An 89,211-nucleotide genomic window follows, 5' to 3' on the forward strand; every position below is an offset into this window, starting at 1 on the left:
CACATGATTGGTCATCAGGCAGTACGCATACACCTTCACCCCAAAGGCACCCTTCAACTCACGTAGGTCGGCCAGGTAACGTTCGAAATACGCATTCTCGGCAAAAACAACCTGTCGGTTATGGCCACGTTGAACGATGTGATGTGGATAATTTGGCAACAGAACCCGCCCCACCCTGGGCATGGCTTCTCCCTCCATGAAGACCTAGAACGTGTTCTCTATTTCCAAAGGATTAGAGTAGGAAAAATAGATCAGCCCCCTTTTCTGATGGATACAGGGCCGCATTATCAGCACCTGAGCTAGCCCCAGCCCTTTTGAGACAACTCAACAGCCAATTTTTCCTATACCGGCCCCCAATAACCCAGAAATGGAGCTTGAGGGGAAACTAATCTCCAGGTTTCAGATGCGCCTAGACACATAAACCACTTCTCCTCAAAGGCTGACCCTGCATAACTGTCCTGAACAGGGACCTGTACTACCATTCCAGCCTTAACTTGGCTGGCTACCCAGGCAGAGAATCTCTCGTACTCCTGAGGTGATGAAAACTTTTCTATGATTTCCCAATTACAATCATTCATTGCTTTATCCAAGAAGATTCGATTTTAAAGTCTTTCAGAAAAAAAGGGGGGACAGATTTATTTATCTACTCAAACCCGCCCCACCCTGGGCATGGTTTCTTCCACCTTGAAAAACTTAAACCACTCTCCCCTCATTAGAATTAGAGCAGGGAAATTAAATCTGTCCCCTTTCTTTCCTTTTCTCTTCCTTTTCCCCATTTTCTGTCAGCCTTTTTTCTGTTACGCCTCAATTGACCTCTTCGCCAAAACTATTGACTCTAAGAAACCAGCCAGCGGAACCTTTAGAACTGAGCTATTCAAGTCGGCAAACACCTCAAGCTCTAACCTATCCATTCCTTGGTCCTGATTAATTTGAGCCACCGACTCTCCCTTATATTGAATTTCAATAGTCAACTTCTCATAGCGACTATCGCTATATTCCAAAACCTCAAAGTCAGAATTACTGTCAAGTTTCATAGCTGCACCTTCGGATCTAAGAAGCCAGAGAATGAGCCATCACTATTGAACCGCAGCCCTCTACCGTCCGGCGCTCTCACCTCTAGCCCACCCCGACTCAAATTTTTATAGGTTGCGTCAGGATGCTTGAGAATTTCATTAACAACTCTTTCAGCGGTAGCGTTTTGCTTTTCAAGCCCACCTGAAAGTTTAGGGAATGTTCCGGTTGAGCGCTGCCCAGATGCATGCTTTGTCAGAGCTCTAGCGGCCTCTGTCAGACCCTCCTTATTAACAGGACTTGCAGCCGCTGAGACAAGGTCATCAACCGTGCGACCACCGAAGCTATGCAACACGCTGGAGGTTGCCTTCGCACCTCCCGCCCCAAGCGCAACACGCACCGCGTCCGCACTGACCTTGGTCCCGGCCTGCTTCTCCAGTTCCATCAGAATACGGATTTCGGACGCCTGCTCCAGTGTCAGCTTGGCGCCGGCCGCGATGCCCAGCCCAGCGGGCAGGGCTTCGCTGAGCACCAGATCGTTCACGAAAAGGCCAGCCTCAGATACGCAAAGCGCCGGATTGGTGCTGCAGGCCACCGCCGCAGAACGAGCTGCAGAAATTGCCGCTGCGGTCAGCGCGCCGCCGCCCACGGCCGCCGCCAAGGCGCCAGAAGCCAGCAAACTACCCTCTGCCGTCTGCTGTGCAATCTGCGACTTGCAGTCCGTATTGCACTCATCCGACTTGAGAAGCCAGAAGCCGAGATCGTTGCCGGGGGCCATGCCAAGGCCATTGTTCTCGGCGGCGTTCCTGCCACCTTGGGCCGCCGCGAGAGCGCTGGTCACGTCCCCTCCCAAAGCCCCTCCGGCCATACCAGCAGCCAGGGTCGCAAGGGCGGAGATGCTCTGCTTCTGGTCTTCGTTCAGCTTACCGGGGTCGCTCTCGGCGTAGAGCGCCTGGCTGATCAATTTGACCATCAGCTCGCCACTGGCCGCGCCCACGGCGCCAGCCGCTGCGGAGTTACCCTGGGCATTGGCCACTACCGCGCCCAGCACCGCATGGGCCATCAGTTGTGCGGTGTCGTTGCCCTGGGTGGAGCGCTTGATGACTTCCGCCAGATAGGGCGCCGAGGCGCCGGCTAGGGCCGCGCCAATGTCGCCGCCAGCCAGACCCTGCAGGGCGGCGGTGACGGCCTGGGTGGCACGCTGTAGGTCACTGCCGGTGCCGTAGCCTTCCATGACTCGCTTGTAGGCGTCGCTCTTGCGCAGCTGTTCCCGGGTAGGGTTGTTGATGCCCTGCCGAGCCAGTTCCTCCCGTGCGACCTTGTCGGCCTGCAACTGACCCTCGGTACGGATGATGTCCATCGACTGGGCGCCGATCTCGGCGATCAGTTGCACCTGTTGCAGGCGGCGTTGCTCCTTCTCCTTATCTAAGATCGGGTCGATGCTGCCGTTGGCGCTCCCCACTTCACGGCTCAGGCTGGCAAGGTCCTGCTGCTGATGGGCCTGGTCGCGAATCTCGATGCTGCCATCCGCGATGGCTGGGTTAGTGGTGCCGCTCTCACTGTCACCGTGGCTGTAGGCCACCAGGCTGCCGCCGGGCATGTTGCCAATGAAGGAACCGGCACCATCACTGCCGCTTGAAGCGCTGACACTCAGTTGCTGGCTCTTGTACTCGGCCTCGTTGCGAATCTCGCTCCAGCCCAAGGTGCCGCTGCTCAGCCGGTTGCGCTCGGCCTCGGCGGTGCTGCCGATGACGGCGCCATCCAACTGGGTATGGTTGCCCACCTCGATCTGGAAGCCGCCCGCGCCGGCGAACAGGCCGGTCTGCTCCTGTACGCTGCGGTAGTCGGATTCGATGCGGCCCTGGCTGGCGGCAAGGTTGGCGCTGCCGTTGGGTGTGGCGATATTGATCACCGGTACGCCATTGCCGGCCTGGCCCAATTGGGTATTACCGCCGGCGGAAGCATCCACCGCCAATTCGGCCGCCGCCGCGACGATCGGATTGAGGAAGAGGATGCCGGCCAGGGCCAGGGCGATGCATTGGTTGAGGGGGCTGCGAACATCCATGTATTTCCTCTCCAGCGGCCGGTATGTGACCGCGAAACGCTAAATCAACGCCCGCTTGGATAGCTCCGGAGCGGGGGCGAAGTCCTGGTAAGCCGACCTGCTAAAAGAACGCGTCGACGCGGAAGTAGATCGGGCTCTCACGGCGCTCGATCAGGTCAGGCCGCTCCAACGAACGGGCGAGGCGAGGCTGTCGAAGCTGAGGTTCTCGCCCCAGAGCTGGAAGGGCTGCAAATAGCTGAGGGTGAGGCTGTACTTGTTGTAGCGGGCCACTGGCTCGCTGCCGTGGGGTTGCCCGGCGCCCTGGGCGTCCAGCGCGCCGGTGCCCTGCTGCCAGCCGGCATCCAGGTTGACGAAGGCCGGACCGATGCGGCGGCCATGGTTGAATCCCAGTTGCGCTTCGGTGAGGCGAGTGCTGGAAACGTCCACCAGGGCGTTGTCGATGTAGTTGCGGGTGCGCAGATGGCTGAGGCCAAGGTTGAAAGCCGTCTTGCTCACGTTGTCGCGGTGCAGGACTCGCTCGGCGCGCAGTTGGTGAGTCTTGCTGTCACCGTCCAGGGCGAAGTCGAAGCCTGCGTTGTCATTGCGAGTGCGGTAGTAGCTCTGGCTGTAGCTGTAACTGAAGGTCCACCAGCCCCAGGGCAGGCTGTAGTAAAGGCTCTGGTTATCGGAATGACGCCACTGGTCAGTGACCGCATCGCTGTTGGCTCGCAGGCTCAGCTGGTCGGCCAGTCCGAACGGGCTATCCCAGTCCAGTCCCAGCCCCATCTGCTGCTCGCCGGTACTGATGTCGCCATCGTTGTTGCGCGTGGCCGAGGCGCGCCAGGCTTTGTCGCGACTTCCTTTGAGGTGCATCCGGCTGCCACCCACCTGATCGCTGGGTACCAGCTCCAATTGCGCCTGGCGCGACGGCAGGCGGTTCAGTTGGTCGACCAGTTGCTCCAGTTCGCGCAGGTTGAGCACCTCGCCGGTGCGGCCGGGGAATGCCATGGCCAGTTCGCGGTCGCTGGCGAGTTCGGAGCTGTTGAGGCCTTCCAGCTTGCCCTCGATGACGATGATCTGCAGCGTGCCGGTGGAGAGGTCCTGTTGCGGCAGGTAGGCGCGGGTGGTGACGTAGCCCCGATCCAGGTAGTGGCCGGTGATAAGTTTGAGCAGTTCGTTGAGCTGGGGGACACCGAGGCAGTGGCCAATGAAGGGGGCCAGCAGTTCATCTCGCTTGCCTTGCGTCAGAAGCGTTGCGCCCTGGATATCGATCTGGCGAATCTCGAAGCAGTGCCCCTCCCCCACTATCTGCTCCGGGGCGCTCTCGAAGGACCTGCCGGGTAGTTGCTGGAGTTCTTCCAGGCGCTTCTGCTGTTCCTGCAGCAGGCGCTCCTGTCGTTCACGGATCAGGTCGCGGTCGCCGGGCGAGACTTCCGCCACTGCAGCCAGTGGCGTGCAAGTCACCAGCATGAAAACGGAGGTAATAAATCGAGAAAAGAGCAACGGGCAGTCCTTCGCAATCGATCGGGTTCAAACCGGTGCGAATGGAAGCAGTAATCCGTATGGGGGTATGCAGGATGGCAACTGAGCGTGCGATGGAAATTTCGCTATTGCCTGTGTGAAGGAGAATTGGCCCCGGCCGGATGTACCGAATGGCTGCCTGGGTAGCCAAGAAAAAGCCCCCGCCGGATCGCTCCGACGGGGGCTTTTTCATTCACTGATCGAGGATCAGACCTTGGTGCGCTCGTAGCGCTTGCGGTCGTTCTCGTTCAGCATTTTCTTGCGCAGACGGATGGACTTCGGAGTCACTTCCACCAGCTCATCATCAGCGATGAATTCCAGAGCCTGCTCCAGGGTGAAGCGGATCGGCGGAACCAGGGCAATGACTTCGTCCTTGCCGGAGGCGCGCATGTTGTCGAGCTTCTTGCCCTTGGTGGGGTTGATCACCAGGTCGTTGTCACGGCTGTTGATGCCGGCCAGCTGGCCTTCGTAGATTTCGTCGCCTGGGCCGAGGAACAGCTTGCCGCGGCTTTGCAGGGTTTCCAGCGAGTAGGTCAGGGCGGTGCCGGTGGCCATGGAGACCAGTACGCCGTTCTGACGGTTGCTGACTTCGCCGGCCTTGATCGGGCCGTAGTGGCTGAAGGTCGAGGTCAGGATGCCGGTACCCGAGGTCAGGGTCAGGAAGTTGTTACGGAAGCCGATCAGGCCACGTGCCGGGATGGTGTATTCCAGGCGCACGCGGCCCTTGCCGTCGGGGATCATGTTGGTCAGATCGCCCTTACGCAGGCCCATCTGCTCCATCACGGAGCCCTGGTGCTGCTCTTCGATGTCGATGGTGACGTTCTCGTACGGCTCTTGCTTCTCGCCGTCCTTCTCGATGATCACCACTTCCGGACGGCCAACGGCCATCTCGAAACCTTCGCGGCGCATGGTTTCGATCAGTACGGACAGGTGCAGTTCACCACGGCCGGAAACCTTGAACTTCTCGGCAGAATCGCCCGCTTCAACGCGCAGGGCCACGTTGTGCAGCAGTTCCTTCTCCAGACGGTCCTTGATGTTGCGGCTGGTGACGAACTTGCCTTCCTTGCCGGCGAACGGCGAGTCGTTGACCTGGAAGGTCATGCTCACGGTCGGCTGGTCAACGGTCAGCGGCGGACGGGCTTCGACGTTCTGCGGGTCGCACAGGGTGTCGGAGATGAACAGCTCTTCCATGCCGCTCACGCAGACGATGTCGCCGGCTTCAGCATCGGCAACTTCAACGCGCTGCAGGCCGGAGTGGCCCATGATCTTGAGGATACGGCCGTTGCGGCGGGTGCCGTCGTCGCTGACAGCAACTACCTGGGTGTTGGCCTTGACGCGGCCACGGGCGATACGGCCGATGCCGATCACGCCGAGGAAGCTGTTGTAGTCCAGCTGGGAGATCTGCATCTGGAACGGACCGTCGACGTCTACGTCCGGTACCGGTACGTGGTCGATGATGGCCTGGAACAGAGCGTCCATGTTGTCGTCCATCTTCTCGTGGTCCAGACCGGCGATGCCGTTCAGGGCGCTGGCGTAGACGATCGGGAAGTCGAGCTGCTCATCGGTGGCACCGAGGTTGTCGAACAGGTCGAAGATCTGGTCGATGACCCAGTCAGGACGCGCGCCCGGACGGTCAATCTTGTTGACGACGACGATCGGACGCAGGCCGGCCTTGAAAGCCTTCTGGGTCACGAAGCGGGTCTGCGGCATGGGGCCGTCCTGGGCGTCGACCACCAGCAGAACGGAGTCCACCATGGACATCACACGCTCAACCTCACCGCCGAAGTCGGCGTGGCCGGGGGTGTCCACGATGTTGATGTTGAAGCCGTTCCATTTGATGGCGGTGTTCTTCGCCAGAATGGTAATGCCGCGCTCTTTTTCCTGGTCGTTGGAGTCCATCACGCGCTCGCTTTCCGCTTCTTTGCGGTCGAGGGTGCCGGACAGCTTCAGGAGCTTGTCCACCAGGGTGGTTTTGCCATGGTCGACGTGGGCGATGATGGCGATGTTACGGAGTTTTTCGATCACGTTTGTATCTCGATCAGAGGATTCGGTTTGCCGCGAAGTCTATGCGGCCCAGATGAATGAACTGCGACTCAGGGCCGGCAATCGGGAGGGCGGTGGCGGATGCTGCCGCCGAACAGCCCGGGCTGTTTAGGCCGGGCGATAAACGCGCACATTGGCGTGTCCCTCGCTGAGCAGATGGTGGGCATGCAGGCGACTCATCACGCCCTTGTCGCAATACAGGAGGTACTGGCGGTTGGCGTCCAGTTCCTTGAAACGGTTGTTGACCGCGTAGAACGGCAGCGCCTGCACTTCGACGCCAGGAAGTTCCAGGGGATCGTCTTCCTGCGCATCGGGGTGGCGGATGTCGATGACGATCTGCCCCGGCAGGGCTTCGCGCACTTCTTCCACGGCCACGTCCTGGCCCAGTTCGTCGATCACCCGGTCGATCGGCACCAGGCGCGCGCGCTCCAGGGCACGCTCGAGGATGGCCATGTCGAACTGCTCTTCCTCGTGCTCGATGCGACCGATCTTGGCCTTGGTGGTCGGGTTCACCGAGATCACGCCGCAGTACTCGGGCATGTGCTTGGCGAACTCGGCGGTGCCGATGCGGGTGGCGGTGTCGATGATGTCCTGCTTGTGGCTGGCGATCAGCGGACGCAGCACCAGCATATCGGTGGCCGAATCGATCACCGCGAGGTTGGGCAGGGTCTGGCTGGATACCTGGGAAATGGCTTCGCCGGTCACCAGCGCATCCAGGGTCAACTTGCGCGCCATGTGGGTGGAGGCGCGCAGCATCATGCGCTTGAGCACCACGCCCATCTGGCTGTTGTCGACCTTGCTGAGGATCTCGCCCACCACTTCCTCGAAGGGCACGCTGATGAACAGCACGCGCTGGGAACGACCGAACTTCTCCCACAGGTAATGGGCCACTTCCATCACGCCCAGTTCGTGGGCACGGCCGCCGAGGTTGAAGAAGCAGAAGTGGGTCATCAGGCCACGACGCATCATCTGGTAGGCAGCGACGGTGGAGTCGAAGCCGCCAGACATCAGCACGAGGGTCTGCTCCAGGGAACCCAGCGGGTAACCACCCATGCCGTCGTGCTGGTGGTGGATGACGAACAGGCGCTGGTCGCGCACTTCCATCCGTACTTCCACTTCCGGGTTCTTCAGGGAGATGCCGGCCGCGTTGCACTCCTGGCGCAGGCGGCTGCCGACGTGGCGCTCCAGCTCCATGGAGGTGAATGTGTGCTTGCCTGCACGCTTGCAGCGCACGGCGAAGATCTTGCCGGGAATCTGGTCGGCGTAATGCAGCTTGCACTTTTCCAGTACATCGTCGAAGTCGCCCAGCGGGTACTCGTGCACTTCCAGGAAGTGCGTGATGCCCGGGGTGCAGGTCAGCCGCTCGATCATCTCGCGCAGCAGCTTCGGCTCGGTCTGCCGTGTCTGCACTTCCAGGTTGTCCCAGACGCCGGTCACCTCGAGCTCCGGGTCCAGGTCTTTCAGGACCGCGCGGATGTTCTTCGAGAGCTGGCGGATGAAATGCTTGCGCACCGGCCGGCTCTTGATGGTGATTTCCGGGAAGACTTTGACGATCAGTTTCATGAAAACAGCGCCTGCAACGGCGGCCGAAAAAGAGGGGCGCGGATTATAGCGGAAATTGTTCAAGGTTTGACCAAAATCATTCAGGAAAGCTTTCGCCGCACCAAAACGGAGCACATGCACCATGCAGGGCACGAAAACAGTGCGTAAAACTGTGCACAAACGGAGCGGAGCCCCCGGCAGGCGCGAGTTTTGGGCCATCTGCCCATTCCGGGGCACTGGCACGCAATTTGCTCCCTTGTGAGGCAGGTCGCCCTGGCGGACTATCCCGCTCCGGCTTCAGCCCGAATTTATGGGAGGCAAGGTTTCTGCCCCCAACCACCTGGAGGACAACATGTCGAAGTCGCTTCAACTGATTAAAGAACACGACGTGAAGTGGATTGATCTGCGCTTCACCGATACCAAAGGCAAGCAGCAGCACGTGACCATGCCGGCCCGTGACGCCGATGACGATTTCTTCGAACACGGCAAGATGTTCGACGGCTCCTCCATCGAAGGTTGGAAAGGCATCGAAGCTTCCGACATGATCCTGCTGCCGGACGACAGCACTGCCGTTCTGGACCCGTTCACCGAAGAGCCGACCATTATCCTGGTTTGCGACATCATCGAGCCGAGCACCATGCAAGGCTACGATCGCGACCCGCGCGCCATCGCCCGCCGCGCCGAGGAATACCTGAAGACCACCGGTATCGGTGACACCGTATTCGTTGGTCCGGAGCCGGAGTTCTTCATCTTCGACGAAGTGAAGTTCAAGTCCGACATCTCCGGTTCCATGTTCAAGATCTTCTCCGAGCAGGCTTCCTGGAACACCGACGCCGACATCGAAGGCGGCAACAAGGGCCACCGTCCGGGCGTGAAAGGCGGCTACTTCCCGGTACCGCCGGTCGACCACGACCACGAAATCCGTACCGCCATGTGCAACGCCCTGGAAGAAATGGGCCTGGTGGTAGAAGTTCACCACCACGAAGTGGCGACTGCCGGCCAGAACGAGATCGGTGTGAAGTTCAACACCCTCGTTGCCAAGGCTGACGAAGTTCAGACCCTGAAGTACTGCGTGCACAACGTTGCCGACGCCTACGGCAAGACCGTGACCTTCATGCCGAAGCCGCTGTACGGCGACAACGGCTCGGGCATGCACGTTCACATGTCCATCTCCAAAGATGGCAAGAACACCTTCGCTGGCGAAGGCTATGCCGGCCTGTCCGACACCGCCCTGTACTTCATCGGCGGCATCATCAAGCACGGTAAGGCCCTGAACGGCTTCACCAACCCGGCCACCAACTCCTACAAGCGTCTGGTTCCCGGCTTCGAAGCTCCGGTAATGCTGGCCTACTCCGCCCGCAACCGTTCCGCCTCGATCCGTATCCCGTACGTGAACAGCCCGAAAGCCCGTCGTATCGAAGCGCGCTTCCCGGACCCGGCTGCCAACCCCTACCTGTGCTTCGCAGCTCTGCTGATGGCCGGTCTGGACGGTATCCAGAACAAGATTCACCCCGGCGATGCCGCTGACAAGAACCTGTATGACCTGCCGCCGGAAGAGGCCAAGGAAATCCCGCAGGTTTGCGGCAGCCTGAAAGAAGCCCTGGAAGAGCTGGACAAGGGCCGTGCGTTCCTGACCAAGGGCGGCGTGTTCTCCGACGACTTCATCGATGCCTACATCGAGCTGAAGAGCGAAGAAGAAATCAAGGTGCGCACCTTCGTGCACCCGCTGGAATACGACCTGTACTACAGCGTCTGATCCACGAATACCTATAAATAGCGTCAACATTAAGGCCTCCTTCGGGAGGCCTTTTTTATTGCCGGGCCGCGGTAGAGGCTGCTCTTCCTGTGGGGGCGATTTCAATCGCTAAACAGACCGCAGGTCTGCCCCTGAACACTGCAGGGGGCTGCTGCGCAGCCCATAGCGAATGAATTCGCCCCCACAACCAGCAGTCCACCGCCTCAGCTAGATCCCCTCATCCGCCAACACGTCCTGCCCTTCCGGCGGCTCCGCCCTTGGCTGGCGCACCCGGCTGAGCTGGACGTTCAGGCGCGGCATCGCCAACTCCAGGCCCGACTGGTCGAGACGCCTGCGCAGGCGCAGGTTGAATGCCCGCTGCACTTCCCATTGCTTGATCGGCGCGGTCTTGAAGCGGAAGCGCAGGATCGCCTGGCCGTTGTCGAAGCTCTCGACGCCCTGCAACTCCAGCGGCGACCACAGGCTGCGGTAGACCAACGGATCGCTGCGCAACTCTTTCGCCACGTCCTGGACCAGCGCGACAGCGTCGTCGATCGGCATGCTCGAGGGCACCGGCCAGCGGAACATCGCGTAGCCGAACTGCCGTGAGTAGTTCTTGATGCTCTTGATCTCGCTGAACGGGATGGTATGCACCACGCCGTCCAGGTCGCGCAGGCGCACAGTGCGGATGGTCAGCCCCTCCACCGTGCCAAGGTGGCCGCCGACATCGACGTAGTCGTCGATGGACAGGGAGTCCTCGATGATGATGAACAGGCCGGTAATCAGGTCCGCCACCAGGGACTGCGCACCAAAACCGATCGCCAGGCCGATCACGCCGGCACCGGCCAGCAGCGGCGTGACATTCATGCCCATATTGGCCAGGGCGACGATCAGGGCGATCACCGCGATGGTGACGAACAACACGTTACGGATCAGCGGCAGCATGGTCAGGGCGCGCGTGTTCGCGCGATTTCGACTGCCGACACCCAGGCTGTGCTGAACCGCCGTGTCAGCGAGAATCCACACCAGCCAGGCCACCAGCAGCGTGGTGCCGAAGCTGACCATCTTCATGCTGATTTCCGAGCCCTCGCCTTCGGCGTAGCGGATCAGCGACATGCCCCAGACCCGTAGCCCCACCTCAATGAAGAACAACGCCACGAAGAGGTGCACCAGGGTGAGGCCGAACTTCTGCAGCTGATCGACGTACGGAGCACTGCGCCGCCCCCCGTCACCCGTGCGACCGGAACGGCGACTGAGCAGGCCGATCACCGTCATGGCAACCACCGCCAGCACGGCGCAGACCAGGGCGCGGCGCAGGGCGACGCTGCTGTCGGCAGCCGATACGAAGGTGGCGAACAACGAGGTACCCACCAGCAAGAGCACTGGCACGAACCACAGCGAGCCGACCAGCTCCACCAGTTCGTGCAGGCCCCGGCGCTTGAGACGACGCTCCAGCGGCTGGTTGCGGATCAGGTGGGCGATGGGGCGGCGAAAACGCAGCACGAACAGCGCGGTGAGCACCGCCGCAATGGCATTGGCCAGGGTGCTCAGGCAGATCGCCGTGTGCTCACCGAGGCCCGCGATCAGTCGTGGATCGTGGGCCGCCTCACCAAGTGCGGCCAGGCTGCCGATCAGCCACAGTGGGCGGAAGGCCTGGCGACGCAGGATATCCAGCGCACGAATTCGGTGCGGACCGCTGAGCAGCGACAGGCAGATCACGCAGAGCGCGGAGAACAGCGTGCCGCAGACCAGTACGTAGGCCATCAGCATCGCCAGCATCTTGCTCAGCGAGCTGGGTAGCACGAACGATAGATAAAGAGTGATGAAGAAGGCGATCAGCCAGGGACCCAGCTTGCGCAGGGCGAACAGCACGAGGTCGCGGGTCTTCGGGTGCTGCGGCAGTTCCGCCGAGAGGCCGAAGCGCTCGCGCATGCGCCGCCCCAGCCACAGTAGGGCGCTGGCCAGGCACGCCCAGAGCAAGATGACCGCGGAGAAGTTGAAGACGATGCCCGGCCAGTCGCGCCATCCGGGGAGACGCTCCTGCACCTCGGCGCTCGCCAGCCGGAACTGGTTGCTCCAGATCACCAGCGGGCTGTTGTCGCCCTGGAACTGCTTTTCCAGGCTGCTCAGGGTGTCGCCGATCAACCCGAGCACCCCGCTTTCGCTTTCCTTCTCCTTGCCGGTGACGTCGCGCAACTGCTTCAGCTTTTTCAGCAAGTCTGCGCGCTGCTGGTCGTTCTCCAGGGTCTTGATCACCTGGTTGAGCGACTGTTCGAGCTGGGCATTGCTGACCGGCTCACCCCCTGCGGAACTTCCCGCCAGCGGATTGGGCAGCGCCGCCTGCCCCTGCGCAGGACAGAGCAGTCCGACGAGGAAGCAGAACAGCAATAGAAACAGGAAACGAGGGGCGATAAAGGATGGTATCGGCACGAGAAAGTCATCCCACAAACGATGAAAGCGATCCGCATCATACAAAAGCCGGCTCCGCGCCCATCCGCAAGCGGCGGACGGTGGAGCGACCCACGAAGGCAAGACTGACAGCAGCGCTCGCCTACAGTTCGCTCGGGCCGGGAGTGGCGCGGGTATTCCAGAAATGTCCCAACGTGTTGCAGCGCACATCGATTGCCCCGACGCTGTCGCACAATGCCCGACTTGCCAGCTCGCCATCCGGGTGCAAGGCTTGGCATGACCTTCCGGAGACCGCCACCATGCGCCTCATCATCAGTTGCCTGCTGCTCGCGGTCGCGCTCCCCGCCGCCGCACAGATCTACAAGTACACGGACGCCAACGGCAACACGGTATTCACCAACCAACCTCCGGATGGCACCCCCACCGAGAAGGTGGAGCTGCCGCCGACTAACGCGGTACAGATCCAACCGCCCAGCCAGCCCGCCAATGACGACGCCAGCGCCGAGCAACAGGCGGCCTACAACGTGGTGGAACTGACCAACCTCCCGGACGAAGAGGCCCTGCGCGCCAATAACGGCACCTTCAGTGTCGGCGTTCGCCTGGACCCGCGCCTGCAACCCGGCCACAGCCTGCGTCTGCGCCTGGATGGCGAGCCCTATGGGCAACCGACCAACGTGCCGCGCCTGCAGGTCCAGAACGTCGACCGTGGCGAGCACACCCTGATGGTGGATGTCCTCGCCGGCACCACCGTGGTGCAGAGCAGTGCCCCGATCACCTTCACCGTACAGCGCGTCAACACCAGCAGCCCGGCGCTACGCCCGCCGGCCCCCACCCCACGACCCAACAACTGACCGATGACACGATTCCTGCTCCTTGCCCTGCTGCTCCTGGGCCAGCCCGCGCTGGCCGAGGTCTACACCTACATCGACGCTGAAGGTAACCGCGTCTTCACCGACCAGCCCAAGCCGGGCAACGCCAAGCGCCTGGAAATCACCCCCGCGCCCAATGAAATGAACGCGCCCAGGGACATCCAGCCGCCGCCGCTCTACCCCAAGCCCATTCCTCGCGAACAGGGCTATCAGGTCCTGCGTATCCTGGTTCCCGAGCCCGATGCAACTATCCGCGACGGTGAAGGCAACCTGATCGTCAGCGCGGTGAGCGAACCCGGCCTGCGCGCCAACCACAGCTATCGCCTGCTGCTGGATGGCCAGCCGGTGGGCGAACCCGGTCGCAGCCCGGTGTTCCCGCTGAAGAACCTGGATCGTGGTACTCATCAGTTGGCGGTGGAGATCATCGACGACCAGGGTCGCATGGTTGAGCGCACTCCCGGTCAGCCGGTGCATATCGTGCGCATGTCGCTGTCGCAGAAGCGCCTTGCCCGCCCCTGCAAGAAAGACGACTACGGCGTTCGACCGGAATGCCCGATGAAGGACAAGCCCGAGGAAGAGGATGACGACATCGCCATCCTGCCGTTCATCTGACTTCGCCCTCTCAGCGATGGGCTGACCGCCTCGGCCCACTCGCCCGCAATACGCACCATTCCGGTGCAATGCTCTGCACCGCTTTCTATACTCTCCCCATTTTGGTTCACCTCGAACCGGACGATCTGCTCTGAAAAGCGGCCGGCGCCGGCATAAATCCTGTTTCAGCGCGACTTTTCAGGGCTTTGGTTTGCTTCTTGCATTTTCCTGTCATCGCCACGAGCGCGGAAGCCATGACCATCAACGACGCCCTGCACCGACTGCTGCTCGACAACCTGACCACTGCGGTGATCCTGCTCAACGCGGACCTGCGTCTCGAGTACATGAACCCGGCGGCTGAAATGCTCCTGGCCGTCAGCGGTCAGCGCAGCCATGGCCAGTTCATCAGCGAACTGTTCACCGAATCTCCCGAGGCCCTGGCCTCCTTGCGGCAGGCCGTCGAACAGGCGCACCCCTTCACCAAGCGCGAGGCCATGGTCACCTCGCTGTCCGGCCAGACCCTGACCGTGGATTACGCGGTAACGCCTGTGCTCAATCGCGGCGAAACCCTGCTGCTGCTGGAAGTCCACCCGCGTGACCGCCTGCTGCGTATCACCAAGGAAGAGGCACAGCTGTCCAAGCAGGAAACCACCAAGCTGCTGGTTCGCGGCCTCGCCCACGAGATCAAGAACCCCCTGGGGGGTATCCGCGGTGCTGCCCAGTTGCTTTCCCGCGAACTGCCGGAAGAGTCCCTGAAGGATTACACCAACGTCATCATCGAAGAGGCCGACCGCCTGCGGAACCTGGTGGACCGCATGCTCGGCTCGAACAAGCTGCCGTCGCTGGCCATGACCAACGTCCACGAAGTGCTGGAGCGGGTCTTCAGCCTGGTGGAGGCGGAAAGCCAGGGCGGCATCAATCTGGTGCGCGACTACGACCCAAGCATTCCTGACGTGTTCATCGACAAGGAACAGATGATCCAGGCCGTGCTCAATATCGTGCGCAATGCCATGCAGGCCCTCTCCGCACAGAGCGATTTGCGCCTTGGCCGCATCACCCTGCGCACCCGCACCCTGCGCCAATTCACCATCGGCCATACGCGCCATCGGCTGGTGACCAAGGTGGAGATCATCGACAACGGCCCGGGCATCCCGGCCGAGCTCCAGGAAACCATCTTCTATCCCATGGTCAGTGGTCGCCCGGACGGTACCGGGCTGGGCCTGGCCATCGCCCAGAACATCATCAGTCAGCACCAGGGCCTGATCGAGTGTGAAAGCCATCCCGGCCACACCGTCTTCTCGATCTTCCTGCCGCTGGAACAAGGAGCTTCCTCGTCATGAGCCGTAGTGAAACCGTCTGGATCGTCGACGACGACCGTTCCATCCGCTGGGTGCTGGAAAAGGCCCTGCAGCAGGAAGGCATGACCACCCAGAGTTTCGAGAGCGCCGACAGCCTGCTCGGACGCCTCGCCCGGCAACAACCGGATGTGATCATCTCCGACATCCGCATGCCGGGCGCCAGCGGTCTCGACCTGCTCGCGCAGATCCGCGAAGTGCATCCGCGCCTGCCGGTCATCATCATGACCGCCCACTCGGACCTGGACAGCGCGGTCGCGTCCTACCAGGGCGGTGCCTTCGAATACCTGCCCAAGCCGTTCGACGTCGACGAGGCGGTTTCCCTGGTCAAGCGCGCCTTCCAGCACGCCCAGGAACAGCAGGGCCTGGAAGCACCCGCAAGCCAGACGCGCACACCGGAGATCATCGGCGAAGCGCCGGCCATGCAGGAGGTCTTCCGCGCCATCGGTCGCCTCAGCCACTCCAACATCACCGTGCTGATCAACGGCGAGTCCGGTACCGGCAAGGAGCTGGTGGCCCACGCCCTGCACCGCCATAGCCCGCGCGCGGCGTCTCCCTTCATCGCCCTGAACATGGCGGCGATCCCGAAGGACCTGATGGAGTCCGAGCTGTTCGGCCATGAGAAAGGCGCCTTCACCGGTGCGGCCAACCAGCGTCGCGGCCGTTTCGAGCAGGCTGACGGCGGCACCCTGTTCCTCGACGAGATCGGCGACATGCCGGCGGATACCCAGACCCGTCTGCTGCGGGTACTGGCCGACGGCGAGTTCTATCGGGTCGGCGGCCACACTCCGGTGAAAGTGGACGTGCGCATCATCGCCGCGACCCACCAGAACCTGGAAAACCTGGTGCAGGCCGGCAAGTTCCGCGAAGACCTGTTCCATCGCCTCAACGTCATCCGCATCCACATTCCGCGCCTGTCCGACCGCCGAGAAGACGTCCCCACGCTGGCCCGGCATTTCCTCGCCCGCGCCGCCCAGGAGCTCGCGGTGGAGCCGAAACTGCTGAAGGGTGAAACCGAGGACTACCTCAAGCACCTGCCCTGGCCGGGCAACGTGCGCCAGTTGGAGAACACCTGCCGCTGGATCACCGTGATGGCTTCGGGTCGCGAGGTGCATGTCGACGACCTCCCGCCGGAACTGCTCACCCAACCCCAGGACGCCGCACCGGTGACGAACTGGGAACAGGCCCTGCGCCAGTGGGCCGACCAGTCCCTCGGCCGGGGCCAGTCCAGCCTGCTCGACACCGCCGTACCGGCGTTCGAGCGGATCATGATCGAGACCGCCCTCAAGCACACCGCCGGACGTCGCCGCGACGCGGCCGTGCTGCTGGGCTGGGGCCGCAACACCCTGACCCGGAAGATCAAGGAACTGGGTATGAAGGTGGACGGCGGCGACGAGGACGACGGCGACGACGTGTGATGGCTGACGCCTGGGGGGCGGGGTGCAATGCCCCGCCCTCCCCGTTTTCAGCCCCACGACTTGTGATTCGTCCTACACGCCGGCGGCTATCGCCAGTGCGTTCCCCCTACAACTTTGCCGTGTGAATCATCGGGTTCTTCCGAAGTCTCGGCGGGGTCTTGTTCCATTTGCCAGGCATTCGATCCCTCTGCAAAAAAGACCATCCCTGGTGCCCGAATCATGCTGGCGCCTCAAAAAAGTGCTCCTCTCCCAGGCACTCGCAACGCTGAAAACCTCCCGTTGGCGCCCTTTCCAACCACGCCCTCTCTCCTTCAAAGCCAGCGGCTACGCGGCCTCCAGCAGAGCAAAGGAATCTGATCCGACATCCACGGGAAGAATTGGCACGTCCCCTGCAACAGTCCAGACAACAGTAGTCCAGACAACAGCGGTTTTGGGGCCCCTGGTACAGGCAGGCCGGGGAATCCCCACTCTTATGACAGGCAGGCTGACCCCAGCCGCCACGGCCCCAGAAAGGCCGGAAGCAACACAGCGTCGCCCTGGGGCGACCAGGTTTCAGGGGGCCTTGGTACAGGCAGGCCGGGGATCCCCTCTTTTATCCACAGGCGCGCTGGATGCCAGCCGCCTCGGGCTCCGCAAGGGCCCGGTGCAGGACCGCGTCACTCGCCTCGGCGGGTGACCACCCTTCAGGGGGGCCTTGGTACAGGCAGGCCGGGGAATCCCCTCTTTTATCCACAGGCGCGCTGGACTCCAGGCGCCTCAGGCCCCACAAGGGCCTGGTGCAGGACCGCGTCACTCGCCACGGCGGATGACCACCCTTCAGGGGGCCTTGGTACAGGCAGGCCGGGGAATCCCCTTTCTTATTCGGCGCGCAGGCTGACTTCCAGCCGCCAGCGCCCATCTTCCGCGGCCCCGCGCCACTCTCCGCGCAAGGGCCGCGCCGCCACGAAGCGCACCATCACCCCCTGGGTCGAACGCAGCACCTTCCAGCTCACCGGCGCCGTGCCAAGGGTCAGTTGCCCCTTGGCGGATTGCCCTTCCGCGCCCAGCACCAGCGCGTAGGCACCTTCCAACGCTTCCACGCGGACCTCGGGCTCATGGTCGAACCAGAGCGCCAGGCCGTCCTGGCGTACCTCGATCTGCTCCAGGTGCACGGGTTCCGGCGCAGTGAGGCGGCCGAGCATCATTCCAACCAGCAGCCCCAGCAGGGCAAGGGAGAACAAAAAGCGCGGCCACAGGCTCGGTCGCGGATCATCATCGGGAGTAGAATGCCGCCCGTCTTCGGGCCCGGGGCTACTCATGTTTCACGTCATCCTGTTTCAACCGGAAATTCCGCCGAATACCGGCAACATTATCAGGCTGTGCGCCAATTCTGGCTGCCACCTTCACCTGATCGAACCTCTCGGATTCGAGCTGGACGACAAGCGTCTGCGCCGCGCCGGACTGGACTACCACGAGTACGCCACGCTCAAGCGCTACAGCGACCTGGAAAGCTGCCTCGAGGCCCTGGGCCAACCCCGGGTATTCGCCTTCACCACCAAGGGCACCAAGCTGTTCCATGAAGTGGCCTTCGAGAAGGGCGACGCCTTCCTCTTTGGCCCGGAAAGTCGTGGCCTGCCCGAGGAAGTGCGCGAGAGCCTGCCGCCCGAGCAGCGGCTGCGCCTGCCGATGCGTCCCAACTGCCGTAGCCTGAACCTCTCCAACACCGTGGCCGTGGCCGTGTACGAGGCCTGGCGGCAGCATGATTTCAGTCTGGATTGAGCCGGCGAACAGCGGTCCCTATTTTCTGTGTGGGGGCGAATTCATTCGCTATGCAGCCCGCAGGGCTGCCCTTAACGCCACAGGGGCCGCTTCGCGGCCCTTAGCGAATGAATTCGCCCCCACAGATACCCCCATCTTTTTCCACCCCAACAAAAAAGCGCCCCGAAGGGCGCTTTTTCGTGGAGCCTGATAATCAGGCCTGGGCTTCGCCAGCGGCCTGCAGACGCGCCAGTTCCTGGGCGTACAGGGCGTCGAAGTTCACCGGGGAGAGCATCAGCGCCGGGAAGGAACCGCGGATAACCAGGCTATCCAGGGTTTCACGGGCGTAGGGGAACAGGATGTTCGGGCAGAAGGCGCCCAGGGTGTGGCTCATGGAAGCCGCATCCAGGCCCTTGATCAGGAAGATACCGGCCTGCTGCACTTCAGCGATGAAGGCAGTCTCTTCGCCGTTCTTCACGGTCACGGACAGGGTCAGCACAACTTCATGGAAGTCGCCGTCCAGCTGCTTCTGACGGGTGTTCAGGTCCAGGGAAACGTTCGGAGCCCACTCCTGGCGGAAGATTTCCGGGCTCTTCGGCGCTTCGAAGGACAGGTCGCGCACGTAGATGCGCTGCAGGGAGAACTGAGGGTTATTGGCGCCGTTGCTTGCTTGTTCTGTCATGGTTCTGCCTTGTTCTAGTGCGTTTCCGTTTACGGATTGGCCTGGAGCAACGCGTCGAGCTTGCCGGCACGTTCCAGGGCGTACAGATCGTCACAGCCGCCCACGTGGGTTTGGCCGATCCAGATTTGCGGCACCGAGGTGCGCCCGGCCTTGCGGGTCATCTCGGCGCGAATTGCAGGGTTGCCGTCGACGCTGATCTCTTCATAGCGCACGCCCTTGCTGTCCAGCAGGTGCTTGGCACGGATGCAGAAGGGGCACCAGGCGCTCGAATAGATGACAGTCCCGGCCATCTCACTTCACCAGCGGCAGGTTGTCGCCACGCCAGGTGCCGATACCGCCGGACAGCTTGATGGCGTTGAAGCCGGCCTTCTGCAGGTCGCGGCAGACGGTGCCGGCGTGCTGGCCCATGGAGTCGACCACGATGATGGCCTTGTCCTTGTACTTCTCCAACTCGGCGATGCGGCTGGTAAGTTTTTCATAGGGGATGTTCAGGGCGTCGACGATATGGCCGCCGGAGAAATCCTTGGTGCCGCGCACGTCCAGCACCACGGCCTGGCCGCCGTTGACCAGGGAGGTCAGCTCGCGAGTGGAGATGGCGCGGCCACTGCGGCGCAGTTCGTGGGCCAGCAGCAGGGCCAGCAGCAGCACGAACGATCCACTCAGTACATAGTGGTTAGTGGCAAATTCAATCAGCTTAGCGAGCATCGTCGGCTTCCGGGACGGTAAAATGCCGGCCAGTATACACAGCCCCACAGGTCGGCCAAACCCCGTCCAGCGGTGACGCCGATGGAACCAGAACGTAGAATGCCGCGTCTTTTTTTCGGGGCCTTGCCCGCAACTTTCAACCCTTTGCCGCAGACGAGTCGGACACTATGACAGCCACGCCCAAACCCCTGGTCCTGATCATCCTGGACGGTTTCGGTCACAGTGACAGCCCCGAATACAACGCCATCCATGCCGCCAGCACCCCGGTCTATGACCGCCTGCGCGCCACTCAGCCCCACGGCCTGATTTCAGGCAGCGGCATGGACGTCGGCCTGCCCGACGGCCAGATGGGCAACTCCGAAGTCGGCCACATGAACCTCGGTGCAGGTCGCGTGGTGTACCAGGACTTCACCCGCGTGACCAAGTCGATCCGCGACGGCGACTTCTTCACTAACGCGGAAATCACCACCGCTGTGGACAAGGCCGTGGCTGCCGGCAAGGCCGTTCACTTCATGGGCCTGCTGTCCGATGGCGGCGTCCATAGCCACCAGGATCACCTGGTCGCCATGGCCGAGCTGGCCGCCCAGCGCGGTGCCGAGAAGATCTACCTGCACGCCTTCCTCGACGGTCGCGACACGCCGCCCAAGAGCGCCGAGCCGTCCATCAAGCTACTGGACGAAGCCTTCGCCCGCCTCGGCAAGGGCCGCATCGCCAGCCTGATCGGCCGCTACTTCGCCATGGACCGCGACAATCGTTGGGACCGCGTGGAAGCCGCCTACAACCTGATCGCCGAAGGCCAGGCCGAATTCACCGCCGCCACGGCCGTCGAAGGTCTGACCGCGGCCTACGAGCGCGGCGAGAGCGACGAGTTCGTCAAGGCCACCCGCATCGGCCACGCCGTGAAGGTGGAAGATGGCGACGCCGTGATCTTCATGAACTTCCGCGCCGACCGGGCTCGTGAACTGTCCCGCGCCTTCGTCGAGCCCGGTTTCAAGGAATTCCCCCGCCAGCGCGAGCTGAAACTGGCCGGATACGTGATGCTGACCCAGTACGCGGCGAGCATCCCCGCCCCCAGCGCCTACAAGCCGGAATCCCTGGAGAACGTGCTGGGCGAATACCTGGCGAAGAACGGCAAGACCCAGCTGCGCATCGCCGAGACCGAGAAGTACGCCCACGTGACCTTCTTCTTCTCCGGCGGCCGTGAAGAGCCCTTCGAAGGCGAAGAGCGCATCCTGATCCCGTCGCCCAAGGTCGCCACCTATGACCTGCAGCCGGAAATGAGCGCCCCCGAAGTCACCGACAAGATCGTCGACGCCATCGAAAACCAGCGCTACGACGTGATCGTGGTGAACTACGCCAACGGCGACATGGTCGGCCATACCGGCGTATTCGAAGCCGCGGTCAAGGCCGTGGAATGCCTGGACAGCTGCGTCGGGCGCATCGTCGAAGCCCTCGACAAGGTGGGCGGCGAAGCGCTGATCACCGCCGACCACGGCAACGTCGAGCAGATGGAAGACGAGATGACCGGCCAGGCGCATACCGCACACACCTGCGAGCCGGTGCCGTTCATCTATGTCGGCAAGCGTCCGGCGACCATCCGCGAAGGCGGTGTACTGGCCGACGTGGCCCCGACCCTGCTGACCCTGATGGGCCTGCCGGTACCGGCCGAGATGTCCGGCAAGACCATCGTCGAACTGCAATGATCGACGCGGGCCGACGCCACGGCGCGGCCCCGACGCAGGAAATCTGCGCGCCCTGTCAGGAAACGCCCCGAACCCCTGGTCCGGGGCGTTTTTTTTGCCCCGCACCACGGGCATACTAGGCCGGTCCTCCCCCCCTGGTGCCCCACACCCCATGCTTCGCGCCCTCGCCCTCGTTATCTTCGCCAGCCTGATCACTCCGGTCATGGCCGACCAGCGCGCCGAAACCCAGCAGCAGCTGGACCAGGCCGGCAAGGATGTCGCCGAGCTGAAAAAACTTCTGAAGCAGCTGCAGGACGAAAAGTCCGGCGTCCAGGCCGACCTGAAGAAGACCGAAACCGACATGGGCAACCTGGAGCAGCAGGTCAAGGACCTGCAGCAGGAGCTCAAGAACAGCGAAGGTGAGATCCAGCGGCTGGATGAGGAGAAAAAAAAACTCCAGGACGCGCGCGCTGAACAGCAGCGCCTGATCGGCATCCAGGCTCGCGCTGCCTACCAGAGCGGTCAGCAGGAATACGTCAAGCTGCTGCTCAACCAGCAACACCCCGAGAAGTTCGCCCGCACCCTCACCTACTACGATTACCTGAGCAAGGCGCGCCTGGAGCAGCTTGCCGCGTTCAACGAAACCCTGCGCCAGCTGAACAACGTCGAGCAGGAAATCACCGCCCAGCAGAATCAGCTCAACGAGCAGAAAGCGGCCCTCGATGGCCGTCGCGAGCAACTGGCGGCGGCACGCAAGGAGCGCCAGCAGGCGCTGGCCAAGCTCAACCAGGACGTCAGCGACCGCGACAAGAAGCTCAAGTCGCGCCAGCAGGACCAGGAGCAACTGGGCAAGGTCCTCAAGACCATCGAAGAGACCCTGGCCCGCCAGGAGCGCGAAGCCCGCGAGGCTGAAGAAGCCCGCAAGCGTGCACTGGCCGAGCAACAGCGCCAGCTACGCGAACACCCCGCCGGCAGCCCGGCCAGACCCGTCACCGGCCCGATGGTCTCCAGCACCGGCGGCAATTTCGGCGGCCCCTTCGCCCAGGCGCGCGGCAAGCTGCCCTGGCCGGTGGACGGCCGACTGGTGGCGCGTTTCGGTTCGGCCCGTGGCGGCGACTCCCGCGCCAAATGGGATGGCGTGCTGATCGGCGCCTCCGAAGGTAGCTCCGTTCGGGCCGTACACGGCGGTCGCGTGGTTTTCGCTGACTGGTTGCGCGGCGCCGGGCTTCTGGTCATTCTCGACCATGGCAACGGCTATCTGAGCCTCTACGGACACAATCAGCGTCTATTGAAAAGTGCCGGCGATATCGTGAAAGCAGGCGAATCCATCGCCACCGTCGGCAATAGCGGCGGGCAGGACACGCCCGCGCTGTACTTCGCCATTCGCCAGCAGGGCCGACCCACCGACCCGGCACAGTGGTGCCGCGCGCAAGGATAGGCGCCATCTCATCTAGCAGGAGTTTCGCATGCCGCATCTGTCCCGCCTCACTTCCCTGGCCATGGCTCTGGCGCTGCTCGGCGGCGCCCCACAGCTGCTGGCCGCCGAGGAGCCGGCAACCCTCCCCGCTACTGCGGTGAACGGCAAGGCACCGCTGCCCCTGGATGAGCTGCGGACCTTTGCCGAGGTGCTGGATCGCATCAAATCCGCCTACGTCGAGCCGGTCGACGACAAGACCCTGCTGGAAAACGCCATCAAGGGCATGCTCAGCAACCTCGATCCGCACTCCGCTTATCTGGAGCCGGAAGACTTCCAGGAGCTGCAGGAAAGCACCAGCGGCGAGTTCGGCGGCCTCGGCATCGAGGTCGGCACCGAGGACGGCTTCGTCAAAGTGGTTTCCCCCATCGATGACACCCCCGCATCCAAGGCCGGCATCCAGCCGGGCGACCTGATCGTGAAGATCGACGGCCAGCCGACCAAGGGCATCTCGCTGATGGAAGCGGTGGACAAGATGCGCGGCAAGGCGGGCAGCAAGATCACCCTGACCCTCGTTCGCGATGGCGGCCGGCCCTTCGATGTCGAACTGGTCCGCGCCGCGATCAAGGTCAAGAGCGTGAAGAGCCAACTGCTGGAGAAAGGCTACGGCTACCTGCGCATCACCCAGTTCCAGGTCAACACCGGCGAAGAAGTCGGCAAGGCCCTGGCCAAGCTGCGCAAGGACAACGGCAGCCGCCTTTCCGGCCTGGTCCTCGACCTGCGCAACAACCCCGGCGGCGTATTGCAGTCGGCGGTGGAAGTCTCCGACCACTTCCTGCGGAAGGGCCTGATCGTTTACACCAAAGGCCGCATCGCCAACTCCGAACTGCGCTTCTCCGCCGATCCGGCCGATGCCAGCGATGGCGTACCGCTGGTGGTGCTGATCAACGGCGGCAGTGCCTCGGCGGCGGAGATCGTTGCCGGCGCCCTGCAGGACCACAAGCGCGGCGTGCTGATGGGCACCGACAGCTTCGGCAAGGGTTCGGTGCAGACCGTGCTGCCGCTGAACAACGACCGCGCCCTGAAGCTGACCACCGCGCTCTACTACACCCCGAACGGCCGCTCGATCCAGGCCCAGGGCATCGTCCCGGATATCGAGGTGGCGCGCGCCAAGGTCACCCGCGAGCAGGACGGCGAAACCTTCAAGGAAGCCGATCTCGCCGGTCACCTCGGCAACGGCAATGGCGGCGCCGACCGTCCGAGTACGAGCAAGAAGTCCGCAGAACCGCGTCCGCAGGACGACGACTTCCAACTGAGCCAGGCCCTCAACCTGTTGAAAGGCCTGAACGTCACCCGCAAGAACTGACATGAAATGGGGTACCTGGCTGCTGGCGCTGTGGTTGAGCGCAACGGCAGCCGGTGCCTGTGCCGCCCCTGTCGCGCGGTTGGCCCTGGTGATCGATGACCTGGGCCAGACACCGGCCCGCGACCATCGCGTCCTTGCCCTCCCCGGCCCGGTGGCGCTGTCCATCCTGCCGGATGCCCGCCACTCCCGAGAACTGGCCGAAGCCGCCCACGCCGCCGGCAAGACCGTGATGCTGCATCTGCCCATGGACCCGGCTACCGGCCCGTATGCCTGGCACCCGGGTCTGTCCACCGCCGAGCTGGAAAAGCGACTGGACGCCGCCCTGCGCCAGGTGCCCTACGCCCGAGGCCTGAACAATCACATGGGCAGCCGCATGACCGCCCAGCGTCCGGCCATGAACTTGCTGATGCTTCGGCTGCAGCAGGAACGCCTTTTCTTCATCGACAGCCGCACCAGCGCCGCCACGGTGGCGGCCGCCGAAGCCCAGAAAGCCGGGCTGGCCAGCCTCTCGCGGGACATCTTCCTCGACGACGACCAGAGTCCGGCCGCAGTCGCCGCGCAGTTCGACGCCGCCCTCAAGCTCGCACGCAAGCAAGGCTCGGCGCTGATGATCGGCCATCCGCATCCGGCGACCCTTGCGCTGCTCGAACGCGAGCTGCCGCGCCTTAAGGAACGGGGCTTCGAACTGATCGGAGTGGAAATGCTGATCGCCCTGCGCGGCAATCGCGCCATGGCAGCCCATGGCAAGGCGGGGGTTTACCGGTAGTTCCCCGATGACCTCCTTGTGGGGGCGAATTCATTCGCTGTGGGCCGCGAAGCGGCCCCTTAACCTCGAAAGTCAGGCCTGCGGCCTGATTAGCGAATGAATTCGCCTCCACAAAGAAAGGCGAACCTGCAGCGTTGTCACAGGTAGTTCTGGGTGATCTCGTCGACGTACCCATCGCTGCGCATCTGGTCGAGGGCTTTTTGCAGGCGCTCGATGACCTCGTCCGGAGTGTCCTTGTTGAAGGCCAGGTAGAGCTCGGCACTGTTGAAGCGCAGCACGGTCTGCAGGCCCGTCACGCCCTCCTGCTTGGCCAGGTAGCGGCCCACCGGATCGGTGGTGGCCCAGAGGTCGATCTGGCCCTTGATCAGCTTTTTCACGTTCTCCTGGTCACGCAGGGCGTTCTGCGGTGCCATGCCCTGGGTTTCCAGGTGCTGGCTGACGGCGTCGTTCTTATAGGCGCCGATGCGGTACTGGGAGGCGCTCTTCAGGTCCTTGATGCTGAGGTTGTTGCCCGGCGCGGCGAGCAGCACCCACTCGGTCTTGGCAATCGGGCCGACCCACTTGAACAGCGGCTGGCGCTCGGCGGTGAAGGTGGTGGAGAACAGGCCGTAGTTGGGCTTGTCCAGGGTCAGGCGATAGAGGCGGTCCCAGGGGAAGCGCAGGGTCAGGCTGTAGTTGATGCCGGCACGCTTGAACATCTCGCGGACGATATCGGTGCTGATGCCGTCGATGCCGTCGTCACGGGCGAAGTTCTTGTCATCCACCGCCATGTTGAAGGGCGGGAAGTTCTCGGTGAGCAACACCACCTTGTAATCCGCAGGGACTTCGGCGCGCGCCGTGAAGGCGAGGAACATCAGGCCCAGGGTCAGGGCACGTTGGATCAACTTCTGCATTGTCATACCGCTCGCTTGATTTGTGGTTGTGGCTAAGCGGCTTCCTTGCGCGGGCTCCCCACCCACGGACGTACGGCTCGACCCGTCCTGCCTTCCTTGGCAAGCGACCGGCTTGTGGCCGGTCGCTGGAGTCTTTGACTACTTTCGATGCACTACCCGTTACAGGTAGCTGTTGAGGATCTCGTCGACGAAGCCCTCGGCGCGCATCTGGTCCAGCGCGCCCTGCAGTTTCTTCACGACTTCGTCGGGGACCTCTTTGTTCAGCGCCAGGAACAGCTCGGCCTGGTTGAAGCGCAGCACGGTCTTCAGGCCGCCCACGCCTTCCTGCTTGGCCAGGTAACGGCCAGCCGGGTCGCCGGTAGCCCAGAGGTCGATCTGGCCTTTCTCCAGCTTCTTCGCGTTTTCCTGGTCGCGCAGGGCGGTGACGGGCTCGAGTTTCTGCTGGGCAAGGTACTCGGCGATAGCGTCGCCCTTGTAGGCGCCGACCTTGTACTTGCGCGCATCTTCCAGGCTGCCGAGGGCGATCTGGCTGTCGGCACGGGCCAGCATGATCCAGTCGTCCGGACCGATCGGGCCAACCCATTTGAAGGACTGCTCACGCTCGGGCAGACGCGCGGTGACGAAGACGCCATAGTCCGGCTTTTCCAGCGCCAGCTTGTAGATACGGTCCCAGGGGAAGCGCAGGGTCAGGCTGTACTTGACCCCGGCGCGCTTGAACATCTCACGCACGATGTCGACGGCGATGCCGTCGATGTTGTCTTCCTGGGCGAAGTTCTTCCCATTGATCGACATGTTGTACGGGGGGAAGTTTTCAGTCAGGAGAACGACGCTGTAGTTCTCATCCACTTCGGCGCGGGCAGCACCGGCAAGCACCATAAGGGTACCGGCCAGCGCCAGCAGCAGGCGTTTCGACATAAGCGGCTACCTTCCAGGAGAGATGGGAAATGCGCTGAGCTTAACCTCGCGGGAGCGAGGCTCGGGCATCAGCAACCCAGGCTGCGAAGTCCATCACGCGGGCAGCCTGGGCCAATGCTAGGCAAGAATCGTGCTCAGCGCACGAGGATTCCACGGCTGGCCAGATAGGCCTTCGCCTCCGGCACGGTGTACTCACCGAAGTGGAAGATGCTGGCCGCCAGCACGGCGTCGGCCTTGCCTTCGAGAATGCCGGCGGCCAGGTGCTCAAGATTGCCTACACCGCCGGAGGCGATCACCGGAATCCCGACGGTTTCACTGATGGCACGGGTGACGCCGAGGTCATAACCGCTCTTCACGCCGTCCTGGTCCATGCTGGTGAGAAGAATCTCGCCGGCACCCAGGTCTTCCATCTTTTTCGCCCAGGCCACGGCGTCGAGGCCGGTGGGTTTGCGTCCGCCATGGGTGAAAATTTCCCAGCGCGGTGTTTCCCCGGGGGCGGATACCTTCTTCGCGTCGATGGCGACCACGATGCACTGGGAGCCGAAACGGGCGGCGGCCTCGCCAACGAACTCGGGCGTGAACACTGCGGCCGTATTGATCGACACCTTGTCGGCGCCGGCATTGAGCAGGTTGCGGATGTCCTGCACGGTGCGCACGCCACCGCCCACGGTCAGCGGGATGAACACCTGGCTGGCCATGCGCTCGACGGTGTGCAGGGTGGTGTCGCGGCCGTCGACGCTGGCGGTGATGTCGAGGAAGGTGATTTCGTCGGCACCCTGCTCATCGTAGCGACGGGCGATTTCCACCGGATCGCCGGCGTCGCGGATGTTCTCGAACTTGACGCCCTTGACCACGCGGCCATTGTCCACGTCGAGGCAGGGGATTATGCGTTTTGCGAGAGCCATAACAGTGTCCCGTAAGGTGCGCAGCGCGCACCGTTAGCCGTCGATCAACCCTTGTAGCTGTCGCAGAAGGCCTGGGCCTCGGCGACGTCCAGGGTGCCTTCGTAGATGGCGCGGCCGGTGATGGCGCCGATGATGCCGGGGGCCTTGGCGGCCAGCAGCTTCTCGATGTCACCGAGGTTGTGGATACCGCCGGAAGCGATCACCGGGATGCGGCTGGCAGCGGCCAGGGCAGCGGTGGCTTCGACGTTGCAGCCCTGCATCATCCCGTCCTTGGCGATGTCGGTGTAGACGATCGCGGACACGCCGTCGGCCTCGAAGCGGCGAGCCAGGTCGACCGCCTGCACGCTGCTGACTTCGGCCCAGCCGTCGGTAGCGACGAACCCGTCCTTGGCATCCAGGCCGACGATGACCTTGCCCGGGAAGGCCTTGCAGGCCTCGGTGACGAATTCGGGCTCTTTCACTGCCTTGGTGCCGATGATCACGTAGCTGACGCCGGCCTTGACGTAGTGCTCGATGGTTTCCAGGGAGCGGATGCCGCCACCGATCTGGATCGGCAGGTTCGGGTAGCGCTTGGCGATGGCGGTGACCACTTCACCGTTCACCGGCTTGCCCTCGAAGGCACCGTTGAGGTCCACCAGGTGCAGGCGGCGGCAACCACCTTCCACCCATTTGGCGGCCATGCTCACCGGGTCGTCGGAGAACACGGTGGAGTCTTCCATACGGCCTTGGCGCAGACGCACGCAGGCGCCGTCCTTCAGATCGATAGCGGGGATAATCAGCATCGGTTCAACCTGTAAGAAGTCAGTGGAATCGGCTTGGCGCTCAGTCTTTCTCGAGCGCCCACAAGTCGCTTTCGATGCTCTCGAACCTGTCTTTCAGGTGCGCCTGCACATCGAAGATCGCCTTGTTGTAGAAATGCGGCGCGAATTCCCGGGCGAAGAAGTCGAGTACTTCCTCGGCCTCGAAGGAACCCAGCTCCAGCTCGAAGCGATCCGCCATGAAACGCTTGATCGCCAGCACCGCGTCGTTGGTCTGGGCAGCGTCGAGTTGCAGGCTCGGGGCCTTCTTCGCGCGGCTCATGCTTACCAGCGGCCATCCCAGGCGGCGAAGTTCTGCAGCAACTGCAGGCCGTGGGTGTGGCTTTTTTCCGGGTGGAACTGCACGGCGAAGCGCGAACCCTCGGCCAGCGCAGCGGCGAAGTCCTTGCCGTAGTGACCGCGACCGGCGACCTGCTTGGGATTGCCCGCCTCGATGTAGTAGCTGTGTACGAAGTAGAAGCGCGCGCGGTCGGGGATGTTGTGCCAGAGCGGGTGGGCGACGCTCTGCTCCACCTCGTTCCAGCCCATGTGCGGCACCTTCAGGTGCTCGCCGTCTTCCACCAGGTTCTTGCCGAAGAAGCGCACCTGACCGGGGAACAGGCCGATGCAATCGACGCCGTCGTTCTCTTCGCTGCGCTCCAGCAGTGCCTGCATGCCGACACAGATGCCCAGGAACGGGCGGTCCTGGCTGACTTCGCGGACCAGCTCGTCGAAGCCCAGGCGACGGATCTCGGCCATGCAATCGCGGATCGCGCCGACACCGGGGAAGACCACCCGGTCGGCTTCGCGGATCACATTGGCGTCACTGCTGACCAGGACGCGGCCGGCGCCAACGTGTTCCAGGGCCTTGGCAACCGAGTGCAGGTTGCCCATGCCGTAGTCGATGACTGCAACCGTCTGCATCAGAGCACGCCCTTGGTGGAGGGCATCTGGCCGGCCATGCGCGGATCACGCTCGACGGCCATGCGCAGGGCGCGGCCGAAGGCCTTGAACACGGTTTCGATCTGGTGGTGGGTGTTGTGGCCACGCAGGTTGTCGATGTGCAGGCTCACCAGGGCGTGGTTGACGAAGCCCTGGAAGAACTCCTGGAACAGGTCGACGTCGAAGCCACCGACCACGGCGCGGGTGAAGGGCACGTGCATCTGCAGTCCGGGACGACCGGAGAAATCGATGACCACTCGGGACAGGGCTTCATCCAGGGGCACATAGGAGTGGCCGTAGCGGACGATGCCCTTCTTGTCACCGATGGCCTGGGTGAAGGCCTGGCCGAGAGTGATGCCGACGTCTTCCACGGTGTGGTGATCGTCGATATGCAGATCGCCCTTGCACTCGATATCCAGGTCGATCAGGCCATGACGGGCGATCTGGTCGAGCATGTGCTCAAGGAATGGGACGCCGATATCAAAGCGCGCCTTGCCAGTGCCATCCAGGTTGATCGAAACCTTGATCTGGGTTTCCAGGGTATTGCGTTCGACGGATGCCGTACGTTCGGCCATCACCAGCTCCACAAAAAGGCTCACGAAAAAGAGCGCCATTATAGGCCGCAGGCTCTTGGTGCCGCTACCGACGGCGGTCGGCGGCGTTTACACTGCCGGCCCGCCCCCGCAATGCCCTTCAGGAGCCCCCATGCCCGTGATCGTCGAGACCCTGAACAGCCCGTCCGAGCAGGACCTTGGCGACCTGGTGAAGATCTACGCCGATGCCCCGGACTGGCTGCTGGCACCCTATGCCAGCGCGGCGGAACTGGTGACGTGCGGCTTGGCCGACGGCCAGTTGGTCGCAGGGCGCTTCAATGACCGCCTGCTGGGCGCGGCCCTGCTGCTGCGCGGCGAGCCTCACTGGCGACTGTCCCATCTGTGCGTGCGCAAGGTGACCCGCCACCGCGGCGTCGCTCGTCGACTGGTTGAAGAGACCGCGCGCCTGGCACGGGAATCGGGTAGATCGCTGCATCTGGCCGCCCCGCAGGGCCACCTGGAATCCCAGGCCCTGGCCGCGCATCTGCATCTGCCGCTGGAAAGCCTCTGAGGCGACGTCCAGCCCCTGAGCTGAACCGACGGCCAAAATCACTATCCAAAGTCCCTGACCAGGGCGCCGAGCCACGTGCCGCCGCGCACCAAGGCTGATGGCCCGGCGCTATACTCGGCACCTTCAATTCACGCGATCCATCACAAGGACTGGCCAATGAAAGCCTTCGGCAAAATCCTGGGCCTCATCTTCCTCGGGCTGTTGCTGATCATAGTGGCGGGGGGCTTCGCCCTGACCCACCTGTTCGACCCGAACGATTACAAGGATGAAATCCAGCAACTGGCCCGCGACAAGGCCAACCTCGAACTGACCCTGAACGGCGACATTGGCTGGAGCCTGTTCCCCTGGCTCGGCCTCGAATTGCACGAGGCGACCCTGGCCAGCGCCGTTACCCCGGAAAAGCCTTTCGCCAACCTCGACATGATTGGCCTGTCGGTGCGCGTGCTGCCGCTGTTGCGCCGCGAAGTGCAGATGAGCGACATCCGCGTAGAGGGCCTCAACCTCGATCTGCAACGTGACGAGAAAGGCCGCGGCAACTGGGAAGATATCGGCCGTCCCGCCAAGGCCCCGGAAACCGCCCAGACCGGCACGCCGACCACTCCAGCACCAGCTGAAGAGGCCAAACAAGCGCCCGCCGCCGACGAACCTGCGCGCCCGATCAAGCTGGATATCGACAGCCTGACCGTGCACAACGCCCGCATCGATTACACCGATGCCAAGAGCGGCAAGCAATTCAGTGCAGAAGGCATTGAGCTGACCACCGGCGCCATCCGCGAAGGCGCCAGCATCCCGTTCAAGCTCAGCGCCTTCTTCGGCACCAATCAGCCGGTATTGCGTGCCAAGACCGATCTCACCGCCAACCTGCGCTTCGAACGCGCCCTCAAGCGCTATCAGCTGGAAGATCTCAAGCTGAACGGCGAGGCCTCGGGCGAGCCGCTCAAGGGCAAGACGCTTGCCTTCAACGCCCAGGGCCAGTTGCTGGCCGATCTGGCCGCCAACGTCGCCGAATGGAACGGCCTGAAGCTGTCGGGTAACCAGTTGCGCGCCCTCGGCGAGCTGAAAGTGCATGACCTGGACAAGGACCCGCGCCTGGAAGGCGGCCTGTCCATCGCCCCGCTCAACCTGCGCGAGTTCCTCACCGGCATTGGGGTCGAGCTGCCGCCGATGAGCGATGCCGCGACTCTGCAGAAATTCGAACTGGTCACCAAGCTCAACGGCAGCGCCAACAGCCTGGCTCTCGAGGGCCTGAACCTGAAGCTGGACGACAGCACCTTCAACGGCCGACTGGCCGTGGCCGACCTCGCCAAAAAAGCGGTACGCGTTCAGCTCAAGGGCGACAAGCTGGACCTCGACCGCTATCTGCCGCCCAAGTCGAAGGCCAAAGAGGCCGTCCAGACCGCGCGCCAGGCCGAGGTCAAGCCCGCCGTAGCCGCCGCCACCCAGGGCGCCACGCCGCTGCCCAACGCCCCCACCCAGGCGGCCTGGAGCGAAACCCCGATCCTGCCTGTGGACCAACTGCGCAAGGTCGATCTGGAGGCCACCCTCAATTTCGGCCAGTTCACCGTCGACAAACTGCCCCTGGATGACGTCAGCCTCAAGGCCAATGGCAAGGCCGGCCTGATAACACTGGAAGACCTGCGCGGCGGCTTGTTCGGCGGCAGCTTCGTGGCCAATGCGCAGATCGACGCGCGTCCGGCCGTACCGCTGCTCAAGGCGCAGAAACGCATCAACAACGTGCCGGTGGAGAAGCTCCTGAAGGCGCAGGAGCAGAAACCGCCGGTGCGCGGGCTGCTCGACCTGAACGCCAACATCACCAGTAGCGGCAACAGCCAGAAGGCCTGGGTGGATGGCCTCAACGGCACCGCCAGCTTTGCGCTCAATGACGGCGCCCTGCTCGACGCCAACCTTGAGCAACAGATCTGCCAGGGCATCGCGACACTCAACCGCAAAGGCCTGGAAAGCACCCGTGGCGGCAACGAAACGCCCTTCCGCGAACTCAAGGGTTCCCTCGCCTTCAACAACGGCGTCGCCACCAACCCCGACATGGTCGCCAGCATCCCCGGCCTCAGCGTCAAGGGCGACGGCGCCATCGACCTGCGCGTGCTCGGCCTGGACTACCGTGTCGGCGTGATCATCGAAGGCGACAAGAGCGAGATGCCGGACCCGGCCTGCCAGGTCAACGAGCGCTATGTCGGTATCGAGTGGCCGCTGCGCTGCCGTGGCCCGCTGGAACTGGGCGCCAAGGCGTGCCGCCTGGACAAGGACGGCATGGGCAAGGTCGCCGCCAAGCTGGCCGGCGACAAGCTCAACGAAAAACTGGAAGAGAAGCTCGGCGACAAGGTCAGCCCTGAACTCAAGGACGCACTGAAGGGGCTGTTCAAGCAATGAGCCCCGAGCAGTTTTCCGGCGCCGTACTCGATTGGTACGACAGCCACGGTCGCAAGGATCTGCCCTGGCAGCAGGGCATCACCCCCTATCGCGTCTGGGTATCCGAAATCATGTTGCAGCAAACCCAGGTCAGCACGGTCCTGGGATATTTCGACCGCTTCATGGAGGCTCTGCCCAGCGTGCAGGACCTGGCCGCCGCACCTGAAGACGAAGTGCTGCACCTCTGGACCGGCCTCGGCTACTACACCCGCGCCCGCAACCTGCAGAAGACCGCGAAGCAGGTGGTGGCCGAACACGGCGGTGAATTCCCGCGAGATGTAGACCAGCTTGCGGAGTTACCGGGCATCGGTCGCTCCACTGCCGGCGCCATCGCCAGCCTGTCCATGGGATTACGCGCGCCGATTCTCGACGGTAACGTCAAGCGCGTCCTGGCCCGTTACGTCGCCCAGGACGGCTACCCGGGCGAGCCGAAAGTGGCGAAACAGCTCTGGGAAGTGGCCGAGCGCTTCACCCCGCACGAGCGGGTCAACAACTACACCCAGGCGATGATGGATCTGGGCGCCACCCTCTGCACCCGCAGCAAGCCCAGTTGCCTGCTGTGCCCGCTGCAGAGCGGTTGCCGTGCTCACCATCTGGGCCGAGAGACCGACTACCCCGTGTCGAAACCGCGCAAGGCCCTGCCGCAGAAGCGCACGCTGATGCCCCTGCTGGCCAGCCGCGATGGCTCCATCCTGCTTTACCGCCGACCCTCGAGCGGGCTCTGGGGCGGGCTCTGGAGCCTGCCGGAAATGGACGATCTCGACGCTCTCGCTCCACTGGCCAGCCAGCACGCCCTGCGCCTTGGCGAGCGCCGCGAACTGCCCGGCCTGACGCACACATTCAGCCACTTCCAACTGGCCATCGAACCCTGGCTGGTGGCCGTGGAAGGCAGCGCCCCCGCCGTGGCCGAGGGCGACTGGCTCTGGTATAACCTCGCCACCCCGCCGCGCCTGGGCTTGGCCGCCCCGGTGAAGAAGCTGCTCAAGCGCGCGGCCGATGTATTGAACGCAGGAGAACCGCGATGACCCGCACCATCATGTGCCGCAAGTACAAAGAGGAACTGCCGGGCCTGGAGCGTCCGCCGTATCCGGGCGCCAAGGGCGAGGACATCTTCAACAACGTCTCGAAGAAGGCCTGGGATGAGTGGCAAGCCCACCAGACCATGCTGATCAACGAGCGTCGCCTGAACATGATGAACGCCGAGGATCGCAAATTCCTCCAGGCGGAAATGGACAAGTTCCTTTCCGGTGAGGATTACGCCCAGGCAGAGGGCTACGTCCCCCCGAGCGCGTAAGCGCCCGGAATAACTAAAAAAATTTTCAAAAGGGTGTTGACGAGGGGCCGGCAAATCCGTTTAATAGCGCCCCGTTGCCCAGGTAGCTCAGTTGGTAGAGCAGGGGATTGAAAATCCCCGTGTCGGCGGTTCGATTCCGTCCCTGGGCACCACTAATACCAAACAAAAAACCCCAGCCATGTGCTGGGGTTTTTTGTTTTCAGCATCCCTCACAGCCGCCGGGCACGATGCGAACGGCGCTGCTAACCTCATCTCGAAGCGCCTCGAGGCAACCCCGAAGGGACTCGACCCGAGGGCGCCAGGGGGCTGCATGAAGGGAATCGTCTTCAACCTGCTCGAAGAAGTGGTCACTCGGCACCAGGGCGAAGATGCCTGGGACGCCCTTTTGGATGGCACCGGCCTGGACGGTGTCTACACAGCCCTCGGCAGCTACCCCGACGATCACATCTACCGCCTGGTGGCAGCCGCCGCCGAAGCGCTCGACATGTCCTCATTCGAAGTCCTGCGCTGGTTCGGCCGCGAAGCGATGCCGTCGCTGGCCAGCCGCTACCCCGCCTACTTCGATCCCCACGACTCGACGCACCCCTTCATCCTCAGCGTCAACCAGATCATCCATCCCGAAGTCCGCATGATCTATCCAGGCGCGGACGTTCCCACCTTCGGCTTCCGTGATGAAACCGACGGCACGCTGATGATGACTTATCGCTCCCCCCGCCGACTCTGTGCCCTGGCTCATGGCTTCATCGAGGGCGCAGCGGTGCATTTCGGCGAGTCACTGGCCGTCGACCACCTCGCCTGCATGCATCGCGGTGATAGCGAATGCCGCTGCCGAATCACCTTCCACGGCAAGACCCGGGGCTGAGCGGACATGGACGGCGTATCGCGCGATCCGGAAGCCGACAAACTCCGCCGGCGCCTGCAGCGTGAACACCAGGCGCGTCTGGAAGCGGAACAGATCGCCGAGCACGGACTACGCGAACTCTATGAAAAACAGCTGCAATTGCAGCTGCTCGAATCCATCGCCGACGCTGCCAATGGTGCGGCTACGGTCGCTGACGGACTGAGCTTCACGGTATCCAGCGTCTGTCAGTACACCGGCTGGCAGATTGGCCACGCCTACCTGACCGGCCACGTCGAGGGCGAAGCGCGCCTGCGTTCGGCCGCCATCTGGCACTACGCCGACGAGCAGCGCTTCCACCACTTCCGCCAGGTAACCGAAGCCATGGAGTTTCCGCCGGGTTTCGGCCTGCCCGGTCGCGTGCTCTCCAGCGGTACCCCGGCATGGATCGCCGATATCAGCCAGACCCCGGAATTCTGCCGCGTGGACGCCGCGGGCGAGGCTGGCCTGAAGGCCGCGGCGGCCTTCCCGGTGCTGGCTGGTAGCGAAGTGGTCGGCGTTCTCGAGTTCTTCGCTAACTGCGTGCTGGAGCCCGATGAAACCTTGCTGCACCTGATGGCGCAGATCGGTGTGCAGATGGGACGGGTGGTGGAACGCAAACGCGCCGAAGAACAACTGATCGATGCATTCCACGACCCCCTGACCGGGCTGCCCAACCGTGCCCTTTTCTCCGATCGACTGTCCCGCGCGGTCGCCCGATGCAACCGGCACCGGGAAGCGGCGTTCGCGGTCCTGTTCATTGACCTCGACCGCTTCAAACTGGTCAACGACAGCCTCGGACATTTGGCCGGTGACCTGCTGATCATCCAGGTCGCCACGCGCCTGGGTGGCTGCCTGCGACAGACCGACACCCTCGCACGCATGGGTGGCGATGAGTTCACCATCCTGCTGGATTGCATCGGTAACCCCGAAGCTCCGGTCCGGGTGGCCGAGCGCCTGCTTGAAGCCCTGGAGCCGCCCTTCCTGATCAATGGCGAGCAGCTCTACATCAGCGCCAGCATCGGTATCGCCCCCAGTGACCTGGGCTACGAATCGGCCGAAGAAATCCTGCGCCACGCAGACCTCGCCATGTACCGCGCCAAGACACTGGGCAAGCACCGCTTCGAGTTGTTCGATCACAGCCTGCATGATCTGGCTGTGGGACGGCTGACCCTGGAAACCCGTCTGCGCAACGCGCTGCAGAACGGTGAATTCGTGCTCCATTATCAGCCCATCGTGCACATCACCAGCGGCGAACTGGTCGGTGTCGAGGCCCTGGTGCGCTGGCAGGTTCCGGGAGGCGAACTGGTCTATCCGGGCGACTTCATCCAGGTCGCCGAAGACACCGGGCTGATTCTGCCTCTCGGCCTCTGGGTGCTGCGCGAAGCCTGTCGAAGCGTCGCTCGCTGGCATCGCGAGCTACCCGGTCAATTGCCGCTGACGGTCAGCATCAACCTCTCCGCCCGGCAGTTCGCCCAGCACGACCTGGTACTGCAGGTGGGCGCCATCATCGACGAAGCCGGCATTCCCGCGGGATGCGTGCATCTGGAAATCACCGAGAGCGTTTCGATGGCCGACTCCGAGCGGACCATCATCGTGCTCCAGCAGCTTCACGATCTCGGTGTGCGCATCAGCATCGACGACTTCGGCACCGGCTATTCCTCCCTCAGCTACCTGCACCGCTTCCGTCTGGATGTCCTGAAGATCGATCGCTCTTTCATGATCCAGCTCGACCAGTGCCCGGAAGGCCTGCAGATCGTGCAAACCATCCTCAGCCTGGCCCGCAACCTGGGACTGGAAGTGGTCGCCGAAGGCGTCGAGACCCAACGACACCTGATGATTCTCAAATCCCTGGGCTGCGATTTTGGCCAGGGTTACCACTTCGCCCGACCGCTGCCCGAGTCGGCGCTGACCGCACTGCTGCGGGAACGACCGCAGTCCCTTGGCCAGACAGGGACCGATCCTGAAGCTTTCGCCACACGGCTCACATAAGCGATTGATCCAAAAGGGAAAAGGCAGAGAGCTCGGGTAAAGGTGCGAATTCCGGGCGCTTCAGCCGGCGACAGGGGCTTTTTTGCTACCGCGACAACCAACTGCAGCGATGCGACAAACTCGCCCGCAGAGCCATCCAGGGGGCCTTGGGCGGCTTTCGCGTGGCAAAGCGCTATGCTAGCTTGCCCTCGCCAGGAAGGCCGCCCCACCGCCAGAGTGCCCACGAAAACAAGAGGACCCCCCATGGCCCAAGCCACGCCAGCGCTTGAAATCCGCAACCTGCATAAACGCTACGGCGATCTCGAAGTGCTCAAGGGTATATCCCTCACCGCCAACGACGGTGACGTGATCTCCATCCTCGGCTCCTCCGGCTCCGGCAAATCCACCTTCCTGCGCTGCATCAACCTCCTGGAAAACCCGCACGAGGGCCAGATCCTGGTCGCCGGCGAAGAGCTCAAGCTCAAGCAGAGCCGCACCGGCGAACTGGTCGCCGCCGACAACAAGCAGATCAATCGCATGCGCAGCGAGATCGGCTTCGTCTTCCAGAACTTCAATCTCTGGCCGCACATGACGGTGCTCGACAACATCATCGAGGCGCCGCGCCGCGTGCTTGGCCAGAGCAGGGCCGAAGCCACCGAGATCGCCGAAGCCCTGTTGGCCAAGGTCGGTATCGCCGACAAGCGCCACGTCTATCCGACCCAGCTTTCCGGCGGCCAGCAGCAGCGCGCGGCCATCGCCCGCACCCTGGCCATGCAGCCGAAGGTCATCCTGTTCGATGAACCCACCTCGGCGCTGGACCCGGAAATGGTACAAGAAGTGCTTAACGTGATCCGCGCGCTGGCCGAGGAAGGCCGGACCATGCTGCTGGTCACCCATGAAATGAACTTCGCCCGGAACGTCTCCAGCGAAGTGGTTTTCCTTCACCAGGGACTGGTAGAAGAACAGGGCCCGCCAGAGAAGGTATTTGACAACCCGCAATCGGCGCGCTGTAAACAATTCATGTCCAGCAATCGCTAAAACACGGAGCAAAGAGCGCAATGAAGAACTACAAGAAGATTCTGCTGGCTGCGGCCGCCACCCTCGCTTTCGGCACCACCGCCGTCGCCGCCGACAAGCTGAAGATCGGCACCGAGGGCGCCTACCCTCCCTTCAACCTGATCGATGCCAGCGGCCAGGCCGGCGGCTTTGACGTCGAGATCGCCCAGGCCCTCTGCGCCAAGATGAAGGCCGAGTGCGAAGTGGTCACCTCCGACTGGGACGGCATCATCCCCGCCCTGAACGCCAAGAAGTTCGACTTCCTCGCCGCCTCCATGTCCATCACTGAAGAGCGCAAGCAGGCCGTCGACTTCACCGACCCCTACTACACCAACAAGCTGCAGTTCATTGCCCCGAAAGGCACTGACTTCAAGACAGACAAGGCAAGCCTGAAAGGCAAGGTGATCGGCGCCCAGCGCGCGACCATCGCCGGTACCTGGCTGGAAGACAACATGAAGGACGTTGTCGACATCAAGCTGTACGACACTCAGGAAAACGCCTACCTCGACCTGTCCTCCGGCCGCGTCGATGGCGTGCTGGCCGACAAATTCGTGAACTGGGAATGGCTCAAGAGCGACGCAGGCAAGGACTTCGAGTTCAAGGGTGACCCGGTATTCGACAACGACAAGATCGCCATTGCCGTGCGCAAGGGCGACCCGCTGCGCGAGAAGCTGAACGCCGCGCTGAAGGAAATCGTTGCCGACGGCACCTACAAGAAGATCAACGACAAGTACTTCCCCTTCAGCATCTACTGACCTGCCCGTCCGGTGCCGCCCCTGCGCGGCACCGGCGCCTGAGCCCACATGACCCTCGATCTCTACGGATTCGGCCCTGCCCTGGTCGCGGGCACCCTCATGACCATCAAACTGGCGCTTTCCGCGCTGGCGGTTGGTCTGGTGCTCGGCCTGCTCGGTGCATTGGCCAGGACTTCTTCCATCAAGCCGCTGCAATGGCTCGGTGGCACTTATTCCACCCTCGTGCGCGGGGTCCCGGAGTTGCTCTGGGTCCTGCTGATCTACTTCGGCACGGTCAACCTGATGCGCGCCCTCGGTGAATGGCTGGGCTATCCCGAGCTGGAGCTGAACGCCTTCGCCGCCGGCACCATCGCCCTCGGGCTGTGCTTCGGTTCCTACGCCACCGAAGTGTTCCGCGGCGCTATCCTGGCCATTCCCAAGGGGCACAGAGAGGCCGGCATGGCCCTCGGATTGTCCAGCGGACGTATTCTCTGGCGCGTGATCCTGCCGCAGATGTGGCGCATCGCCCTGCCGGGCCTGGGCAACCTGTTCATGATCCTGATGAAGGACACCGCCCTGGTCTCCGTGATCGGCCTCGAGGAAATCATGCGCCGTTCACAGATCGCCGTGACCGCCAGCAAACAGCCCTTCACCTTCTACATGGTCGCCGCCTTCATCTACCTGGGCCTGACCATCCTCGCGATGATCGGCATGCACTGGCTTGAGAAGCGCGCAAGCCGTGGCTTCAAGCGGAGCGCAGCATGAACTGGGAAGTCATCCTCAAATACCTGCCGCAACTGTCCCAGGGTGCAATCCTGACCCTGGAGCTGGTTGCCATTGCGGTGATCGCCGGCCTGATCCTCGCGGTGCCAATGGGCATCGCCCGTGCATCGCGCCACTGGTACGTGCGCGCCCTGCCCTACGGCTACATCTTCTTCTTCCGCGGCACGCCGTTGCTGGTGCAATTGTTCCTGGTCTACTACGGCCTGGCGCAGTTCGAAGCGGTACGCAAAGGCCCGCTATGGCCCTACCTGCGCGACCCGTTCTGGTGCGCCGTGATCACCATGACCCTGCACACCGCCGCCTACATCGCGGAAATCCTGCGTGGCGCCATCCAGGCCGTTCCGCCGGGTGAGATCGAGGCAGCCCGGGCCCTCGGCATGTCGCGCTTCCAGGCACTGGTCTACATCATCCTGCCGCGCGCCGCTCGCATCGGCCTGCCCGCGTACAGCAATGAAGTGATCCTGATGATCAAGGCCAGCGCCCTGGCCAGTACCGTGACCCTGCTGGAACTCACCGGCATGGCACGGACCATCATCGCCCGCACCTACCTGCCGGTAGAGATCTTCTTCGCGGCTGGCCTCTTCTACCTGCTGATGGCGTACGTGCTGGTTCGGGCCTTCCGCCTGCTTGAGCGCAAGCTACGCGTGGATGCCCTGCAGGGCCGCTAAACCGCGACCGCTCCTCGTCCCCGGATGAGGAGCGGACTTGGCGACGCTATAATCGCCGTCCCTGATTGCCAATCGCTTCGCCAGCATGACCAGCCCCGCTCCACTCCAAGGCCCGCACCTGCGGGAACGCTTCACCGCCCTGGATGAATTCCTGCGCGCGCACGAGTCGATCTGGCGACCAGTCCCCTTTACCGAACTCAGGCTGCCCTGGGAGAGCGAGCATCCCGAACTGGCTGCTTGGCTCCGTGCACGCACCCTGGCCGATGCCGACGCCATCCACAATCGCCCCGAAGCATTGCAGGCTCCAGCACCTTATCCACAGCTTGCCGCGCGCTCAGCCGAACTCAGCTGCGTGGGTGAATTGCCAGCCGCCAGGGCTGAGATGCTACCCAACGCCTTCACGGTGGACGTCCCCGGACGCAAATGGCTGCAGATCGACGCCTTCGCCAGCCGCCTCGCTTTTCGCCAACACCCAGAGCACTGGCTCGACTGGTGCGCCGGCAAGGGGCATCTGGGTCGCCGTCTGGCCCACAACGGCACACAACTGACCTGCATTGAGCTCGATCCGCAACTGGTCGCCGGCGGCCAACAACTGAGCCAACGACTGGGCCTCAGTGCACAACATCGCGAACAGGATGCCCTTGCTGACGACGCCGGGAGCCAACTGACCGCCGATCACACTGCAGTCGCCTTGCATGCCTGTGGCGATCTCCACGTGCGCCTGCTGCAACTGGCCAGCGAAGCCGGCTGCCGCCAGCTAGCTGTCGCGCCGTGCTGCTACAACCGCATCCAGACACCGAGCTATGAGCCACTTTCCACAGCAGCCAAGGCGTCCACACTGCGCTTCAGCCGGGCCGACCTGCGCCTGCCGATGAGCGAAACCGTCACCGCCGGCGCCCGCGACCGCCGCCTTCGCGACCAGTCCATGGCGCGCAGACTGGCCTTCGACCTGCTGCAACGAAAGCTGACTGGCGAAGACCACTACCTAACCGTTCCCTCCTTGGCCACGAGTTGGCTGGGCAAGCCTTTTCCGGATTACTGCCGGGACCTCTGCGAGCTCAAGGACATTCCTCAGCCAGCAGAGCGGGACTGGCAGGCACTGGAAACCGATGGCTGGCAACGCCTTGCCGAAGTACGCAACCTGGAACTCCCCCGCAGCCTGTTCCGCCGCCCCCTGGAACTCTGGCTGGTACTGGACCGAGCCCTGTTCCTTGAGGAGCAGGGCTACCAGGTGAAACTCGGTAGCTTCTGCCCCACCCAACTCACGCCACGGAACATCCTGCTCCTGGCCGAGCGCTAAGCTTACCCACAGAACCTGTGGATAACTTTGTTGATGAAATCTGGGCAACCCACCGAAACGCCTCCCGTTGCACGCCCGAGGAAGGCTGATCATTTTTTGAGCGCACGATAAAAGTCGAATAAAAACATCGGCTTGAAAAATTCCGAGACATACCGCACAAATTTCAAGCACTGCCGTACCAGAACACATCACCTTTGTGCATAAGCCGACGAGGGCTGATGCTCGAATCGTCTCCAACCTGCTTCATAGAGGTTTACTCGCAACGCCCAATCGCTATAATGGCGGCCCCTTCTGGCCGGTATAGCTCAGCTGGTAGAGCAACTGACTTGTAATCAGTAGGTCCCGGGTTCGATTCCTGGTGCCGGCACCAACAAACAGATTCATGCAGTGCCAAGCAGTGTCATGAATCCCCCACAAAGCCCGCCTCGTGCGGGCTTTGTGTTTCATGCAGTGCCATCCAGCTTCCTCCAAGCGCTTGCTTTCTGAGTACCCGTGTAAGTACCTTTAGGCTGTTCAATTATCTTTAGGTACTCAGCATGCCTCTGACAGCCTTGCAGGTGAAGAGCGCCGCACCACGCGAAAGTGACTACGGCCTGGCTGATGGAGGCGGTTTATTCCTTTGGATTCGCGCGGCAGGCGGCAAGTCTTGGCGCTTCCGGTTCCGCTTGGATGGCAAGCAGTCTCATATTTCCCTTGGCACCATCGACAAGGTAACGCTCGCACAGGCTCGGCAGCTGGCCTCGGATGCTCGCCAGCTTGTGGCGCAGGGGCGGCACCCTGGTCTTGAGCGAAAGGTCATGCGAGCCCAGGCGGCAATGTCTCGCGCCAATACGTTCAAGAACCTTGCGCTGGAGTGGCATCAGCATAAGGCACCGCGCTGGTCGACCGGGTATGCCGGCGACGTCGTAGAAGCCTTCGAGCTGGATATCTTCCCTCAAGTGGGAAGCTTGCCGTTAACTGACATCAAGCCGATGCAGTGGCTGCAGGTATTTCGCCGCATTGAGTCGCGAGGCGCTCTGGAGAAGCTGCGCAAGGTTCGACAACGCTGCCAGGAGGTGTACCGTTTCGCGATTGCCACCGGCCGCGCCGAGTACAACCCTATTGCCGATATTGGCGGAGCGCTGCAGACGCCTACTTCAAGGCACTACCCCTTCTTGCCCATTGCAGAAATCCCGGCACTGATACGCAGTATTCAGGAGTGTCCAGGACATGACGCAGTGAAGATCGCTACTCGCCTGCTGATCCTGACCGGAGTGCGTACAGCTGAATTGCGTGGCGCCCCCTGGTCGGAGTTTGACCTCGACAAAGCGCTCTGGCTGATTCCTGCGGCGCGCATGAAGATGCGCCGCGCCCATCTAGTCCCACTCTCCAAGCAGTCAGTGGCCGCACTGCGCGAGTTGGAACGTATTACTGGCGGCTACACGCTCGCATTCCCTGGCCGTAACGACCCAGCAAAGCCCATGAGCGAAGCCGCCATCAACCAGCTGCTGAAGCGCTCGGGTTACGACGGACGCGCCACTGGACATGGATTCCGCCATACGATGTCCACCACCCTGCACGAGCAGGGATACCCCAGCGAGTGGGTCGAAACACAGTTGGCGCATGTGGACAAGAACAGCATTCGCGGCACCTACAACCATGCTCAATATCTGGAGGGGCGGCGAGAGATGCTTCAGTGGTATGCCAACCATGTGGATGAGCTACATGACTAGCCCTCAAACCGCCCCCGCTCAACGCCGCCCGCTTGTCACACGTTTTGATCCGCTTCGGCTGTGCGATTTCATTGGTTGCTACAGGCAGGAGTTGGGCTGCAGCCATGAGGAAGCTGCCTTTGCGTCAGCAGACATCTTCCGGAAGATTGAGACTAGATATCCGCAACTGAGCGCCAATACATGCTGGGCTGCAGAGGTGCTCGACCAAACAGCTCGGCGCAGCACCCGCGGCTTTCAAACCGCCAGGCTCATCAGATACTTTGAGCTTCAGGCTCTCAGCAAAAGCAAGCGCGAGCCGTTCATCTTGGTCGAAGACGACCTTGGTGTGGAGTTCCTTGCCTCTGATGCAGCAGCCTACTTTTCACCACCGGCGCTGACCGGGCTAATCGAGGAGTATTGGAGCTGGGATCAGATACCCCGCTTCATTCACGCGGATGTGTCAGGCAATAAGCAAGGTGATAACGCTCAGCCAGCAGCCAGAGAACACCTGCGAACTCGAGAGCTACTCACGGTACAACGACTCACCGGAGCTCTCGTTGCGATGCTTACTGCATGCGCTAGCCAAGAGAATGCACGTCGCACGATTTTGAACTCGACGCTTTGCACAAAAGAGGGACAGAAGCAGGGGCCGTTCTCGACCGCAGAAGGCCTTACATATATTGCTGATCGACTGGGCATCAGCGACTTTCCCGACACCGATACGGTGGCGAAGTACCTTCCCCCGAAGCAGAGCGGGACGTAAGCAGGCGTATCTGTTTTCCCGAATTCGGTTTTTATTGCCAGCGCGTGCCATTCAATCCAGAGCCATCGCAACAGGACTCATGGAGACCTCGAATGGCACTGGTATCCCCCGTAACTCCTGCACTTCTACGATTGCCCGGTGTGTGTACCCAGGTGGGCTTGAGCAAGTCGCAGATCTATCGACTCATCCGTCGCGGCGAATTCCCGGCTCCAGTGCAGCTTGGCCCAAATTCGGTCGCCTGGCCTGCTGAGCATGTCCATGCCTGGATCGCAGACAAGATTCTCGCGTCAGCTGGGCAAAGGCTTTGATGAATCGCAATGAGGCACGCATTGAGGAGATTCGTCGCAGGCCTGGGAACGCCGCCAAATCAGCGTTGGTAGCGCCCCGCCACCACCAAGAGAGCTCTCGTGACGGGAAGGGAGAAGCCGCTTCCCGCCACATGTTTTTGCCTGGCTTTGCCATTGGGGCCTTTCCAAACCACCTCAATCGGTCGAGCCTGATTGCTCCGATCGCCCGTAGTGAGCGCAAACAGCACTCGAGGACCAAGATGGTGACGCGCCGAGATTGTGTCTTGGAGTACAGCGGTGAGCAATTGGACGAAGCCGATGGAGACCTGATCATGGCGCTCATCGCGTTCGCGCAACCGTTTCCGCTAGGAGACCCCGTTCTGCTGAATCGCAAACAACTGCTCAGAAAAATCAAGCGCGGAGCCATCGGCAGTTCGCAATACGAGTGGCTTTATCGAAGCATGAAACGCTTGCGCGAGGCGACGCTGTTCCTCGAGGCGCTTAAGCCAAATGGATCTACCCGATACACAGTGGGGAAGATGGAGTCATTCAACATCCTGAAGGGCCTCAGCTATGACAACGAGACCTACCGCTACACGCTCGATCCGCACTGGATCTTGATGTTCGGAAATCGGGAGTACAGCCTGATCGACTGGGAGAAGCGCTTGCAGATCCGACGCGGGCTGGACATGGCTAAAACTCTGCAGCGGCTGATCGCCACGTCCTCTGACCGAGTGCAGCGTTATGCACTTGAGGGACTCAGGGCCCAAATGGCGTATGGAGGGCGTATGCGAGATTTCCGTGACAGCCTTGGTCGAGCCGTAATCGAGCTGGAGCGCCTGGAGATCATCACCAGAGGCAGCATTCAGGACAGCAGTAGAGGCAAGCCGCAGTTGGCTCTTTGGCTGACTCCCTAGTGTTGTGCCGCAGTGGCATAGCGTCGCGCTGTTGATGGCATAGCGTCGCTCTTTGGTGGCATAGCGCCGCGCCGCAGTGGCATAGCACCGCAGCGCGCCTTTCTAACAAATTGATTTTATTAGAAAAAATAGATGCCGATTGGCTACTACCTTTTATCTACCGTATTTCTACGCGCAGAGCCTGTGGATAACCCATTGATCCTTCGGTTTCATGCCTGCCCAAGACGCAACGACAGGTTTCCAAGCATGCGGCTATTCGCGCCGGACCTTATCCAGCAGTGCCACGAGCTGCTCTTCCGTCATTTCAGCTAGGGCCGCTACACCGGCACGAACAACGTCTGAGCGAGAGGCCCGGAATCCACGCGGGATCAGACTGAGACGATCGATTTCCTCACTGATTTGATCTGTCAGCGAGAAGGTGACGCGCTTAAAGACCGCTGCACTCTGCGCTGGGGTATTCGGTTTGAGCATCGTTTGCCCCGGATTGTTATTTAAGAGCAGCAACTTACGTAAGCGAGATGCACTTTTCAACCAGTGAAGGCTTTTGCGTGATTTATTGCACTGCGGCTGACTGGCTTCAGGCCAGGCGGATATCAGGTTGAAAACCCACAATTACGTAAGTTGCTTAAGTTAAGCAATATGTCTATGATCTCCTGCAGCAGGCCGCCCCTCGTCTGCTTGTCGGAATCTGCCAGCCAGGAGGCGTGCCATGGTTGTTGCTGAATTCAAGCTGGATGCAGGGCTTGTCGTGTCTAGCGAACTGCCGGTTCTGGATGAAGGCGAGTCGGTCACTATCAGGCGCTGCCACTACCAGAACAAAGTCTCCCTGCTCATCGAGATCATGAGTAATGGCCGAGTGGCAGATGCAATTGTCTTTCCGGGGTTGGTCACCGGCCGGTTGCCGATAGAGCTGGTCCAGCCGTAGACACGTTGGCTAAGTGGAGCAGACGGTGGCCCTGAATTCGCAGTTTCATGACCTCTACCTGTCCATGCCAATGGAGGCGAGCTTGCTGCCTGAGCTTCAGGGCTTGCCGTATTGGGGGAGGACAGTTCACGAGATTCTTCGAGAGGTAAATCCGCTCCTTATGCGCCGGCTGGCGGAAGGCCAGAGGTTGCAGGCCTATATCGAGCGGAAGCAGGGCTATCTCCAGAGAGAGGCCGCCCGGCTTGAACAGGAGTGGCGACGATCACACCCGCTGAGTATTGATGCCGGCTACCTGGCACGAGCCAGTTGGCATCGGCACTGCAAGCTAGCGGTGCGGGAAGCTCTGATTGATGAGCTCGCCAAGTGCCTGATCGGCAGTACAGCAGATCTGTAGGAATCGATCGTTCAAATCCATTGATGGCAAAGGAGTTGCGGCTATGTCGGCAGTCAGATCTTTCCTGGGAGCGGTTTGGTCGTATGGCGTTTCACTGCCGCTGTACGTGATGTGGAGCGTTGTCCTAAGTTCCGTAAGGGCCGCCTTCGACTGCTTCTATCCGCGTGGATACAAGCCGTGCAATGAGCTGGCAGATGCGTTCGTTGAGGAATGTGCCGATCGCCCTGCCGGGCAGTCCGTCCGCCTGCCTTGGATGGATAACTCGGCAACGCATTCGTTGGTGATGAACAACACCGGCCGCCTGCTTTCCTATGTGGCCATCGCCAGCGGCTGGTTTGGGGTGGCGGTGAAGGACTCCGGCACCAAGTACCGGCCTAAGCGTACCTATCGCTATTACTACCGTCGCAGCCTGACCGGCAACTGGTTTGCCGAGATCTGGTCAGTACCGAAGTCCGGCTTCATTGCTGCAGCACTGGCCATCCCGTTCGTGGATATGGCGCGGGACATGATGAGGGGGCGTACCTTCGTCAAGAAGGACTCCTTCTCCATCGGGGAGTGGGTGTCGCTCCCAGGGTATGAGGGACTGATGCTGCTGATGGCTGGATTGCTGCTGGTGATCTGCTTTCTTCCTCGTGCCATCCTGGGGCGCGGCACTCACTTCGCGGCGATAGCCCCGATCAATGGTGGTGCTTTCGGTGGCTATGGCTGTGCCCAGATCATCAACTGGGGTGCGGCGCTGGCTGGTTTGTCCTACCTGTGGCTGGCGATGGGCGCTGAGTGGAATGTGGGTGCGGTGGTGAGTTTCATCACCAACGGCTTCTCGGCCTTCGTGAGCGAGTTCATCGCGAGCATGGTAGATCCGGGGCCGCAGGTTCTGTTGATGATCCCCGTCGTGATTTCGGTGGGAACCCTGTTCGGCATGGCCTGGACGGTGATCCCGGCAGCGGCTTTCTGGTACGTCTCCCTGCGTTACATCGCTGCGCGCAACGCCAAGGCTCAGCTTGAAGCTCTGCCGTTCAACTCGACTCAGGCTGCCATGTACCTGGGCAGTGACTTTGAAAAGCTGGCTGAGCTGCGCTCGCCGCAGGTAACCCTTGGCTACTTGGTATACATAGGCCTGATGGTTGGCATCATCCTCTACCCCATCCAGACCTGGGTGCGGTCACTTTTCTGATCTCTTCCAGACGCGCTATGCGATGAAGACCTCCGTGCACCGGGGCTTTGCCCCTGCTAACTGGCTCGGAAAATCAGCGTCTTAGCCGGTTCCAGCTACTGGCTCGAAGCTACCCAACCGGTTAAGGTGCGGCATCGATCACACATAGCTCGCAGGGAAGTGTCGCGGCGCCGCCTTCCTCGCACCCGTGGAAGGAATACAGCGTGAACCAGCAAAACCTCGCCGACTTTATCTGGAACGTGGCCGACGTGCTGCGCGGCGATTTCAGACAGTCCATCTACGGCCGCATCATCCTGCCCTTCACTTTGCTGCGCCGGCTGGAGTGCGTGCTGGAGCCCACCCGCGACAAGGTGCGCAGCCAGTACCAGGCGATGAAGGCCAGCGGCGTGGATAGATTTGCTGGGCGCGGCGAGATCTTGATTGGGTGGCACTCAACTTCTCGATGAGTCGGAGCGCGGCGCAACAATTCGCTCAAGCACATTCGGCTGTCGTGGCATTACCTGGCATTCCGTGCCATTAAATGGCTTTTCATGGCACGGAATTGCGAGATCACGATAACCGCGCCGATTATTACGTGGCATTCCGTGGCTTAACGTGGCATTCCGTGCCATGGAATGCCACGTTAAGCCACAGGTTGGAGCTGTGAGGACATAACACAACGTCAAAGCGCGGTGTCCCCAGCCGGCTCGGCGTCGGTCGCGGCTAAATTTCAAGTGAAACTGAACGAGCGAGCCTCGATGGCGGCATATTTGCCGCATTAATCTGGCTGAAATACCGCCGTATCACAGGCTGCACGCTTTACGTGTATCACATGCTGCACGCCCCCCTGTATCACACGCTGCACGCTTGAAAATCAGTGCGAGACTATTACGGGTAGACGAATAGGGTGATACACCACGACCTGAAATAGCTTCTCAGCATGACGACGAGGAGGGGTTTAGGTGCCGAATCCGCATCCGACGTTTGCGGTACCGACAGTGAAGCGATATCCGCCTCCTGATCTGCCCGCTGCCGACCATTGTTCGACAGCCTGCCTCGCCGTAATGACTACAGCACGAAGCCCTCGGCCAGCTCTGTCAGCAACTCCTCAACAAGTCCAGCCCCTGCTGAAGACGTCAGCATCTGTAGCGGTGAGTTGCCAGAGAACCGGGCCTTTGGCTTCGAGAGCCAGCGCCTCGCTTTACCACGAGAACCGAAGAGCAGCTCGGCCACCACCAGGGCATGTATGACGCGAAAGAGCCGGTCGCTCTCATCCGCAGACAGGCGACCAACTGATACGGCATCAGGAGCAATCACTTCGCAGGCCAGGCGTGCCTTTAGAATGACCCCTGATGAGATCTGCTCACATGCATGGGCATCGATGTCACCCTCCCGAAGCAGCTTCGCCAGATGAGCGATCGGGATACCTTGAATGATGTGCGTATGCACCGCCGTATCGGCGGCATCCTCTGGTAGGCCTAGCAGCCTTGCCCTGCGACGGCGGTAATCATCCGCCAGGATCTTTGCAAGCATGGCGCACCTCAGATGGCAGAAATCACGCGCCCTACGTAAGCCAGCCCATCGAGCTGGACATCGAGAGGTTCATGCAAATCGGGCAGGAGGGGATGCAGTAGTCGCTGAGATTCACCGACCCGCTCGACCCTTCCGATATAGGCAGTACTGGCCCTGTGGCTTAGGTAGCAATGAATCTGGTCCCGGCGCTCGTAGAAGTCGTCAGTGTTCATCGCGTATACATCCGTGCTTATCAAGAACAGCACCGCCGTGTGGTGCACTCGATAGCCTGGTTTCAGCCAGAATCCGCGCTTGCGTATTACCTTGCCTGGCGGAACCTCCAGGTACTCTACGTTGCCCGGGACAGCCCCCTCATCCAGATAGGGAGCAATCTGTGTCGTCATGGTCAGCACAGGGCATCCGCTGTAGGTACGCTCTCGATTCCGCATGAGTCCCTCGCTATCTGAGCTTTCGGTGAAAGGCTAAAGCGTTGCTATACGGTCACAACCGGGGGTCGCGGTCGCGCTATGGACCCCCATGAGCAGTCTTGTTATCGCGGGGCTCGAGAGACTTTGCTTTCACCCAGGCGATCACGCCACCGATGACGATGCTGACGATTGCCGCTAAAGGAAACGGAACAATCCTGGCGAGCAGAACAAGGGCGAGCGCGCCGGCAGTACCGCCACCGGCGACTGCCCCAAGCACAGGGGTTCTGCGACACGCAGCGATGAAACAACAGATGCAATCAACCAAGAGCAGCAGCGCTCCGAGGTAGAGCACTTCGAGTTCGGTTTCGATCACGACTGGCTGCCCTGCTGGCGATACTTGTAGAGGGTGCTTCGGCTGATCTTCAGCGCTTTGCATATCTCGTCAGGTGAACGACTCTGATCACTTGCGAGGGCTTGAATTGCAGCAATCGTCTCTGGAGGCACCCCAGGTCGCCCCCCTTGTCGCCCTCTAGCGCGAGCGGCATCGAGGCCGGCATATGTGCGCTCCCGAATCAGGTTTCTCTCGAACTCCGCCATCGCGGCAAACACATGGAACACCAGCCGGCCGGCAGCACTGGTGGTATCGATCTGTTCCTTCAGGCTTTCCAGGCCCACGCCTCTGGCTTCGAGGTCGGCAGTGAGGCGCAGCAACTCGGACATTGATCGGCCCAGGCGATCAAGCCGCCAAACAACCAGGACATCGCCCGGCCTGACAAAAGCCAGCGCCTCATCAAGTCCGGGACGCGATGCCTTCGCGCCACTCATCTTGTCACTGAAGGTCCGCTCACAGCCGGCAGCGATCAGCGCGTCATGCTGAAGGTCGAGTTGCTGATCATCCCGTGATACCCGCGCATACCCAATCTTCATCAGTCCGCATTCTCGGCATCATGTGGCGTTTACGTATTTTGATTTAAAGACGAGTTAAAATCAATCTGGCGTAGAGATTTTCGGGGGCAAGAGCGATGGCGCGCCCGTGTCCGCAAAACAACCGTTTTAGAGACTGGACGTCTAGATAGGCCATTTCATTCGCACTGCCACGTAGACGACATCGGTACGAACGGCTGAGATCGGCCGATTCTGTTGAAAAAGTCGGTGTCGTCGCGATTCACTCATTCGAGGCGGGAAATACATCCGATTGAGGCGCTGCTATGCGAAATATGGAGCAATTCAGTGTTTGACGCTGGCTCAGATTTCAACGTCAACCGCTCACTTTCGCGGCCAGACATTGCGGAGGGAGTTTTTCAACAGAATCGGCCAAAAGCAGACTTTAGATGCATCTACGGAAGTCGGGGCAATCACCGATGCTCAGTCACCAGATTTCTTCGAGGCTTCATCTGCACGCAGGTAACGAGTCTGGTTGTACTCAACCACCTTGGCTTGCTGCCCTCCAACGCAATCATCCGGATCCAGACGCGCCAGGCATAGGTCATCTGCCGCGATAGTCCCTCTTGAAGTTGTCTCACTCATAGGTTGTGCTAGCCCGGCATCTTCCTGCACCGGGAACGAATAAAGTTCCGCCTGAGAGAAGAGCGGCAAGCGTGGAGTACGCTCATGCAACTGTCCAAGATCAGCGGGCCTTTGGAGCCAGGTAGTTTTTTCGGTGCAGCTTGAGATGCTCATGGTGCTCTCGATAAGGCCCGGAATACGGCGGGCCGGCTACCTAAGCGTTGCAGAATGCAAGACCTGCGTCGGTGCGCCACCGCACCCATGCCCGACACCGTGCAAGGCTCATGCTTTGGGCCCTTGCGGCAGTTCGTCGCTCTTTGGTACGCGTGCCGCGTCGTTCGTCTCCTCGACATGGTGGAGTAACAACTCGCCGGACGTCTTCAAGGACGGCGGCCGTCGAGAACGACGCTTGCCGGTTATTCGACGCAGGTTGGGATCGATGTAAGTGTGCATGACGACCTCTGAAGAGAGGGCTCTGCGGGATGCGGAGCCTTTCACCGATCATTGCAGGTCCTCAGCGCCATCTCAGTGCGCTGCCCCACAGATGGCTAAGTGCTCCAACGCACCGACCGCGCGCGACGAGCCTGTCACCCTACTCACAGCACGCAAATTCGCATACCTGCAAGGAACCGACATGACCGACGAAGCCGATAGTCACAGTCCCGACACTTTTGATACCGCCGCAGAGGAACCAGCTAGCCTCACGGGCAAACAAAGAACACGCGCCCTCTATCACTTCCTCGACAGGATCGACGTGATCATCAAGAAACGATGCGAGCTACTGCGGGTACAGCAATCCAGATCGAAATCCCCAGGCGAACAACCTCTGCGACAGGAAATGCAAGCGCCCATGCGTTTTGATCGCTCCATCACCCCACGCGGCGATGACGAACTCACCGACCTAAGCCCCGTCGAGGCTTCCAAGCGCTGATCCCCCTATCAGGCACTGGTCTTCCCAGCAACGGCCAGGCTCCGCGCGAAATAGCCGGCACTATGCGCGATGGCGCACCGACCGATCATATCGCCGCTGCCATGCTGGTTCTGATGAGCACTCGCCCGTTCGCGAGTACGCCATCCAATGACTGAGGTCAGACCATGAGCAGGATTCTTGCAGACATCATCAAGGGCAAATGGCGAGAGCTGGTGGGGACTGCCAGGGTCCTATGGGATGAACTGACCGTAGCCGAACTGATCAGCTCCGAAGGTGACGCCCAGAAACTGGCCAACCTGATCCAGGAGCGCTACGAGATGACCCATGAAGAAGCCGAGAAGCAAGTGATCAGCTTTTTCGAGAGAAGCCGCACCGTCTAGCTGCCAGCACCACCTGAAGGACCAGCCTGGCAAAGGAGATGACCATGATCTCCGCATACTTTGTAGTTTCGAGAAGCTCCGGCAACATCATCCGGATCACCCGGCGCGAGAGCCCGCCAGACGATACCCCCACCGTTATCAATGTACCGGTGTCGAGTTCCAGCCTGATGCACTATGACGACTTCTACGCTTCCGGCGAGGATCTCATCAGCCTGCAAAGCGTTATCCGAGTGGCCAAGGCCGATAACGCCAAGCCGCAGAATTCGTGCCGGATCGTCTGATCCACAAGTCGCCCCCAGCTATATCCGCCGGCCCGAAACAGCGGCGCATGGCTCACCTATGTGCGCTAGCAGACAGACGCCCCCCGGACACCCCGCCCAGACTCGACAAGGCAACTCTGCACAGCACTTGGCCGGGGTGAATCCACGATGGATATGTATTGGCTGAAGCGCAGCCGAACAGCGCATCAGGCTGATCTGCTGATGAATGGCAGCACAGCGATCGTGCTGGCGGCTTTCCTGCTGTTCGCGGGCCCGCAAGAGCCCTGGGTGGAAGGCATTGCCCTGGCCATGATCGGCCTGGCTGCATGGGTTCCCATCAAGACAATGCTGCGTCACTACACGCCATGGCCCCGGCAGCCGGGCGTGCGCGCGAGCATCCCGACGCTGCTGACGAACTCCGCGCTGCTCGGTGCGCTGCTGTTGATGCCCCTGGCGCTGGCACTGGCTCCCTGGGACGCTGCCGCCTTCGGCATCGGGCTGCTATGCGGCTACCTGCTCGACCGCGTCGACATGCAGCGCACCGGCCGCTGACGCGGCGACCACAACCTCAGGCCTCCGGGATGGACATTCTTCGTGCCCTGGCATCGCTCCGGCCACCCAGCCTCAACGCCCTCTTCTCGCGCTGGCGAACGGCCTACCGACATTTCGAGTACGAGCCCGACTTGCGCTCGGACCTGTTCAGCGCGGATCAGATGGAGCAACACGGCCCGCTCCTGGCCGGGCTGCACCGACTGAGCCCCCACAGGACGCCGGACGGGCTGTTGCAGCGATTGAACGACAACGAAGCGACCCTCGCCAGCAGTTGCCGAATTCTCACGGCCGCCTCGCTGTCGAGCCGGCGCATCACGCCCGCAGGGGAATGGCTGCTGGACAACCACTATCTGATCGAAGAGCAGATCCGCACCGCACGCAAACACCTGCCCAAGGGATACTGCCGCGAGCTGCCGCACCTGGCCTCCGGCGGTTCCGAGGGCTTGCCGCGGGTCTATGACATTGCCCTGGAGACCATCTCCCACGGTGATGGACGGGTGGACTGCGACAGCCTCAGCCACTTCGTCCGCGCCTACCAGGCCGTATCGCCGCTCAAGCTCGGCGAACTCTGGGCCATTCCCATCATGCTGCGCCTAGCGTTGATCGAGAACTTGCGCCGCTTGGCCTCGCGCGTCATGGCCAACTGGGATGACCGCAACCTGGCCGATGACTGGGCCGACCGGCTGGCCGAGATTGCCGAGCAGGACCCGAAGAGCGTCGTACTGACAGTGGCTGACATGGCACGTACTGCGCCACCGATGACCAGTTCCTTCGTCGCCGAGCTGGCCCGACGACTGCAAGGCCAGAGCGCGGCGCTGGCCTTGCCGCTGAGCTGGATCGAACAGCACCTGGCCGAGTCGGGGCTGAGCATCGAGCGCCTGGTATCGGCCGATGCCCAGCAGCAAGCCGCGGATCAGGTGGCAGTCAGCAACAGCATTGCCAGCCTGCGCCTGCTGTCGGCCACCAACTGGCGCGATTTCGTCGAGGCCATGAGCCACGTCGAACAGGCATTGCACGAAGACCCGGCCGGCGTATACGGCGCCATGGAGTTCGCCACCCGCGACCTCTATCGGCACGTGGTGGAGCACCTTGCCAAGCATTGCGAAAGCACGGAAATAACCGTAGTCCGCACCGCTCTCGATCTGGCAGGACGCGCCCCGTCCGAGGAGATCGCCGGCCACGTCGGCTACTACCTGATCGACAAGGGACGGCCTGAACTCGAACAACGCCTGGCTGTACGCCTGACGGTCCGGGAACGCTGGGAGCGCCTGTTGCAGAGTGCCCCCCTGCTCTTCTACCTGGGCCCGGTTGTGCTGCTGTCCCTGGGTTTGACCTGGCCCTTCATCCACTGGGCGCTGGCCAGCGCCCTGCCGTCTTTTGCAGTGGCCCTGCTGGCGCTGTCAGCCGCCCTCATGGCAAGCCGGTTGGCGGTCAGCCTGGTGAACTGGCTGGTCACCCTGACCGTGGCTCCGCACCAACTCCCACGCCTGGACTACAGCAAAGGCATCCCCGCCGAGGCACGCACCTTGGTGGTGGTACCCACCTTGATCGGCAGCGCCAAAGACATCGACGAGCTCTGCGAAGGCCTCGAGGTCCGCTTCCTGGCCAACCGCGACAACAACCTGCATTTCGCCCTGCTGAGCGACTTCCTGGATGCCAGCACCGAGGTCCAGGAACAGGATGCCGAGTTGCAGGCCCTGGCGCGGGAACGCATCGAAGCGCTGAACCGCAAGTACCCCGACGCGGCCGTGGACAGGTTCTTCCTGTTCCATCGCGCGCGCCGCTGGAACCCTGCGGAGGGAACCTGGATGGGCTTTGAGCGTAAACGCGGCAAGATCTCCGAACTCAACGCGCTGTTGCGTGGCACTGGCCTGGAACGCTTCGCCTTGATTGTCGGCAGGATCGACATCCTCTGGCAGGTTAACTACGTCATTACCCTCGACACCGATACCCAACTGCCGCGCGATGCGGCGCGGCAGTTCATCGGTACCCTGGCCCACCCGCTCAACCGCGTCCGTATCGATCCTCAGGGGCAACGCATCATCGGTGGCTACGCCATCCTGCAACCACGGGTTGGCATCAGCCTGCCGAGCACCGCTCGCTCCACCTATGCCCAACTGCTCGGCAGCGACGCCGGGGTCGACCCCTATACCCGCGCCGTGTCGGACGTGTACCAGGACCTGTTCCAGCAGGGCTCGTTCATCGGCAAGGGCATCTATGCGGTGGATGCCTTCGAGCAGTCCCTCAACGGCCACTTCCCGGACAACAGCATCCTCAGCCATGACCTGATCGAGGGCTGTTTCGCACGCTCAGGGTTGCTCAGCGACGTGCAGCTCTACGAGGAATTCCCGTCGCGCTACAGCAACGATGTGAAACGCCGCCACCGCTGGATTCGCGGCGACTGGCAACTGCTGCCCTGGACCCTGCCCTGGGCACCCAGCGCCCACGGCCGCCACCAGCGCAATCGCCTTTGCGCCCTGTCGCGCTGGAAGATTGCCGACAACTTGCGGCGCAGCCTCGAACCCGCCGCATTCCTGTCCATGTTCCTGGCGGGCTGGCTGTTGATGGACCAGCCCCTGGCCTGGACCCTGGCGGTACTGGCCATCGGCATGCTCACGCCACTGCTAGCCTCACTGCTCGACCTCCTGCGCAAGCCCCACGACATGTCGTTGGGGCAGCACCTCACGGCTACCCTACGCGCCTCCTCCCAGCACTTTTCCCGCGCCTTGCTGAGCCTGGCCTGGTTGCCCCATGAAACCCACTACAGCCTCGACGCGATCCTGCGCACCCTGTGGCGCATGTACGTCAGCAAATCCCGGCTGTTGCAGTGGAGCCCGTCACGGGAGGTTGAGCGCACCAGCACCAACCACTTGAGCAGCCTGTACCGGATGATGTGGTTCGGCCCGGCACTGGCCTTGCTTCTCGTGGCACCGCTGGTGATGAACCCCCTGGCCCTGGCGGCCGCTTCTCTCCTGCTGTTGCTGTGGCTGGCGAGCCCGGTTATCGCCTGGTGGCTGAGCATGCCTTCGACGCCCAGGCGCTTTGCCCCATCACCGGGAGACCTGCGCTTTCTGCGCAGCCTGGCGCGCCAGACCTGGGCATTCTTCGACCAGCATGTCGGCCCCGAGGACAACTGGCTGCCACCCGACAACCTCCAGGAACATCCCACCACCATCCTCGCCCACCGCACGTCGCCGACCAACATAGGGGTGGCCATCCTGGCCAACTTGGCGGCCTATGACTTCGGCTACCTGAGCGCGGCGCGCCTGCTGCAGCGATGCGAACGGACCCTGGCCACCATGGCGGGCCTCGACCGTCACCGCCGGCACTTCTACAACTGGTACGACACCCAGACGCTGCAGCCCCTGGCCCCGCAATATGTATCGACCGTGGACAGCGGCAACCTGGCGGGCATGCTGCTGACCCTGAGTCCGGGGCTTCTGGCGCTGGCCGACGACAGTCCCTTCCAGCCAAACCAGCTGCGAGGCCTCGAAGACACCCTCGCCGTGCTGGAGGTCGCCTGCGTCGACGAAGAACACTCAAGGCCATCCCTGCGCAGGCTTCGCGACATGCTGGATGCAGTACTGGCCGAACCGCCGACATCTCTGGCGGCAGCCTGCGGCTGCCTGCAAGCACTGCGCGACCGCGCGGAGGAACTGGCGACGGCCAGCGAAGCCGCACCCGACAGCGATGCCGCGTTCTGGCTGCAAGCCCTGCGCGCGCAATGCGCGGACCTGCACGATCAACTGCGTCTCTGCCTGTTGCCCAACTCCGACGACGGAGCCGCTGCCGCCAACCTCACGTCCCTGCCCTCCTGGCGCCAGCTCGCCCAGCTCGACGCCGGGCAGTGGCCGGAACCGATGCGCGACAGCGTCAGTGCGGTTCGCCGTCATGCAGCCGCACGGATCAGCGATGCCGAGCGCCTGGCGGAAACAGCGGCAGGCCTGGCGAAGATGGATTTCGGTTTCCTCTACGACGGCGAGCGCAACCTGTTCTGCATCGGCTACAACGTCGACGAGCGCCGCCAGGATGCCGGCTACTACGACCTCCTCGCGTCCGAGGCGCGGCTGAGCACCTTCGTGGCAATCGCCCAGGGCCAGTTGCCCCAGGCGAGCTGGTTCAGCCTCGGCCGGTTGCTCACCAGCACCCGTGGCGTACCGGTACTGCTGTCCTGGTCCGGCTCGATGTTCGAGTACCTGATGCCGCTGCTGGTGATGCCGAGATACGAAGGCACCCTGCTCGACCAGACCTGCTGCGCCGCCGTCGCCAGGCAGATCGAGTACGGCCAGCAACTGGGGCTTCCCTGGGGCGTCTCGGAGTCCGGCTACAACACCCTGGATGCGCACTTCAACTACCAGTACCGGGCCTTCGGGGTGCCCGGCCTGGGCCTCAAACGAGGCCTGGGCGACGACATGGTGGTGGCGCCCTACGCCTCGGCGCTCGCCCTGCTGGTGGCCCCCGAGCTGGCCTGCCGGAATCTGCAAGCCTTGGCGACACAAGGCCTGGCTGGTCGTTACGGCCTGTACGAAGCCATCGACTTCACCCAGGCGCGCCTGCCACGCGGGCAAAGCTCCGCGGTGGTTCGCTCGTTCATGGCCCACCACCAGGGCATGAGTTTGCTGGCACTGGCCAGCCTGCTGCTGGACCGCCCCATGCAGAAGCGCTTCGAGTCGGATCCGCAGTTCCAGGCGAGCGCATTGCTTCTGCAGGAACGCGTGCCCAAGAGCGCACAGGAGTACCAGTACACCTACGACCTTCAGGCCAGCAGCACCGCCACCCGGCCCATCGAAAGCAGGCTGCGGGTATACGCTGATCCGGGGCGCCGTCTGCCTGCCGTGCAACTGCTTTCCAATGGCCGCTACCACGTGATGGTCAGCAGCGCCGGCGGCGGTTACAGCCGCTGTCGCGAGCTGGCCGTGACCCGCTGGCATGAGGACGCCACCTGCGATGATTGGGGCATGTTCTGCTACCTGCGCGATATCGCCAGTGGCGAGTTCTGGTCCGCCGCGCACCAGCCGACGCTGAAGCGTCCGGACCAGTACGAAGCCATCTTCTCCGACGCCCGCGCGGAGTTCCGCGTTCGCCACCGGGACTTCGACGCCCACAGCGAAATCGTCGTATCCCCGGAAGATGACATCGAACTGCGGCGGATCACCTTGACCAACCGTGCCCGCACCCGGCGCAGAATCGAACTCACCAGCTACGCCGAAGTGGTATTGGCGCCGGCCGTCAGCGATGCGCTGCACCGGGCATTCAGCAACCTCTTCGTGCAGACGGAATTACTCAAGCCGCTGCAGGCGATCCTCTGCACGCGTCGGCCGCGTTCGAGCGAGGAACACGCGCCCTGGTTCTGCCACCTGCTGGCGGTCCACGGGGCAGACCTCGATAGCATTTCTTACGAGACCGACCGCGCGCGCTTCATCGGCCGAGGTCGTAGCCTGGTTCACCCGGCGGCCATGGATGCCAGCGCAGAGTTACTGGGTGGAGCTTCCGGCTCGGTCCTGGACCCTATTGTCGCGATCCGCTGCCGCGTCACTCTCGATGCGGGCCAGGCCGCCACCATCGACATGATCAGCGGCGTCAGCGAAAGCCGCGAGGGCTGCCTGCAACTGATCGACAAATACCGCGACCGCCACCTCGCCGACCGGGTCTTCGACCTCGCCTGGACCCACAGCCAGGTGCTGCTGCGCCAACTCAACGCATCCCTGGCCGACGCCTGGCTTTACGAGCAGATGGCCGCCTCCATCCTCTACGCCAATGCCGCGCTGAGGGCGAAGAACGGCGCCCTGACCGGCAATCAGCGCAACCAAACCGGCCTGTGGGGCCAGGCGATTTCCGGTGACCTGCCGATCGTGCTGGTGCAGATCGCCGATGCGGCCAACATCGAGCTGGTGCGCCAGCTGGTACAGGCTCATGCCTATTGGCGGCAAAAGGGTCTGGCGGTCGACCTGGTGATCTGGAACGAAGACAGCGCCGGATACCGGCAGCAACTGCAGGACCTGATCATGGGTCTGATCACCTCCGGCGCCGAAGCCAGCCTGGTCGACCGATCGGGTGGGATTTTCGTGCGACCGGCACAACAGCTCTCGCAGGAGGATCGCACCCTGATCAAGGCGGTTGCGCGGATCATCCTCAACGACACGGCTGGCACCTTGCACGACCAGGTCCTTCGGCGGCAGCCCAAGGCGCCGTGGCCGCGCTTTGACCCCGAGCTGGTTCTCCCGCCGGCACAACCTCCGATACCCGCGACTGGCGCCGCCGACCCCAGCCTGTGCCTGGCCAACGCCTATGGCGGTTTCAGCCGCGACGGCAGCGAGTACGTGCTCAAGCTGGAGCCCGGTGTCGCCACTCCTGCCCCCTGGGTCAATGTGCTGGCGAATCCGGTGTTCGGTAGCGTCATCTCGGAAAGTGGCAGCGCCTACACCTGGAACCTGAACGCCCATGAGTTCCGCCTGACGCCCTGGCAGAACGATGCGGTCCGTGACGCCAGTGGGGAGGCTCTTTATCTGCGCGACGATGAGACCGGGCACTACTGGTCACCGACCCCCTTGCCCCGGCGCGGAAATGGTCCGTACGTGATACGCCACGGCTTTGGCTACAGCTGCTTCGAGCATCGCGAAGAGGGTATCGAAAGCGAACTCTGGGTCTACGTGGCACTCGACACGCCGATCAAGTACACCCTGCTGAAAGTCCGCAACCTGTCCTGGCGCCCTCGCAAACTGTCCATCACCGGCTATGTCGAATGGGTGCTGGGCGATCTGAGGGACAAGACCGCCATGCACCTGGTCACCGAGGTGGACCGCGGCACCGGCGCGCTGCTCGCGCGCAATGCCTACTCGATGGAGTTCCCGGGTCGGGTAGCCTTCTTCGCGATGGACCCGCCGAGCCGTAGCCACACCGCAGACCGCAGCGAGTTCATCGGCCGCAACGGCAACCTCCAGGCGCCTGCCGCCATGACGCAGGGGCCGCTTCTCGGGCACTGTGGTGGCGGCCTCGACCCCTGCGCAGCCCTCCAGGCCGGTATCGATCTCGCCCCCGGAGCCTCACGCGAGCTGGTGTTCTGCCTGGGCGCCGAGCAAGACGCCGGAGCCGCCGTGGGCCTGCTGCGCAACGCCCTCAGCCGTGGCGCTGCCCATGCAGCCTTGCAGGCCGTACGCGAGCACTGGCGCGAAACCCTGGGACAGGTGCGCGTGGAAACGGCAGACCCCGCAGTGGATCTGATGCTCAACGGCTGGCTGCTGTACCAGGTCATCGCCTCGCGCTTCCTGGCGCGCAGCGGTTATTACCAGTCTGGCGGCGCCTACGGCTTCCGTGACCAACTGCAGGACAGCATGGCCATGCTGCATACAGCCCCGCAAAGCGCACGCCAGCACCTGTTGCTTTGCGCCGCCCATCAATTCCTGGAAGGCGATGTGCAGCACTGGTGGCACCCGCCTCTCGACCGAGGCGTACGCACGCGCTGCTCGGACGACTACCTGTGGCTGCCCCTGGCTGTCAGCCGTTATGTGCAGCTGACCGGCGACCGGACCGTGCTCGACGAGCCGGTAAGCTACCTCGAAGGACGGGAACTGAATGCCGGCGAGGAGTCCTACTACGACCTGCCGGAGCGTTCGACGCTGCAGGAAAGCCTTTACCAGCATTGCCTGCGTGCCCTGGAGCGCGGAATGGCCCGAGGCATTCACGGCCTGCCGCTGATAGGCAGCGGCGACTGGAACGACGGCATGAACCGGATCGGCGTCCTGGGTCAGGGCGAAAGCGTCTGGCTGGGCTTCTTCCAGCACGCGGTGCTGGAGCAGTTCGCGGCCATCGCACTGGATCATGGCGATGCCGCCTTTTCCGTACGCTGTAACGAGCAGGCAGCGGAACTGCGCGCAAACCTCGAGCAGCACGGCTGGGATGGCGCCTGGTATCGACGGGCCTACTTCGACGACGGCTCCCCCCTGGGTTCGGCCTCCAACGACGAATGCCGAATCGACTCCATTGCCCAGAGCTGGTCAGTGCTTTCGGGCGTAGCCCCATACGAACGCCAGCGCCAGGCAATGGATTCGCTGTTCGAGCACCTGGTGCAGCGCGATTCCCGCCTGATCCTGCTGCTTACGCCGCCGTTCGACCGTTCGCTGCCCGACCCTGGCTACATCAAGGGCTATGTCCCCGGTGTGCGCGAGAACGGCGGGCAATACACCCATGCAGCAGTCTGGGCATGCATGGCCTTCGCCGAGATGGGCGACGGCGCGCGGGCCTGGGAACTGCTGGACATGATCAACCCGGTCAGCCATGGCCTCGCCGACGCCATAGAGACCTACAAGGTCGAACCCTACGTGCTGGCGGCCGATGTCTATGCCATGGCCCCGCATGAAGGTCGTGGCGGCTGGAGCTGGTATACCGGCGCGGCCGGCTGGATGTACCGACTCATCCTCGAGTCACTGCTGGGCGTGCAACGCAAAGGCGCAAGCCTGCGCTTCGAGCCCGTGATGCCACAGGGTTGGCGGGGCTACAAATTGCGCTACCGCTTCGGCTCGACGCTGTACCACATCAACCTGGCGCAGACCGATAGCCTGCCGGGCGGCCAGCAGGTCAGCCTCGATGGCGAAAGGCTCGAAGATCGCCAGGTGCCCCTGGTGGACGATGGTCAGGATCACCATGTCGAAATCCACTGCCAACCCTGTGGACCGAAGCAACCGCGAGCCTGGCCCGGGGACAGGATTGCGCAGATGCCGGGGCGCGGGGATGGCGCAGCATAATCCCCCGCCGGGCAGCTTCCGCTGCCCTTGGTGAAGGGGTTCGAGCCGAAGGAGAGCAAAAAAGTGGGCAACCACATAGTTCGGATGGAATCCGGGCTACCAGGAGGGTTGGCCTCTCGGAGAGGCGATGGTGGCCGGCCTGCACAGACTCAGTTGCAAGAAGCTCGCTGAGCTTCTTGCTTCACGGTCACAAACGCCGCCCCTGAATGAACTGGAGCAGGAACAGCACAATCGCCACGACCAGCAGGATATGGATGAGTCCACCCATGGAGTAGGACGTGACCAGTCCCAGCAACCACAGAACCAACAACACGACCACAAGGGTTTGGAGCATTTCAGTTCTCCTTTTGCAACACGGCAATGTCTGCCTACTCACATGTTGCATCCGGAGTCAGGATTCAGTCTGTATGGCAACGCACGCAAGGCGCACTGTTGCGACTGGCCATACGTGCATCAGCGAACAGACCTGTGACAAGCTGAAGCCGCCTACGAGCTCTTGACGGGCAATGCATAGGGCAGAAGGCGGTCGGTCTCTTTCTTCACCACGGCATAGCACTCGCAACTCAATTCCTCGAGTTTGGGGCGGTCGAGCACCGTGATATGCCCACGGTTGTACTCGATCACACCGAGCTTCTGCAGCTTGCCGGCGGCGTCCGTGACGCCTTCGCGGCGCACGCCGAGCATGTTGGCGATCAGTTCCTGGGTCATCGTCAGGTGGTTGCTCGGCAGGCGATCCAACGACAGCAGCAACCAGCGACACAGTTGCTGGTCGATCGAGTGGTGCCGGTTGCAGACCGCCGTCTGCGCCATCTGGGTGATCAGCGCCTGGGTGTAGCGCAGCATCAGAAGCAGCAGTTCGCCGTGGCGATTGAATTCGGTTTTCAACCGCTGCCCTTGCAGCCGGTAGGCGTGGCCGGCGCTCTGCACTATGGCCCGGCTCGGGGTGCTTTCCCCGCCCATGAACACCGCCAGGCCAATCAACCCCTCGTTGCCGACTACCGAGATTTCCGCCGAGGAGCCGTTTTCCATCACATAGAGCAGGGAAACGATCGAGTCGGTGGGGAAGAACACATGGCGCAAGGTGTCCCCCGACTCATACAAGACCTTGCCGAGGGGCAGCGGCACCAGTTCGAGCTGCGGGATCAGGCGTTGCTGAACCTCTTCTGGCAAGGCGGCGAGCAGGTGATTTTGCAAGGGCGAAGACGTTTCCGACATAGGGGTCACCATTGAACCAAGTACCTGGAAAAGGCCCTGTCTTTGTAACGATAGGACAACGGGGCAGCCACTGGATGCACTAGCGGATGCAAGGGTATTCGCTGACCGGCTTTCTTGCTTCGAGCAGGCAGCCGCCGCTGTTTCCGGGGGTGACCGGCTAGCGGCAACCCCTGGTCCGATTTACCGATAAAGGCAAGTAATTGCTGGCCAGAGGGTAGATAGTGGGCTTCTACCCACCTCACCATCAGGCCGAGGCCACCATGAAACGAGACTTCCCCGAGCACGTTGCATGGAGCGAAGCACGCATGAACGGTGACCACGCCCTGGCATTTGTTGCAGTAAGGTCGCGCAGCCCGGAGACACAACCGAGCTTTCACCTGGTCTATGACCGAATCAGCTTTGCTCGCCTCTCTGATGCGATCACCGCCGCCGAAGGCGCACTGAACAAGATCCTGCGCTTCGACGCACGCGATACGCCCGTGTTCAGCTCACCGGAATGCTGACCAATGCGACCCTCGGCGCTGATCTGCCGACGCTTGGCAACCTTAAAGGCCAACGCCGATTTCATCAGCGTGGCCATGGTGGAGCTTATGGCTGACCCATAGCTGCCGAGGCCACGTTTCCACAGCCCGCTCGTGCGGGCTTTTTTCTGTGGCGGCATGTGCCTGACCTGCGTGGGTCGTGTGATTTTTCGAAATCACTGCATGGCAGCCCTGCGGTGTCGGGTCAGCCGGGTCAATAGCGAAGGTCCGTCGAGCGAACGCTCTTCACACCTCGGACGTTCTGCGCGAGTTCGATCGCCAGGTCACGCTCGGTACCATTGTCGACGAGGCCACTCAGCGTAACGATGCCGCTGTTCGTGCTCACGGAGATATCGGAACCATTGACGTTGCTGGAATACATCAAGGTGGACTTCACCTTGGTCGTGATCCAGCTATCGGCAACATCCACACCCGCCTCCTTCGCGGTGCTCTTGGCACTGTCGACCGGTTTCGGTTTCGAGGCGTCGACCACAAGCTGGTTGTCCACCGACACCACGCCATTGGTATTCATGGCCAGGCGGCCGGCAAGATCCTTGTCCGCTTGGCTGTCGGAGTTGCCAGTCAGTGTCACCTTGCCCGATCGGGTCGCGACGTGGGTGGTCCTGCCATCGGCCTGCTTGCTCCACAGCAGCTTCGACTTGACCGCGGCGGTGGTCGTGGCGTCATCGACCATGACCCCATAGCTCCGGTCCGGGCCTGCCTGCGGCGGAACGTAGTCGGGCTTGACCACGATCCGGTTGTCCACGGATTCGATTCCGCTGACGCCCAGTGCGATCTCCTTGGCCAGCTCCTTGTTGACCTCTTCCGCGACATTGCCGGTCAGGGTGGCCTTGCCGTTCTTTACCGACGCTTTCAGGTCATTGGCCCGCAGATGAGGATTCAACGCATAGGTCGTCCATATCTGGGTTTCCTGGCGGGTATCGGTGAAGCTCCGTGATTCTGCGGCGGCCATACCGGCCGTGGTCCCCAGCGCCAGCGCAATGCTGGCGGCGAGGAGTAGCTTGCGGGATTGTGTGTGCATCTGGTTTCACCATTCGGGAAAGGGATTGATCCGGACCGGAAACCCGTGCACGACTGGGCTGCTGGTTTGGGCCGCCCGATGCGCCGCGTGGTGGCGCATCGGGGGATCTTGTCTGGCTCAGAACCTGCGTTTCTCAAGGAAACTCTTGACCTGCTTTTCCGCCTCGTCGCGGGTGATGGCATAGCGTTCCTGCACCAGGCCGAAGAGCCGCTGCTCATGCCCTTCGGATTTCAGCAACTCATCCTCGGTCAGCTTGCCCCAAGCAATCTTGGCGGCACCAACATGCTGGTTCCATTCGCCCCGGAGTTCGTCCGCGCTTGGCAGGCTCATGTTTTTTTAGGCTCCTGGCTCATGAGGTCGTCATCACCCTTGGCCGCGCGTGGCGGTTCTTTCACGGTGCCCTTGGCAGGTACCTTTTCTGTATCCTGCGGCAGAGCCCTTCTGGCCTCTTCGCGCGGCATGGCCTTGGGATCAACCGGGCGCTCGGGCTTGATGGAAGTGGGTGATCTGTTGGTCTGGCCAGGGTTCCTGGCTGGGTTGATGGCCGTCGCCGCTCCACTGTTCGGGAAATGCTTACTGTGCTTGCTCATGTTGACCTCTGAGGTCGGTGTTGGGGCAGGTACTCTGGCAGTGAACCGAACGCCCCGTCGGTGCGCTACCGCGCTTACTTGCCCAGAAGCGCTTTGCCATGCAGTTGCGCGAGGTGCGGATAGCCCCGCCGCACAAGCCGCTTGTAGAGATTTTGGTCGCCAGGAAATGAGCTGAGCTGACCAAAGAAAGCTACTCGGCGATCAGTAGCGCCTGCTATTGCGCCGTCCCGTCCAGGTCCAGATGACGAGTTTCCGCAGAGGTTCATCGTGATAGGTGGGCAGTTCAAAACTGATCCAGTGATCGTCCGGCGAGTGCCATTTCAGGTCGCCTTCCTCCAGCTTCAGGTCGCGCTCGACCTGTCTGATCACCTTGGCCGCCTTCGCCAGGCTGGACAGTGCCCCGGCATCGATGACTTTGCTCGCGCTGCACTCACCCAGTCGCGCGAGGACCATCAGTACCCTGCCGTCCGGACGCAACGCCAGCGACACCTCATAACCAGGAAAGGCATTCGATAAAAGGAGTGATGTGAGTTGCATGTGTTCCTCCCCTGCGCCCAACCATGGCAGCAGTGGCGAGATCGTCGGAAATCCAGTCCCTGGATGAGATGGCCTGCTTGCACCTCCCCCATGAGTTCCTGGTCCATTTGCTCGGTGTGAGTACAGCAATCTGCCGAGAGCCAGATTGAGCCCATCCATGCGCCGCATCTGTACGGTAACTAACAGAGCCGACTCAGAAGGAAATACGCGGGACACTGCCTGCGTCGGTGAGCTAGCGCTCATAGCTCCGTCACCTCGCCATGGGTGCGATGGCGTACATACCGACGCACGCATACAGCACAGAATGAAACAAAGGCAGAGCAGCACCGGCTGCAGCAGGCACAGACAATGAACGGGATGTACGACTCGACCTTGTTCCAGCGCATCGATGCGCAGTGCCAACCGCTGCTGCGCTACCTGCACAAACTCACGGGCGTCCGCTATGCGGCGGTCTCCGAGGCGGGCGGTATCTATGAACTCAGCCCGATCCATGGCCAGCGCAAGCATGCCAGCCAGGAACAGTTGGCCAATGCTGAAGTTTGGCAAAAGCTGGTTTGAGCAACGGGAATCTGACTGATAGAGCCGGATCGGTGCGCCAACGCACAGACATGCCCACTGATTGCCGACAAGGTCATTCCTCCGGTCGCCGCAATTGTGCGCGAGCTGGGCACATACAAGGCATCACCGCTCTCGATGCCCATGGAGCACGCTCATGAACAAAGATCAATTCAGAGGCAAGGTCGATCAGTTGAAGGGCCAGATCAAGGAAACCACTGGCAAGCTTTTCGGTAACCAACGGCTGGAAAACGAAGGCAAAGCGCAAAATGCCGCTGGTGATATCCAGGAGAAGGTGGGTGGCATCAAGGAGGACATCAAAAAGGGACATTGACTCGCTTTCATGATTGGCTCCCCTTCTCTGGCGCTGCCTTCGTCCCCCGTACGCAGGCACGCCAGGGAAAGGGACCCGCCAACCTTTCTGCAAGTGGAGGTGCCCATGAGCCATCAGGAAAAAAATGCCAGCAACGACGACCATGAACCCGGACCCGCCACTCGAACAGGGCCTGGACCTGAACTGATGGGCGCGGACACGCTCATCGGGAACGATGTCTACAACCTAGAGGGAGAAGACCTCGGGGTCATCAAGGAAATCATGCTGGATATGCGCAGTGGCCGAGTCATCTATGCGCTGCTGTCCTTCAAGTCTTTCCTGGGCCTGGGTGAAAAACTCTTCGCCGTGCCCTGGAGGGCGTTGACACTGGATACCGAGCACAAGCGTTTCATGCTCGATGTAGACCGGTATCGGCTCAAGGACGCCTCCGGATTCGACAAAAGCCAGTGGCCCGACATGGCCGACCAGCGCTGGCAGATGCAGATCAGCCGTTTCTACGGAAACACGGGGTGGGAGTGAACGGCATGATCCCTCGTGGAGGGACTTCTTTGCCTGCGGTTCACTCGCGCCCTCCCAACTTGGATCGGAAGATCACCAGCGCGATCGATAGGAGCAGAAGTATATGGATGAGTCCCCCCATGTAGAACGATGTGAGTAGTCCCACCGCCCACAGAACCAACAAGCCGATTACGACTATTTCGAACATTTCCGTCTCCTGCTGCGGCCTGGCAATGACCGGCCTCCTTGCAGGTTGCATCCAGGATGAAGGGACGGTCTGTACGGTAGCGCACTCAAAACAGGCAGTTCATCACCCCCGATAGGCCGGGCTGACCACTTCCCTGTAGCGCTCGACTCGACAGTGCCCTCGACTGCAATCAGTCCGGATTGCGTGCACTAACGAACAGACCGCCATCACCACTGAGCGCCAGAGTGCAGCATGAGGAAACTCCGCAGCCTTCTTACACCGCCCAGAGCCTGCGCCTGCCGCAGGGCAAAAGGGAGGCGACCACTGTGACCAACCATCTTCTCACTGGCATCCCGAGCAGAGAGCGCAACAAGGTTCTCAATTATTGCGAATCGGTAGAGTTGGTCTTCGGCAGTATTCTTTGCGATACGGACCAGCCATACAGCCATGCCTACTTCCCGCTTACCGGTTTCATCTCACTGGTGACCCTTCTGGATGCCCATCGGCCGCTGGAAATGGGCCTGATCGGCAGCGAAGGCATGCTGGGTGTCACGCTAATACTGGGGGTTCGCAAGGCGCCAATCCGGGCGGTAGTGCAAGGCGCCGGAAACGCCCTTCGTATCACTTCCGCGCACCTGCTGCGCGAATTGCACGAGTGCCCCGAGCTGCAACGCAGCTTGAATCGCTACCTCTACGTATTGATGGCGCAACTGTCGCAAACGGCCGCCTGCATCCACTTTCATGAGATCCAGCCACGACTGGCGCGCTGGCTTCTGATGACCCACGATCGAGCGCAGGCCGACCATTTCCATCTCACCCATGAGTTTCTCGCCGACATGCTCGGCGTGCGTCGGAGTGGCATTACCGTGGCCGCAGGGGAACTGCAGCAAAAACACCTCATCCGATACACCCGCGGCGAGATCACCATTCTCGATCGTGCCGGGCTCGAAGCAGCTGCCTGCGAATGCTACGGCGCAGTGACGGACTGCTACAGCAAACTGCTTGGCTGAAAGCCCTTCGTCTTCTCGCCGCGTGGTCACGGATATGTGGCCTAGCGAGATGACAGGGCCAAAAGATGAGACCGATGTGGGCATGCGCCTCCATGCTCGCTGAGCGCGTGATTGCGCCAACGGTATGGGGCGGCAGCTACTTTTTTTCAACAGAATCGGCCTGAAGCGGACAGGGCTATCCCAAGCTGGAGGGATTCACTTTGAGGCTTGGATGGCTCTACAAAAAATGGGACCTATTCAGCCTGCGTGTTTCGCCATTTTGCACTGCGAAATAGGATGGCTACATTCCAGCGCAGCAAGGCTTAGGAAATCTTTGCTACATGCACGGGTCTTTCAAGGCATGCAGCCCTACTTCGGAAGCGGCGCGAAAGGTTGGCGAGTCCTCCTGTCGTGGCTTGTGCCGGTCGTAGGTGTCGGTGGTACTGATGCTGGCTTGCCCCAACCACTGCTGAACCCTGGCGAAAACTGTTTCTAGCTCAAGAGCGCGGGGGGCGGGGGGCGGGGCGAAGAAAAATAGGCGAGTACCTATTTGAGTACCTTTTAATATTAACAAAAAAGGTAATACCATTTTTATAAAGGCGTACATGACTCAGGTTTTACTCCTGGTGCCGGCACCATACATCTGTTCTCTTGGATGTTTGTCCACGCAGAACAGCAAAAAGCCCTGCTTTGGCAGGGCTTTTTCGTTCTCATCCGATAGATAACTCGTCATCGCGAGCTCATCGGTCTGACAGCATTACCTGTGCACGCTCATAGTCTTCCGGCACACCGATGTCGATAAATAATCCCGAGGTCAGGAAGACTCCGAATGGCTCGGTGTGCACAGCTTCGGACAAGTAGTCCTGTTCCAGCGAAAATGCGATTCGCGCGGCGAATCTGTCCAGTTGATCGCGTTTCAAGACGTAGCAGCCGGCATTGATGACCCCAGGTCCACTAGTCCCCTTCTCGCTAAATCCGACAATCCGACCAGATTCGATCTGCAAACGGCCATAGCGGCTCGTATCCGGGACCTCACGACCCACAATAATCGGCAATGCGTCCCTGACCCATTGTCGTTCCACAGCCTGAACCTCAAGGTCGAGATAGGTGTCGCCGTTGAACACGAAGACATGGTCAGTCCCACACTGCTCCATGGCCAGGCGGATCGCACCACCCGTTCCCAGTGGTTGGCTCTCGATCACGTGAACCAACTCAATTCCCTTGTGCTCGGTTCCAAAGTAAGCAACGACCTTCTCGGCCATATACCCCAGCGACAGGATGACTCGCGTGAATCCTTTTCTCACAAGATCATCGAGTAACAGCTCAAGAAAGGGGCGGCCTCCTACAGGAGCCATTGGCTTGGGGTTGTCGGCGACAACCGCGCGCAGGCGAGTACCAAATCCCCCCGCCAACACAATGGCTTCCGGCATCAAGCACGCTCTCCGAACATCGTACTTTCCACCAGGCCACACAGAATGTGTCCCAACACCAGATGCCCTTCCTGAATCTTGGGAGTTTCTGCGGATGGCACTTCCAACAAATGATCGCAGAGCTCGCGCATGGGTCCGCCGCGGTTCCCCGTCAAGCCGATACACACCATTCCCCTCTCCCGGGCCGCACTGAAAGCGGCTAACACATTGGGCGATTTCCCGGAGGTGGAATAGCCAATGAAGACATCCCCGGCATTTCCGTTGGCCTGCAATTGTCGGGAGAACAGCTTCTCGTAGCCGTAGTCATTACCGATGGCAGTCAGAATCGAGGTGTCTGTGGTCAGAGCAAACGCGGGCAAGCCTGGGCGATCAAAGGCGAAGCGGCTCACGAACTCCGCCGCGATGTGCTGTGCATCCGCCGCACTACCACCGTTGCCCGCCAATAGAATCTTGCCGCCCGCGCGAAGGCACGCCAGGCATGCTATCGCAGCGTGCTCAACTCGTTCGAGCAAGGCCATGTCCATGGCCATCGCTGACATGACCCGGTTCGCTTGCTCGATCTGCTGCACGATAAATTCACGCATCAAATCCTCCAGGCTTGGGTGCCGTACTTGGTGAAGTGGCAGTTACTGACCTGGCCGTCGAAACGACCCAGCGTCCGAATGACATCCATGCGCTTCTCGGTCGGTACGAAAAACATCATGAACCCACCTCCGCCGGCCCCGGAGACCTTTCCGGCCAGAGCCCCGGAATCGATCGCAGCATTGTAAATATCGTCGATCACTGAATTGGAAACTGTCTTGGCTGACTGCTTCTTGCTTTCCCAACCAAGTTTCAGCGACTCGACGATGCCAGGAATGTCACCACGCAGCAGACACTCCTTCATTACCAATGCCTGGTGCTTCAGGCCGTGCATCGCATCAATGGTCTGCTGTGAACCTGACTCAACGTTGCGACTCTGGTCGGCGATGATGCGAGCCGATTCACGCGACACACCGGTATAAAACAGCACGAGGGATGCTTCCAACTCGCAGACTATCCAGTTCTTGATCCGCAGCGGATTGATCACCGCATGCTCATCCGAATAGAACTCCATGAAGTTGAAGCCGCCGAAAGTCGCCGAATACTGGTCCTGCCGCCCACCTTGAAGATGACAGTCCACCCTCTCGATCTTGTAAGCCAGTTTCGCAATCTCATAGTCATCAAGCGGTAAGTTCAAAAGCTCGACGAATGCGCGGATCATCACGACCACGAGGGTAGAAGAGGATCCGAGTCCGGAACCGGCCGGCGCATCGCAAAAAGTATCCAACTCCAGCGGGATCGCGCGCCCCGAGTTGAAGTGAACGATCATGTGGTTGTAGACCGCCTTGTGCAGGTCAAGCTTGCCATCAAGCGCCATGATCTGGTGGCGCTTGGGCACTTCCAGTTCTTCGGACAATTGCTGATCCGTTGAAACAAGACGCACCAAAGGTTGGTCCAGCAGACGGATTACTGCATATGCGTAACGATCGATCGTAGCGTTCAGTACATAGCCGCCGTGGACATCCGCGTAGGGGGAAACGTCGGTTCCCCCGCCAGCGAGACCTAAGCGCAATGGAGCTCGAGCCCGGACTATCATGGCGCACCCTCGTTGTTCAGATTGGAGAATCGTTTTCGAACGGAGGCTTTCCTTGATTCGACTGTTTCATGCCACGCATGTCGTCGCGGTACTGGTTCAAATGCAGTAGCACTTCACGATCAGGCTGCTGCTGCGACCTTGTCCAGCGCCCGCCGGACTTGACCTCATCCGCGGGACGTTTGCGAATGATTAGCTCGATGCCACATTCTCCGATTGGAGTTAATGTCTGATCGAAACGCGGCAGTTCAAATCTGTAGCTTGACGATAACTGCTCGATCTTTAGAACTTCGGCACTGGGCTCAAGTGCTTGAACCAACTCCAGGATGTTGACTGAGCGAGTGCTCCACGAGCTTTTCTTGTATATCGTGAAAGTCCACTTATGGTCGTGATTGAATGTGCTCGGAAACTCACCCTGCTCGTACAGGTCCTCGTCGGGAATGGTAATTATCAAGTAGCCATTGGGCGACACGACGCGAAACCAGTTTCTGATCCCCTCGACTGGATCGACCAAATGCTCTAGGCAGTGACTGCTATGAACAAAGGAGTAAGTATCATCCCCTACTCCAGCAAGGAACTGGGCGTCTCCGTCTTCCCAGTCCCAGGTTTTTACGCTATCAACCAGGGGAAACAGTTCCTTGTAAAGAACCAAGGGGTCAGGCTTTCCACCGATATCCAAACCGCTCCCAACAAAGTATTTTCTCAGGAAATTGGAATCTGACAGCCTTCTCGGAATTGATTTACTGCACTCTTTCATATCAAGCAGCTCCGCCGAAAATCCGAAACACGAAGTGGGGCCAGATCTGCTCGGAGTTAAGTCCATCCCGGCGGATCAGCAAGTTTTCGACGACTTCGGTGGCGCCGATGCAACTCGAAACGGTTGCATCATCGAAAACGACATATCCGCCATCGACCATGTAAGGCTTGACCCCTTCGTAGGAAACCTGAAGAGCAGATGCGATATCGCAGTCAATATGGGCCAATGCAATTCTTCCGGCGTCCGCCATTACGCCTTGGTTCGTGTCCTCGAACAGGCCTTTGACCGTGACCAGGTTATCCAGTCCCAATTCGGAAACCCGGCGCTGCAGCGCCTCGAGGTCCACGTCAGCAAAGTCGCCAGCATTGTGGGCATCGACAGCCTTGTCTGTAGACGGCATACCCTCGTAGCTATCAAGTGCGTAAACCTTGACTCCGGGATAAAGACGCTTCGCCACGTAAGCCATGAATATGGCACTACCGCCACGATAAGAGCCGTATTCAACAATGTGACCAAAGGGTATTTCGGGCAGATAAAACTTGAGCAGAAGATAGATATTCATCCTGTTCTCTTCGCTCATGATGGTTCTGTCTCTGGCTAGGGAAAAAGCCTCCTTGTAAAGCGGATCTTGAAGGATCCGTTCCCTTAGCCCGCCGAACTGTATACCCCAACCTCGCTGATATCCCTCGTAGACATTCCGTCCATTTCTTATTCCTTGAGCCATCCCCTTCAAATCAGGCAACTGCAGTTCCATCAGCGTATCCTCAGAATTCAGATTACGTAACGTCAACTCTTGGCTGCATAGATGTAGTGCTGGCCCGCTCCCAGATGGCCATAAAGCTCAGACCAGTAAAATCGGAGTTCTACCGTTGTGAACCCGGCGTTCCTTATGTCTTGCAGGAACGACCATCCGAAGTCAGTGAAAACGAGGCTGCCATCATTGGAAACGGGATTGCCGTGGAAAACCGGTGGGAGAATATGCTCAACCTCTCCGTTGATAACCCGTGCCCGCTGCACGCACTGTTTATGGTCCAGATGGAAAGGAACAGTCAGCAATAACTCCCCGCGAGGCCGCAGTACCCTGTACGCCTCCATCAAGGCGGCCTTGGGCTCGACCACATGCTCAAGCACATCATTGCTGATAATGAGATCGAAGCTGTCGTTGGTGAAACTCAGCCGCTCGACGTCCTCATGCCTGATTCCGTTGATGTGAGCGCCCGGTGCCACATCGGGCCCCAAGTATTCGCTGCCCACGCACTGGACCTTGGGGAGTGCCGCACATACCCACTGATAGATAGAAGTCACCTGCTCCATCAGATAGACGTCTGGACGTTTATCGCGATGATGCTTCACTGCTGTCCTTGCAGCGCAAGCGGTCGCGCGCTGCCGATTGTTCAATCCACAGCCAGGGCAAACCAAGCGCTCACGCCAGTTGGGTATCCAGTTGGCCTTGTCCCTGATTGCGCCGCACTGAGTGTCGACCAGAAACTCGGTTTGTTTCTCGCAGACGCGGCAGTAGCCCGCCAGATGGTAGGCGTCGCTGGCGCTATTTGCGGAAATGATGTCCCACTCCGTTTGCCGAGCACGTTTTGTATCGGCGGTCTCAATCCAGTGTTGGAACTCCTGCCAGTTGCTTATCGACCGGGTTCTTTCATAGGGATCGCTGGCCTGATCGGGAATGAACTTCCCTATCCCGCCCACGTCCGTACCGACGGGCAGGGTGAAACCTCGTTCCATGGTTTCATGAGTAGGCACGCCTACTTTTTTCAGCATACGTCGGACAATGTCCATTCCTGCCTGGAGGGAGAAAGTGCGCTGGACATAGTCAAGGCCGCCCCTGGAGAAGGATTCCCACAACTGATGATCGCCATGAAGGCGAACTACCGCCTCGGCGAACTCAAGCGGGTCGTCCACCACGCAAACTCCGTCGCCGTCTTGCAGGCCCATTCCCTCGGCGCCGATAGTCGTGGAGACACAAGGCAAGCCATAGCTGAGGCTGGTGCCGATCTTGCCCTTGATGCCGGCGCCATACCGTAGCGGGACGACACTCAGCAAGCTTCGGTCCAGCACCTCGCGCAGGTCGGCGACGTACCCCACCACTTCGATTCCATTGCCTGCCAGGGCGAGTATCGCCGGGGGCATACGGCTGCCAACGATTCGGAAACGAATGTCGGGCAGACGGGCCCTGATCAGCGGGAATATTTCCTTGGCGAAATAGAGCACGGCATCGACGTTGGGTTGATGCTGGTAACCACCTATGAATACCAAGCCGTTTCGCTGGGAGAACTGCACCTTGGTCCCCGGAATATCGATGGCCCAAGGGAAAAGAAAAATTCTCTCGCTACTGGCGCTCGACACCAACTCAGCAGCCAGCTGCTCTGCCTCATAAGTGCTGTGCACTATTGTTCCATCGACAGATTCTATTACCTGGAGCTCTCGAGTCTTTGTCCGCTCTGCCTCGTTCAGCTGCGCCTGCGAGCCGGAGAGCGTGGCTTCACGCATTTCTCTCAAATGATGAAGATCAGAAGTGTGGAAGATGATCTTCGCGCCCCGGCAATACTTGCGAAGCAGGCGCATGTTCCGCTCGGCGGCCAACATACGGAACACTACCACCACATCATACTGATCCCCGAAGTCACTCAAATGTTGCTCGATCGAACTCACGTAGGGGGCATACAGGCACTCGATCCCTATTCTCTGCAAATCCTTGGTATAGGGGTCCATATAGAGGAAATTATCCTCGGGGACGAATGTGACCTTGAATCCGAGAGCCTGGAAAATGCGCATCATGTTAATGATGGTGATGGATCCGGCGTCCTGGTCTGGAGTCGGCGTGCAATGGTCAAGGAACAGTACGCGCGCCCCCACGCAACGATCCTTTTCTGTGTGAGGAGAAACGCCAGGCGTCCCGTGCGAGGCCATTACCGATTGCCAACGCTCGAACAGTTTCTTCGCATTCGCTACCTGGTAGGCCTTGACGCCGCCTGTTACTTCCTTGCCGGAAGTGACGCCCTCAAAATGCACAACTTCTGACAAGGGTTGATAGACGACGCGATGACCGGCCTGACGGACGCGGAAAGCCAAGTCCGAATCCTCGCCATAGGCTGGTAGAAAATGTTCGTCGAACCCGCCAAGGCGCTTGTAAAGAACCCGGCTTATCGCGATGGATGCACCAGAACAATAGTCAACGTCTCGGGCGTAGGAAAACTCCGGTCCGAGCGGGTCCTGCATCCGACCAAAGTTCCAGGCGGAACCATCCTGCCAGATAATTCCTCCCGCCTCCTGCAGGCGCCCATCCGGATAAACGAGTTTGGAGCCAACAAGGCCAACATCTGGAATACAGTTGAATGTCTCGACCAACTCATCCAGCCAGCCGGGGCGAACAACCGTGTCGTTGTTCAGCATTACCAACAATGATCCACGCGAAACTTCAGCACCGTTATTACAGGAACGGATGAAGCCAAGATTCTTCTTGTTCCTAACTACACGGACACCCTTGATCGTCTTCAACATATCCAGGGTGTCATCAGTAGAGCAGTCGTCAACCACAATGACTTCGAAACTGTAGTTGGAACGGTGCGACTGCAGCGAAAGCAGGCAGCGATAGGTGTAGCCAGCCTGCCCGTAAACCGGAATGACTATGGAAACAACTGGCTTGTCCGGCAGGTAAATCTCGAATCCGCCAGCGATGCCCGTCGGCTCGCTCTCTACATCGTGCCTTCGAAGCCCTTCCCCGAGCCCGGATTGCCACAGCTTATAAGACAGCGTATGTGAAAAAAGCCTCGGAAAGATCCGGTAGCAAGCACCCTTCAATCGATTGCGCGTGACAACCGAAACGGGAAGGCGGTGGTAGATCTTGCGCAACACTGCGATCAGGAAGCTGCCGGGATGTTCGAGGGCGAATCGCACCACGGCATTTATGCGTCGAAGTGGCGCCGTCAGCCTCCAGGAGCGTGAGTTTTGAATCAGATTCAGCGTTGCCGTGAGCTCTTCTAGCTGCCCAACAAGCGTGCGACGCTCCTCTTCCGTGGCACGCGCAAGTTCCGCAATACGAGTCTCACTCTCTATCGAGTGCTGAGTCAGAACTCTGATCTCGTTTCCGCGTTGGACCGCTAACAAATCCTGGGCGCGAATCCGAACATCACGCTCCTGCAGCGAAAGCTCCAGTTCGCCAATCAGGTCACCATGCTGGACCACCAGCTCGTTCAGTTCGGCGGCCTGCTCATCTTTCCGTTGTAGCAACGTATCAAGCTCGGACACTTGCTGATCCCTTTCCAGCAAGAGCCGATTCAATACCTCTAGACGCTCATCATGCTCGATAACCAATTGATTGAGACGAAGGACCTGTTCGCCTCTCTCGGTAACGTCTTGGAGTCGAACGGCCAACTGGTTGTCGCGCTCCATCAAATTCCGATTAAGCGCATCAATCTGCCCGTCGCGCTCAGTTATAGACTGGACAAGCTCGATGGCACGCCCATCCCGCTCAAGTATTGTCTTGGTCAGGCTGACAACGTGTGAGTCCCTTTCGGATAACGCCAGGCTCAGATTGCGAATCTGGTCGCGACACTGTCCGACCATCTCATCGAGATTCTGCGCCCACCGGGCGAAGCCGACGTACTGCTTGACCAGATCCAGGTTCCCGGGGCTCAGTACAGACGCTCCCACTGTCGGCACCAGGTCCGCACTCGCCGCACAGATCGCTATGAAGTAAACCGGTTCGACCAGACGTCCGGCCGTGGGCCGGAGTTGTACGCCATCGTCCTGCCATGCACGAAACGACCGCGGCTCGCCGATCAGAGGCTGGATAACGGAGCCCATCAGCATTCGCTGCCCCAGGTAGCGGACAGCGGGGAACTGGGCACGCAGCAACTCATCGAGTTCCTCAAGGTCGAGTTCCTTCACGTGAAACTCGTTGTGGCCGCCACTCTCGAGCGCATAGACAGGGCGGTTAGGTGAAGAGATGACGAGAACACCGTCCTTGCGCAGCACCCTTCGCACCTCGGCAAGCATCTCCGACTGCTCAGCCAGGTGTTCGATAGTTTCGAAGGAAACAACCACATCGAAAGTTTCGTCGGCATAGTCGATAGCAGAGGCGCTTCCTTGTTTGAAGGTAAGGTTGTCCTTCGCATAGGTACGCGATGCATGCACGATGGCGTCTTCAGAAACATCCACCCCCACCACTAACTCTGCGGAAGATGCAATTACAAAGGAGCCATAACCTTCGCCACAGGCGATATCGAGAACGCTTTTTCCTTCAACAAGATCAAGCACCAACGCATAGCGGTGGTAATGTTCAATTCGAATCTTGCCCTGTTCGGACGGAACAAAGCGCTCTCCTGTAAACTCCATTACTAGCCCCTTTGATTTTTATTTCTTAGCAATCAAAACCAGCGCCGATGGATACTCCAAAGCAAAAAACTCACAACTTGAAAACCCCGCCCTGAGTACGATCTTCCAGACATCCAAGCCGAATTCGGTCACAACCAATTGATCGTCTGAGGACTCACTCTCTGCGCCGTGATAACTTGGCGAGAGACCAAATCTTGAGCGACTCAATCTATCCACAATTATTGGAACGGTAAAAATACAACGACCTTTGTCTCTCAATACTCTTCGGCATTCAGAGAGCGCCCTTTCCGGATTAGAAACATGCTCCAGGGTATCCGAATGAATCACCACATCAAAACTAGATGCTTCCAGAGAAAAATCCAGCATGTCCTGCTCGGGAAATTCGACCAGCCGATGGGATGGCATCTTGCAAAGGACGGGAGTGAGATTCCCAGCTCGATTCACCTCAAGCAGTCGAAGGTCGCACCTCTCACAAAACTCGCGCAAAGTACCATTGAAGTCATACTCCCTCGTAATAGCCCTAGCCAGAGCAAGACTTCGCAAATTGTTAGAGCATTGGGTGCAATAGAATCCCTGCTGACGGTTTATATAGTCGACTTCTGAAGTGACAAGCTGCCAGGCATTAATCAAACCGGGCCAGAGCACCTCGCGCTCGGCGAATTCATTGGCACCGCAAACAGGACAAGTTTCTGCAAATGATCGCATGTCCACACCGCAGCTCAAGAGGTTCACGTCAAAGCACAGGTCTCTGAACAATACGCTCTCAGACGCCCTGCCACTTTACATATTCTTGCTTATATGCGTCTTGACCAACCGAAACGAGACTTCGCGCGCATCGAAACTATCGTCCATATGGGCAATGGGTACAAACGCCATGGAAGCAATCAGATCGATGATGGTAAACCCGCCTTTACGCCCCATCGGCTTTAAGTCATCCGCCTCAATCTTAAACTCCAATGAAAAGACGTGCCGCCCAGCGCCAACCCTAGCTACTTCCCTGGATAGCCCATCCAATTCCAGACGCAGCTCAACGTCTTTCGGAATTTGTTGAGGAAAGATACTCATAAATTGCAAGTTAACCGTATGGGTGCAGCGCTCCGCTGCATATACAACCATACGCGCCTTCCTTTTCATCCACGGATTCGCTTCTTCCAGATGAAATCCTGACATTGGAACGACCTTTGTGGAAATGCCTATTTCCTCAAACTCATAACCCACGTCGTATCCATAATCAGCTAGGACATCATCGGTATAACCAAAGGCCGCCCTCACATTCCTGGTCAGAGCGAGCACCTTCCAAGCATCCTGAGAGGACATGGACCCTATGCCACATTTCACATCGAACCGTTTATAACTTACTGATGCGAATTCAGAACCTTCCCTGCCAATCTTTCCATTTACAAAATCAATCACGCGATCCTCGGGAGCCACTCCAAATTTCGAGTACATATCTTTCACTATGGCCGCAGGGTCTTTAGCCATGTCTTCATAGCGAATTGAAAAGCCGCCACCAGAAGACTTCATCACCTTTTGCGCTGCCTCTCCATATTCAAGGTACATACCGATGCCTGCTTCGATATCTCCCTTGAACAAATCTGAATAGGCGTCTCCCCCCTCGACTCTTGCCTTCATCGAGCGAAGCACACCAAAAGGCTCGCGTACGACAACCAGTTTTTTCAACGAAGAGTCCGCATCGAAATCTGACATCGCAAAAATATTGCTTGGCGTCTTTTCGCCAAGGAAAGGCCGCGGCATCACCCTGCCGAGACGTTCTCGCAAGATAGAAAGACTACTTCTGTAAAGATCTTCACCAAACATTTGGCATTCGAGACGCTCTCTGATTGCCGCAGTGATGAAATCAACATCGTGCTCGTGAAATATGATATTTGCCGGATGCGTCCCCTGGCCGACATTGAAGCGCGGCATCTCGATCATGGAAATAGTGAGTTGCCTATGCAGGTAATCAATGACTGGCCCAAGCCTGTCCTTTCGGCACGGCAAACTTCCGAACATGCTGTGGATCAAGGGTAATAAATGCGTCTCGCCCGCATAGCAAAAAATATCTTTCTGCAGAGACATCAGGATTGCGGCCACCGTTGTACCACCGCGCGGCATTCCCCCGACCAAAAAATCCAACTGCATCAAATACCTCCGCATCCAGTCGCCACTCAAGCAGTGAGCCAATGAGTGAAATTATTATGCTTCCTCATTAGCAACTACCGCATACGTCAAAGTCGCTCTGAAATGGTTGGAAATTTCCGTTTATCCATCGCGCTGCGCCTTGGTCAAATTGCGGCAGCGATGGGCCTCGCCGCCGGTGGTGCCTGGCGCTGCGAGCTATATAAATCGAAAACTTCTTCAACCGACCCCACATGCTTTACAACGTTGTCTTCAATCCAAACAACCCTGTCGCATAACTCTTTGACAACAGGTAATACATGTGACACAAGCACCACAGTTTTTTCGGACTTAATTAATCGCTTCATTTCAGCAGAAGACTTTATTCTAAAATCCTCGTCTCCGACGCCAAGAATTTCGTCCACTAAAAGAACATCGGGGTCAACCTGAATTGCAACCGAGAACCCCAATCGCGCGCGCATCCCCGATGAATAGGTATGCAATGGCTGATCGATAAAATCTCCAAGGTCTGAAAACTCTATGATCGCATCGAGCCGGCTCGCTATTTCATGCTTGCGCAGCCCCAACAACATCCCACTCAATAAAGCGTTTTCCCTGCCAGTCAAATGCGGCATGAACCCAACGCCAAGGGCCAACAAGGACACCCGCGCACCATGATTCATGACCTCACCACTATCTGGCGCGATAATTCCAGCCATCAACTTCAAGAGCGTACTTTTTCCCGCACCATTTCGGCCGATAACTCCAACCGTCTCGCCACGCCTGAGCTCAAGCGAAATGTTATGGAGCGGCGTATATCTAGACCACTTTAGAAATCCCTTCCGCAACGGATATGAGACCGTTACATCCCTGAGGCTAATCAGAACGTCGCCATTGGACATTAGAAACCCACCTTCCCATATCGACGATCAAGTTTTCTGAGGAGATAAACCCCAATGAAACCCACAATCAGGGAGAATGACAGGATAAGAGCAATATGAGAGGGATTTGGCCATTGGCCATAGATCATTACGCTACGATATTCGCTTATCAGAGCCGCCATCGGATTCAATAGCAAATAGCTTCTAATTGGCTCATGAACATCATTTAAATTGAAGAAAACTCCAGACATGAAGAAAACTAGCATCATTCCATTATCGATGACGACTTTCAGGTCGGGTAAAAAGGGGGTGACGGCTCCGGTCAACATCGCCACTGCTGTCACCATAGCGAACTGCGCAAGCAGGATTATTGGCAAAGACAGCCAGGACGGTCGGGCATCTACTCCGTAGACGAGTAGAAACACAATGAAAACCAAGAAGACCGGGATGAATCTTGCCGTACTTCCAAACACGGCAATCAGAGGAAATACAAATTTAGGAACATACACCTGCTGCAGTAAACCGCTATGCACATGTACAGACTGCCCTCCCCCTTTGACACCACTGTCGAACCACTTCCAGACTACAGCCCCGCAAAGAAAAACAGGAACGAAATCCGGGCCACCGCGATGAAGAATAACAACAAGCAGTATATAGAACGCCGCCAAATACAGAATCGGCTCTATTAGCCACCACATTACACCAAGATAGGAGCGCGCCGCTTCAGCCTTCAAGTCCGTGTACGACTTGTAAATAATCAACTCAATACAGTTCCGACACCCCATCACTGCACCTCTTGGTCGCTAAACATTAAACAACCAGCTTTCAGGCAGTCCATTTTCTAATCTCTTCATAATCAGGAGATATGCCCCAGTTACATTTCGCCTATCGACAGGCGAATAACTCCTGACCCCATGGGAGGAAAGTCATAGCCCATCCCTGACGGTTTTTCAAATCACCCCCCCAAGAAGATTCACTACGAAATCAGATGACACCGCCCGCTGAATAGGACTGGCGTACTCCATTAGTTGGCTTTTCACGGCGCTAGATGAGTCCGGCGGGATCCAGCCCAGGCCGCTCACAGCGGACGTCACGTCCAGTGCGAACAGAGCTTGCTGTAGAAAAAATCAGGATTTCCTAGCCACTCTTGATTTCTGGTCTAACCTTGCATTGAAAGCTCTAACGCAAGCAGGCAAAACATATTAATAGCCGACTAACTTACTGGCGCGACCGAGAGACTTTCCAGAAATAATTTACCAGTTCAGTATTTGATTTTTTCTCATTACTCAGAACTCACGATAACTTTCATTTTTATTGCTCCACTATGACTCTGCCGAAACACAGCGAAATGCATATAAAATTTTCCAGTAAGGCAGCGCATGAAACCCGACATCTCTGGCCATTTGGACAACCATAACCAGGACCACAGCGGCACCCCTGTGAAGATTGGTGTGCTGGTCGTTTGCTGGCACAACTTCGACTTGCTCGACAAGTGCCTTCTAGCTCTTTCCGGGCAAAGCATCGATATTCACAGAACGGTGGTGATAGACAACTCTAGCGATCATTCCCCACTGGAATTAAATGCGCCCAGACCGGCGAATACTCTTTACATCAAGCTTGATGAGAATGTGGGCTTCGCCAAAGCCAACAACATCGGAATCGAGCATCTAAGAGACTGCACTTGGGTCGCGCTCATAAACCCTGACGCGTTTCTCGCTTCCAACTGCCTGGCAGAGCTGCTTCAAGCAACGGTCGATCATCCCGAGGCAAGCAGCTTCGCCGCCGTCACATTGAATGAGTCCAATCCTGAACTGTTGGATGGTGCCGGCGACGCGTACCACATAAGCGGCCTCTGCTGGCGCCATGGATATGGCCGCGCGGCAAATAGCTGCTCATTGTTGGACACCGAGATTTTCTCTCCTTGCGCAGCAGTAGCCCTCTATAGACGAGAGGTGTACGAAGCTCTGGGGGGCATGGACGAGGACTATTTCTGCTATTGCGAAGACGTGGATCTTGGGTTCCGAATGAGGCTAGCCGGACACAAGAGCCGGTTGATCCCATCCGCCCAAGCATTGCATGTGGGCGCAGCATCGACGGGCGGACAGCACAGCGACTTCGCGCTTTATCACGGTCATCGCAATCTGGTCTGGACCTTTGTGAAAAACATGCCGGCATCGCTGTTCTGGCTTTTTCTTCCAGTCCACCTGTTCATGAATCTGGCGACTCTCCTGATTTACACCGCGCGAGGCAAAGGATTGGTCCTGTTTCGCGCCAAGCGAGATGCTCTGATGGGGCTTCCCGCGGCTTGGCGCAAACGCCAGAAGATCCAGGCGAATCGTTCGGTGAGTTCGCGAGAAATTCTAAGAGTGCTGGACATCAGTCCATTTATCGATCGCAAACCGGAACCGCTTAAACAGCCCAGCGAGCAGAAAGCGCCGCGACCATGGGCTAGCAACTCAATGGATCGCTGCTCGAAATCATCTCGAGAGAAGAATCCGGGATAGGGGGAGAAATGAACGCTACCAATATCGTTTGGCACGACGGCCAAGTATCTCGGGAATCTAGAGTAGGTTTTTTCGGCCATATTCCAGCCACGCTATGGATGACCGGACTTAGCGGCGCCGGAAAATCTACACTTGCATTCGCCATGGAAGCCCGGCTCCTGGAACTCGGACATGCGTCTTTCGTGCTGGATGGGGACAACGTACGCCACGGGTTGAACCGAGACCTCGGATTTTCCCAATCGGACCGCAGCGAGAACATTCGGCGCATTGCGGAAGTCGCCAAGCTTATGAACGACGCAGGTCTGATCGTAATCACTTCGTTCATTTCGCCGTTTCGCGATGATCGGCAAATCGCCAAGCAAATCATCGGCGAGGAGGCCTTCTTCGAAGTACACGTGGCAACCTCGTTGGATGTGTGCGAACGGAGGGATACAAAAGGACTCTATCGTCGTGCTCGAGCGGGCATGGTGCCTGAGTTCACCGGCATCAACTCCCCATACGAGCCACCCGTGGCACCAGCGGCGGTCGTGGACACAGAAGTCCATAGCATCGACGTGGCAATCGATCTGCTTATCTCAAAATTCATTCGGAAAAAGCCCTGATCAGCTTCGCCGTGTGAATTTTGATCCAACCACAGATTTGGAGATAGGCAGTGGACGGTAAACGAAGGAATCCGCCATCGATCACCGAGCTTCCTGGCTGGCAGGAGAATGTCTACTCGCTGCCGCTCACAGAATCCTCCTCGAATTACGCAGCTGATCGGCAGCTTTCCCGTAACGAGCCGTTAGCGAAGTATCCGCATCCCTTCCCCCTTACGCCGCCTATGGGGAAGAAATCAGAAACGGAGGCCAATCCTTTTGAGGACGACCATTTCTGCGGTGACCCTACTTCGCTTAATCACTCTGAGCGCCTGGCATCGGAAATGGCGTACACCGATGAAGCTCCCCTGGAGTTCCCCATCGCCTCCGCCGAAGTTTCCATCGTCATCGTCAACTACAACTCGGGGACGTACTTGAGCCGCTGTTTGACGAGCTGCGCTGCGCAATCCGCCGAAGTGATAATTGTCGATAACGCATCCACGGACAGCAGCCTGGCGCTGGCGCAAAGCACCGCTCCTGACGGCATCGAACTCAAGATCATCCGCAACGATACCAATGTTGGATTTTCCCGCGCTTGCAACCAGGGAGTGGCCTTGGCGAGGGGGAATTATCTTCTTTTCCTGAATCCGGACTGCGTCATCGAGAAACATGCGGTCGGCTGGCTTCTGCAGGCGGTGGATGCCCCGGACATCGGCATGGTAGGTGGCCTCCTGCTCAATCCAGACGGAACAGAACAAGCAGGAGGAAGGCGGGCGGTGCCGACACCATGGCGGACGTTTGTGCGGGCCTTTGGCCTGCAAGGGCTAGCACAACGTTATCCCCGGCTTTTCGACGATTTTCTGCTCCACCAGACGCCGCTTCCCTCGGAAGTGATCGATGTGGAAGCCATATCGGGCGCCTGCATGCTCGTACCGCGTCATGCATTCGACAAGATTGGGCCGTTGGACGAAGGTTATTTCATGCACTGCGAGGACCTGGACTGGTGCATGCGCTTCAGGATCGGCGGATTGCGAGTCAGCTTCCAGCCACGCGCGCGAGTGCTGCACTACAAGGGTCGCTGTAGTGTTAACCACCCCTTCGCGGTCGAGTGGCACAAGCATCGGGGCATGGTGCGGTTCTACAAGAAATTTTTCCGCCATCAGTATCCCGGCGTCCTGATGATGACGGTTTCTCTGGGGATATGGCTGCGCTGTTCCGCTGTGTTTTGTTATTTGCTGATTCGGCGACCGTGGACGCAACACGATGAAAACCAATGATCCCTGCATAGGGGTACTTGGTGCTCGTTGCTCCGTCGGTTCAAGCCTGATCCCTATCCTCGCTACGCGCGGCAAGGTCGTCGCTTTTAGCCGGCACCCACGGCCCGGGCATTCTCACGACTTGGTGGAATGGGCTTCGACGCCTGGACCTCTAGGCGACAACTCTCAGGACCTGCACCAGATTGATCTGTGGATCAGCCTCCTGCCGATCTGGATACTTCGCGACATCCTGCCGTATTTGGCGGCCATGGGGGCGAAGCGCATCGTAGCGATGTCGTCCACCAGTGTTTTGGCCAAGCAGGATTCGCCTGATCCACGTGAGCGTGAACTTGCGGTGCGATTGGCAGAAGGCGAAGCGGCTTTGCTCGATTGGGCAGCAGGGAATGATATAGAGGTCGCAATCCTTCGACCCACGATGATTTATGGCAACGGTCGGGACGCAAACCTTTGCGCAATCGCGAAGATGATCCGGACTTTTGGGTTCTTTCCGGTAATAGGAAATGCATCCGGCTTGCGCCAGCCGATCCATGCCGACGACTTAGCGTCAGCTTGCGCCGTCGCTATCACGATTCCCCAGGTAGGGAAAATCTATACCTTGTCTGGTGGAGAAGTCCTGACCTATCGGGAAATGCTTGTTCGTCTTTTCACGAACCTGGGCAAACCAGTCCGCATCCTGTCCCTACCTTCGCTCCTTTTCGAACTCATATTGCCACTCATCAACTTGATCCCGCGTTACCGCAACTGGACTGTGGGGATGGCCCAGCGCATGAACTCTGATCAAGCGTTTCCGCATACGGATGCGTACAATGACCTGGATTTCCGGCCGCGCAACTTTGAGCTGAGGCCCGAAGATCTGCCCTGAGGCACATTACCCCGAAGGTATGTCCCACGCCCGAAACTACTCGCAGCCCAGGAGCTGAAAGCGGTTCGCCTGCTAGACCGATATCGGCCGCTGGCCAGGAAACGCACCAGGAGTAGCGGCTATCACGCCTGGACTATCAACCCAGGGGGCAGAATTCGTCCATTTCAGAGGAAGGTGCACCTTTGCAAGCCCTTGCTGTTCAGGAGCGGTAAACAACATGCGAATTCTTGTCACTGGCGGAGCCGGCTTCATCGGTTCGGCCCTGGTTCGCCACTTGCTGACAAACACCCAGCATGAGGTGCTCAACCTCGACAAACTGACCTACGCCGGCAACCTCGAGTCGCTGGCCGCGGTCGCGGACAATCCGCGCTACCAGTTCCTCCAGGCGGATATCGCCGACAGCCAGGTTGTCGGCGCAGCGCTGGCGCGCTTCCAGCCCGACGCGGTGATGCACCTGGCCGCCGAGTCCCATGTCGATCGGTCCATCGACGGTCCCGCGGCCTTCATTCAGACCAACATCGTCGGTACCTACAGCCTGCTGGAAAGCGTGCGCGCCTATTGGCTGGGGCTGGACGCCGAACGCAAGACGGCCTTCCGCTTCCATCACATTTCCACCGACGAGGTGTATGGCGACCTGCACGGGGCGGACGACCTGTTCACCGAAACCACGCCGTATGCCCCCAGTTCGCCGTATTCGGCGAGCAAGGCGGCGTCCGACCATCTGGTCCGCGCCTGGCACCGCACCTACGGTCTGCCCGTGCTGCTGACCAATTGCTCGAACAACTACGGCCCTTATCACTTCCCCGAGAAACTCATCCCGCTGATGATCCTCAACGCCCTGGAAGGCAAGCCCCTGCCGGTGTATGGCGACGGCCAGCAGGTGCGCGACTGGCTGTTCGTCGAGGACCACGCCCGGGCGCTGCTGGAAGTGGTCAGCCGCGGCACGGTGGGCGAGACCTACAACATCGGCGGGCATAACGAGCAGAAGAACCTCGATGTGGTTCGGGCCATCTGCGCCCTGCTGGAAGAGCTGGCGCCGCACAAGCCCGCCGGCGTGGCCCGCTTCGAAGACCTGATCACCTACGTCAAGGACCGCCCGGGCCACGACCTGCGCTATGCCATCGACGCCAGCAAGATCGAGCGTGAACTGGGCTGGGTGCCGCAGGAAACCTTCGAGACCGGGCTGCGCAAGACGGTCCAGTGGTACCTGGATAACCTCCCGTGGTGCCAGCGCGTGCAGGACGGCAGCTATCAACGTGAACGCCTGGGAGCAGCAGTATGAAAGGGATAGTCCTCGCGGGCGGTTCCGGCACCCGCCTCCACCCCATCACCCTGGGGGTGTCCAAGCAACTCCTGCCGATCTATGACAAGCCGATGATCTATTACCCGATCTCGGTGCTGATGCTCGCCGGCATCCGCGAAATCCTGATCATCTCCACCCCCCAGGACCTGCCGCAGTACCGCAACCTGCTGGGCGATGGCAGTCAGTTCGGCGTGCACTTCAGCTATGCCGAACAACCGTCGCCGGATGGCCTGGCCCAGGCGTTCCTGATCGGCGAGGCGTTCATCGGCAACGACCCGGTATGCCTGATCCTGGGGGACAACATCTTCCACGGCCAGCACTTCACCGAGAAGCTCAAGCGCGCCGCGCAATCGCCCAGTGGCGCCACCGTCTTCGGCTATTGGGTGAGAGATCCCGAGCGCTTTGGCGTGGTGGAATTCGATGAGGCGGGTCGCGCCGTTTCCATCGAGGAGAAGCCGGCTCAGCCGAAGTCGAGCTATGCCGTCACCGGCCTGTACTTCTACGACAACGATGTGATCCGCATCGCCAAGGCGGTGACGCCTTCTCCGCGTGGCGAGCTGGAAATCACCGACGTCAACAACGCCTATCTGCGCCGCGGTGATCTGCGCGTCGAGCGCTTCGGTCGCGGCTTCGCCTGGCTGGACACCGGCACCCACGACAGCCTTCTGGATGCCTCCCAGTATGTGCAGACCATCGAGCACCGTCAGGGCTTGAAAGTGGCCTGCCTGGAGGAGATCGCCTACCAGAACGGCTGGATCGACAAGACGCAATTGCTGACCCGGGCCAAGGCATTCGGCAAGACCGGTTATGGCCAATACCTGTTCGACATCGCCGGAGAAGGTGCGTGAACGCGATTCCAACCGCTATCCCTGACGTCCTCATTCTCGAACCTCGCGTATTCGGCGACGAGCGCGGCTTCTTCTACGAAAGCTTCAACGCCCGCACCTTCGCCGAGGCGACCGGCGTCGAACGCCACTTCGTCCAGGACAACCACTCGCGCTCCCAGCGCGGCGTCCTGCGCGGGCTTCACTACCAGCTGCAGCAAGCCCAGGGGAAACTGGTGCGGGTCGTCGCGGGCGAAGTGTTCGACGTCGCGGTGGACCTCCGCCGCAACTCGCCCACCTTCGGGCGCTGGGTCGGCGTACACCTCTCCGCCGAAAACAAACGCCAGCTCTGGGTCCCCGAGGGTTTCGCGCACGGCTTCGTGGTCCTCAGCGATTACGCCGAGTTCCTCTACAAGACCACCGACTACTACGCCCCCGAGCATGAGCGCTGCATTCGCTGGGACGATCCCGATCTCGCCATCGACTGGCCGCTGGCCGAGGCGCCGCAGCTGTCCGCCAAGGACCAGGCCGGGGTCAACTTCAAGGACGCGGACCTGTTCGCATGAAGATTCTCATCACCGGCAATAGCGGCCAGGTGGCGCGGGAACTCCAGCTCGCCCTCGCCGGCAAGGCCGCGGTCGTGTCCCTGGGGCGCGACCGGCTCGATCTCGCCCATCCCGAGCAGATCCGCCAGCAGGTCCGTGCCCTGGCCCCCGACCTGCTGATCAACGCCGCCGCCTACACCGCGGTGGACCAGGCCGAGACCGATGCGGACGCCGCCGTCGCGATCAATGCCACGGCCCCCGGCGTACTCGCTGAAGAGGCCGCCGCCCTCGGTATTCCGCTGTTCCACTACTCCACCGACTACGTCTTTGACGGTGCCAAGCACGGCCGCTACGTCGAGGACGACCCGACCCAGCCGCTGGGCGTCTACGGCACCAGCAAACTGGCCGGCGAACAGGCGATCCAGGCCGTTGGTGGGCAGTACCTGATCCTCCGTACCAGCTGGGTTTATTCGCTGCACGGGCGCAACTTCCTGCTCACCATGCAGCGTCTGCTGCAGGAGCGCGAAGAGCTGCGCGTGGTGGATGACCAGGTAGGCGCGCCGACCTGGGCGGGCAGCATCGCCCAGGCCACGGCGCAGTTGATCGATCAGTGGCAGGCGGGCAACCGCCATTGGGGCGTCTATCACCTGACCAACCGGGGCGAAACCTCCTGGTTCGGCTTTGCCAGTGCCATCGCTGACCAG

Annotated in this window: 87 protein-coding genes, 2 tRNA genes and 3 pseudogenes; 49 read left to right on the forward strand and 43 right to left on the reverse strand. The window is 60.5% G+C overall.

Features of this window, described 5'->3' with window-relative positions; translation table 11 throughout:
• From DM872_RS07670 to thiI, 7 genes and pseudogenes are all read right to left on the reverse strand, one after another.
• Positions 1-183, reverse strand: a 183-nt coding sequence (locus DM872_RS07670; protein WP_179058918.1) for a transposase, incomplete at its 3' end; no start/stop codon positions are given.
• 614 nt (positions 184-797) lie between these two features.
• A complete protein-coding gene (locus DM872_RS07675) occupies positions 798-1,034 on the reverse strand; it encodes a hypothetical protein (protein ID WP_179058919.1) in 237 nt (78 codons plus the stop codon).
• A complete protein-coding gene (locus DM872_RS30450) occupies positions 1,031-2,611 on the reverse strand; it encodes a VENN motif pre-toxin domain-containing protein (RefSeq protein ID WP_373273691.1) in 1,581 nt (526 codons plus the stop codon). The genes DM872_RS07675 and DM872_RS30450 overlap by 4 nt, the downstream gene beginning before the upstream one ends.
• 284 nt (positions 2,612-2,895) lie before the next feature.
• Positions 2,896-3,076 (reverse strand): annotated as a pseudogene (locus DM872_RS30875) (hypothetical protein); the annotation flags it as partial.
• A 168-nt stretch (positions 3,077-3,244) separates the two neighbouring features.
• Positions 3,245-4,525: pseudogene (locus DM872_RS07685) on the reverse strand (ShlB/FhaC/HecB family hemolysin secretion/activation protein); the annotation flags it as partial.
• Between the two features lie 258 nt (positions 4,526-4,783).
• A complete protein-coding gene (typA, locus tag DM872_RS07690; protein WP_077524679.1) occupies positions 4,784-6,601 on the reverse strand; it encodes a translational GTPase TypA in 1,818 nt (605 codons plus the stop codon).
• 126 nt (positions 6,602-6,727) lie between these two features.
• Positions 6,728-8,182, reverse strand: coding sequence for a tRNA uracil 4-sulfurtransferase ThiI (thiI, locus tag DM872_RS07695; RefSeq protein WP_179058920.1), 1,455 nt, complete (start codon positions 8,180-8,182; stop codon positions 6,728-6,730).
• A 331-nt stretch (positions 8,183-8,513) separates the two neighbouring features.
• Between thiI and glnA the strand changes: the two genes are divergently transcribed.
• On the forward strand, positions 8,514-9,917 hold the full coding sequence (gene glnA, locus DM872_RS07700) for a glutamate--ammonia ligase (RefSeq protein WP_069086056.1): 1,404 nt from the start codon (positions 8,514-8,516) through the stop codon (positions 9,915-9,917).
• Between the two features lie 207 nt (positions 9,918-10,124).
• On the opposite strand, the gene DM872_RS07705 is transcribed toward glnA, so the two are convergent.
• The gene (locus tag DM872_RS07705; protein WP_179058921.1) at positions 10,125-12,326 is read right to left on the reverse strand and encodes a mechanosensitive ion channel family protein; all 2,202 of its coding nucleotides are present in this window, start codon (positions 12,324-12,326) and stop codon (positions 10,125-10,127) included.
• A gap of 278 nt (positions 12,327-12,604) precedes the next feature.
• Between DM872_RS07705 and DM872_RS07710 the strand changes: the two genes are divergently transcribed.
• The 4 genes from DM872_RS07710 to ntrC all read left to right on the forward strand — a co-directional run bounded on the left by DM872_RS07710 (position 12,605) and on the right by ntrC (position 16,538).
• Positions 12,605-13,156: a DUF4124 domain-containing protein gene (locus tag DM872_RS07710; RefSeq protein WP_179058922.1), complete on the forward strand. Its 552-nt coding sequence runs from the start codon at positions 12,605-12,607 to the stop codon at positions 13,154-13,156.
• A 3-nt stretch (positions 13,157-13,159) separates the two neighbouring features.
• Positions 13,160-13,786, forward strand: a complete 627-nt coding sequence (locus tag DM872_RS07715) for a DUF4124 domain-containing protein (protein ID WP_179058923.1) — start codon at positions 13,160-13,162, stop codon at positions 13,784-13,786.
• Between the two features lie 233 nt (positions 13,787-14,019).
• Positions 14,020-15,105, forward strand: a complete 1,086-nt coding sequence (gene glnL / locus DM872_RS07720; protein ID WP_179058924.1) for a nitrogen regulation protein NR(II) — start codon at positions 14,020-14,022, stop codon at positions 15,103-15,105.
• A complete protein-coding gene (gene ntrC, locus DM872_RS07725) occupies positions 15,102-16,538 on the forward strand; it encodes a nitrogen regulation protein NR(I) (protein ID WP_179058925.1) in 1,437 nt (478 codons plus the stop codon). Before glnL ends, ntrC begins: the two co-directional genes overlap by 4 nt.
• A gap of 857 nt (positions 16,539-17,395) precedes the next feature.
• Here the strand turns inward: ntrC and DM872_RS07730 are convergent.
• Positions 17,396-17,836, reverse strand: a complete 441-nt coding sequence (locus DM872_RS07730) for a hypothetical protein (RefSeq protein ID WP_179058926.1) — start codon at positions 17,834-17,836, stop codon at positions 17,396-17,398.
• Here DM872_RS07730 and trmL point away from each other — a divergent pair.
• A complete protein-coding gene (trmL, locus tag DM872_RS07735; protein ID WP_077525699.1) occupies positions 17,835-18,296 on the forward strand; it encodes a tRNA (uridine(34)/cytosine(34)/5-carboxymethylaminomethyluridine(34)-2'-O)-methyltransferase TrmL in 462 nt (153 codons plus the stop codon). The genes DM872_RS07730 and trmL overlap by 2 nt on opposite strands.
• A 193-nt stretch (positions 18,297-18,489) precedes the next feature.
• On the opposite strand, the gene secB is transcribed toward trmL, so the two are convergent.
• Genes secB through DM872_RS07750 form a run of 3 tightly spaced genes read right to left on the reverse strand, consistent with a single transcriptional unit; the run spans position 18,490 to position 19,662 of the window.
• Positions 18,490-18,957 carry a protein-export chaperone SecB gene (gene secB / locus DM872_RS07740; RefSeq protein ID WP_077525698.1) on the reverse strand — a complete coding sequence of 156 codons (468 nt, stop codon included), beginning with the start codon at positions 18,955-18,957 and terminating at the stop codon, positions 18,490-18,492.
• A gap of 29 nt (positions 18,958-18,986) precedes the next feature.
• The gene (gene grxC / locus DM872_RS07745; protein ID WP_077525697.1) at positions 18,987-19,247 is read right to left on the reverse strand and encodes a glutaredoxin 3; all 261 of its coding nucleotides are present in this window, start codon (positions 19,245-19,247) and stop codon (positions 18,987-18,989) included.
• 1 nt (position 19,248) lies between these two features.
• Positions 19,249-19,662, reverse strand: a complete 414-nt coding sequence (locus DM872_RS07750; protein WP_077525696.1) for a rhodanese-like domain-containing protein — start codon at positions 19,660-19,662, stop codon at positions 19,249-19,251.
• Positions 19,663-19,829: 167 nt separating this feature from the next.
• Between DM872_RS07750 and gpmI the strand changes: the two genes are divergently transcribed.
• The 4 genes from gpmI to DM872_RS07770 all read left to right on the forward strand — a co-directional run bounded on the left by gpmI (position 19,830) and on the right by DM872_RS07770 (position 24,890).
• Complete coding sequence (gene gpmI, locus DM872_RS07755) at positions 19,830-21,365, forward strand: 2,3-bisphosphoglycerate-independent phosphoglycerate mutase (RefSeq protein ID WP_179058927.1); 1,536 nt, start codon at positions 19,830-19,832, stop codon at positions 21,363-21,365.
• A 151-nt stretch (positions 21,366-21,516) separates the two neighbouring features.
• Positions 21,517-22,782 (forward strand): murein hydrolase activator EnvC family protein, encoded by a 1,266-nt coding sequence (locus tag DM872_RS07760; RefSeq protein ID WP_179058928.1) that lies wholly within the window; start codon positions 21,517-21,519, stop codon positions 22,780-22,782.
• A 28-nt stretch (positions 22,783-22,810) separates the two neighbouring features.
• Positions 22,811-24,124 carry a S41 family peptidase gene (locus DM872_RS07765; protein ID WP_179058929.1) on the forward strand — a complete coding sequence of 438 codons (1,314 nt, stop codon included), beginning with the start codon at positions 22,811-22,813 and terminating at the stop codon, positions 24,122-24,124.
• 1 nt (position 24,125) lies between these two features.
• A complete protein-coding gene (locus DM872_RS07770) occupies positions 24,126-24,890 on the forward strand; it encodes a divergent polysaccharide deacetylase family protein (RefSeq protein ID WP_179058930.1) in 765 nt (254 codons plus the stop codon).
• A gap of 137 nt (positions 24,891-25,027) precedes the next feature.
• Here DM872_RS07770 and DM872_RS07775 read toward each other — a convergent pair whose 3' ends face one another.
• The 7 genes from DM872_RS07775 to hisB all read right to left on the reverse strand — a co-directional run bounded on the left by DM872_RS07775 (position 25,028) and on the right by hisB (position 29,917).
• Positions 25,028-25,783, reverse strand: a complete 756-nt coding sequence (locus tag DM872_RS07775) for a substrate-binding periplasmic protein (RefSeq protein ID WP_077525691.1) — start codon at positions 25,781-25,783, stop codon at positions 25,028-25,030.
• A gap of 159 nt (positions 25,784-25,942) precedes the next feature.
• The gene (locus tag DM872_RS07780) at positions 25,943-26,698 is read right to left on the reverse strand and encodes a substrate-binding periplasmic protein (RefSeq protein WP_077525690.1); all 756 of its coding nucleotides are present in this window, start codon (positions 26,696-26,698) and stop codon (positions 25,943-25,945) included.
• A gap of 134 nt (positions 26,699-26,832) precedes the next feature.
• Positions 26,833-27,603, reverse strand: a complete 771-nt coding sequence (gene hisF, locus DM872_RS07785; protein ID WP_077525689.1) for an imidazole glycerol phosphate synthase subunit HisF — start codon at positions 27,601-27,603, stop codon at positions 26,833-26,835.
• A gap of 44 nt (positions 27,604-27,647) precedes the next feature.
• Positions 27,648-28,385: a 1-(5-phosphoribosyl)-5-[(5-phosphoribosylamino)methylideneamino]imidazole-4-carboxamide isomerase gene (hisA, locus tag DM872_RS07790; RefSeq protein ID WP_016495212.1), complete on the reverse strand. Its 738-nt coding sequence runs from the start codon at positions 28,383-28,385 to the stop codon at positions 27,648-27,650.
• 40 nt (positions 28,386-28,425) lie between these two features.
• Positions 28,426-28,683, reverse strand: coding sequence for a DUF2164 domain-containing protein (locus tag DM872_RS07795; RefSeq protein WP_077525688.1), 258 nt, complete (start codon positions 28,681-28,683; stop codon positions 28,426-28,428).
• 2 nt (positions 28,684-28,685) lie between these two features.
• Positions 28,686-29,324 (reverse strand): imidazole glycerol phosphate synthase subunit HisH, encoded by a 639-nt coding sequence (gene hisH / locus DM872_RS07800; protein WP_179058931.1) that lies wholly within the window; start codon positions 29,322-29,324, stop codon positions 28,686-28,688.
• Complete coding sequence (gene hisB, locus DM872_RS07805) at positions 29,324-29,917, reverse strand: imidazoleglycerol-phosphate dehydratase HisB (protein WP_028629882.1); 594 nt, start codon at positions 29,915-29,917, stop codon at positions 29,324-29,326. The genes hisH and hisB overlap by 1 nt, the downstream gene beginning before the upstream one ends.
• Positions 29,918-30,047: 130 nt before the next feature.
• Between hisB and DM872_RS07810 the strand changes: the two genes are divergently transcribed.
• From DM872_RS07810 to DM872_RS07890, 17 genes are all read left to right on the forward strand, one after another.
• Positions 30,048-30,446, forward strand: a complete 399-nt coding sequence (locus DM872_RS07810) for an acetyl-CoA sensor PanZ family protein (RefSeq protein ID WP_179058932.1) — start codon at positions 30,048-30,050, stop codon at positions 30,444-30,446.
• 156 nt (positions 30,447-30,602) lie between these two features.
• Entirely contained in the window at positions 30,603-32,834 is a 2,232-nt protein-coding gene (locus DM872_RS07815; protein ID WP_179058933.1) for an AsmA family protein, read from the forward strand.
• Positions 32,831-33,898 carry an A/G-specific adenine glycosylase gene (gene mutY, locus DM872_RS07820; protein WP_179058934.1) on the forward strand — a complete coding sequence of 356 codons (1,068 nt, stop codon included), beginning with the start codon at positions 32,831-32,833 and terminating at the stop codon, positions 33,896-33,898. Before DM872_RS07815 ends, mutY begins: the two co-directional genes overlap by 4 nt.
• Entirely contained in the window at positions 33,895-34,167 is a 273-nt protein-coding gene (locus DM872_RS07825) for an oxidative damage protection protein (protein ID WP_077525683.1), read from the forward strand. Before mutY ends, DM872_RS07825 begins: the two co-directional genes overlap by 4 nt.
• Before the next feature lie 76 nt (positions 34,168-34,243).
• Positions 34,244-34,319, forward strand: a tRNA-Phe gene (locus DM872_RS07830).
• 158 nt (positions 34,320-34,477) lie between these two features.
• Positions 34,478-35,029: a heme NO-binding domain-containing protein gene (locus DM872_RS07835; RefSeq protein WP_179058935.1), complete on the forward strand. Its 552-nt coding sequence runs from the start codon at positions 34,478-34,480 to the stop codon at positions 35,027-35,029.
• Positions 35,030-35,035: 6 nt separating this feature from the next.
• Positions 35,036-37,036: a putative bifunctional diguanylate cyclase/phosphodiesterase gene (locus tag DM872_RS07840; protein WP_179058936.1), complete on the forward strand. Its 2,001-nt coding sequence runs from the start codon at positions 35,036-35,038 to the stop codon at positions 37,034-37,036.
• Between the two features lie 243 nt (positions 37,037-37,279).
• Positions 37,280-38,053 (forward strand): ABC transporter ATP-binding protein, encoded by a 774-nt coding sequence (locus DM872_RS07845; RefSeq protein ID WP_179058937.1) that lies wholly within the window; start codon positions 37,280-37,282, stop codon positions 38,051-38,053.
• Between the two features lie 20 nt (positions 38,054-38,073).
• Positions 38,074-38,826, forward strand: a complete 753-nt coding sequence (locus DM872_RS07850) for an ABC transporter substrate-binding protein (protein WP_179058938.1) — start codon at positions 38,074-38,076, stop codon at positions 38,824-38,826.
• Between the two features lie 48 nt (positions 38,827-38,874).
• Positions 38,875-39,570: an ABC transporter permease gene (locus DM872_RS07855; RefSeq protein WP_179058939.1), complete on the forward strand. Its 696-nt coding sequence runs from the start codon at positions 38,875-38,877 to the stop codon at positions 39,568-39,570.
• Positions 39,567-40,256 carry an ABC transporter permease gene (locus tag DM872_RS07860; protein WP_179058940.1) on the forward strand — a complete coding sequence of 230 codons (690 nt, stop codon included), beginning with the start codon at positions 39,567-39,569 and terminating at the stop codon, positions 40,254-40,256. The genes DM872_RS07855 and DM872_RS07860 overlap by 4 nt, the downstream gene beginning before the upstream one ends.
• Before the next feature lie 85 nt (positions 40,257-40,341).
• Complete coding sequence (locus DM872_RS07865; RefSeq protein WP_179058941.1) at positions 40,342-41,556, forward strand: methyltransferase; 1,215 nt, start codon at positions 40,342-40,344, stop codon at positions 41,554-41,556.
• Positions 41,557-41,850: 294 nt separating this feature from the next.
• A tRNA-Thr gene (locus tag DM872_RS07870) sits at positions 41,851-41,926 on the forward strand.
• 166 nt (positions 41,927-42,092) lie between these two features.
• Positions 42,093-43,268: a tyrosine-type recombinase/integrase gene (locus DM872_RS07875; RefSeq protein ID WP_179058942.1), complete on the forward strand. Its 1,176-nt coding sequence runs from the start codon at positions 42,093-42,095 to the stop codon at positions 43,266-43,268.
• Positions 43,261-44,010: a hypothetical protein gene (locus DM872_RS07880; protein ID WP_179058943.1), complete on the forward strand. Its 750-nt coding sequence runs from the start codon at positions 43,261-43,263 to the stop codon at positions 44,008-44,010. The genes DM872_RS07875 and DM872_RS07880 overlap by 8 nt, the downstream gene beginning before the upstream one ends.
• Before the next feature lie 92 nt (positions 44,011-44,102).
• Positions 44,103-44,318: a helix-turn-helix transcriptional regulator gene (locus DM872_RS07885; protein WP_179058944.1), complete on the forward strand. Its 216-nt coding sequence runs from the start codon at positions 44,103-44,105 to the stop codon at positions 44,316-44,318.
• Positions 44,318-45,214 carry a hypothetical protein gene (locus tag DM872_RS07890; RefSeq protein WP_256873322.1) on the forward strand — a complete coding sequence of 299 codons (897 nt, stop codon included), beginning with the start codon at positions 44,318-44,320 and terminating at the stop codon, positions 45,212-45,214. The genes DM872_RS07885 and DM872_RS07890 overlap by 1 nt, the downstream gene beginning before the upstream one ends.
• A gap of 252 nt (positions 45,215-45,466) precedes the next feature.
• Here DM872_RS07890 and DM872_RS07895 read toward each other — a convergent pair whose 3' ends face one another.
• The gene (locus DM872_RS07895) at positions 45,467-45,826 is read right to left on the reverse strand and encodes a hypothetical protein (RefSeq protein WP_179058945.1); all 360 of its coding nucleotides are present in this window, start codon (positions 45,824-45,826) and stop codon (positions 45,467-45,469) included.
• Between the two features lie 97 nt (positions 45,827-45,923).
• Between DM872_RS07895 and DM872_RS07900 the strand changes: the two genes are divergently transcribed.
• The 4 genes and pseudogenes from DM872_RS07900 to DM872_RS07915 form a co-directional block, all read left to right on the forward strand.
• Entirely contained in the window at positions 45,924-46,139 is a 216-nt protein-coding gene (locus DM872_RS07900; RefSeq protein WP_179058946.1) for a hypothetical protein, read from the forward strand.
• A 25-nt stretch (positions 46,140-46,164) separates the two neighbouring features.
• The gene (locus DM872_RS07905; protein WP_179058947.1) at positions 46,165-46,533 is read left to right on the forward strand and encodes a hypothetical protein; all 369 of its coding nucleotides are present in this window, start codon (positions 46,165-46,167) and stop codon (positions 46,531-46,533) included.
• A gap of 43 nt (positions 46,534-46,576) precedes the next feature.
• Entirely contained in the window at positions 46,577-47,707 is a 1,131-nt protein-coding gene (locus tag DM872_RS07910; RefSeq protein WP_179058948.1) for a hypothetical protein, read from the forward strand.
• Positions 47,708-47,910: 203 nt separating this feature from the next.
• Positions 47,911-48,069: pseudogene (locus DM872_RS07915) on the forward strand (type I restriction-modification system subunit M N-terminal domain-containing protein); the annotation flags it as partial.
• 685 nt (positions 48,070-48,754) lie between these two features.
• Here DM872_RS07915 and DM872_RS07920 read toward each other — a convergent pair.
• The 6 genes from DM872_RS07920 to DM872_RS07945 form a co-directional block, all read right to left on the reverse strand.
• Complete coding sequence (locus DM872_RS07920) at positions 48,755-49,219, reverse strand: antitoxin Xre/MbcA/ParS toxin-binding domain-containing protein (RefSeq protein WP_179058949.1); 465 nt, start codon at positions 49,217-49,219, stop codon at positions 48,755-48,757.
• Positions 49,220-49,227: 8 nt separating this feature from the next.
• Positions 49,228-49,602, reverse strand: coding sequence for a hypothetical protein (locus DM872_RS07925; RefSeq protein WP_256873323.1), 375 nt, complete (start codon positions 49,600-49,602; stop codon positions 49,228-49,230).
• A 121-nt stretch (positions 49,603-49,723) separates the two neighbouring features.
• Positions 49,724-49,999, reverse strand: coding sequence for a hypothetical protein (locus DM872_RS07930; protein WP_179058951.1), 276 nt, complete (start codon positions 49,997-49,999; stop codon positions 49,724-49,726).
• The gene (locus DM872_RS07935) at positions 49,996-50,553 is read right to left on the reverse strand and encodes a recombinase family protein (RefSeq protein ID WP_179058952.1); all 558 of its coding nucleotides are present in this window, start codon (positions 50,551-50,553) and stop codon (positions 49,996-49,998) included. Before DM872_RS07935 ends, DM872_RS07930 begins: the two co-directional genes overlap by 4 nt.
• A gap of 438 nt (positions 50,554-50,991) precedes the next feature.
• Positions 50,992-51,306 (reverse strand): hypothetical protein, encoded by a 315-nt coding sequence (locus tag DM872_RS07940; RefSeq protein WP_179058953.1) that lies wholly within the window; start codon positions 51,304-51,306, stop codon positions 50,992-50,994.
• Between the two features lie 108 nt (positions 51,307-51,414).
• Entirely contained in the window at positions 51,415-51,585 is a 171-nt protein-coding gene (locus DM872_RS07945) for a hypothetical protein (RefSeq protein WP_179058954.1), read from the reverse strand.
• A gap of 181 nt (positions 51,586-51,766) precedes the next feature.
• On the opposite strand from DM872_RS07945, the gene DM872_RS07950 reads away from it, so the two are divergent.
• The 5 genes from DM872_RS07950 to DM872_RS07970 all read left to right on the forward strand — a co-directional run bounded on the left by DM872_RS07950 (position 51,767) and on the right by DM872_RS07970 (position 61,996).
• Positions 51,767-52,063, forward strand: a complete 297-nt coding sequence (locus tag DM872_RS07950) for a hypothetical protein (protein WP_179058955.1) — start codon at positions 51,767-51,769, stop codon at positions 52,061-52,063.
• Between the two features lie 164 nt (positions 52,064-52,227).
• On the forward strand, positions 52,228-52,443 hold the full coding sequence (locus tag DM872_RS07955; RefSeq protein WP_218649145.1) for a CsbD family protein: 216 nt from the start codon (positions 52,228-52,230) through the stop codon (positions 52,441-52,443).
• 44 nt (positions 52,444-52,487) lie between these two features.
• A complete protein-coding gene (locus DM872_RS07960; RefSeq protein WP_179058956.1) occupies positions 52,488-52,724 on the forward strand; it encodes a hypothetical protein in 237 nt (78 codons plus the stop codon).
• A gap of 153 nt (positions 52,725-52,877) precedes the next feature.
• The gene (locus DM872_RS07965; RefSeq protein WP_179058957.1) at positions 52,878-53,255 is read left to right on the forward strand and encodes a hypothetical protein; all 378 of its coding nucleotides are present in this window, start codon (positions 52,878-52,880) and stop codon (positions 53,253-53,255) included.
• 29 nt (positions 53,256-53,284) lie between these two features.
• Positions 53,285-61,996: a GH36-type glycosyl hydrolase domain-containing protein gene (locus tag DM872_RS07970; protein ID WP_179058958.1), complete on the forward strand. Its 8,712-nt coding sequence runs from the start codon at positions 53,285-53,287 to the stop codon at positions 61,994-61,996.
• Positions 61,997-62,183: 187 nt separating this feature from the next.
• Here DM872_RS07970 and DM872_RS07975 read toward each other — a convergent pair whose 3' ends face one another.
• Complete coding sequence (locus DM872_RS07975; protein ID WP_179058959.1) at positions 62,184-62,330, reverse strand: lmo0937 family membrane protein; 147 nt, start codon at positions 62,328-62,330, stop codon at positions 62,184-62,186.
• Positions 62,331-62,482: 152 nt separating this feature from the next.
• Complete coding sequence (locus DM872_RS07980; RefSeq protein ID WP_179058960.1) at positions 62,483-63,211, reverse strand: Crp/Fnr family transcriptional regulator; 729 nt, start codon at positions 63,209-63,211, stop codon at positions 62,483-62,485.
• A 260-nt stretch (positions 63,212-63,471) separates the two neighbouring features.
• Here DM872_RS07980 and DM872_RS07985 point away from each other — a divergent pair, with 260 nt between their 5' ends.
• Complete coding sequence (locus DM872_RS07985; protein ID WP_179058961.1) at positions 63,472-63,714, forward strand: hypothetical protein; 243 nt, start codon at positions 63,472-63,474, stop codon at positions 63,712-63,714.
• A gap of 232 nt (positions 63,715-63,946) precedes the next feature.
• Here DM872_RS07985 and DM872_RS07990 read toward each other — a convergent pair whose 3' ends face one another.
• The 4 genes from DM872_RS07990 to DM872_RS08005 all read right to left on the reverse strand — a co-directional run bounded on the left by DM872_RS07990 (position 63,947) and on the right by DM872_RS08005 (position 65,901).
• Positions 63,947-64,774, reverse strand: a complete 828-nt coding sequence (locus DM872_RS07990; protein WP_179058962.1) for a BON domain-containing protein — start codon at positions 64,772-64,774, stop codon at positions 63,947-63,949.
• A 117-nt stretch (positions 64,775-64,891) separates the two neighbouring features.
• Positions 64,892-65,104 carry a CsbD family protein gene (locus DM872_RS07995; protein WP_179058963.1) on the reverse strand — a complete coding sequence of 71 codons (213 nt, stop codon included), beginning with the start codon at positions 65,102-65,104 and terminating at the stop codon, positions 64,892-64,894.
• Positions 65,101-65,364: a hypothetical protein gene (locus DM872_RS08000; RefSeq protein ID WP_179058964.1), complete on the reverse strand. Its 264-nt coding sequence runs from the start codon at positions 65,362-65,364 to the stop codon at positions 65,101-65,103. Before DM872_RS08000 ends, DM872_RS07995 begins: the two co-directional genes overlap by 4 nt.
• A gap of 201 nt (positions 65,365-65,565) precedes the next feature.
• Complete coding sequence (locus DM872_RS08005; RefSeq protein WP_179058965.1) at positions 65,566-65,901, reverse strand: DUF3509 domain-containing protein; 336 nt, start codon at positions 65,899-65,901, stop codon at positions 65,566-65,568.
• Between the two features lie 348 nt (positions 65,902-66,249).
• Here DM872_RS08005 and DM872_RS08010 point away from each other — a divergent pair, with 348 nt between their 5' ends.
• The 3 genes from DM872_RS08010 (at position 66,250) to DM872_RS08020 (ending at position 67,309) form a co-directional block, all read left to right on the forward strand.
• On the forward strand, positions 66,250-66,459 hold the full coding sequence (locus DM872_RS08010) for a hypothetical protein (RefSeq protein ID WP_179058966.1): 210 nt from the start codon (positions 66,250-66,252) through the stop codon (positions 66,457-66,459).
• A gap of 154 nt (positions 66,460-66,613) precedes the next feature.
• Complete coding sequence (locus tag DM872_RS08015; RefSeq protein ID WP_179058967.1) at positions 66,614-66,790, forward strand: CsbD family protein; 177 nt, start codon at positions 66,614-66,616, stop codon at positions 66,788-66,790.
• A 105-nt stretch (positions 66,791-66,895) separates the two neighbouring features.
• Positions 66,896-67,309 (forward strand): PRC-barrel domain-containing protein, encoded by a 414-nt coding sequence (locus DM872_RS08020; RefSeq protein ID WP_179058968.1) that lies wholly within the window; start codon positions 66,896-66,898, stop codon positions 67,307-67,309.
• A gap of 40 nt (positions 67,310-67,349) precedes the next feature.
• Here DM872_RS08020 and DM872_RS08025 read toward each other — a convergent pair whose 3' ends face one another.
• The gene (locus DM872_RS08025) at positions 67,350-67,547 is read right to left on the reverse strand and encodes a lmo0937 family membrane protein (RefSeq protein WP_306296693.1); all 198 of its coding nucleotides are present in this window, start codon (positions 67,545-67,547) and stop codon (positions 67,350-67,352) included.
• A gap of 173 nt (positions 67,548-67,720) precedes the next feature.
• On the opposite strand from DM872_RS08025, the gene DM872_RS08030 reads away from it, so the two are divergent.
• Positions 67,721-68,485: a Crp/Fnr family transcriptional regulator gene (locus DM872_RS08030; protein WP_373273689.1), complete on the forward strand. Its 765-nt coding sequence runs from the start codon at positions 67,721-67,723 to the stop codon at positions 68,483-68,485.
• Positions 68,486-69,204: 719 nt separating this feature from the next.
• Here DM872_RS08030 and DM872_RS08035 read toward each other — a convergent pair.
• The 10 genes from DM872_RS08035 to DM872_RS08080 all read right to left on the reverse strand — a co-directional run bounded on the left by DM872_RS08035 (position 69,205) and on the right by DM872_RS08080 (position 81,375).
• Positions 69,205-69,894, reverse strand: a complete 690-nt coding sequence (locus DM872_RS08035) for a nucleotidyltransferase family protein (RefSeq protein ID WP_179058970.1) — start codon at positions 69,892-69,894, stop codon at positions 69,205-69,207.
• Entirely contained in the window at positions 69,894-70,478 is a 585-nt protein-coding gene (locus DM872_RS08040) for a D-sedoheptulose 7-phosphate isomerase (protein WP_179058971.1), read from the reverse strand. The genes DM872_RS08035 and DM872_RS08040 overlap by 1 nt, the downstream gene beginning before the upstream one ends.
• On the reverse strand, positions 70,478-71,332 hold the full coding sequence (locus DM872_RS08045; protein ID WP_256873324.1) for a GHMP family kinase ATP-binding protein: 855 nt from the start codon (positions 71,330-71,332) through the stop codon (positions 70,478-70,480). Before DM872_RS08045 ends, DM872_RS08040 begins: the two co-directional genes overlap by 1 nt.
• 196 nt (positions 71,333-71,528) lie before the next feature.
• Positions 71,529-72,266, reverse strand: coding sequence for a methyltransferase domain-containing protein (locus DM872_RS08050; protein WP_179058973.1), 738 nt, complete (start codon positions 72,264-72,266; stop codon positions 71,529-71,531).
• Between the two features lies 1 nt (position 72,267).
• Positions 72,268-73,020, reverse strand: coding sequence for a TylF/MycF/NovP-related O-methyltransferase (locus tag DM872_RS08055; protein ID WP_179058974.1), 753 nt, complete (start codon positions 73,018-73,020; stop codon positions 72,268-72,270).
• A 32-nt stretch (positions 73,021-73,052) separates the two neighbouring features.
• Entirely contained in the window at positions 73,053-77,615 is a 4,563-nt protein-coding gene (locus DM872_RS08060) for a methyltransferase domain-containing protein (protein WP_179058975.1), read from the reverse strand.
• A gap of 18 nt (positions 77,616-77,633) precedes the next feature.
• Positions 77,634-78,320 (reverse strand): class I SAM-dependent methyltransferase, encoded by a 687-nt coding sequence (locus tag DM872_RS08065; protein ID WP_179058976.1) that lies wholly within the window; start codon positions 78,318-78,320, stop codon positions 77,634-77,636.
• 75 nt (positions 78,321-78,395) lie between these two features.
• A complete protein-coding gene (locus DM872_RS08070; RefSeq protein WP_179058977.1) occupies positions 78,396-79,757 on the reverse strand; it encodes a sulfotransferase in 1,362 nt (453 codons plus the stop codon).
• Between the two features lie 143 nt (positions 79,758-79,900).
• Complete coding sequence (locus tag DM872_RS08075; RefSeq protein WP_179058978.1) at positions 79,901-80,635, reverse strand: ABC transporter ATP-binding protein; 735 nt, start codon at positions 80,633-80,635, stop codon at positions 79,901-79,903.
• Entirely contained in the window at positions 80,635-81,375 is a 741-nt protein-coding gene (locus tag DM872_RS08080) for an ABC transporter permease (protein ID WP_179058979.1), read from the reverse strand. Before DM872_RS08080 ends, DM872_RS08075 begins: the two co-directional genes overlap by 1 nt.
• 618 nt (positions 81,376-81,993) lie before the next feature.
• Here DM872_RS08080 and DM872_RS08085 point away from each other — a divergent pair.
• The 8 genes from DM872_RS08085 to rfbD form a co-directional block, all read left to right on the forward strand.
• Positions 81,994-83,118: a glycosyltransferase family 2 protein gene (locus DM872_RS08085; protein WP_179058980.1), complete on the forward strand. Its 1,125-nt coding sequence runs from the start codon at positions 81,994-81,996 to the stop codon at positions 83,116-83,118.
• Positions 83,119-83,126: 8 nt separating this feature from the next.
• On the forward strand, positions 83,127-83,720 hold the full coding sequence (gene cysC / locus DM872_RS08090; RefSeq protein ID WP_179058981.1) for an adenylyl-sulfate kinase: 594 nt from the start codon (positions 83,127-83,129) through the stop codon (positions 83,718-83,720).
• 50 nt (positions 83,721-83,770) lie between these two features.
• Positions 83,771-84,973 carry a glycosyltransferase family 2 protein gene (locus tag DM872_RS08095; protein WP_373273690.1) on the forward strand — a complete coding sequence of 401 codons (1,203 nt, stop codon included), beginning with the start codon at positions 83,771-83,773 and terminating at the stop codon, positions 84,971-84,973.
• The gene (locus tag DM872_RS08100; RefSeq protein ID WP_179058982.1) at positions 84,960-85,835 is read left to right on the forward strand and encodes an SDR family oxidoreductase; all 876 of its coding nucleotides are present in this window, start codon (positions 84,960-84,962) and stop codon (positions 85,833-85,835) included. The genes DM872_RS08095 and DM872_RS08100 overlap by 14 nt, the downstream gene beginning before the upstream one ends.
• A 217-nt stretch (positions 85,836-86,052) precedes the next feature.
• Positions 86,053-87,117 (forward strand): dTDP-glucose 4,6-dehydratase, encoded by a 1,065-nt coding sequence (rfbB, locus tag DM872_RS08105; protein ID WP_179058983.1) that lies wholly within the window; start codon positions 86,053-86,055, stop codon positions 87,115-87,117.
• Positions 87,114-87,986, forward strand: a complete 873-nt coding sequence (gene rfbA / locus DM872_RS08110; protein ID WP_179058984.1) for a glucose-1-phosphate thymidylyltransferase RfbA — start codon at positions 87,114-87,116, stop codon at positions 87,984-87,986. Before rfbB ends, rfbA begins: the two co-directional genes overlap by 4 nt.
• A complete protein-coding gene (rfbC, locus tag DM872_RS08115) occupies positions 87,983-88,528 on the forward strand; it encodes a dTDP-4-dehydrorhamnose 3,5-epimerase (protein ID WP_179058985.1) in 546 nt (181 codons plus the stop codon). The genes rfbA and rfbC overlap by 4 nt, the downstream gene beginning before the upstream one ends.
• The coding region (rfbD, locus tag DM872_RS08120; protein ID WP_179058986.1) for a dTDP-4-dehydrorhamnose reductase at positions 88,525-89,211 on the forward strand (687 nt) is incomplete at its 3' end. The genes rfbC and rfbD, both read left to right, overlap by 4 nt.

It is taken from the genome of Pseudomonas taiwanensis (assembly GCF_013393345.1).
Taxonomy (GTDB): domain Bacteria; phylum Pseudomonadota; class Gammaproteobacteria; order Pseudomonadales; family Pseudomonadaceae; genus Metapseudomonas; species Metapseudomonas resinovorans_C.

Coding starts and splice junctions, on each gene's coding strand:
- DM872_RS07675 (WP_179058919.1), bottom strand. CDS start 1,034: ATGAAACTTGACAGTAATTCTGACTTTGAGGTTTTGGAATATAGCGAT.
- DM872_RS30450 (WP_373273691.1), bottom strand. CDS start 2,611: ATGCCCGGCGGCAGCCTGGTGGCCTACAGCCACGGTGACAGTGAGAGC.
- thiI (WP_179058920.1), bottom strand. CDS start 8,182: ATGAAACTGATCGTCAAAGTCTTCCCGGAAATCACCATCAAGAGCCGG.
- glnA (WP_069086056.1), top strand. CDS start 8,514: ATGTCGAAGTCGCTTCAACTGATTAAAGAACACGACGTGAAGTGGATT.
- DM872_RS07710 (WP_179058922.1), top strand. CDS start 12,605: ATGCGCCTCATCATCAGTTGCCTGCTGCTCGCGGTCGCGCTCCCCGCC.
- DM872_RS07715 (WP_179058923.1), top strand. CDS start 13,160: ATGACACGATTCCTGCTCCTTGCCCTGCTGCTCCTGGGCCAGCCCGCG.
- glnL (WP_179058924.1), top strand. CDS start 14,020: ATGACCATCAACGACGCCCTGCACCGACTGCTGCTCGACAACCTGACC.
- ntrC (WP_179058925.1), top strand. CDS start 15,102: ATGAGCCGTAGTGAAACCGTCTGGATCGTCGACGACGACCGTTCCATC.
- trmL (WP_077525699.1), top strand. CDS start 17,835: ATGTTTCACGTCATCCTGTTTCAACCGGAAATTCCGCCGAATACCGGC.
- DM872_RS07730 (WP_179058926.1), bottom strand. CDS start 17,836: ATGAGTAGCCCCGGGCCCGAAGACGGGCGGCATTCTACTCCCGATGAT.
- secB (WP_077525698.1), bottom strand. CDS start 18,957: ATGACAGAACAAGCAAGCAACGGCGCCAATAACCCTCAGTTCTCCCTG.
- grxC (WP_077525697.1), bottom strand. CDS start 19,247: ATGGCCGGGACTGTCATCTATTCGAGCGCCTGGTGCCCCTTCTGCATC.
- DM872_RS07750 (WP_077525696.1), bottom strand. CDS start 19,662: ATGCTCGCTAAGCTGATTGAATTTGCCACTAACCACTATGTACTGAGT.
- gpmI (WP_179058927.1), top strand. CDS start 19,830: ATGACAGCCACGCCCAAACCCCTGGTCCTGATCATCCTGGACGGTTTC.
- DM872_RS07760 (WP_179058928.1), top strand. CDS start 21,517: ATGCTTCGCGCCCTCGCCCTCGTTATCTTCGCCAGCCTGATCACTCCG.
- DM872_RS07765 (WP_179058929.1), top strand. CDS start 22,811: ATGCCGCATCTGTCCCGCCTCACTTCCCTGGCCATGGCTCTGGCGCTG.
- DM872_RS07770 (WP_179058930.1), top strand. CDS start 24,126: ATGAAATGGGGTACCTGGCTGCTGGCGCTGTGGTTGAGCGCAACGGCA.
- DM872_RS07775 (WP_077525691.1), bottom strand. CDS start 25,783: ATGCAGAAGTTGATCCAACGTGCCCTGACCCTGGGCCTGATGTTCCTC.
- DM872_RS07780 (WP_077525690.1), bottom strand. CDS start 26,698: ATGTCGAAACGCCTGCTGCTGGCGCTGGCCGGTACCCTTATGGTGCTT.
- hisF (WP_077525689.1), bottom strand. CDS start 27,603: ATGGCTCTCGCAAAACGCATAATCCCCTGCCTCGACGTGGACAATGGC.
- hisA (WP_016495212.1), bottom strand. CDS start 28,385: ATGCTGATTATCCCCGCTATCGATCTGAAGGACGGCGCCTGCGTGCGT.
- DM872_RS07795 (WP_077525688.1), bottom strand. CDS start 28,683: ATGAGCCGCGCGAAGAAGGCCCCGAGCCTGCAACTCGACGCTGCCCAG.
- hisH (WP_179058931.1), bottom strand. CDS start 29,324: ATGCAGACGGTTGCAGTCATCGACTACGGCATGGGCAACCTGCACTCG.
- hisB (WP_028629882.1), bottom strand. CDS start 29,917: ATGGCCGAACGTACGGCATCCGTCGAACGCAATACCCTGGAAACCCAG.
- DM872_RS07810 (WP_179058932.1), top strand. CDS start 30,048: ATGCCCGTGATCGTCGAGACCCTGAACAGCCCGTCCGAGCAGGACCTT.
- DM872_RS07815 (WP_179058933.1), top strand. CDS start 30,603: ATGAAAGCCTTCGGCAAAATCCTGGGCCTCATCTTCCTCGGGCTGTTG.
- mutY (WP_179058934.1), top strand. CDS start 32,831: ATGAGCCCCGAGCAGTTTTCCGGCGCCGTACTCGATTGGTACGACAGC.
- DM872_RS07825 (WP_077525683.1), top strand. CDS start 33,895: ATGACCCGCACCATCATGTGCCGCAAGTACAAAGAGGAACTGCCGGGC.
- DM872_RS07835 (WP_179058935.1), top strand. CDS start 34,478: ATGAAGGGAATCGTCTTCAACCTGCTCGAAGAAGTGGTCACTCGGCAC.
- DM872_RS07840 (WP_179058936.1), top strand. CDS start 35,036: ATGGACGGCGTATCGCGCGATCCGGAAGCCGACAAACTCCGCCGGCGC.
- DM872_RS07845 (WP_179058937.1), top strand. CDS start 37,280: ATGGCCCAAGCCACGCCAGCGCTTGAAATCCGCAACCTGCATAAACGC.
- DM872_RS07850 (WP_179058938.1), top strand. CDS start 38,074: ATGAAGAACTACAAGAAGATTCTGCTGGCTGCGGCCGCCACCCTCGCT.
- DM872_RS07855 (WP_179058939.1), top strand. CDS start 38,875: ATGACCCTCGATCTCTACGGATTCGGCCCTGCCCTGGTCGCGGGCACC.
- DM872_RS07860 (WP_179058940.1), top strand. CDS start 39,567: ATGAACTGGGAAGTCATCCTCAAATACCTGCCGCAACTGTCCCAGGGT.
- DM872_RS07865 (WP_179058941.1), top strand. CDS start 40,342: ATGACCAGCCCCGCTCCACTCCAAGGCCCGCACCTGCGGGAACGCTTC.
- DM872_RS07875 (WP_179058942.1), top strand. CDS start 42,093: ATGCCTCTGACAGCCTTGCAGGTGAAGAGCGCCGCACCACGCGAAAGT.
- DM872_RS07880 (WP_179058943.1), top strand. CDS start 43,261: ATGACTAGCCCTCAAACCGCCCCCGCTCAACGCCGCCCGCTTGTCACA.
- DM872_RS07885 (WP_179058944.1), top strand. CDS start 44,103: ATGGCACTGGTATCCCCCGTAACTCCTGCACTTCTACGATTGCCCGGT.
- DM872_RS07890 (WP_256873322.1), top strand. CDS start 44,318: ATGAATCGCAATGAGGCACGCATTGAGGAGATTCGTCGCAGGCCTGGG.
- DM872_RS07900 (WP_179058946.1), top strand. CDS start 45,924: ATGGTTGTTGCTGAATTCAAGCTGGATGCAGGGCTTGTCGTGTCTAGC.
- DM872_RS07910 (WP_179058948.1), top strand. CDS start 46,577: ATGTCGGCAGTCAGATCTTTCCTGGGAGCGGTTTGGTCGTATGGCGTT.
- DM872_RS07920 (WP_179058949.1), bottom strand. CDS start 49,219: ATGCTTGCAAAGATCCTGGCGGATGATTACCGCCGTCGCAGGGCAAGG.
- DM872_RS07925 (WP_256873323.1), bottom strand. CDS start 49,602: ATGACGACACAGATTGCTCCCTATCTGGATGAGGGGGCTGTCCCGGGC.
- DM872_RS07935 (WP_179058952.1), bottom strand. CDS start 50,553: ATGAAGATTGGGTATGCGCGGGTATCACGGGATGATCAGCAACTCGAC.
- DM872_RS07940 (WP_179058953.1), bottom strand. CDS start 51,306: ATGAGCATCTCAAGCTGCACCGAAAAAACTACCTGGCTCCAAAGGCCC.
- DM872_RS07945 (WP_179058954.1), bottom strand. CDS start 51,585: ATGCACACTTACATCGATCCCAACCTGCGTCGAATAACCGGCAAGCGT.
- DM872_RS07950 (WP_179058955.1), top strand. CDS start 51,767: ATGACCGACGAAGCCGATAGTCACAGTCCCGACACTTTTGATACCGCC.
- DM872_RS07955 (WP_218649145.1), top strand. CDS start 52,228: ATGAGCAGGATTCTTGCAGACATCATCAAGGGCAAATGGCGAGAGCTG.
- DM872_RS07960 (WP_179058956.1), top strand. CDS start 52,488: ATGATCTCCGCATACTTTGTAGTTTCGAGAAGCTCCGGCAACATCATC.
- DM872_RS07965 (WP_179058957.1), top strand. CDS start 52,878: ATGTATTGGCTGAAGCGCAGCCGAACAGCGCATCAGGCTGATCTGCTG.
- DM872_RS07970 (WP_179058958.1), top strand. CDS start 53,285: ATGGACATTCTTCGTGCCCTGGCATCGCTCCGGCCACCCAGCCTCAAC.
- DM872_RS07975 (WP_179058959.1), bottom strand. CDS start 62,330: ATGCTCCAAACCCTTGTGGTCGTGTTGTTGGTTCTGTGGTTGCTGGGA.
- DM872_RS07980 (WP_179058960.1), bottom strand. CDS start 63,211: ATGTCGGAAACGTCTTCGCCCTTGCAAAATCACCTGCTCGCCGCCTTG.
- DM872_RS07985 (WP_179058961.1), top strand. CDS start 63,472: ATGAAACGAGACTTCCCCGAGCACGTTGCATGGAGCGAAGCACGCATG.
- DM872_RS07990 (WP_179058962.1), bottom strand. CDS start 64,774: ATGCACACACAATCCCGCAAGCTACTCCTCGCCGCCAGCATTGCGCTG.
- DM872_RS07995 (WP_179058963.1), bottom strand. CDS start 65,104: ATGAGCCTGCCAAGCGCGGACGAACTCCGGGGCGAATGGAACCAGCAT.
- DM872_RS08000 (WP_179058964.1), bottom strand. CDS start 65,364: ATGAGCAAGCACAGTAAGCATTTCCCGAACAGTGGAGCGGCGACGGCC.
- DM872_RS08005 (WP_179058965.1), bottom strand. CDS start 65,901: ATGCAACTCACATCACTCCTTTTATCGAATGCCTTTCCTGGTTATGAG.
- DM872_RS08010 (WP_179058966.1), top strand. CDS start 66,250: ATGAACGGGATGTACGACTCGACCTTGTTCCAGCGCATCGATGCGCAG.
- DM872_RS08015 (WP_179058967.1), top strand. CDS start 66,614: ATGAACAAAGATCAATTCAGAGGCAAGGTCGATCAGTTGAAGGGCCAG.
- DM872_RS08020 (WP_179058968.1), top strand. CDS start 66,896: ATGAGCCATCAGGAAAAAAATGCCAGCAACGACGACCATGAACCCGGA.
- DM872_RS08025 (WP_306296693.1), bottom strand. CDS start 67,547: ATGCAACCTGCAAGGAGGCCGGTCATTGCCAGGCCGCAGCAGGAGACG.
- DM872_RS08035 (WP_179058970.1), bottom strand. CDS start 69,894: ATGCCGGAAGCCATTGTGTTGGCGGGGGGATTTGGTACTCGCCTGCGC.
- DM872_RS08040 (WP_179058971.1), bottom strand. CDS start 70,478: ATGCGTGAATTTATCGTGCAGCAGATCGAGCAAGCGAACCGGGTCATG.
- DM872_RS08050 (WP_179058973.1), bottom strand. CDS start 72,266: ATGAAAGAGTGCAGTAAATCAATTCCGAGAAGGCTGTCAGATTCCAAT.
- DM872_RS08055 (WP_179058974.1), bottom strand. CDS start 73,020: ATGGAACTGCAGTTGCCTGATTTGAAGGGGATGGCTCAAGGAATAAGA.
- DM872_RS08060 (WP_179058975.1), bottom strand. CDS start 77,615: ATGGAGTTTACAGGAGAGCGCTTTGTTCCGTCCGAACAGGGCAAGATT.
- DM872_RS08065 (WP_179058976.1), bottom strand. CDS start 78,320: ATGCGATCATTTGCAGAAACTTGTCCTGTTTGCGGTGCCAATGAATTC.
- DM872_RS08070 (WP_179058977.1), bottom strand. CDS start 79,757: ATGCAGTTGGATTTTTTGGTCGGGGGAATGCCGCGCGGTGGTACAACG.
- DM872_RS08075 (WP_179058978.1), bottom strand. CDS start 80,635: ATGTCCAATGGCGACGTTCTGATTAGCCTCAGGGATGTAACGGTCTCA.
- DM872_RS08085 (WP_179058980.1), top strand. CDS start 81,994: ATGAAACCCGACATCTCTGGCCATTTGGACAACCATAACCAGGACCAC.
- cysC (WP_179058981.1), top strand. CDS start 83,127: ATGAACGCTACCAATATCGTTTGGCACGACGGCCAAGTATCTCGGGAA.
- DM872_RS08100 (WP_179058982.1), top strand. CDS start 84,960: ATGAAAACCAATGATCCCTGCATAGGGGTACTTGGTGCTCGTTGCTCC.
- rfbB (WP_179058983.1), top strand. CDS start 86,053: ATGCGAATTCTTGTCACTGGCGGAGCCGGCTTCATCGGTTCGGCCCTG.
- rfbA (WP_179058984.1), top strand. CDS start 87,114: ATGAAAGGGATAGTCCTCGCGGGCGGTTCCGGCACCCGCCTCCACCCC.